This window comes from Nostoc sp. DSM 114161 (genome assembly GCF_052692665.1).
Genome location: NZ_CP195141.1, coordinates 5,686,885 through 5,802,227 on the forward strand (window position 1 = coordinate 5,686,885; position 115,343 = coordinate 5,802,227).

Annotated in this window: 107 protein-coding genes, 1 other RNA gene and 1 pseudogene (2 of these 109 only partly in view); 59 read left to right on the top strand and 50 right to left on the bottom strand. The window is 41.3% G+C overall.

What is annotated here, in order from left to right:
- Positions 1-1,228, top strand: partial view of a hypothetical protein gene (locus NSTC745_RS24120; protein WP_445633220.1) — the 3' portion only. It extends 5 nt beyond the left edge of the window; only the last 1,228 of its 1,233 coding nucleotides appear in the window; its start codon lies beyond the left edge, outside the window; it ends in the stop codon at positions 1,226-1,228.
- A 141-nt stretch (positions 1,229-1,369) separates the two neighbouring features.
- Here NSTC745_RS24120 and NSTC745_RS24125 read toward each other — a convergent pair whose 3' ends face one another.
- Positions 1,370-1,969 carry a GNAT family N-acetyltransferase gene (locus tag NSTC745_RS24125; protein WP_445633221.1) on the bottom strand — a complete coding sequence of 200 codons (600 nt, stop codon included), beginning with the start codon at positions 1,967-1,969 and terminating at the stop codon, positions 1,370-1,372.
- Between the two features lie 48 nt (positions 1,970-2,017).
- A complete protein-coding gene (gene bchH, locus NSTC745_RS24130; RefSeq protein WP_445633222.1) occupies positions 2,018-5,722 on the bottom strand; it encodes a magnesium chelatase subunit H in 3,705 nt (1,234 codons plus the stop codon).
- A 593-nt stretch (positions 5,723-6,315) separates the two neighbouring features.
- Between bchH and NSTC745_RS24135 the strand changes: the two genes are divergently transcribed.
- A complete protein-coding gene (locus NSTC745_RS24135) occupies positions 6,316-7,257 on the top strand; it encodes an N-acetylmuramoyl-L-alanine amidase (RefSeq protein ID WP_445633223.1) in 942 nt (313 codons plus the stop codon).
- Positions 7,258-7,392: 135 nt separating this feature from the next.
- Here NSTC745_RS24135 and NSTC745_RS24140 read toward each other — a convergent pair whose 3' ends face one another.
- Complete coding sequence (locus NSTC745_RS24140; protein ID WP_445633224.1) at positions 7,393-7,977, bottom strand: hypothetical protein; 585 nt, start codon at positions 7,975-7,977, stop codon at positions 7,393-7,395.
- Positions 7,978-8,502: 525 nt separating this feature from the next.
- Between NSTC745_RS24140 and NSTC745_RS24145 the strand changes: the two genes are divergently transcribed.
- Together NSTC745_RS24145 and hpsP are read left to right on the top strand one after the other, a co-directional pair.
- Entirely contained in the window at positions 8,503-8,811 is a 309-nt protein-coding gene (locus NSTC745_RS24145) for a hypothetical protein (protein WP_445633225.1), read from the top strand.
- Between the two features lie 274 nt (positions 8,812-9,085).
- Positions 9,086-10,276, top strand: coding sequence for a hormogonium polysaccharide biosynthesis glycosyltransferase HpsP (hpsP, locus tag NSTC745_RS24150; protein ID WP_445633226.1), 1,191 nt, complete (start codon positions 9,086-9,088; stop codon positions 10,274-10,276).
- On the opposite strand, the gene NSTC745_RS24155 is transcribed toward hpsP, so the two are convergent.
- Positions 10,273-10,989 (bottom strand): hypothetical protein, encoded by a 717-nt coding sequence (locus NSTC745_RS24155; protein WP_445633227.1) that lies wholly within the window; start codon positions 10,987-10,989, stop codon positions 10,273-10,275. The genes hpsP and NSTC745_RS24155 overlap by 4 nt on opposite strands.
- 304 nt (positions 10,990-11,293) lie before the next feature.
- Between NSTC745_RS24155 and NSTC745_RS24160 the strand changes: the two genes are divergently transcribed.
- Together NSTC745_RS24160 and NSTC745_RS24165 are read left to right on the top strand one after the other, a co-directional pair.
- Positions 11,294-11,932 carry a peroxiredoxin gene (locus NSTC745_RS24160; RefSeq protein ID WP_445633228.1) on the top strand — a complete coding sequence of 213 codons (639 nt, stop codon included), beginning with the start codon at positions 11,294-11,296 and terminating at the stop codon, positions 11,930-11,932.
- 118 nt (positions 11,933-12,050) lie between these two features.
- A complete protein-coding gene (locus NSTC745_RS24165; RefSeq protein ID WP_445633229.1) occupies positions 12,051-12,635 on the top strand; it encodes a Uma2 family endonuclease in 585 nt (194 codons plus the stop codon).
- Positions 12,636-12,747: 112 nt separating this feature from the next.
- Here NSTC745_RS24165 and pirA read toward each other — a convergent pair whose 3' ends face one another.
- On the bottom strand, positions 12,748-12,903 hold the full coding sequence (gene pirA / locus NSTC745_RS24170; protein WP_445633230.1) for an arginine synthesis PII-interacting regulator PirA: 156 nt from the start codon (positions 12,901-12,903) through the stop codon (positions 12,748-12,750).
- A 124-nt stretch (positions 12,904-13,027) separates the two neighbouring features.
- Here pirA and NSTC745_RS24175 point away from each other — a divergent pair, with 124 nt between their 5' ends.
- The 11 genes from NSTC745_RS24175 (at position 13,028) to NSTC745_RS24225 (ending at position 22,941) form a co-directional block, all read left to right on the top strand.
- Entirely contained in the window at positions 13,028-13,813 is a 786-nt protein-coding gene (locus NSTC745_RS24175; protein WP_445633231.1) for an SAM hydrolase/SAM-dependent halogenase family protein, read from the top strand.
- Between the two features lie 292 nt (positions 13,814-14,105).
- Entirely contained in the window at positions 14,106-14,762 is a 657-nt protein-coding gene (locus NSTC745_RS24180; protein ID WP_445633232.1) for a DUF2301 domain-containing membrane protein, read from the top strand.
- Positions 14,762-15,451, top strand: coding sequence for a YdcF family protein (locus NSTC745_RS24185; RefSeq protein ID WP_445633233.1), 690 nt, complete (start codon positions 14,762-14,764; stop codon positions 15,449-15,451). The genes NSTC745_RS24180 and NSTC745_RS24185 overlap by 1 nt, the downstream gene beginning before the upstream one ends.
- A 355-nt stretch (positions 15,452-15,806) precedes the next feature.
- On the top strand, positions 15,807-17,114 hold the full coding sequence (locus NSTC745_RS24190) for a Tudor-knot domain-containing protein (protein ID WP_445633234.1): 1,308 nt from the start codon (positions 15,807-15,809) through the stop codon (positions 17,112-17,114).
- Positions 17,115-17,396: 282 nt separating this feature from the next.
- A complete protein-coding gene (locus NSTC745_RS24195) occupies positions 17,397-18,515 on the top strand; it encodes a phosphotransferase enzyme family protein (RefSeq protein ID WP_445633235.1) in 1,119 nt (372 codons plus the stop codon).
- Positions 18,512-19,051 (top strand): DOMON-like domain-containing protein, encoded by a 540-nt coding sequence (locus tag NSTC745_RS24200; protein WP_445633236.1) that lies wholly within the window; start codon positions 18,512-18,514, stop codon positions 19,049-19,051. The genes NSTC745_RS24195 and NSTC745_RS24200 overlap by 4 nt, the downstream gene beginning before the upstream one ends.
- Before the next feature lie 48 nt (positions 19,052-19,099).
- Entirely contained in the window at positions 19,100-19,303 is a 204-nt protein-coding gene (locus NSTC745_RS24205) for a hypothetical protein (RefSeq protein WP_096533936.1), read from the top strand.
- 18 nt (positions 19,304-19,321) lie between these two features.
- Entirely contained in the window at positions 19,322-19,867 is a 546-nt protein-coding gene (locus tag NSTC745_RS24210; protein WP_445633237.1) for an HD domain-containing protein, read from the top strand.
- Between the two features lie 61 nt (positions 19,868-19,928).
- A complete protein-coding gene (locus NSTC745_RS24215; RefSeq protein WP_445633238.1) occupies positions 19,929-20,672 on the top strand; it encodes a thermonuclease family protein in 744 nt (247 codons plus the stop codon).
- A gap of 204 nt (positions 20,673-20,876) precedes the next feature.
- Entirely contained in the window at positions 20,877-21,857 is a 981-nt protein-coding gene (locus NSTC745_RS24220) for an aldo/keto reductase (protein WP_445633239.1), read from the top strand.
- A gap of 592 nt (positions 21,858-22,449) precedes the next feature.
- Positions 22,450-22,941, top strand: coding sequence for a DUF1499 domain-containing protein (locus tag NSTC745_RS24225; protein WP_445633240.1), 492 nt, complete (start codon positions 22,450-22,452; stop codon positions 22,939-22,941).
- A 134-nt stretch (positions 22,942-23,075) separates the two neighbouring features.
- On the opposite strand, the gene NSTC745_RS24230 is transcribed toward NSTC745_RS24225, so the two are convergent.
- The 4 genes from NSTC745_RS24230 to NSTC745_RS24245 all read right to left on the bottom strand — a co-directional run bounded on the left by NSTC745_RS24230 (position 23,076) and on the right by NSTC745_RS24245 (position 25,228).
- The gene (locus NSTC745_RS24230; protein ID WP_445633241.1) at positions 23,076-23,273 is read right to left on the bottom strand and encodes a hypothetical protein; all 198 of its coding nucleotides are present in this window, start codon (positions 23,271-23,273) and stop codon (positions 23,076-23,078) included.
- A 170-nt stretch (positions 23,274-23,443) separates the two neighbouring features.
- A complete protein-coding gene (locus tag NSTC745_RS24235) occupies positions 23,444-23,866 on the bottom strand; it encodes a hypothetical protein (RefSeq protein ID WP_445633242.1) in 423 nt (140 codons plus the stop codon).
- 224 nt (positions 23,867-24,090) lie between these two features.
- Complete coding sequence (locus NSTC745_RS24240) at positions 24,091-24,969, bottom strand: phosphodiester glycosidase family protein (protein WP_445633243.1); 879 nt, start codon at positions 24,967-24,969, stop codon at positions 24,091-24,093.
- A complete protein-coding gene (locus tag NSTC745_RS24245; protein WP_445633244.1) occupies positions 24,932-25,228 on the bottom strand; it encodes a hypothetical protein in 297 nt (98 codons plus the stop codon). Before NSTC745_RS24245 ends, NSTC745_RS24240 begins: the two co-directional genes overlap by 38 nt.
- 178 nt (positions 25,229-25,406) lie before the next feature.
- Between NSTC745_RS24245 and NSTC745_RS24250 the strand changes: the two genes are divergently transcribed.
- The gene (locus NSTC745_RS24250; RefSeq protein WP_445633245.1) at positions 25,407-25,772 is read left to right on the top strand and encodes a hypothetical protein; all 366 of its coding nucleotides are present in this window, start codon (positions 25,407-25,409) and stop codon (positions 25,770-25,772) included.
- A gap of 119 nt (positions 25,773-25,891) precedes the next feature.
- On the opposite strand, the gene NSTC745_RS24255 is transcribed toward NSTC745_RS24250, so the two are convergent.
- Both NSTC745_RS24255 and NSTC745_RS24260 read right to left on the bottom strand, forming a co-directional pair.
- Positions 25,892-26,464: a Uma2 family endonuclease gene (locus NSTC745_RS24255; protein WP_445633246.1), complete on the bottom strand. Its 573-nt coding sequence runs from the start codon at positions 26,462-26,464 to the stop codon at positions 25,892-25,894.
- Positions 26,465-26,578: 114 nt separating this feature from the next.
- Entirely contained in the window at positions 26,579-26,833 is a 255-nt protein-coding gene (locus tag NSTC745_RS24260; RefSeq protein ID WP_445633247.1) for a UPF0175 family protein, read from the bottom strand.
- Between the two features lie 213 nt (positions 26,834-27,046).
- On the opposite strand from NSTC745_RS24260, the gene NSTC745_RS24265 reads away from it, so the two are divergent.
- From NSTC745_RS24265 to NSTC745_RS24280, 4 genes are all read left to right on the top strand, one after another.
- Positions 27,047-28,384: an AAA family ATPase gene (locus tag NSTC745_RS24265; RefSeq protein ID WP_445633248.1), complete on the top strand. Its 1,338-nt coding sequence runs from the start codon at positions 27,047-27,049 to the stop codon at positions 28,382-28,384.
- Positions 28,381-29,073, top strand: a complete 693-nt coding sequence (locus tag NSTC745_RS24270) for a Rho termination factor N-terminal domain-containing protein (RefSeq protein ID WP_445633249.1) — start codon at positions 28,381-28,383, stop codon at positions 29,071-29,073. Before NSTC745_RS24265 ends, NSTC745_RS24270 begins: the two co-directional genes overlap by 4 nt.
- Positions 29,074-29,343: 270 nt before the next feature.
- Positions 29,344-29,544, top strand: a complete 201-nt coding sequence (locus NSTC745_RS24275) for a hypothetical protein (protein ID WP_445633250.1) — start codon at positions 29,344-29,346, stop codon at positions 29,542-29,544.
- The gene (locus NSTC745_RS24280; protein ID WP_445633251.1) at positions 29,541-29,726 is read left to right on the top strand and encodes a type II toxin-antitoxin system RelE family toxin; all 186 of its coding nucleotides are present in this window, start codon (positions 29,541-29,543) and stop codon (positions 29,724-29,726) included. The genes NSTC745_RS24275 and NSTC745_RS24280 overlap by 4 nt, the downstream gene beginning before the upstream one ends.
- A 223-nt stretch (positions 29,727-29,949) precedes the next feature.
- Here the strand turns inward: NSTC745_RS24280 and NSTC745_RS24285 are convergent, their stop codons facing one another.
- From NSTC745_RS24285 to ndhC, 3 genes are read right to left on the bottom strand one after another with little or no spacing between them, the layout of a single operon-like run.
- The gene (locus NSTC745_RS24285; RefSeq protein ID WP_445633252.1) at positions 29,950-30,480 is read right to left on the bottom strand and encodes an NAD(P)H-quinone oxidoreductase subunit J; all 531 of its coding nucleotides are present in this window, start codon (positions 30,478-30,480) and stop codon (positions 29,950-29,952) included.
- Positions 30,473-31,210: a photosynthetic/respiratory NAD(P)H-quinone oxidoreductase subunit K gene (gene ndhK / locus NSTC745_RS24290; RefSeq protein WP_096533963.1), complete on the bottom strand. Its 738-nt coding sequence runs from the start codon at positions 31,208-31,210 to the stop codon at positions 30,473-30,475. The genes NSTC745_RS24285 and ndhK overlap by 8 nt, the downstream gene beginning before the upstream one ends.
- Positions 31,201-31,563 (bottom strand): photosynthetic/respiratory NAD(P)H-quinone oxidoreductase subunit C, encoded by a 363-nt coding sequence (gene ndhC / locus NSTC745_RS24295; protein WP_017656081.1) that lies wholly within the window; start codon positions 31,561-31,563, stop codon positions 31,201-31,203. The genes ndhK and ndhC overlap by 10 nt, the downstream gene beginning before the upstream one ends.
- A gap of 416 nt (positions 31,564-31,979) precedes the next feature.
- On the opposite strand from ndhC, the gene NSTC745_RS24300 reads away from it, so the two are divergent.
- The 6 genes from NSTC745_RS24300 to NSTC745_RS24325 all read left to right on the top strand — a co-directional run bounded on the left by NSTC745_RS24300 (position 31,980) and on the right by NSTC745_RS24325 (position 34,377).
- Positions 31,980-32,315, top strand: a complete 336-nt coding sequence (locus NSTC745_RS24300) for a rubredoxin (RefSeq protein WP_445633253.1) — start codon at positions 31,980-31,982, stop codon at positions 32,313-32,315.
- A 178-nt stretch (positions 32,316-32,493) separates the two neighbouring features.
- Complete coding sequence (locus NSTC745_RS24305; protein ID WP_445633254.1) at positions 32,494-33,513, top strand: photosynthesis system II assembly factor Ycf48; 1,020 nt, start codon at positions 32,494-32,496, stop codon at positions 33,511-33,513.
- Between the two features lie 149 nt (positions 33,514-33,662).
- Positions 33,663-33,911 (top strand): cytochrome b559 subunit alpha, encoded by a 249-nt coding sequence (gene psbE, locus NSTC745_RS24310; RefSeq protein WP_322730890.1) that lies wholly within the window; start codon positions 33,663-33,665, stop codon positions 33,909-33,911.
- Positions 33,912-33,920: 9 nt separating this feature from the next.
- Entirely contained in the window at positions 33,921-34,058 is a 138-nt protein-coding gene (gene psbF / locus NSTC745_RS24315) for a cytochrome b559 subunit beta (protein ID WP_015115279.1), read from the top strand.
- A 9-nt stretch (positions 34,059-34,067) separates the two neighbouring features.
- Positions 34,068-34,187, top strand: a complete 120-nt coding sequence (locus NSTC745_RS24320) for a photosystem II reaction center protein L (protein WP_096533973.1) — start codon at positions 34,068-34,070, stop codon at positions 34,185-34,187.
- Positions 34,188-34,257: 70 nt separating this feature from the next.
- Positions 34,258-34,377 carry a photosystem II reaction center protein J gene (locus tag NSTC745_RS24325; RefSeq protein WP_073644363.1) on the top strand — a complete coding sequence of 40 codons (120 nt, stop codon included), beginning with the start codon at positions 34,258-34,260 and terminating at the stop codon, positions 34,375-34,377.
- A 318-nt stretch (positions 34,378-34,695) separates the two neighbouring features.
- Here NSTC745_RS24325 and psaI read toward each other — a convergent pair whose 3' ends face one another.
- The 3 genes and pseudogenes from psaI to NSTC745_RS24340 form a co-directional block, all read right to left on the bottom strand.
- Positions 34,696-34,836 (bottom strand): photosystem I reaction center subunit VIII, encoded by a 141-nt coding sequence (gene psaI / locus NSTC745_RS24330; RefSeq protein WP_445633255.1) that lies wholly within the window; start codon positions 34,834-34,836, stop codon positions 34,696-34,698.
- A gap of 209 nt (positions 34,837-35,045) precedes the next feature.
- A complete protein-coding gene (locus NSTC745_RS24335) occupies positions 35,046-38,030 on the bottom strand; it encodes a hypothetical protein (RefSeq protein WP_445638675.1) in 2,985 nt (994 codons plus the stop codon).
- A 63-nt stretch (positions 38,031-38,093) separates the two neighbouring features.
- A pseudogene (locus NSTC745_RS24340) lies at positions 38,094-38,447 on the bottom strand (hypothetical protein); the annotation flags it as partial.
- A gap of 404 nt (positions 38,448-38,851) precedes the next feature.
- Between NSTC745_RS24340 and NSTC745_RS24345 the strand changes: the two are divergent.
- Both NSTC745_RS24345 and NSTC745_RS24350 read left to right on the top strand, forming a co-directional pair.
- The gene (locus NSTC745_RS24345; RefSeq protein ID WP_445633256.1) at positions 38,852-39,049 is read left to right on the top strand and encodes a hypothetical protein; all 198 of its coding nucleotides are present in this window, start codon (positions 38,852-38,854) and stop codon (positions 39,047-39,049) included.
- Positions 39,050-39,130: 81 nt separating this feature from the next.
- Positions 39,131-39,610 (top strand): Tic20 family protein, encoded by a 480-nt coding sequence (locus NSTC745_RS24350; RefSeq protein WP_445633257.1) that lies wholly within the window; start codon positions 39,131-39,133, stop codon positions 39,608-39,610.
- Positions 39,611-39,613: 3 nt separating this feature from the next.
- Here the strand turns inward: NSTC745_RS24350 and NSTC745_RS24355 are convergent, their stop codons facing one another.
- Positions 39,614-40,387: a fumarylacetoacetate hydrolase family protein gene (locus NSTC745_RS24355; protein ID WP_445633258.1), complete on the bottom strand. Its 774-nt coding sequence runs from the start codon at positions 40,385-40,387 to the stop codon at positions 39,614-39,616.
- A 407-nt stretch (positions 40,388-40,794) separates the two neighbouring features.
- Between NSTC745_RS24355 and rpsF the strand changes: the two genes are divergently transcribed.
- Positions 40,795-41,127 (top strand): 30S ribosomal protein S6, encoded by a 333-nt coding sequence (gene rpsF, locus NSTC745_RS24360; protein ID WP_445633259.1) that lies wholly within the window; start codon positions 40,795-40,797, stop codon positions 41,125-41,127.
- A 266-nt stretch (positions 41,128-41,393) separates the two neighbouring features.
- Positions 41,394-41,954, top strand: coding sequence for an Npun_F5560 family protein (locus tag NSTC745_RS24365; protein WP_445633260.1), 561 nt, complete (start codon positions 41,394-41,396; stop codon positions 41,952-41,954).
- A gap of 428 nt (positions 41,955-42,382) precedes the next feature.
- Here the strand turns inward: NSTC745_RS24365 and NSTC745_RS24370 are convergent, their stop codons facing one another.
- Positions 42,383-42,736, bottom strand: coding sequence for an STAS domain-containing protein (locus tag NSTC745_RS24370; protein WP_445633261.1), 354 nt, complete (start codon positions 42,734-42,736; stop codon positions 42,383-42,385).
- A gap of 483 nt (positions 42,737-43,219) precedes the next feature.
- Here NSTC745_RS24370 and NSTC745_RS24375 point away from each other — a divergent pair, with 483 nt between their 5' ends.
- Positions 43,220-43,852 carry a DedA family protein gene (locus NSTC745_RS24375; protein ID WP_445633262.1) on the top strand — a complete coding sequence of 211 codons (633 nt, stop codon included), beginning with the start codon at positions 43,220-43,222 and terminating at the stop codon, positions 43,850-43,852.
- Positions 43,853-43,961: 109 nt separating this feature from the next.
- Here NSTC745_RS24375 and NSTC745_RS24380 read toward each other — a convergent pair whose 3' ends face one another.
- Entirely contained in the window at positions 43,962-45,164 is a 1,203-nt protein-coding gene (locus NSTC745_RS24380) for an argininosuccinate synthase (protein ID WP_445633263.1), read from the bottom strand.
- Positions 45,165-45,552: 388 nt separating this feature from the next.
- Here NSTC745_RS24380 and NSTC745_RS24385 point away from each other — a divergent pair, with 388 nt between their 5' ends.
- Positions 45,553-49,590, top strand: coding sequence for a tetratricopeptide repeat protein (locus NSTC745_RS24385; protein ID WP_445633264.1), 4,038 nt, complete (start codon positions 45,553-45,555; stop codon positions 49,588-49,590).
- Positions 49,591-49,638: 48 nt separating this feature from the next.
- Here NSTC745_RS24385 and NSTC745_RS24390 read toward each other — a convergent pair whose 3' ends face one another.
- The 3 genes from NSTC745_RS24390 to NSTC745_RS24400 all read right to left on the bottom strand — a co-directional run bounded on the left by NSTC745_RS24390 (position 49,639) and on the right by NSTC745_RS24400 (position 50,934).
- Entirely contained in the window at positions 49,639-50,037 is a 399-nt protein-coding gene (locus NSTC745_RS24390) for a type II toxin-antitoxin system VapC family toxin (RefSeq protein WP_099066083.1), read from the bottom strand.
- A 19-nt stretch (positions 50,038-50,056) separates the two neighbouring features.
- Positions 50,057-50,278 carry a hypothetical protein gene (locus NSTC745_RS24395; RefSeq protein ID WP_099066084.1) on the bottom strand — a complete coding sequence of 74 codons (222 nt, stop codon included), beginning with the start codon at positions 50,276-50,278 and terminating at the stop codon, positions 50,057-50,059.
- 218 nt (positions 50,279-50,496) lie between these two features.
- Positions 50,497-50,934, bottom strand: coding sequence for a hypothetical protein (locus NSTC745_RS24400; protein ID WP_190951501.1), 438 nt, complete (start codon positions 50,932-50,934; stop codon positions 50,497-50,499).
- A gap of 238 nt (positions 50,935-51,172) precedes the next feature.
- On the opposite strand from NSTC745_RS24400, the gene NSTC745_RS24405 reads away from it, so the two are divergent.
- Positions 51,173-51,733, top strand: coding sequence for a PEP-CTERM sorting domain-containing protein (locus tag NSTC745_RS24405; RefSeq protein ID WP_445633265.1), 561 nt, complete (start codon positions 51,173-51,175; stop codon positions 51,731-51,733).
- 107 nt (positions 51,734-51,840) lie between these two features.
- Here the strand turns inward: NSTC745_RS24405 and NSTC745_RS24410 are convergent, their stop codons facing one another.
- Both NSTC745_RS24410 and NSTC745_RS24415 read right to left on the bottom strand, forming a co-directional pair.
- Positions 51,841-54,201: a PhoX family protein gene (locus NSTC745_RS24410; protein WP_445633266.1), complete on the bottom strand. Its 2,361-nt coding sequence runs from the start codon at positions 54,199-54,201 to the stop codon at positions 51,841-51,843.
- Positions 54,202-54,937: 736 nt separating this feature from the next.
- A complete protein-coding gene (locus NSTC745_RS24415; RefSeq protein ID WP_445633267.1) occupies positions 54,938-57,277 on the bottom strand; it encodes a PhoX family protein in 2,340 nt (779 codons plus the stop codon).
- A 356-nt stretch (positions 57,278-57,633) separates the two neighbouring features.
- Between NSTC745_RS24415 and NSTC745_RS24420 the strand changes: the two genes are divergently transcribed.
- On the top strand, positions 57,634-58,602 hold the full coding sequence (locus tag NSTC745_RS24420; protein WP_445633268.1) for a glycosyltransferase family 2 protein: 969 nt from the start codon (positions 57,634-57,636) through the stop codon (positions 58,600-58,602).
- Positions 58,603-58,767: 165 nt separating this feature from the next.
- Here the strand turns inward: NSTC745_RS24420 and NSTC745_RS24425 are convergent, their stop codons facing one another.
- The 3 genes from NSTC745_RS24425 to NSTC745_RS24435 all read right to left on the bottom strand — a co-directional run bounded on the left by NSTC745_RS24425 (position 58,768) and on the right by NSTC745_RS24435 (position 64,697).
- Positions 58,768-59,793: a S66 peptidase family protein gene (locus tag NSTC745_RS24425; protein ID WP_445633269.1), complete on the bottom strand. Its 1,026-nt coding sequence runs from the start codon at positions 59,791-59,793 to the stop codon at positions 58,768-58,770.
- A 427-nt stretch (positions 59,794-60,220) separates the two neighbouring features.
- Complete coding sequence (locus NSTC745_RS24430) at positions 60,221-61,618, bottom strand: multicopper oxidase family protein (RefSeq protein ID WP_445633270.1); 1,398 nt, start codon at positions 61,616-61,618, stop codon at positions 60,221-60,223.
- 601 nt (positions 61,619-62,219) lie between these two features.
- Positions 62,220-64,697 carry a dynamin family protein gene (locus NSTC745_RS24435; protein WP_445633271.1) on the bottom strand — a complete coding sequence of 826 codons (2,478 nt, stop codon included), beginning with the start codon at positions 64,695-64,697 and terminating at the stop codon, positions 62,220-62,222.
- Positions 64,698-64,828: 131 nt separating this feature from the next.
- Between NSTC745_RS24435 and NSTC745_RS24440 the strand changes: the two genes are divergently transcribed.
- Positions 64,829-65,230 (top strand): PPC domain-containing DNA-binding protein, encoded by a 402-nt coding sequence (locus NSTC745_RS24440; protein WP_445633272.1) that lies wholly within the window; start codon positions 64,829-64,831, stop codon positions 65,228-65,230.
- 286 nt (positions 65,231-65,516) lie between these two features.
- Positions 65,517-65,921: a response regulator gene (locus tag NSTC745_RS24445; RefSeq protein WP_445633273.1), complete on the top strand. Its 405-nt coding sequence runs from the start codon at positions 65,517-65,519 to the stop codon at positions 65,919-65,921.
- Between the two features lie 11 nt (positions 65,922-65,932).
- On the opposite strand, the gene NSTC745_RS24450 is transcribed toward NSTC745_RS24445, so the two are convergent.
- Positions 65,933-66,916, bottom strand: coding sequence for a polysaccharide deacetylase family protein (locus NSTC745_RS24450; RefSeq protein WP_445633274.1), 984 nt, complete (start codon positions 66,914-66,916; stop codon positions 65,933-65,935).
- Positions 66,917-67,597: 681 nt separating this feature from the next.
- On the opposite strand from NSTC745_RS24450, the gene NSTC745_RS24455 reads away from it, so the two are divergent.
- Positions 67,598-68,290, top strand: coding sequence for a PEP-CTERM sorting domain-containing protein (locus tag NSTC745_RS24455; RefSeq protein WP_445633275.1), 693 nt, complete (start codon positions 67,598-67,600; stop codon positions 68,288-68,290).
- A 146-nt stretch (positions 68,291-68,436) separates the two neighbouring features.
- Here the strand turns inward: NSTC745_RS24455 and NSTC745_RS24460 are convergent, their stop codons facing one another.
- Together NSTC745_RS24460 and NSTC745_RS24465 are read right to left on the bottom strand one after the other, a co-directional pair.
- Positions 68,437-69,996 (bottom strand): YcjF family protein, encoded by a 1,560-nt coding sequence (locus tag NSTC745_RS24460; RefSeq protein ID WP_445633276.1) that lies wholly within the window; start codon positions 69,994-69,996, stop codon positions 68,437-68,439.
- 384 nt (positions 69,997-70,380) lie between these two features.
- Positions 70,381-71,523 (bottom strand): BMP family ABC transporter substrate-binding protein, encoded by a 1,143-nt coding sequence (locus NSTC745_RS24465; RefSeq protein ID WP_445633277.1) that lies wholly within the window; start codon positions 71,521-71,523, stop codon positions 70,381-70,383.
- Between the two features lie 289 nt (positions 71,524-71,812).
- Here NSTC745_RS24465 and NSTC745_RS24470 point away from each other — a divergent pair, with 289 nt between their 5' ends.
- Both NSTC745_RS24470 and NSTC745_RS24475 read left to right on the top strand, forming a co-directional pair.
- Complete coding sequence (locus NSTC745_RS24470) at positions 71,813-73,420, top strand: acyl--CoA ligase (RefSeq protein WP_445633278.1); 1,608 nt, start codon at positions 71,813-71,815, stop codon at positions 73,418-73,420.
- 713 nt (positions 73,421-74,133) lie between these two features.
- Entirely contained in the window at positions 74,134-75,120 is a 987-nt protein-coding gene (locus NSTC745_RS24475; protein WP_445633279.1) for a 2-dehydropantoate 2-reductase, read from the top strand.
- Here the strand turns inward: NSTC745_RS24475 and NSTC745_RS24480 are convergent.
- Together NSTC745_RS24480 and NSTC745_RS24485 are read right to left on the bottom strand one after the other, a co-directional pair.
- Positions 75,117-76,115, bottom strand: a complete 999-nt coding sequence (locus NSTC745_RS24480) for a methyltransferase domain-containing protein (protein WP_445633280.1) — start codon at positions 76,113-76,115, stop codon at positions 75,117-75,119. The two genes, NSTC745_RS24475 and NSTC745_RS24480, sit on opposite strands and share 4 nt — an antisense overlap.
- A 274-nt stretch (positions 76,116-76,389) precedes the next feature.
- On the bottom strand, positions 76,390-76,884 hold the full coding sequence (locus tag NSTC745_RS24485) for a hypothetical protein (RefSeq protein WP_445633281.1): 495 nt from the start codon (positions 76,882-76,884) through the stop codon (positions 76,390-76,392).
- A 249-nt stretch (positions 76,885-77,133) separates the two neighbouring features.
- On the opposite strand from NSTC745_RS24485, the gene NSTC745_RS24490 reads away from it, so the two are divergent.
- On the top strand, positions 77,134-77,724 hold the full coding sequence (locus NSTC745_RS24490) for a TetR/AcrR family transcriptional regulator (protein WP_445633282.1): 591 nt from the start codon (positions 77,134-77,136) through the stop codon (positions 77,722-77,724).
- A gap of 74 nt (positions 77,725-77,798) precedes the next feature.
- On the opposite strand, the gene NSTC745_RS24495 is transcribed toward NSTC745_RS24490, so the two are convergent.
- Entirely contained in the window at positions 77,799-78,287 is a 489-nt protein-coding gene (locus NSTC745_RS24495; RefSeq protein WP_445633283.1) for an NUDIX hydrolase, read from the bottom strand.
- 108 nt (positions 78,288-78,395) lie between these two features.
- Between NSTC745_RS24495 and NSTC745_RS24500 the strand changes: the two genes are divergently transcribed.
- On the top strand, positions 78,396-78,974 hold the full coding sequence (locus tag NSTC745_RS24500) for an NADPH-dependent FMN reductase (protein ID WP_445633284.1): 579 nt from the start codon (positions 78,396-78,398) through the stop codon (positions 78,972-78,974).
- Positions 78,975-79,049: 75 nt separating this feature from the next.
- On the opposite strand, the gene NSTC745_RS24505 is transcribed toward NSTC745_RS24500, so the two are convergent.
- Both NSTC745_RS24505 and NSTC745_RS24510 read right to left on the bottom strand, forming a co-directional pair.
- Entirely contained in the window at positions 79,050-80,015 is a 966-nt protein-coding gene (locus NSTC745_RS24505) for an acetamidase/formamidase family protein (protein ID WP_445638676.1), read from the bottom strand.
- A gap of 334 nt (positions 80,016-80,349) precedes the next feature.
- Positions 80,350-81,432: an MraY family glycosyltransferase gene (locus NSTC745_RS24510; protein ID WP_445633285.1), complete on the bottom strand. Its 1,083-nt coding sequence runs from the start codon at positions 81,430-81,432 to the stop codon at positions 80,350-80,352.
- A 151-nt stretch (positions 81,433-81,583) separates the two neighbouring features.
- On the opposite strand from NSTC745_RS24510, the gene groL reads away from it, so the two are divergent.
- From groL to rnpB, 4 genes are all read left to right on the top strand, one after another.
- Positions 81,584-83,245, top strand: coding sequence for a chaperonin GroEL (gene groL / locus NSTC745_RS24515; protein ID WP_445633286.1), 1,662 nt, complete (start codon positions 81,584-81,586; stop codon positions 83,243-83,245).
- Positions 83,246-83,769: 524 nt separating this feature from the next.
- A complete protein-coding gene (corA, locus tag NSTC745_RS24520) occupies positions 83,770-84,912 on the top strand; it encodes a magnesium/cobalt transporter CorA (protein ID WP_445633287.1) in 1,143 nt (380 codons plus the stop codon).
- 64 nt (positions 84,913-84,976) lie between these two features.
- Positions 84,977-85,669, top strand: coding sequence for a hypothetical protein (locus NSTC745_RS24525; RefSeq protein WP_445633288.1), 693 nt, complete (start codon positions 84,977-84,979; stop codon positions 85,667-85,669).
- A gap of 77 nt (positions 85,670-85,746) precedes the next feature.
- Positions 85,747-86,169, top strand: an RNA gene (rnpB, locus tag NSTC745_RS24530) — RNase P RNA component class A.
- Between the two features lie 364 nt (positions 86,170-86,533).
- On the opposite strand, the gene NSTC745_RS24535 is transcribed toward rnpB, so the two are convergent.
- Complete coding sequence (locus NSTC745_RS24535; RefSeq protein WP_445633289.1) at positions 86,534-86,956, bottom strand: META domain-containing protein; 423 nt, start codon at positions 86,954-86,956, stop codon at positions 86,534-86,536.
- A gap of 402 nt (positions 86,957-87,358) precedes the next feature.
- A complete protein-coding gene (locus NSTC745_RS24540) occupies positions 87,359-87,631 on the bottom strand; it encodes a hypothetical protein (protein WP_445633290.1) in 273 nt (90 codons plus the stop codon).
- Positions 87,632-88,205: 574 nt separating this feature from the next.
- Here NSTC745_RS24540 and rnc point away from each other — a divergent pair.
- On the top strand, positions 88,206-88,925 hold the full coding sequence (rnc, locus tag NSTC745_RS24545) for a ribonuclease III (RefSeq protein WP_445633291.1): 720 nt from the start codon (positions 88,206-88,208) through the stop codon (positions 88,923-88,925).
- Between the two features lie 235 nt (positions 88,926-89,160).
- A complete protein-coding gene (locus NSTC745_RS24550; protein ID WP_445633292.1) occupies positions 89,161-90,261 on the top strand; it encodes a Gfo/Idh/MocA family protein in 1,101 nt (366 codons plus the stop codon).
- Positions 90,262-90,296: 35 nt separating this feature from the next.
- Here NSTC745_RS24550 and NSTC745_RS24555 read toward each other — a convergent pair whose 3' ends face one another.
- Entirely contained in the window at positions 90,297-92,435 is a 2,139-nt protein-coding gene (locus NSTC745_RS24555) for a sensor histidine kinase (RefSeq protein WP_445633293.1), read from the bottom strand.
- A gap of 292 nt (positions 92,436-92,727) precedes the next feature.
- Between NSTC745_RS24555 and NSTC745_RS24560 the strand changes: the two genes are divergently transcribed.
- From NSTC745_RS24560 to NSTC745_RS24570, 3 genes are all read left to right on the top strand, one after another.
- Complete coding sequence (locus tag NSTC745_RS24560; RefSeq protein ID WP_445633294.1) at positions 92,728-93,546, top strand: RibD family protein; 819 nt, start codon at positions 92,728-92,730, stop codon at positions 93,544-93,546.
- Between the two features lie 192 nt (positions 93,547-93,738).
- Positions 93,739-94,923, top strand: coding sequence for a GNAT family N-acetyltransferase (locus NSTC745_RS24565; protein ID WP_445638677.1), 1,185 nt, complete (start codon positions 93,739-93,741; stop codon positions 94,921-94,923).
- A 221-nt stretch (positions 94,924-95,144) separates the two neighbouring features.
- Entirely contained in the window at positions 95,145-95,534 is a 390-nt protein-coding gene (locus NSTC745_RS24570; RefSeq protein WP_096534043.1) for a DUF4346 domain-containing protein, read from the top strand.
- A 178-nt stretch (positions 95,535-95,712) separates the two neighbouring features.
- Here the strand turns inward: NSTC745_RS24570 and psb32 are convergent, their stop codons facing one another.
- Positions 95,713-96,456 carry a photosystem II repair protein Psb32 gene (psb32, locus tag NSTC745_RS24575; RefSeq protein ID WP_445633295.1) on the bottom strand — a complete coding sequence of 248 codons (744 nt, stop codon included), beginning with the start codon at positions 96,454-96,456 and terminating at the stop codon, positions 95,713-95,715.
- Between the two features lie 537 nt (positions 96,457-96,993).
- Here psb32 and surE point away from each other — a divergent pair.
- Positions 96,994-97,674: a 5'/3'-nucleotidase SurE gene (surE, locus tag NSTC745_RS24580; RefSeq protein ID WP_445633296.1), complete on the top strand. Its 681-nt coding sequence runs from the start codon at positions 96,994-96,996 to the stop codon at positions 97,672-97,674.
- Positions 97,675-97,739: 65 nt separating this feature from the next.
- Here the strand turns inward: surE and NSTC745_RS24585 are convergent, their stop codons facing one another.
- Both NSTC745_RS24585 and NSTC745_RS24590 read right to left on the bottom strand, forming a co-directional pair.
- Entirely contained in the window at positions 97,740-98,039 is a 300-nt protein-coding gene (locus NSTC745_RS24585; RefSeq protein ID WP_445633297.1) for a hypothetical protein, read from the bottom strand.
- Between the two features lie 825 nt (positions 98,040-98,864).
- Positions 98,865-99,539 (bottom strand): HupE/UreJ family protein, encoded by a 675-nt coding sequence (locus tag NSTC745_RS24590; protein ID WP_445633298.1) that lies wholly within the window; start codon positions 99,537-99,539, stop codon positions 98,865-98,867.
- 233 nt (positions 99,540-99,772) lie between these two features.
- On the opposite strand from NSTC745_RS24590, the gene NSTC745_RS24595 reads away from it, so the two are divergent.
- Both NSTC745_RS24595 and NSTC745_RS24600 read left to right on the top strand, forming a co-directional pair.
- Positions 99,773-100,549 carry a DUF416 family protein gene (locus NSTC745_RS24595; RefSeq protein ID WP_445633299.1) on the top strand — a complete coding sequence of 259 codons (777 nt, stop codon included), beginning with the start codon at positions 99,773-99,775 and terminating at the stop codon, positions 100,547-100,549.
- A gap of 7 nt (positions 100,550-100,556) precedes the next feature.
- The gene (locus NSTC745_RS24600) at positions 100,557-101,264 is read left to right on the top strand and encodes an A/G-specific adenine glycosylase (RefSeq protein ID WP_445633300.1); all 708 of its coding nucleotides are present in this window, start codon (positions 100,557-100,559) and stop codon (positions 101,262-101,264) included.
- A 213-nt stretch (positions 101,265-101,477) separates the two neighbouring features.
- On the opposite strand, the gene NSTC745_RS24605 is transcribed toward NSTC745_RS24600, so the two are convergent.
- From NSTC745_RS24605 to NSTC745_RS24615, 3 genes are all read right to left on the bottom strand, one after another.
- Positions 101,478-102,290, bottom strand: a complete 813-nt coding sequence (locus tag NSTC745_RS24605) for a DUF4886 domain-containing protein (protein WP_445633301.1) — start codon at positions 102,288-102,290, stop codon at positions 101,478-101,480.
- Positions 102,291-102,438: 148 nt separating this feature from the next.
- A complete protein-coding gene (locus tag NSTC745_RS24610) occupies positions 102,439-104,190 on the bottom strand; it encodes an ABC transporter ATP-binding protein (protein ID WP_445633302.1) in 1,752 nt (583 codons plus the stop codon).
- A 179-nt stretch (positions 104,191-104,369) separates the two neighbouring features.
- Entirely contained in the window at positions 104,370-105,002 is a 633-nt protein-coding gene (locus NSTC745_RS24615; protein WP_445633303.1) for a hypothetical protein, read from the bottom strand.
- Between the two features lie 570 nt (positions 105,003-105,572).
- Between NSTC745_RS24615 and galE the strand changes: the two genes are divergently transcribed.
- Positions 105,573-106,571, top strand: coding sequence for a UDP-glucose 4-epimerase GalE (galE, locus tag NSTC745_RS24620; RefSeq protein WP_445633304.1), 999 nt, complete (start codon positions 105,573-105,575; stop codon positions 106,569-106,571).
- 413 nt (positions 106,572-106,984) lie between these two features.
- On the opposite strand, the gene NSTC745_RS24625 is transcribed toward galE, so the two are convergent.
- Positions 106,985-107,299, bottom strand: a complete 315-nt coding sequence (locus NSTC745_RS24625; protein WP_445633305.1) for a GIY-YIG nuclease family protein — start codon at positions 107,297-107,299, stop codon at positions 106,985-106,987.
- Between the two features lie 23 nt (positions 107,300-107,322).
- Complete coding sequence (locus tag NSTC745_RS24630; protein ID WP_445633306.1) at positions 107,323-107,529, bottom strand: hypothetical protein; 207 nt, start codon at positions 107,527-107,529, stop codon at positions 107,323-107,325.
- Between the two features lie 307 nt (positions 107,530-107,836).
- On the opposite strand from NSTC745_RS24630, the gene NSTC745_RS24635 reads away from it, so the two are divergent.
- Complete coding sequence (locus NSTC745_RS24635; protein ID WP_445633307.1) at positions 107,837-110,992, top strand: leucine-rich repeat domain-containing protein; 3,156 nt, start codon at positions 107,837-107,839, stop codon at positions 110,990-110,992.
- 270 nt (positions 110,993-111,262) lie between these two features.
- On the opposite strand, the gene NSTC745_RS24640 is transcribed toward NSTC745_RS24635, so the two are convergent.
- Both NSTC745_RS24640 and NSTC745_RS24645 read right to left on the bottom strand, forming a co-directional pair.
- The gene (locus tag NSTC745_RS24640; protein WP_445633308.1) at positions 111,263-111,937 is read right to left on the bottom strand and encodes a hypothetical protein; all 675 of its coding nucleotides are present in this window, start codon (positions 111,935-111,937) and stop codon (positions 111,263-111,265) included.
- Positions 111,912-113,183, bottom strand: coding sequence for an urease accessory protein UreH domain-containing protein (locus NSTC745_RS24645; RefSeq protein ID WP_445633309.1), 1,272 nt, complete (start codon positions 113,181-113,183; stop codon positions 111,912-111,914). Before NSTC745_RS24645 ends, NSTC745_RS24640 begins: the two co-directional genes overlap by 26 nt.
- Before the next feature lie 293 nt (positions 113,184-113,476).
- Between NSTC745_RS24645 and NSTC745_RS24650 the strand changes: the two genes are divergently transcribed.
- Both NSTC745_RS24650 and NSTC745_RS24655 read left to right on the top strand, forming a co-directional pair.
- Positions 113,477-113,671: a hypothetical protein gene (locus NSTC745_RS24650; protein ID WP_445633310.1), complete on the top strand. Its 195-nt coding sequence runs from the start codon at positions 113,477-113,479 to the stop codon at positions 113,669-113,671.
- A gap of 109 nt (positions 113,672-113,780) precedes the next feature.
- Positions 113,781-114,950 (top strand): NACHT domain-containing protein, encoded by a 1,170-nt coding sequence (locus NSTC745_RS24655; RefSeq protein ID WP_445633311.1) that lies wholly within the window; start codon positions 113,781-113,783, stop codon positions 114,948-114,950.
- Here NSTC745_RS24655 and NSTC745_RS24660 read toward each other — a convergent pair.
- Positions 114,945-115,343 carry the 3' portion of an IS630 family transposase gene (locus NSTC745_RS24660; RefSeq protein WP_445632652.1) on the bottom strand. Its footprint extends 138 nt past the window's final position, so only the last 399 of its 537 coding nucleotides appear in the window; its start codon lies beyond the right edge, outside the window; its stop codon occupies positions 114,945-114,947. The two genes, NSTC745_RS24655 and NSTC745_RS24660, sit on opposite strands and share 6 nt — an antisense overlap.

Genomic DNA, 115,343 nt, shown 5'->3' on the forward strand with positions numbered 1-115,343 from the left:
AGCATCTGCTATCGATTCCATAAATAACGAGATTAACACCTTTAATGCAGGGAGTGGTAGCAACCTGTATAACAGTAGTTCCTTTGCTACCGATGGTAATTTCTATGCTGAAGGCAACCTATTAACAAATGATAACAATATTGTTCTTGGTAATGGTGGCGGAAATATTCCAGGTGGGACTATTAACCCTTTTGCTGGCGATGCTGGTAGTGGACTTCAACAATTAATTTTCGATCGCTTGAAGTTAGTTCTAGGTGACAATTTTTTTAAGGACGTTGACAAAACATTGGCAGGAGGTACAAACCCATTTCTAAATGGCGGTAATCTAATTTTAGATAGTGGGAGTGTACTTGAGCGATCGCCTTTCGATCCGTTAAGAGAAGTCCTTGGTGATAATATACCTTTTAGTAACAGTGGAAATACATCTAATATTGATATTCCACGTTTTAATGAGAGTAACGCACCCGTTGGTAATGCTAACAGAAACTTTGGTAAGAATAACGCAACAGTTGGTAATTTTAACTCTGATTATGGCAATAACAGTGCAACCATAGGCAATGGAAACTGGAACTTTAATAATGACAACGCAACCATTGGCAATGGCAACTGGTTATTTGGAAAGGATAATACAAACCTGGGCAATGGTAACTGGTATTGGGACAACGGAAGTAACAATTCAACGCTAGGAAATGGCAATTGGCACTTCGGCAGCGATAACTCAACTATTGGAAACGGTAACTGGGATTTTGGTAAAAATAATACAATTATTGGTAATGGTAATTGGGTTTTTACCGATGGAAATACAATTGTTGGTAATGGTAATTGGCTAACAGATAGCGATAATGCAACTACTGGAAACGTCAATAACATCGGTAGCTTAAATTTATCTCCGCAGGAAGTCAAGACTGATGTTAACAACTTAATTGACTCCCTTATAGGTAAAATAGGCCAAAATTTTCTGGTATTAACAAAAGATTTTGATGCATCAAGTACGCAAACGTTTAACCGACTCATCTCTTCTAAAAATACTGATATTAGTAACAGCGATCTATCTAACAATATTGAGCAATTTTTGGCATCACTCAATATCATTCCAGAAGATGCGATCGATTATCAGCCTTGGCAAAATCCTCAATCAGTGCCAGAACCGAATTCTTCAGTATCGTTAGTAATAATGGGGTTTGTTTGTTTGCTGTTATCAATATTCAAAAAACAACAACGCTGTTAAAGTCAACTATCCAAAGCTGGTAAAAATTTACCTACTTATTTATAGTTCTTTCACTTGCGAATAATAACTACTGGATATACAGCAGTAAAAGAGTTTTCCACATAATTTTCTAGGTTAGAACACAAAAGTTACCTTGATAACTTACTTTGATATAAATCCTAGAACAATAAATCCTTGGTGAGAAGCTTTACTATAGATTTTTGGTAATTTATGTCTAGGTATTGGTACAAATTTTAGACGAATATAAAAATGAAGCGCTTTGGGAGCAGCAAGCAGATAAATTGGTTGATTATTAACTTTTTGTATTATTGTTCGTACTAAATAAGAACCTAAACCTTTATGGCGATGATTATACTTTACGTGTAATTTCTTAATTTCTGAATAGTTTTTGAGATGGGTAAAGATTGAGAAAGCAACAACTTTTTGTCTATATTCAATCATTAACATCTCTGATGTTTTAGATTCTTGTATAATTGATAAAATTTGTAAAAGTATTAAAATGATTATAGGTATAATTATTGCTAAACATCCAATAGCAATAATTAATAAAATTAATTTTGTAATATCATCAGTAATTAATAAATAAAGCCCAATTAATACTATACAAAAAAACAATATTAACCGAAAAAACATATGATTTGTCAATTCAAAATAATATATTTTAATAATTCCCCATATATCTTTATGTCTACCAGTCCGAAGTATATACCCTGATGGTAGATAAGCAGATGTATTATTCATAATTAGCTACAAAGAAAATACGATGTTATCTTTATAACATCGTATTTTCTAAACTGTAACACCCTCTAGCTCTTCATCTGTCAACTCATACAATTGGCGCAATTTATCTAACTTATCATCATCAGCTTGCCAGAAACCGCGCCCATGTGCCTCTAACATTCTGCCTACAATATTGCGAAAAGCTTCAGGATTTGCCTTGCGTAATTTCTCTGCCATTTCTGCATCTAAAGCATAGGTATCAGCGGCTTGGTCATAAACCCAATTATCAGTAAAATCGGCAGTACCGCCCCAACCAATTAACGCTGTCATCCGTTGAGAAATTTCAAATGCGCCACCCGAACCTTGGTTCGCCATTGCTTCGGCCCATTTAGGATTTACTAATTTGCTGCGATATTCAATTCTGAGTAAATCGTCTAAATTGCGGGGTGTGGTATCTTTCGAGAAACTCTCTACAAAACTGGTTGTAACTTTTTTACCGCGTTGTTTTTCTGCTGCCTTTTTCAAGCCGCCAGTATTAGCATAATATTCCTGAATATCAGTTAAACCATATTCTACAGAATCGATTTCTTGAACAATGCGATCGCTTGTTTTCAACAACGTATTCAAAACTTCCGGTCTAGCCTGACCTTTATCTTCTCTACCATAGCTAAAAACATTCCGACTTTGCCAAGTATTACCCAATTCTTCGCCAGATTCCCAGTTACCATCAACAACTTTATCATTCACCAAAGAACCAAAATCACCCGCCGGATTAGAAAACAATCTTGCCGATGCATTTTCTACACCTTGCGCCTTCAAAGCTAAAGCATGTTTTCTAATAAAATTCCGATCTTCCGGTTCATCAACATCAGCCGCCCGTTGAAACAAATCATCCAACAATTCGATGATATTCACAAAACTATCGCGGAAAATTCCCGATAGATTTCCCAACACATCAATCCGGGGATGTCCAACCTCTGCCAAAGGTTTTAATTCATAACGAACAATTCTACCAGTTCCTTCCTTAACAGGTTCAGCCCCCACCAATTCCAAAAGAATCCCCAAAGATTCACCCTTAGTTTTAATTGCATCCAATCCCCATAACATCACCGCCACAGTTTCCGGATATTTTCCATATTCTTCCAAATGCTGGGCAATAATTTTTCTACCAATTTCCCGTCCCCGTTCGTAAGCCCCAGGTGAAGGCATTCTATAAGGATCTAAAGCGTGAATATTTCTTCCAGTTGGCAATACGCCAACCCCATCCCGCAACAAATCACCACCAGGTGCAGGCGGAATATATTCCCCATTTAACCCCCTCAACAAATTCGTTAATTCATCCGTAGATTGCATCAACAAGTCTTTGATTAATTTTTGTTCTACTTCTCTGTTTTCTTGGTGCTTTTGCAGTTCTTCTCCAAAATAAGCTTCCAAATACGAAGCTAATTCTTCCTCATTCGGCTGTTGTCCCAAAATATGCAACCCCGAAGAAAACAACCGATTTTCTAAAATCTGTAAATACTCATACAATTCCACCAAATAATTATCAAAAGCATGATTGCTAAACATCCGAATATTTTCTGGAGTAAATGAAATACCCAACTTTTTGGCATCTTCAAACGGACAATCTGCATCTAAACCCGTATCCACAATTTTTTTACAAATAGCTTCCTTCAGTGCATAATTCTTTTGTGGATCTTCCCGATATTCCGAAATTAAATCTCGCAATGCTACCAATTCCTTATACAAACCTGCACGTCCATAAGGCGGTACATTATGGGAAATTAACACGCCATAACCGCGGCGTTTTGCCAAAATCGACTCAGAAGGATTATTCGCCGCATATATATATAGATTTGGCAAATCTGCTAACAAAATATCCGACCAAGAATAACCAGTATTTCCTAAAGGAGAACCAGGCAACCATTCCACGGTACCATGCATTCCAAAGTGAACTATAGCATCAGCTTGAAATTCATTTTGCAACCATTTATAGTAAGCAGCATACTGGGGATGCGGCGTTAAATCTCGTTCAAACATTAAGCGCATGGGGTCGCCTTGTATTCCCAAAGGTGGTTGTACGCCTATCCATACATTTCCTAATTGCACACCACCAATTTGGAATTCATTACCATAAGTTTTAATACCAGTTCCTGTGAGAGATTTCCATTGTTTTTCGATGCGAGATGTTCGCAGATATCCCAGCCATTTTTCTAATGTGCGGACGTTGACAGACGCGGGGACGCGGGGATAGGGAGATGCGGGGAGGTTATTTTGGTCGTTTAAAGATTCATCTGCTTGTTTCACCCAGCGAATTAATTCTTCCCCATCTTCTGGTAAATCTCCGACTGTGTAACCTTGGTCTTTGAGTGCAGAAAGAAACTTCAAAAGACTACGCGGAACATTTAATAATGCAGCTGTGCCCACAGCACCGTAACCTGGGGGGAAGCCATATAAAATAATTGCAATCTTGCGTTCCGATGCAGGTTTTTGTCGTAAAGCCACCCAACTTTTGACTCTACCAATTAATCGCTGCACCCGTTCGGGAACTAAATAAATATTTTCGCCCACTAAACCGCCAAGGGGAACGGTATCAATGGCGCCATCCAATTCTGGTAAAGCGTACAATACGACACTTTGCAAGCCGCCGATACCTTGACGCGTCCACGAGTAAATATCTTGAATTAATAGTGGCGCTGCAACAATATAAGGTACATTCTTCGCAATCAGGATGCGCTTTGCTACTTCCACCTGACGCCCTGCTTCCATTGAACCAGCAGGCCCGCCCACTAGAGGAAAGCCAATTGTAGAAACGATCGCATCTACCTTCACTGCTTGAGTTGAAAGTGAGGGAGTCTCAATATTACCTAATTTTCGTTGCCCAATTTCGTAGTCTGTAGTCATCCAATCTCTTACCGCCACATGTCCTTCCACGCCGTTGATGAAAATCGGCAAAGGAATTAACCCAGCTGCTTCAAAATGCCGAATCAGTTGGGGAATATAAGGTTGTTTGGTAACGACGTGTTTGCGATAAAGAAGAATGCCTATAACTGGAGACTGGGAAATTTTTTCCATGCCCCATGCCCTTTGCCCCATGCCCTCTTTTTGATACCATTCCAAATATTCACGCGGCGATACAAAAAACCCTGAATAATCCGGATGAAGTAACCCCATATTCGGCGTTTCCACTGGCGGCGGAATATCGCCGACTTTTAAACCTAAGTATTTTTCTGCCAGCGTCCAGAATAATGAAGCGACGTTTTCTGAACCGCCAGCATTCCAGTAACCATAGATAATTAACCAGTTGCGTAAGTCTTGGACTTTTTGTACTGGCACGTATTTGAGGAGTTTCGGCCCAATTTTTAAGAAGCTGATGTAACCTGCGAGTTTGTCTTCTTCCCGTCCGTTGCTGAATTTGTCGAGGATGAATTTAACTGGTTTGGGCATTCCCTTGGGTTTATCGCCAATGGCAAAATCACCCAGCTTGGTTAAACTCATCAATTCCAAGGCTGACTCAAACACCAAGCGGATGGGAATTTGGGCAATGCGATCGCGCAACCAAACAACTTGGTCATAATCAAATAGTAAGCTGCCGAAAAACACATCCGCGCCATCGAGTGCTGCTTCTACTTCTTGGCGTTTGCTTGTAAGATCGCGATCGCTAAATACCCGAATATCCAACTGCGGACAGCCAGAGTTAGCCAAAAAAGCCGCTTTTCTATACAAGTCAGCGTTAAACGATTCAAACCCAGCAACCAAGACGATGCGTTTCATGCCCGTAAGTTACGAAATATTTCTTCACTTAAATTTTAAACGTGCTTTCAAGCTGATTGTTAAATATCTACCGACAGGTTCAGGTTAGTAGAATTCTGGCAAGTCTCAACAGATAACCTTTGTGCGTAAGTCTTGACTCTATAACTATTACGAAAGTATAAAATCGATCGCAGAAAGCCTCCTACCCTCTGCCTCCCCTGCCCCCCTGCCTCCCCTGCCTCCCCTGCCCCCCTGCCCCCCTGCCCCCTTCAACATAGCTTTCTACTTTTACCAAGCGTTATTATCTGAATAATGGGGGTAATTGCTGCATTTAATTTTATTGCAAGAATTACTCGGTTATTCTCGATTTTGATAAATTATGAGGGTTGTGTTTTTGGTAGCAATTTTTCTTTGTGCGATCGCAGGATTTTACCGCAAAAAAATTTCTGATTCTACTTGGCATAAAAATAAATTTGTTTGCTAGCGTACTAATGCTTAAAATAATGCGATCGTTGTCAAAAAATACTTTACAAATTAAGTATAAACAAAATTTTCTCTTTATAATTTTAAGAGTTTTGGACTAGTGTAAAAAGAAGTCACTTGAGGATGAAATCATGAAATTTGGAATTGATAGCGGGCACAATTGTCCACCAGATACGGGAGCTAGAGGAATCAAAATTGAAGATAATTTAACTCTGGATGTCGGTAATAGAGTTATAACCAAGTTAAGAGCTTTAGGGCATGAAGTTGTAGTATGTAAGCCGAGTAGTGCAAGTACAGTAAGAGAATCTCTATCAAAAAGATGTGCTACAGCGAATGGCAGTAGAGTAGATGTTTATGTCTCAATTCATTTTAATTCTTTCAACGGGCAAGCTAATGGCACAGAAGTATTTGCTACTAGCGATGCAGGTAGAAAAATCGCCAAACCTGTATTAGATGAAATTGTGAAATTGGGATTTTTTAATCGTGGTGTTAAGAGTGGTTCCCACTTGTTTGTCCTCAAGAATACGGATATGCCCGCGATTCTGGTAGAAGGTTGCTTTATTGATTCAGCAAAAGATATGAATCTTTATAATCCAGAAGCAATGGCAAATGCGATCGTCAAAGGTTTAACTGGTAAAGTGCCAAGTAACCCAGTTCCCCCAGTGCCAGACGAAGAAGAAAATGTAGATGATACTATTAAGAGGCTGCAACAAGCTCTAAATCGACTAAAAATAACTGATGCAAATGGTAAAGCATTAGTAGAAGATGGTATCAGCGGGGCTAATACAAAATCTGCCACACAAAAATTCCAGAATATTATCGGAGTGCAGCCGACTGGAATTGCTGACAAAACTACATGGAATGCCATCAATGTAATTTTGGCAAAACGAATCATCCGACTAAACCATGCTGGAGGTGAAGTTATCAAATACTTGCAATACCGTGTAGGTATTGAAATTGATGGCGTTTACGGGCCGCAAACCGAGGCTGCAATCAAGAACTTTCAAAGGCAAAATGGTTTGGATGCCGATGGCATTGTTGGGCCTGCTAGTTGGCAGAAATTGATTGGTTAGACTAAAGCTGTTTGAAGTTTAAAGTATGAAGGATGAGACAGCAGACACAAGGCGATCGATAAGAAATGAAACACAAATAAGACTTGATGTTTTGTAGTTCATACTTCATACTTCAAGCTTCAGCCTTTAGTCGGATTAGCCACGATTTCGTTCTAGCAGTAGCATCATCATCAAACTTAACAAAATTTGCTGCTCTTGGCGATCGCTCAGTTCATCCACAGCTTTGATGATAAATTTTCTAGAGAGGAAAGTAGGAATTTTCTCCAAACGCATCACAACCGTGCCATCATCTCGGCTGACTAAGTAGACTGGATTAAAAACATAACCAGTGAACATGCCCACAACTGGGATTTCTGCGAAGAGGGCATCAGCAATTTTCACCCACGGATTTTTCTCCTGGATGTTCAAAGTACTAGTGTCGCCATCAAAAATGTCATAACGCGCACGCCAAAGAGATTTTAATCCGCGTCGTTTTACTGAACCAATGTAATTACCGTTGCTATCCGTAAAGTCATAGCGTGCTGAGAAGTCAATAATGCGATCTGCTTTGATGTAATATCTAGGGCGAGTTTGCTCAGCATCAGCAAAGATTGTAATTGCTTCCTTGAGCTTGAAGAGTTTCTGTTTGACATAGAAAGCCAAATTCCCTTGAGCATCAACAACAGACATTTGTGGTGCAAATGCCCAGAGTTTAAAGGTGAGTTCCAGAGGATACTGCATAGTTTTGGGTAAAAAAAGAAAATTATCACCCTATTAATCCCAATTGTATGGAAAAAGTAACATTAACCCTCTTAATGGAACAGAGAACAGGGAACCTTATATTACACTTAAAAATTAATAAAAATTAGTAAATAACCAGGGCGTAGGAAACCACCTATGCTGCTGACAGAAATTTGTTCAACTTGACAAGGTTTACGTTTGATGTGTATCAATCGCCCTCGATCGCAGATAATTCCCTATCGCTCTGGTGCTTTTTTGGCGGTGAAGTTTCGCCAAAAGTAAAAAAGTAAAGGGCTTTACAAGCCTATAACAGTTTTTTCTTGTTTATTGTATAATGGTACACATTTTGGCTTTTTGAATTTTTGATTGCGTTAAGTAGGGTAGCACAGCTAGCTCTATTACCGACTATGTGTTGCATCCACATCAGAACTACTTACTTAGTCTGGTATTCCTCTCGTCTTCAGCGATCGATAATCTTCAGTTACAATCAAAGTCGAGTAAACTAAAAATTATCTGAATTTGAGCATGAGTCTAAGTGAGATCGGACAAAAGATAGCTGGATTTATAAAAATTGTATCTATCGTTTTAATTACTAGCGCAATAGGATTGGAATTAGGCAAAATTTTGGGTGTATTAAATATTAATGAAATTCCTAATAATCTCACTCCAATTCTTGGCATAGCCAGGTTTGCGCTAATAGTTCATCTATTTGAAGGAATAATAGCAGCTATTTATTCTGGCTCAAAAAGTAAACTGCCATTTCAATATGGTATTTATACTTTTTTCGTAGGTACTGTTGGTTTAGTGGAATTATTTAGGGAAGAAAATAGTTAGTTTAAATTGTAGGACTTACGCAAAAAGTCTCTAAAACTCTTATTCTTACTGTAGCCCTACAAGAAAGCAAGCTCCAACGTCTCCTTTAGGAGCCACTGCACTGTGGCGGTACACCACCCCCTACGAATAAAATATAGCAGGGTGGTTTCATACAACGAGAGAAAAAGGCTCTTTAGGGTTCTTATTTTCGATTTATGCAAGAGGTATATTGTTAACTAATAAATGACTAATGATTAATTACTAATGACTAATAACTAATAACTAATAGAAAAAAATGAAGATTTTACAAATTGTTCCCTCAATTTCTCTGATTTATGGCGGCCCCAGTCAAATGGTACTGGGATTAGCTCCAGCGTTGGTAAAAGAGGGAGTAGAAGTTACAATTTTGACAACTGATAGTAATGGCGATACAGGTCAAATACCTTTGGATGTTCCTTTAAATCGCCCAATTAAACAAGATGGTTATGAAATCATTTATTTTCGTTGTGCGCCATTTCGTCGCTACAAATTTTCTCTAGATTTATTAAAGTGGCTAAAACGTCATGGTCAGGAATTTGACATTGCACATATTCATGCTTTATTTTCGCCTATAAGTAGTGCTGCTGCTATTGTCTGTCGCCAGCAAAATCTACCTTATATTTTGCGTCCTTTGGGTACTCTCGATCCGGCTGATTTACGCAAAAAAAAGCAATTAAAACAGATTTATACAGCAATTATAGAACGCCAAAATTTAGCTGGTGCGGCAGCAATTCATTTTACTAGCGAACAAGAAGCTAAAATATCAGAACGATTTGGAGTTTCGACGCCAGATTTGGTAATTCCCTTGGGTGTAAAACAAGAGGGAGTAATAAAAGGAGAGGAGAGAAATATAACACGTCAGCAATTTAATATTGCTGGCGATATACCGTTGGTATTATTTATGTCAAGAATCGACCCAAAAAAGGGGTTAGATTTATTGATTCCGGCGCTAGAAAAATTATTAGCAGATGATTATAAGTTTCATTTTATTTTAGCTGGTACAAATCCTCAAGATCCTGATTACGAAGAAAAGATAAAATCCCAAATTAAAAATTCCCCACTCCGATCGCACACTACAATTACTGGCTTTGTTACTGGTAAATTAAAAGCTAGTTTACTACAAGCTGCTGATTTATTCGTCTTACCTTCCTACTATGAAAATTTTGGCATTGCTGTAGCTGAAGCAATGCTAGCAGGAATACCCGTAGTCATTTCTGACCAAGTGCATATTTGTCAACAAATACGTGATAGTGAGTCGGGTTGGGTGGGTACAACAAATGTCGAAGCGCTGGTGGATTTACTGCAAGTAGCTTTGCAAAATCCTACAGAACGCCAACGACGGGGATTAAATGCCCAAAAACATGCTTATGTAAATTTTAGTTGGGATGCGATCGCTAAGCAAACAATCCAGGCCTATGAGAAAATTTTGGCAAATAAATTAATTTAACCCAACGCAGACAATAGTAATTTTTGCCAAATGGGCGCTAGAATTGCTTTGATGATAATATCTGCAATTACAAAAGTAATTCCAATTAACATATAAGTTTTCGGAAAAGTAGATTTAGGAACTTCGCCTCTAATGCGAGTTAATAAATTTAATCCTAATGCAGCTAAAGCCACCCCAGTTGCAATAAACCCAATTACCCGCACAAGCGACCAAGGATACCACCCTAAAATAGCTGCTAACCAAGGTTTAGCACTCATTTTTACCAATTGTGCAACATAGAAATTCATATAATTTAACATCCAAGTGCCAAAGATTAATGCAGTGCTACTGATGCTAACAACACACAGAATACAAAAAATCCCATACTGCAATAAATGGTTTGGTAAAAACAAACTCAGCGTTCCTTCCATACCTTCGCCTGTGCGAATCCAGTGAAACATTTCCGTAGTGTATGACTCTCCGCGAAGGATGACTTTTGCTGCTGTTTGCGGAGCGATCGCTGTTGCTACAATTACAGCAATACTCTGCAACACTCCCCACAGTAACATCCACCAAAAAGCATTTTTATATTGTTGACGACGCACTTGTAAAAAGAAAATAGGATAGGGGACAGCAGCACCCAAAATCGGCATCAACCACGGAACTCCAAAAATAAAACTTGCAGTTGTGCTGAGGATAACACCGACAGTTAAAAGTAAAAGTATTGCAATCATCGTTGGGAAAAGGGACTGGAGAGTAGCGAGATAGGGAGCAGAGGAGGTAGGGGAGGCAGGGAGCAGGGGAGATGAGGAGATGGGGAAGTGTGGGGAGTGTGGGGGGAAAGATTTCTTCCCCATCCTCCCACACCTCCCACCCTTCCCACACTTTCTGGAAAGCCCTATGCCCATTCTCTGATACGAAAGTCTTAACAACCTAAAATTTTGTTTAAAACCGCTAAAGCCCGATTGGGGAATAGGGGTTTTGTGTCATGATGACAAAGTAGAACACAGATGCTTTTCTAACTACAGGGAATCTCACATGGCTCTCCATTTAGGTGATACAGTACCTAACTTTAAACAAGCCTCAACACACGGCGACATCGATTTTTACGAATGGGCAGGCGACAGCTGGGTTGTGCTGTTCTCTCACCCTGCTGATTTTACACCTGTTTGTACAACAGAACTCGGCACAGTTGCCAAGCTCAAACCAGAATTTGACAAGCGCAATGTCAAAGCGATCGCACTTAGCGTCGATAATGTTGAATCACACAACGGCTGGATAGGAGATATCGAAGAAACTCAAAGCACGACTCTTAACTACCCAATTTTGGCAGATGCCGATCGCCAGGTTTCTGACCTTTATGATATGATTCACCCCAATGCCAACGCAGCTGTAACGGTGCGATCGGTTTTCGTAATTGACCCCAACAAAAAACTCCGTCTCACTTTCACATATCCTCCCAGCACAGGACGCAACTTTGACGAACTTTTGCGGGTTATCGATTCTTTGCAATTGACTGATAAATACAGCGTGGCGACTCCAGCTGACTGGAAAGATGGAGAGGATGTCGTAATTGTCCCCTCACTCAAAGATCCAGAAGTCCTCAAAGAGAAATTCCCCAAAGGCTATGAGGAAGTTAAACCTTATCTGCGCTTAACTCCTCAGCCTAACAAGTAAATCTAAAAATGATTTCTTGCATTAGACGCAAAGCCGCCAACCTAAATCTTGGCGTCTTTGCGTCTTTGCGTGAGAATCAAGTTAGTGGACTCAGCATCGGAACCTGGAGGAAATGCTCATGTTTTCATCCCCTTTGGTTTTGCAAATTCCGTCATCAATGCAAATGACAGACGAACAATTTTTTGAGTTCTGTCAAGTAAATCGCGATTTACGCATTGAGCGCAATAAATTTGGAGAAATATCAATTATGCCACCTACAGGCGGGACAACAGGCAACCGTGGAGGGAACATCTTTGGGCAGCTCTGGGTGTGGTCTGAAGAAGACGGTACAGGTATAACTTTTGACTCTAGTACTGGATTTAAGTTATCAACAGGTGCAAACAGATCGCCCGATGCTTCGTGGATTAAACTAGAACGGTGGAATTCTCTATCTCCAAAACAACAAGAAAAATTTGTTCCTATTTGTCCAGATTTTGTAGTTGAACTCAAATCTCCTAGCGACAACCTCCAAACTTTGAAGGAAAAAATGCAGGAGTATATGAATGAGCCGGGAATACAGTTAGGCTGGTTAATTGATCGTAAGCAACGCAAAGTTTATGTTTATCGCCCTGGATTATCAGAGCAATGTTTGGATAATCCTGCTAGCGTTAGCGGCGACCCCATATTGCCTGGTTTTATTTTAAATATGAGTAAAGTTTGGTAGAAAAATTTCAATTGCAAAGACGCCTATTTATCGCGTCTGGTACCTTGACAGAAAACAAAAAAACCCGCTGTAGCGGGGTACACAACAAAACTATGAACAGTGAAAACTTGATTTAGTTGGAATATTTCATCTCAGCTTCTAGTTGACGAATCAGCTGTTCGTCGCCTTTTGCTCTGGCTACTTGCAAGCGATGTTCTAGGCTTTTTTGAATATTCTCTCTGTGAGCTTCTCTGGCTTTTCTGGCAGCCTGTAATCTACCTTGATTCATAGGAATTACCTCTTAATTTTTGCCTTTATGTCTTCTATTCTTAACATAGCATATATTTTGTAGCTGTTGCTACAGAAATTTTTGAATAAATCTAAATTTTAGTCAAATCATGTCTGAGAATTGGATGGAACGACAACCACTGGTGAGTTTGCTAAGCGATTTTGGCGATCGCGATGTCTATGTGGGGGTGATGAAAGGAGTAATAGCCCAAATTAACTCTCAAATCAGGGTGGTAGACCTGACGCACCAAATTACGCCGCAAGACATAGCCGCAGCCCGATTTTCTTTGATGAACGCTTACCCTTATTTCCCAGTCGGGACAGTGCATGTAGCAGTGGTAGATCCAGGTGTGGGCAGCAGGCGACGGGCGATCGCAGTAGAATTTGCTCAAGGGTTTCTCGTCGGGCCAGATAATGGCATTTTCAGCGGAGTATTAAGCCAAAGTCCGGCGATGGCAGTTGTGGAACTCACAAATCTTAACTTTTGGCGAACTCCTCAACCAAGCAAGACTTTTCATGGTAGAGATATTTTTGCACCAGTGGGAGCTTATCTTGCCAGTGGTGTCCCCCTCAAACAGCTAGGACAAGAAATCGATCCAGCCAGTTTGGTGAAGCTAGATATCGGCGAGTACAAGCAGACAAAAACTGGTGTAGTGGGTTGCATTCAATATATAGATGGCTTTGGTAACTTAGCGAGCAACATTCCTGGAAGTTGCGTTGAAGGTAAAAGCTGGTGCGTCCAGGCTGCTGGGTTGAGTATACCAGGATGTGAAACTTATAGTAATGTCAAGGTGGGAGAGGCGATCGCTTTGGTTGGCAGTCACGGCTGGGTAGAAATTGCCGTCAATAGCGGCAACGCTCGCTTACAGTTACAGCTTAATTTACAAGATGCCGTACGTGTCTTGTTTTGATGACAAAATTATAACTGTTTATTAACTGTTGGCTGTTGACGGTTAACAGTGGTCAGTGTATTCTTGGTGGTTCTGAGAGTTGAAGCAAACTGGCTTTCATCACTCAACTGTCAACACTCAACACTGCGATCGCAGGCTGATGACTAGATTTAAAAATCTAATTATTCATATATCCTAGAGCATACTTTTAGAAATACTCACATTAAATTCGTATCATTGCCGATAATAATAAAAGTACTATTCAGCAATTTACCGTACTACTCACTCAGGAATCATAACTACATTCTTAGCTATGAATACGCAAACACTACCTGCACCACAAGTTTATCAAGGTCAGTTTGGGGAATTTACAATTACTTCACACGATCGCACTGGCGTAATTATTTACCGCGTTGGATTAATGATAGCTGCACTCAGCTTTGCCGTCGGTAGCGGTTTGATTTTGCTTAATAATAACCCGACTGTTCTAAGTGCGCTGACACCTCTATATGCCTGTTTTATTTTGGCTCTCGGTGTAAGTTTATTTACGATTCATATCTACATGATAATACTGCACCGGATGTTGCAAATTTTTTGGGCGATCGGTACTATCGCATCCGCAATTTTAGCACTATCTAATAGTGAACCTTTGGCTGTTACCATTTACAATCAGCCCATTACTTTATTTGGAGTTGGTTTTGTTTTTGTTGCTTTGACAGGTATTTATTTTAAAGAAGCTTTTTGCTTCAATCGCCTGGAAACTAAAGTATTAACTCCAATAGTACCGCTATTATTATTAGGGCATTTGGTAGGAATTTTACCCATTGAATGGGAAGGTATTTTATTAGGAATTTGGGCAACGTTGTTTTTGGTATTTGCTCTGCGAAAGACAGTGCAACCAATTCCTGCCGATATTGGTGATAAGTCTGTATTTACTTACTTGAAAGAACAGCGTCTAGCTAAAGTTTAATGCAGACAAAAAAACGTCGGCGTCAAAAATTTCTAAAAATAAAACTAATAAAACGCCAAGAAATGTGGACACTTACGGCTCCGGGGTGGGCGATTGCAATCACTGTGATTGCTTATTTAATATTTTTCAGTATTACTCATGTACACTCATATCTCGCCGTAACTTCCCCTCTCAAATCAGCAGAAATATTAGTTGTTGAAGGATGGCTGCCAGATTACGCTATAGAAGAAGCGTTGATTGAATTTAAAAACGGTTCTTATCGTCAAATAATTACCACCGGAGGCACATTAGGAAAAGGAACTTATCTTACTGGATACAATAATTTTGCAGAAGTCACAGCCGCCACCTTCAATAAACTCGGTTTAGAAGCAGAAAAAGTAATAGCTGTTCCCACACCTTATGTAGTTAAAGATCGTAGTTACGCCTCTGCTGCCGAATTTTATCGCTGGCTATCCAATTCCAATATAAAAGTAGAATCAATTAATCTTTTTTCCTTGGATGTTCATACTCGTAGGAGTTGGTTAATTTTTCAAAAAATACTTAATCCTGAAATTGAAGTTGGCGTAATCGCTGCCAAAACTCAAGATTACGATCCAGAGAAATGGTGGGGTTCTAGCCAAGGTGTGCGGACTGTTCTTGATGAAACAATTGCTTATATTTATGCGCGGTTTTTGAGTTGGAAAAATTAAAAGTTGTCAGAAGTCAGAATTCAGAAGTCAGAATTCAGGAGTTAGAACTTTAGCCGCTAAAGTTGTGTTTTAGTTCCCTAACCATGCTAAAGCGGGGTTGGGCTATCTGAGTGCGTAGTCTTGATGATATGACTTGAGGCTAAATCCCCCACTTCAGGGATTGCTGAGTTCTGACTTCTGACTTGTGAATTCTAAAGTTATTTTTTTACCGATTCTGGGAACTCTATTAATACGGTTCAGTAATTCACGCAGGGTTAACCACAATAGCTGGCTTTTTAAGTAGCAATTGGTACTAGTTGTCTGTGCCGTTCTGATCCGTATTGTAAGAATCGTTTAGACTTTTGAGGATCGGTTGATGGATAAATCTATTATTCAGTTGGTTGACGAATTACCAGCTGACAATATCACTGTCAAAGTTTTAAAAGCTCTTGATTATGTAGCACCAGGTGAATGGAACAATTTGGTAGGGTTTGACAATAACATCCGCGCCATCACGGGAGAAAGCGATGCTAAGGTAATCCAAAGAATCCGCGATCGCGCTGTTGCCTTATATTACGATCCTCAAAATGGCTACCAGTCTGCAATCAAAGTTTATCAAATAATTGATAAAGCAGATACAGCTATGGCGACGGCGGCTTTAGCTAATAAAGTTGGTGAGAAAATTGGTTTTCTTTCTTTTTTAAGCAACATTACTCCCAAAGCAGATGTAACTCAAGCGATTGATTTAGCACTGAAAATTGCGGTAGAAATTATTGCTTTTTGCAAACTGAATGGTATTCCTCAACCTAATCCCCAACAGTTTGCCAATTCTCTGGCTAACAACTATCAAAATGCATCTCTAATGCGGATGGTTGCTTTAGTTTGTCTAGATGGAATTTTGCCTTTAGGCCCAGATTTCTTAGGAAAAATCCAGTCAGTTATTAGTGGCGCTGATACTAGCGCAATAGCTCAAAATCCTGTGTTTTTAGCTGTCAATAGCTCTTTACCAGGGAATAATCCCACCGATAAACTTGGTTTTATTAATCAGAGTTTCAACTCTGTACAAGGGTGGATGAATGGCTTAGTATCCAAAACAGGCATCACTCCGCAATCAATTTCTAGCCATTTGGGTAATTTTATTCAGATTGCTGATGATAATTTAGATTTTGTAGCAGCATTCCTAGACCAAACTACAAATTACTACGAACATACGGGAATTCAAACTGTTGCTCGCAGTGTAATTTTGCAAGCACATACTTTAGTTAAAGAAGAAATTAAGCAAGAAGCACAAAAGCCGATTCAAGATGTTTCATCTGCTGCAAAGTCAAATAATAATAATCAGTATGCAGTCAGCAGTACAGTAGAAGTCTGGGATGAAGATGAAGAAGATTGGTATCAAGGAACAATTGAAAAAATCCAAGATGACCAATTCTATATTCATTACCTTGGTTATGGTTCATCCTATGATGAATGGGTAGGTGAAGATGATATTCGTACTCGCGATCTTCGCTCTGCTGATGACAATGGGTATGCAGTTGGTCAAAAGGTAAAATGTTGGGATGATGACCAAGAAGCTTGGTATTCTGCCACCATTCAACAAATCCAAGGTCACCAATACTTCCTTCGCTACATCGGTTATGACTCATCTTATGATGAGTGGGTTGATAGCGATGAAATTTCCTAACTAGTGAATGATTGCGGGGCACTATGCCCCGTATTAATATACAGTAGTTTTCAAAAGCGATCGCAAGCAAGAGGCGACAGGCTCGAAAGTTTGTTGCGATCGCCGTTTTACAATCAGTTGAATAAACGGGTTTAAGTGTGGTAGTAAATTCCCGGCTAATTACACTCTGAATCCTGAATTCTCATTTAATTACGAATTACAAATTATCTTGATACTTGCGCTACGATATCCCCTATTGCCTTTGTGCAATGTATGTGAGGAGTAGTTAGGACAAACACGAATATGATAAAAGAACTTAATAGACAAGGTACAGAAAATCTAGTTGCGATCGCCAACCAATTCGCCGGACTGGGGAAGGTTACAGCCACTAAAGCATTCGGTAGCGGTAATATAAATGACACATTTTTAGTAACTTTAGATTCCTCAAAACAACAACATTTTGTTTTACAACGCATCAATACACAAGTATTTCGCCAGCCAAAACTCATAATGCAGAACATGTGTATCTTCACTGAGCATGTTCGTAAAAGATTACAATCTACTCCTTTAAATCGTCGCTGGGAAATACCGCAAGTACTACTGACTAAAAACGAACAAAACCACTGGCGAGATGCTGATGGTTCCTTTTGGCGGGCGATTAGCTTTATTGAAGATTCACAATCCTTTGATACTATGCACGATCGCTCACATGCACAAGAAATCGGTTACGCCTTGGGCATGTTCCACAATTTGATCGGCGATTTGCCACCAGAAAAACTCGCCGATACCCTACAAGGATTTCATATTACACCGCTTTACCTCCAGCAATACAATGAAGCTTTGGCGACAACCAAAGTGCGTAAAACTCCTGAAGTTAATTATTGCTTGCAATTTGTTAGCGATCGCCAAACCTTTGCACACATCTTAGAAAATGCCAAAACCCAAGGCATTCTACCTCTGCGGCTGATGCACGGCGATCCAAAAATCAATAATGTGATGTTCGACACAGCTACCCAGCAAGCCGTCAGCGTCATCGACCTCGACACCGTAAAACCCGGTTTGGTACATTACGATATAGGCGATTGTTTGCGATCTGGTTGCAATCCGGTTGGAGAAGAAACGGAGAATTGGGAAAGTGTTTATTTCGATACTGATTTGTGCCAGGGAATCTTAGCAGGTTATCTAGGTGTAGCTAAGGCTTTTCTTACAGAAAATGACTATGCTTATATCTACGATGCAATTCGTCTGATCGCTTTTGAATTAGGATTGAGATTTTTTGCCGATTATTTAGCAGGAAATGTCTATTTCAAAGTCAAGCATCCAGAACATAATTTAGCAAGAGCGATCGTCCAGTTTAAACTCACCGAAAGTATCGAATCCCAAGAAACGCAGATTCGCAAAATCATCAAAGATATTAAATGAATAGCCAGACATTTTCTTTGCAACCATTTGCTTCTAGCGAATCCCTAGCTAATTTGGAAATTACAGGCGATATCAGCCGAAATATTAATCAATTTAGCATTAGTTATACCGTTACAGGCGATTTAAAAGAAATTCTGGTTGCTTCACCATCAAACACACCATCGCGCAAGCATCAACTGTGGGAAGATACTTGCTTTGAGTTTTTCTTTGGCATCAAAAATTCTCAACAATATTGGGAATTCAACCTTTCTCCCGCCGGACACTGGAATGTCTATCGTTTTGATGGCTACCGTCAAGGGATGAGGGAAGAAACAGCCTTGACAATACTTCCGTTTAATGTTAGAAATCAACCGGATAAATTAGTACTGACATTAAACATTGATTTGGATAAAATCATTTCGCGAGAACAGATAATTGAAGTTGCCATTACCGCTGTTATTAAATACATAAATGATGGCGTTACTTATTGGGCATTAACTCATCGAGGTGCAGAGGCTGATTTTCATTTGCGAGATAGTTTCATTCTTGAATTGTAAGATGGCAACGCGAGAAATCGCCGTTTATATAAAGGATTGATTGCGATAATGTCTGATAAATTTTCGTTTTCTAATCTTGATGAACTACAGCGATGGCATCAGGGTATAAAACAAGCAAACCGCAATAATATTTTTTGTCACTGTCGTACTTGCGGTTATGAATGGATAGATTCAACATTTGATGTTATTTGTCTCAAATGCAGTAGCAACAATGTAGAAAGTATTTCATCTTGGCAATTTCCAGATGATTAAATTAGAGCGTTATATTATATGCAACAAAATTGGTCGCAAGAAAGTTATATAAAAGCCTTCAACAAAGCAGCAGAGGCACATCAAGGGCAGAAAATACCAGGTTCAGAAATACCTTATATTATGCACTTGAATTTTGTCAGCATGGAAGTAATTGCTGCCTTAAATGTTGAAAAAGAGCGTGACGGAGACCTAGCAATTAAATGTGCAATTTTGCATGACATAATTGAAGACACCGTGACAACCTTTGAAGAAATAAAAACTGAGTTTGGAGAAGCGATCGCTAACGGTGTACTTGCACTAACTAAAGATAATTCGCTAGAAAAAAATCTGCAAATGACAGATAGTTTGCGAAGAATAAAGAAACAACCGCCAGAAATATGGATGGTAAAGCTAGCCGATAGAATTAGCAACCTCCAAGCACCGCCACACTATTGGAATCAAGAAAAAATTATTCGATATCGAGAAGAAGGAATTCACATTTATGAAACATTGAAAGATGCAAGCCCGTTTCTTGCATCGCGCTTGGCTAGCAAAATTGAAGACTATAAAGCTTTTATTAAATAGTGGCACACCAATACTAGGTGAAATAGTATGAGGTAAATCAAAAATTACTAGAGATAGAATTATGGAATTAATTGAACTAATATTGGTGCTAGCCACAGTAGTTAGCGTTGCAGATGGAAATACAATTTTGATTAAAGATGATGCAGGCCGACCTATGACGGTAAAGCTAGCCTGCATTAATCCACCCAAACCAGCTAGCCAGCAATCAAGTTTAGCAGCAACACAAAGGTTAAAACAGCTGCTACCACCTCAATCTCCTGTAGTGATTAGAAGTACAGAACAACTCAGAAATGGTCGCGCGAGTGGTGAGATTTTTGTGGATAATCGCTCAGTTAATCTGCTTTTAGTCCAAGAAGGTAATGCTGTAGTTGACCGCGACTCTTTATACAATTGCTATGAAACCAAAACCCAATATTTAATTGCCGAAGCTAATGCTAAAAATAAGCGATTGGGATTCTGGCAGCAATCAAATAAAGGTATGAATGAATCAAAAATACAGACTTGGCGAGGCAAGTTAATTTATGAAGAAATTCTTCCTGTGATGTCACCTAAAGCTTATGCAGGCAACAAATTTTTTCTAATTACTAACTCAGCCAAACAGAATCGCTTAGTGCTGCGTCCATCTGTGCAAGTTTCTCATTCTCAATTGCGATCGCTTAATAATAAAGAAGTTGAAATAACAGCGGTATATGTTGAAGGGACTCGCCCTTCTCCTACTAAAACTGCTTGTCCTATTGAGCTTAATGGACAATGTATGCCCCAAGGTGAAGGTTATCAAGTTTTATCTATAGTGCAGTTGAAATAGAAATTCAGAATTCAGAATTTAAGATGGTGTACTTGATTAACTTGGAAACTGATGTAAAAACGATGTGTTAGGACTGTTCCCTTCCCCAAAAGACCGATCGCACTTCAGGAAATACTTCTAATAATAGATGACTCAGCGATTGAGAAAGAGATAATACTCAAGGGCCTAATTTGTCTTCCCAATTACTCAGTAGGAGATTAGTTGATGAAAACTAGAAAGCTAGGCAAACAAGGTTTAGAAGTTTCAACTATTGGGCTTGGTTGCATGGGAATGTCCGAGTTCTATAGCGGTCGTGACGAACAAGAAGCGATCGCCACAATTCATCGAGCGTTAGAACTGGGAGTTAATTTTCTTGATACTGCTGATATGTACGGGCCTTTTACTAACGAACAATTAGTAGGCAGAGCAATTAAAGACCGCCGCGATAAAGTAGTATTAGCAACCAAATTTGGCAATGTCCGCACTGAAGATGGTGGTTGGAAAGGCATTAGTGGCAAACCAGAATACGTCCGTCAAGCTTGCGATGCTTCCCTCAAACGTCTGGGAGTTGAAGTCATTGACCTTTATTATCAACATCGGGTAGATACAACCGTACCCATTGAAGATACTGTAGGGGCAATGGCAGAGTTAGTTCAGCAAGGAAAAGTGCGTTATTTAGGACTTTCCGAAGCTGCTCCCGCTACAATTCGACGAGCGCAAGCAGTTCACCCAATTGCAGCACTGCAAACAGAATACTCTCTTTGGAGTCGAGAACCAGAGGATGAAATTTTACCTACAGTGCGGGAATTAGGAATTGGCTTTGTTCCCTATAGCCCATTAGGAAGAGGATTTTTATCAGGTGCAATTACTAGCCCTGACGATCTTCCAGCTGATGATTATCGAAGAAATGCTCCCCGCTTTCAAGGTGAGAATTTCTATAAAAACCTGCAAGTAGTCGAGCAAGTCAAAGAAATTGCCACTGAAAAAGGAGTAACCGCAAGTCAGCTTGCACTAGCATGGCTTTTGGCTCAAGGAGAAGATATTGTCCCAATTCCTGGTACAAAACGCCGTACTTACTTAGAGGAGAATATTGGAGCAACCGAAATTACTTTGACTCAAGAAGAGTTGAATCGAATTGAAGCAGTTGCACCCAAAAATGTCGCAGCAGGCGATCGCTACCCTGACATGAGTACTGTTAACCGTTAATTGATTGCTTATCTTTTGAGAAGTGGAATGAATGGAAACAAAAGCACTTAATTTGTAAGTGCTTTTTTGTTTTCACTCACTTCTATTCTTAAAAGTAGAATTAATAAAAGCGATTTTAAAGCAAAGCTAGCTAAAGTAGACTAAAAAATTTTACGAGTATTTTAGTTATCTTTAGATAACTTGCGCTATTAGTAAGGCACTTCAGTTACTTGCGGAACATCATTAACAATGATGTGGATTCGGAAACCATTTACACTGTATTATTCCTCCAGATAAGTAAGTGGACATAATTATTTAGAAGACGCATTTCGACTGCGCTCAATGCTCGAACCTTGATAAAATGAGGGTTGAGCGAAGTCGAAACCCGGCAACCTCAAGTTAGGTTTAATTTAGTCCTTCTACTTATTCTCTCTAAGCTCTTAGGAGTGTGTCCGGGAAAAATATCAAGATTAATTTTGCTATTAGCCTTAATTGAATAGCTAATATATAAAATTAATAATAAAATTACAATAATATTTATACTCTTCTTCATTCTGAATTCTCAATTCTGAATTCTAACTTCTCACTTACTACTTACAGGAGTAAATTTCTCATGTCTTGCCTGCTAAAAGCGATACCTACAGCGGGTTACGCCAAGGGACTCTTGTGGAGTCTCGCTCTGGCAATACTGCTAAGTTTAATATTTCCTAACGCCACCTTAGCTGCTTCTCGCTTGGGACTTGATAACGGTTATCTTAGTTCTTGTCCAGCTTCAAACAACTGTGTTGTCAGTCAAAACGCAGATTCCAAACACGCCATTGACCCGATCGCTTATCATATCAACCGCAACGCAGCAAAAGAAATCTTACTCAAAGTTCTCACCGTTGTTCCCCGCACAGAGGTTATCGAACAAACAGATAATTACATCCATGCTCTTTCAAAAAGTCGCATCTTTAAATTTACTGACGATGTAGAGTTTTATTTTCCTCCCAATGAATCAGTAATTCATGTGCGATCGGCATCTCGTGTAGGAGAATTCGATCTCGGCGTTAACCGCAGACGCGTAGAACAAATTCGTTTAGCTCTACGCGATTTAAATATCTGATTGTAGCAATTTCTGATTACTCATATCCTTTAATTGTTTGATACTAAGTTGCAATCAGATATAGTATTTCTCCCCCTGCTCCCCCTGCCTCCCCTGCTCCCCCTGCCTGCCAAAACTAATATTTTTGAACGCAACTAGGTATGAGTTGGCGATCGTTGGTTTTTGCCTTCGCTGTAACCCAAATCATACATACTTGCCGCTTGGGAATCTTGTTCTGGTGGCATTTTTGACTGCCCACCCCAAGCATCAGATTTTCCTAAATTAAACCAATCTTCATCAGTCATCTCATAGACAAATGTCTTAAAATTTGTTTTTTTGATATAGGCATCCATATAACTATCTCCCAGTGCTACAAATAGCGCTTGTAGATTATCCTATTGCCATAATGACAATTACCTTGCTGAAGATTACCTCCTCCGCAAGTATGAAAAAGTATAGGACTATTATTTGATTTTTAAACAAAATTCAAAAACTTAATCTTATAAAATCCTCTTGCCTATTTCTACAAGAACCGATACAAAATATTTCCATTTTCATTCACTTCAAAAGAAGCATCGAGTTCCTTAGCTTTATCATCTAAATATTCTTTAGCCTTCTGGGTTGATATATTGGCATTTTTCGCCATTTGCAATACTGTTATCGTTCCAGAATTGCTCTCTACTAATTCTAAAAACACGAACTGAAGATGTTTTTGTTCTGATTCAAGAAGCAATGCTTTTTCTTTTTTGTTCTGCTGTACTAAAGACCAACTCAACCAACCTCCTATAATTGTTGAGGGAACAGTGACAACAACTAAAGCAGCTACAGCATTCTCTTTCTCTTTATTGGTAGTTTTGGGATTAATAATATCCCAGATCATCACAACAGACAAGGGAACGCCAAAGAAGAGAAAACACACTGCTAAAAACTTTTTAACTAACCTCATATTTCCTCACTATTAATAAATATTCAATCCCTAAACTAATCAAAACTATTTCAGCCGATCGTCTTTATTCCTTTTCTCTATCAACAGCGATCGCTCCTTCAAGCCTGCATAGATAAAATTAAAATTGATAAAGAATTTTAGCTTTAACTAAATTGTATTGCTTTATATTATACATTGTATAATATAATACGTCTAATTTTGAGATCTAGCCTAATCTGGTTTTTCTATTTTTCCTGAACCACTAAAACTGATTTCACAGGCCGCTTAATGGAATTTCCCTGCAAATCAATTTTTCCGTAAAAGGTTTTACCCTTGTAGTAAAGCGAAGACGAACTACCACCATCTAAATTCATCGCTTTTTTGACACCAAGGTTTTTCATCAAATCTGCCAGTGCTGGTAAGGAAATTCCAGAGTTAGCCCCAACTGAGGGTTTTTGAGCCACCATGACTAAAACAACACTGCCATCATCAGTAATTCCGACAGCAGTTCTCGCATTGCGTTGGCTGCTACCAAGTGCATCTCGTTTACTAGCATTATCCGCAAAAGCTTCTTCTACTAAAGTCAGTTTTGGTAAAAGGCGCGGCCCAGCACCTATGGAATCAACCAACTGACAATCGGCTGGTGTTGATTCATTGTGCAAAGCAATATCATATTTGATATTTTGCCCGCATTCATAGCGGCGGAATTCTGCGCGATTGAAAATTTTACCCAAGTAAGGTTTTAAGTTGGGATTATTTACTAAGCGATCGTTTTGCTTGGGGTCAGCTACCAATTTTCCTTGTATGATGACATAGGATGTAGTTTTTTGGTTAGCTGGGTCAAAAAAGCCTGCATTAAAAATGGCGATCGCTTCATACTTCTCGGCAAACTCTTCTACAGTGCCTACTTTCTCTGATAATGCAGGAGTTACCAAAAATCGTCTATTAGCTGGAACGAATACAATATTCGCTATACTTTCGGGGAAGTTGCGCTGTTCATAGCGGATAGGTTTTGGTGGTGAAACTGCAACAGTGGGTATTGGTGTTGGTAAAGAACGCATATTAAACCACAACGCCGTACCGAAACTAGCTAAAGTCAAACCCAGCAGCCAAATTTTCCTCACTTTTTGCTCCCAAATATACTTGGTATATGCTTATGGATGCTAACTTATAAACGCGATCGAGTTTTCTCACTTGAATAGCAGCTTTTGCGACATGAATAGCAGCTTTTGCGACATGAATAGCAGCTTTTGCGACATGAATAGCAGCTTTTGTGACATGAATAGCAGCTTTTGCGACATGAATAGCAGCTTTTGCGACATGAATAGCAGCTTTTGCGACATGAATAGCAGCTTTTGCGACATGAATAGCAGCTTTTTTCAATAAATTTCAGCAAATATACCCGCATTTATCGACTTAACCAATCCCATCCAATCCTCTCAAAATTCTGTAACATCACTGTGGCTGCTAGATCTGTTCATTGCGTATCTTTATGATATATAAATAACTCAGTACGAAGCGATCGGGGTTATTTATAAATTAATCCAAACAGGAAAACTATATGACGCAACGCAAACGAAACTCCATCGCACTGACCAAAGCTGAACGACGGATTGAAGGAATGCAGACAATTAACACTGAATTAGACTTTGGTAATGGATTTTGCATTGCTACTTACAACACTAAAGTTATTCAGTTACGAGAGAAACTAGCCGCCTACAACCAAGCACAAACAATAGTAGACAAGACACACAATGCGCTAATAGAAGCAGAACGTGACATGAATACATATTCCGAACAGATGCTACTGAATGTTGCATCTCACTATGGCAGAAAGAGTGATGAATACGAAATGGCTGGTGGAACCCGCAGATCGGACCGCAGAAAATCACGTGCAGCAAGCCAAACGATCAAATCTGCGGAGTGATTTTCTTAACTCGCCTACGCATCCATTTTGTAGGGTGTGTTGTCGCAAAGCGCAACGCACCATTTATATTTATATAAAGTTAATCAAACTCTTTTTTGCAAAAAAAGCTAGAGCTATATTTATTCAAAAACAACGCTGCGATATATTTCCGCCATCGGTAATTCCACCCCAACTGAATCTAAGGAAATAGATTGTTCTAAGCTGTTAAAATCACTAAGCAACCAACCTTGTTGACTCTGCTTGCTGTAGCGTTCCACAAAAGATTCATCCTGTTCGACTAATAAATATTCACGAAAACTTGGAATTGAGCGATACATCCGAAATTTATTTTGTTGGTCGTAATCTGCGGTGGAAGAAGATAAAACTTCAACAATCAAAATGGGATTCAATACTTCATCTAAGCGTTCCCCATTCAGTTGCGGTTCCCCATCAAAAATCATCACATCTGGATATACTCCGCGTCGATGTTCTGGAATCCACAGCCGTAAATCGCTATTAATCGGCTCGAATTGAGTATCGCGCAGCACAGAGGTAAGATAAGTCAAAATATTCCGACCAATGCGGCTGTGTTTGAGCGTTCCTCCAGGCATAGGTACTATTTCTCCATCTCGATATTCGCTGCGTCCTTCTGCTTTTTCTTCGATCGCTCGATATTCATCCAAAGTGTAGGGGCGCTTGATGGTAGAAATCATAAGTCCTAGCCGATGACATTGCTTTGACGACAACAATATTATTTTCTCACGGATTTAATATTGTGAAGTCATGCAGCAATGCGATCGCATTCTTCACTAAAAATTGGTGAAGTATTACTCACCACGGGCATAATTCAAATCATCATTCAATTCTTCAAAACCATAATGCCGCACTACTTGACGACCAGCAAGTAATTGTCCGAATTCATATTTATCCATCTCGGCAAGTTCTCGTGCTTTACCAAATGGGAGAATTTCTTGTGTGTAGAGAGCGATCGCTAATTCTCGACGTAGTTCTTGCTCAATACGCTGCTCTGGTAAACGAAGAGCTTGCAAAACAGAGTCAGATATCTCAATTTGTAATCCCATTATCTTTAGAATGGTTAATACTTTGTCTATTATTATCATGGTACATTCAAGGACTTAATAACATCTATCGCAATGGTTTGTGGAGTTTATTACGAGCGAGCCGGACTTTAAGAGTAATTTTGTAACTTTACGATAAATGATAGACAAACACAATAAATAATTGTCTTGAAGTGGGAACACTAGACTTAGACATTGCTGGAAGTCACCCACACTATGAGCATAACAATTATCAGTCTTCGAGCAGCACTACAAAGCCTGCCAGACAATGCACCGGAACCTGTTGTAGACCATCTTTTTGCCTCTCACTTGCTGAGAGCCTTAGGATTTCAATCTGAAGAAATTCATCCTGAATATAACACTGGCGACGGAGCTGTTGATAAAGCAGCCAGGAAAACCATTGAAGATGATGTGTTTTTACATACAAAATCTAATCCATACCTTCTAGTGGAGTTGAAAGGGAGAGATATTAACTTATCTGAAGATGCTGCACAGTATCAAAAAACGGTTAATCAACTGAAGCGTTATCTACTTGCACCTAATTGTCAAACCGTACAGTGGGGGATTATTACTAATTCTTGCCATATTCAACTGTTTCGCAAGCATGGAAAAGTGATTTATCCTGCAACACGGTGTCTTCCACTTGATGCAGATAATATTGATAACGTAATCGCTTCAATTCGGAAAAAAATTGAAAATCCCACTAAAGCCTTAACCATAGCGGTTTATAACAACAAAGGTGGAGTAGGTAAAACGACAACTACCGTTAATTTAGCAGCTATCTTAACTTTTTTAGGCAAAAAAGTTTTAGCGATCGATTTCGATCCAAATCAACAAGATTTAACGAGTTCTTTAGGTATTCCACTAAGCAAAGGTAGCGTATTTGAGGCTCTTAAGGAACGGAGTATAGAACTTCAAAGTACTCTATATCCTTATAAATTCCCTCTAAGGAAGGTTAATTCAGAACTTAGATTTGATATTATTCCTGCCGATCAAGAACTAACAGATGCACCTGAAAACTTGCTACGTAATCATTTAAAAACTCACACTCTTTATCAGAAGCTAGAATTATCAAGACAAGAATACGACTACATTTTGATAGATGCGCCACCCAACTGGCGAGTGTTTAGCCAGTTAGCTGTATATGCAGCTGATGTCGTTCTCATTCCTACAAAGCATAACAATCTTTTCTCTTTAGAAAATGCAGCAATAGCAATGAAGAAATTCATTCCTGAAGTCCAATCTGAAAAAGCTGATGGTAGTCCAATTCCATTGCCAATTTTTTTCAATGGGGAAAAGATGACACCACCTCAGTTGGCAGTTGCTCAACAAGAAATTAATAATATTCTTAAAATTGCCAAGAAAGAGGGATTTGATTTACTGCCTTACTTCTATCCCAAGTATACCAATGCCAACAAAAACCTTCGTATTCATGAGGTTCCTAGCTACGCTAACATAGCTGGTTCAGCTTTCTCGCGCACTCCTGCGGTTTATCGAGATAGATCTGCTCATGAATATTACAAAAATCTAGCAAAGGAGTATTTTTTACAATGAGTAGCCTCAGCGATGTTGGAAACTTGATGCATTTATATTTGGATGAAATTGACCCTGGTGAAGGAACTGATGCACCTGAATTTTTAATTAAAGCTTCAGCTAATTTACTTAAGCAAAAGGGAGGAAGAAATTGGATTCCAGTGATTGTGAAAGAAACTGGCAAAGATAAGTATCAAGTAATTGGTAACTCTTTTATTTATGCAATTGCGGAAGCCGCTCGCCTAAATCGAGTTTGGTGTATTATTACTGATGGTAGTGATGAGACAGTTGAAGTTACAAAAGTATTGGCAGGAGAAGAAATTCCAAAAATTAATCTCTCTCAAGCATCTAGGGATGAAATTAAGGCAGCATTAGAGTATTTAGTCAAGCAACCAGATAGTGTTCTCAAAACAGTTAAACCCGCTATAGCTACAAACCGAATTGATGAAGCTCCTCGTAAATATTGGAAGACATTAGATCCAATTGTCGATCTCAAGTGTGGCATTACCAAAGGTAAAAAACTTGATGCTTTAAATCAAGTTTTTTATCTAACCCCTCAACCAATGCCAGATACAACTACTGATATGGGTATTCTCAAAACAATGACAATAGCCAATTTAAAATTGATGGCGAAGAACCGAGGAATTACTGGTATCACTAAAATGAAGAAAGACGATCTTGTTAAAGCATTGAGTAAGCCTTCAAAGTAGGGCAAGGCAACCCAGTAATAGCATCCTTTTCTGTGCGTTGAGCCTTTGGGACAACGCACTTTTATCTCAAATATTGTAAATATCGTATTTAATCTACAGGCAATGCTTAACGACAAGCCACTTTGTGTCTAGGCAATCAGATCACCTAAATTCATTGATAAACTAGAGACAACTGCGATCGCAAACCTTAAATGTTGCAATCGATGTCTAGATATCAGCCATCAAAAATAATAACAGACGGACTCAATGAAAAAATAATGAGGTGTAAATATGGAAACTACAAAAACCAGACAAGCATTACTCAAAGCTATTTACGAAGAATTAGAACAGGCTTATGAAGACACTTTAGAAGATGTTTTAGAGCTACTGAAAATCCGTAAAAGTGAAGATGAAGAGGATCTCCAAGATATTTATGCAGCAAGAAATGATACTACTATCTCTTGGGAAGAATATAAGCAAGAGAGTGCATGACTTATCAAATAGAAATTACAAGTAGGGCAACTAAACAATTAAAAAAGCTCCCTGAAGATATCAAACTTCAAGTTGAAGATAAAATTCAAGAGTTAGCAGATAACCCACGTCCTAGCGGAGTGGTGAAGCTAGAGGACAATGAAGACACCTACCGTGTTCGTGTAGGCAAGTATCGTATTTGATACGAAATCAAAGATGATTTATTAATAGTTAAAGTTGTGGAAATTGGTCATCGTAGAGACGTTTATCGTCTTCAATAAAACAAAATGCGATGTCTACAACCATCTCTGCCTACGCATCCCTTTTATAGCGTGCGGTCTTGTGAGGATACAATACACACACCAAAAACATTACCCCTCTCCGCCACCGGAAAGGGGTTAATCACAGCTGAAACTCAGCACTAAATTAATAAGCGTCTTGCAACTCGTAAAAATCAGGCGAGACGTAATCTTTCCGCAAAGGCCAACCTACCCAATCTTCGGGCATCAAAATCCGCTTGAGATTTGGATGTCCTTCATAGATGATGCCGTACATATCGTAAGACTCGCGCTCTTGCCAATCAGCGGTCTTCCAAATCCAATACACTGAAGGTACCACGGGATTTTCTCGTGGCAGGAACACCTTTAAGCGGACTTCTTCAGGCTGATCTGCATTATCACCGACTTTAATCAAGTGATACACGCTCGCCAATTCCTGTCCTGGGCCAAGGTCAACACCACCTTGAAACTGGAGATAATTAAACCCATAAGCATAAAGGGCTGTAGCGGTGGGGAGCAAGAAATCTGGCTCCACCTTAATTATCTCCACCCCGTTTTTGTCTGGAGCCAAAGACTCATGGCCAAAACCATTTTCCGTCAACCACTGAGAAACTTTACCAGCTTCTACCAATGACTCTTCTTTGGCTGCTGGTACTGGTTTAGATTCTTCTTCAGCCACGGGGTTGTTCCTCCTTTTCTTTCTTTGCTGTCAGCAATGCAGGTGGTACTGGCATACCGATCGCTTCTGTCAATTCTTTCGGTGGTACAGAGCGAGTATCTGACTGCAAATACTTACCAGTTAAGATTTCTTCCACTGGCTTGAGGTTATGAGTCGTGCTGTAATAGCGGTGAGTTTGCTTAATTTTATCCCGCTCTTGCATCGAATCATTAGCAATTTTCTTCCGCAACTTAATAATTGCGTCGATAATTGCTTCCGGACGAGGAGGACAACCAGGCAAGTACACATCCACAGGAATCAGCTTATCAACTCCGCGCACTGCCGTCGGAGAATCAACACTGAACATCCCGCCAGTAATCGTGCAAGCACCCATCGCGATTACATACTTTGGCTCAGGCATTTGTTCGTAAAGACGCACCAATTGAGGTGCCATCTTCATGGTAATTGTCCCTGCCGTAATGATTAAATCGGCTTGGCGGGGGCTAGAACGAGGAATTAGCCCAAAACGGTCAAAATCAAACCGCGAGCCAATTAAAGCTGCAAACTCAATGAAGCAGCAAGCAGTACCAAACAACAGCGGCCACAAACTAGAAAGCCGCGCCCAGTTGTAGAGATCGTCAACCGTAGTCAAAATGACATTTTCTGAAAGGTCTTGAGTGACAGTAGGACGCTCAATGGGGTTGATGATTCGCTCTTTGTCCTGGGTTATTAAGTTAGAATTCAAGACCATTCCAAAGCTCCTTTACGCCATGCGTAAACTAAAGCAACTACAAGAATTGCAATAAAGATTAGCGCTTCAATAAATGCTAATAGCCCCAGACGGTGGAAAGCTACCGCCCAAGGATACAAGAATACAGTCTCCACGTCAAAGACCACGAAGACCAGAGCAAACATGTAGTAGCGGATATTGAACTGAATCCAGGCTCCCCCGATGGGTTCCATCCCAGATTCGTAAGTAGTACGCCGTTCAGGGCTGTAACCACTAGGTCTTAGGAGCTTGGATGCTGAGAGCGCTAAGGCAGGAACTAGGCTACAGATTATTAAGAAGCCTAGAAGGTACTCGTAACCACTGAGGACAAACACAATGAGTATCTACCGCTATGAAGTATTTTTGGGACTGGGGATTGGGGACTGGGGACTGGGGAGATGGGGGGCAGGGGAAAAGGTTAAAGGGAAAAGGAATAAATTTAATCTTTCCTCTTTCTCCATGCCCAATGCCTAATGAAGGCAGTTGCTACAACGGGGGAAACCCCAACGCGAGTTGTTCATGGGGGAAACCCCCAAGACCACACTCGCTCCGCAACGCACTGCCTCCCCAATGCCCAATCCCTATAATTACGTTACTTTCTTTTACATTATATCTGTTTGATTTTTCTGAAATCTACGAGACAAATGCACTTCAGGTATTTGATTCGTTTTTGGTATTGATAGAAAAGTCTAACAGTTATGTCATAATTTTTAACGTATATTTAAGATTTCTCCTCTGCGAGGCCTTAGCAATGAGCGAACCAGCTGTTGAGACTTCAGTGTTAGACCGCTATGAGTGTCGCGCCTGCGGTTATGTTTACGAACCTGAAAAGGGAGATGATAAACATGACATTTCTTCAGGAACACCCTTTGCAGAACTGCCCGTAAATTGGCGCTGTCCAGTTTGTAGTGCCAAAAAAACGGCTTTTGCCAACATCGGACCTGTGGGTGCGGCATCCGGCTTTAAAGAAAATCTTGGTTACGGTTTGGGTGTCAACACCCTAACGCCAACCCAAAAGAATTTCCTAATTTTTGGTGCCCTGGCTCTTGCCTTTTTGTTTTTTCTCAGTCTCTACGGCTTACAATAACACCGACTTGAGAGTGGTGAGTTAGGAGTTAGAAGTTCTGAATTCTGAATCCTGAGTTCTGAGTGCTGAGTTCTAAGTTCTGAATTCTGAATTCTCAAGTCTGTGAGCAACTGTAGCCTTTAAGGTAAACCTTTTAGAAAACACCTACACAAATTTAGAATCAATCTAAGAGATACTGATGCGTTCAATTGTGAAAAGTTGGCAACGAATATTTGCCTTGTTACTTGTAGTCCTGATGTGTATTGGTTGTAGCAAAGTGCCTTCTATTAGCTACAATCCTTGGAAAATCATTTCTGTGCCAACAGATGCGAAGTTGCTGGATATTGCTTTTACTGATAATCCTCAGCATGGCTATTTAGTAGGTAGCAATGCCACCCTGTTGGAAACCAAAGACGGAGGTGATACTTGGAAACCAATATCGCTGCAACTAGACGAGCAAAAGTATCGCTTTAACTCAGTAAGTTTTCAGGGTAAAGAAGGCTGGATTGCTGGAGAACCTGGATTTTTAATCCATACCACCGATGAAGGTGCTTCTTGGTCGCGGATTGCTCTGAGTGAAAAGTTACCAGGTAACCCGATCGCAGTTAAAGCACTAGCAGAGAACAAAGCCGAATTGGCTACTGATGTGGGAGCCATCTATCAGACCACAGATGGCGGCAAAAATTGGAAAGCCAAAGTGGAATCAGCAGTTGGTGTAGTGCGTAACTTAGAACGTTCTCCTGATGGCAAATATGTTGCCGTTTCCGCTAAAGGTAATTTCTACTCTACTTGGGAACCAGGGCAAAGTGCTTGGGTTCCTCATAACCGCAATAGTTCTCGACGGGTAGAAAATATGGGTTTTGCTGACAGTGGCCAGTTGTGGATGCTAGCCAGAGGAGGTCAGCTCCAGTTTACCGAACCAGCTAAACCTGAAGAGTGGCAAAAAGCAGATTTTCCAGAGTTATCGACCAGTTGGGGTTTGCTCGATTTGGCATACCGCACACCCGATGAAATTTGGATAGGTGGCGGTAGCGGAAATTTGCTACGGAGTACCGACGGCGGCAAAACCTGGGAAAAAGACCGTGAAGTAGAAGAAGTAGCTGCTAATTTGTACAAGATCGTTTTCTTCCAACCAGATCGGGGATTTGTCATTGGCGATCGCGGCGTCTTGCTCAAATACCTACCAAACCCTGAAGCCAGTTCCCCAGAAGCAGCTTAATCGGTATTAGGGACTGGGGAAGAATTTTCACAATACCCAGTACCCAGTACTTAATTACTATTTCTGAGAAGAACGTTGCAACTTGTAACTCTTTCTAAACTTTGTAGGATAATAAACTCAATACATTCTTTATGAAGGTAGGGATCTAAATGTCAGGTACCACTGGAGAACGTCCATTTTCGGACATCATTACCAGCGTTCGTTACTGGGTAATTCATAGCATCACCATTCCCGCATTGTTTATTGCTGGTTGGTTATTTGTCAGCACCGGACTGGCTTATGATGCTTTTGGTACACCCCGCCCCAATGAATATTTCACACCAGTGCGGCAGGAAGTACCAATTGTGAAGAACCGTTTTGAAGCGAAAAAACAAGTTGAACAATTTATTGGAAAGTAGTTTGAGATCATGACTAGCGGCAATAACATCAATCAACCAGTTACCTATCCAATTTTTACCGTTAGATGGCTGGCAGTTCACACCTTAGGTGTGCCAACTGTATTCTTTTTGGGCGCGATCGCCGCAATGCAATTTATTCAACGCTAGGAGCAAGTTATGGAAAGATCGCCCAATCCTAATAATCAACCGGTTGAATTAAACCGGACTTCGCTATATCTGGGACTACTACTAATTTTCGTCCTGGGAATTCTGTTTTCTAGTTACTTCTTTAACTAACTAGAACAAATGTTGTTAATCTTTGTTTATTGAACGTGTGTTGATTTGTTGTTAAGGGAGGAGAGAAGCTGTGTCTGGAAGTGGGAGAATTCCCCTGTGGGTCGTCGCTACGGTCGCAGGATTAGGTGTAATTACAGTCTTGGGCATTTTCTTTTATGGTGCCTACGCTGGACTGGGTTCTTCAATCTAAAACTAGTTTGAAGCCAATACTATAAAGTCTGAATTTTTTAGCATTTGTTGAGAAATCAGCATAAAAAAACCGCCTGTCTCTTTGAGATAGGCGGTATTGTTACAGCAGACTTTAAGTAATGTGAACTACGCAACCTGAGCTCGATCACATGGCGTCAAGCTTGTTTTACTTTCAAATTTTGACTTGTGAATTTACCAGTTCTGCTGTATGGTAATTAGCTCTACAATGAACTCGATGAAGTGATTGGAAATTTCATAATTAGGTAATTGGTAAAAAACAAAGTAATCTATTACCAATTACCAATTAGTCATAAACCAATCAAGCAATATCTTCGCTTTCTATGTATAAAAATAGAAATGCGAATACGATACCTGGTAAAACCCAACCAATGATTGGAACGAAGATAGCAGGCAAGTAGGAAGTACTAGCCAAAACCGTAGGCAAAAATTCAAATGCCATAGTAAAAGTTCCTGTTAAATCACACTACAATTCAAGATGAGCTTACTGCAAAGTGCGCCAGATTTTTTAAATTCTAAAGATTTTTAACACAGCAGATATTGGGCATAGGGCATGGGGAAGAGGTGGGGAGGCAGGGGAAAGGAATAAATTTAACCTTTCCCCCTTACCCTTTTCCCTTTCCCCCGTTCCCTGTTTGATCCATACTCCATTTAAATCCCCAATAGTTCATCTAGCTCTAAGTTTGGCAAGTCTGGAGGGATGACAGTTCGCACTGTTGTGGCTTTGTGACTCTCCTGTTGGGTTACCGGATCGAGAGCGATCGCTTCTAGGCGAATTTCCAAACAGCCAAAGGGAATGTTTAATTGCGTCATCACTTCCAATCCCCCTAAGGTATTAGGTAGTAAATTTGTCAGTAAATGAGGTCCGTCTAATAACCAACGAGTTTGACAGTCTTCAACCCATAACTTGATAGCAAGTTGTCGAGCTACTTCAGGCATTACTACGCGTACTATCACAGACTTACCAGCTATTAGTTCGCCCTCTGGCACATACAGTTGTGGAATTGGTAAAGGCTCAATTGCTTCCATACTTATAGCTAGGAGATGAGATAAATCTGATACTAGTTGCTCCTCTCCTTCTAAGGCATAACTCTCCGTTGCATCGACTTCTAATTCTCTATATGTATCATCTACAACAATTTCTTCCGCCAACCAAGCTGAAGCTGTATTTCTGTTAATCGGCGGAGGTGGTGGTGGTATTTGCGATCGCAAAGGTGGTGAAAATGTCGGTTCTTCTAAGATTTCTTCTATTACCGTATTTTCCTGTATAACCAGGTCTACTTTTTCTACTGCGTCTGCGCCTTCTAGTATTTCTGTATTGGCATCTGAACTTAACAGCAAGTTGGCATCAACAGTATCAACATCGCTATTACGAGTTTCTGCACTTGGTGAAAGCGACACCTGCGGCTCTGGAACATAATTATCGTAGTCTTGGGATGGCAGTTCATTTACGGGTTCGGGGAAAGAGTATCCTTGGCTATGCATCCACTTCTTGAGCAAAGGAGATGAATAAAGTTTTGTTTTAATGAATTCTGAATTTGCTTGAGAAAGTACTTGAGCAATAGATTCTTCTTGGACTTCTGAATTTGCTTGAGTTGGTATTTGAGCGACAGATTCTTCTTGGACTTCTAAATTTGGTTGAGAAAGTATTTGAGCGACAGATTCTTCTCGGACTTCTGAATTTGGTTGAGTTGGTATTTGAGCGACAGATTCTTCTTGAACTTCTGAATTTGGTTGAGTTGGTATTTGAGCGACAGATTCTTCTTGGACTTCTGAATTTGGTTGAGCAAGTACTTGGGCTATGTTCTTATCTTCATCGATAATTGCGTCCAACTGCGGTATGTCCTCGGCCGCTTGAATTTCCAATCTATCCGGAGAATTATCTTTTACTTCTTCTGTACCATTTGACACGGTTTGTACCCGTTTCAAGTATGGAAAAGTCGTGTCGAGTATTGGCATTCGACGTTGCCTGATGACTAACTGCTCCAAGTTGATGGCAGCAATGGTAGCATCCTTTTCTAAAAGCTCATTCTGTAAAGGAGATTCTGCAACGACATCTGTGGGGGTACTGACATCAGTCTGGATGGGAGGCAATTTCGGTAATTGAGGCGAACTAGCTGAATTTTTTAGTTGAGATGTCCGGCGGGCAGCTTCTCGCGGAACTTGCACGTTTGTTTGCGCTGGAAGGGCGAGGTTTGGGGATGAATTGGCTACCCCAGGGTCGTCTGTTTTTCGGACTTTGACGAGATTCAATAGTTTTAAATCGAGCTTAACAGTTGCCTGTGATTGTGTGAAATTGGTAGAAGAGGCCGATGGTGCTATCACATCATTGGAGGATGTACTAAATTTTGTTGCGGTTGCGATCGTCAGCAATTCTGTTACATCTGCTGTAATTGTGAAGGACTGTTTGGCTAACTGCGTGACTTCACTAGTTTCGGTGAATTTACCATACAAACTGATATCTGCCAAAATTAACTTAGATTTACATTCAGCAGGAATATCAATTGAGGTATTTATATTGAAGGGCAGTTCTTGGTCTGGTAAGGGTTGCCGTAACTGGGTCAAGATTTGCGACTCTAAGGGCGATCGCAATTCAAATTTTAGTTCTAGTCCGCGGACGCTTTTTGGAGATAATGTTTCAGCCAGTTCTAGATTCGTCTTTTCCTCAAGTTCTACGCGCCCATTAATCGTTAAAGCTTGTCCCCAACGAGCAATATAAGTATCCCGATCTAAAGTCAGCAATAATGGCGGTAGCTGTTGTGTTTCTGAAGAATATATAACCTTTTCATCTTCAGATAGCGGTTCAGGAGTCGGTAAAGCTAATTCTATTAAATTTTGTAAAATCTGTTCTGCCGTTTCACCTTTAAGCCATACAGGACTAATCGGGCGATCGATCCCTATATTTTCTTCTTGAGTTACATCTGCCACAATAGGCGTGTCAGTGCGGCTAAATATATCCTCTTCTTGAGTCGCATCTGCCACAACAAGCGTGTCAGTGTCGCTAAATATATCCTCTTGTTGAGTTACATCTGCCACAACAGGCGTGTCAGTGCGGCTAAATATATCCTCTTGTTGAGTTATATCTGCCACAACAGGCGTGTCAGTACGGCTAAATATATCTTCTTCTTGAGTTACATCTGCCACGACAGGCGTATCAGTGTGGCTAAATATATCCTCTTCTTGAGTTACATCTGCCACGACAGGCGTATCAGTGTGGCTAAATATATCTTCTTCTTGAGTTGCATCTGCCACAACAGGCGTGTCGATGCCACTAGCTTTATACTCCGCTTGAGCTACATCTATGACAATAGCTGTGTCAGTGCTAGTGAATATACTCTCTTCTTTAGTTGCATCTGCCACAACACCTATAACAGTGCCGTTAACTCTATCTTCAGGTTGGGTTACATCAGGTACAGGATTTGTAACAGTGCTGCTAACGATATCCTCTTCTTTTGTTGCATCTGAGACAACAGGCGCGTCAGTGCTGCTATCTGTAGGAATTGCCAGCTCTGTGGAGATGGCGATCGCCTGCTCTAAGGCTTCTACTGGCTGTAGGTCATGGGGCATGGGGAATGTGGGAGCCACTGCGTTGGGCGATGCCGACTTAAAGCAAGTGGCGTCATCAGGAAGAGGCATAAGATAAAGACTTGCTGCAACTTCTCCTCTGCTCCCCTGCTCCTCTGCTCCCCCTGCTGCCTCTACTTCCTGACACAGAACTTGCACTTGGACGCCGTATTGCCAAGATTTACCCAGCATATCGGACATCAAATCGCCCGAACAGCGCAGTTCCCAAACTCCTGGCTCAAAGTGAGTAAACGGAATTACCGCCATTAAGCCTTCTGAGTTAGTACGACGCGAACGCTTGAAAATTCGGCGTTTTGGTGTAACTTCGTGTGTTGAAAAGTGAGTGACGCGCACTTCCACATCCGTATTCAGCAGGTTAGAACGAGCCAGAACTCTATACTGCCCTTCCAAAATTTGTGAATTTGGCGATTCCAGGATATGCCACGAGCGATCGCCTTGCTTCTGTATCAGAAATTGCCAGTGTTCCATTGTGAGTGATGCCAAGACCTACAAGCCGCCCAGTAATATTGTGTATTAGCTTGCTTGCAAGTTTACCTCAGTAATTCCTAATTGCATCCCTAAAAAGCCTATCAAGTTAACTTAGTTTCATATACTTAAATTTTCGCAAAGTCAATACCCTGGAATCAGGTTTTTTTAATCAACAACCCAATCTCTAGAGAACAGAACATACAATAAATTAAGATTCACTTCACAACTTTAGATTAAATTGTGACACCCACGTTTTGCTACAAACAGAAAGGATGTGGCTTCTAAGTACGCTCTTCGATCGCCAATTGTCATAGCTGACAACGCGCTGTCTTTTTAGACCGCTACAACCAGCATCCTCCCAAAGTGAAATGTAGGTGACAATGAAAATTTACAGGAGGGATTACATGCTAGTCATTTTAATGGACGAGCAAATCCTTGCCCCTGAGCAAGTTTGCCAGTCTTGTTTACTCGCTGATGGGAGCGGACAACCCCGTTGGCGTGCGGGTCAACTGCGTTGTGGTCAAGCGATTCGCAAACGAAATCAACAGCAGCCAGACCAGTATGAATGTGTGATGGGCTTTCGCGTTGCCCATATAGAATAACTGAATTTACCAGCAAGACCAAGCAACTGCGTTATCCTAAGGTCAAGTAAGTGTTGAAAAATAACCATAGGAGAATGCATAATGACTTGGCGCGGGTCTACAACTGTTCCAGATCGGATTTTTGCTTGCTTGCCTTATTTGCTGCCCCTAATTGATGGTTTAGTCTTTGGTAGGTTTTTGTTTAGTCAGTTTCCAGTGCTACAAGTCCTGCTTTTACCGCTCCAACCAGTGCTAATAATTTACGGTAGTTTAGGACAATTGGGGCAACTAATCGTGTTCTTTGCCTTGTTCCTACTGGTGGTAAGAAACGAAAAAATCAGTCACTTCATTCGTTTCAACACAATGCAGGCAATTCTTCTGGACATCGTGATATTTTTGTGTTCCATATTAGTGCGAATTTTAGGACAGGTTCCTGGTACTGGCTTTGCAATAGAAACAGTGGCTAACACTATCTTTTTAGGTGTAGTGGTAGCAGTTGGATATTCAGTCATCCAGTCTTTAATTGGGCGTTATGCAGAAATTCCAGCGATTTCTGATGCCGTGCACATGCAAGTGCGCTAGTCCTTAACGGGTCGCTACGGTGTTTTCCAGGCGACCAATACCTTCTATTTCTACACGGACGCGATCGCCTAGTTGCAACCCACTAACACCCTCTGGCGTTCCTGTAAGCACCACATCCCCCGGTAGTAGGGTCATTACCTGACTGATATAGGATACTAAAACATCCGGCGGAAATACCATCCGATCGATACAGGTAGATTGGACTGGGTTGGTATCGTCATTCAAAAAAGTCTGCAATCTCGCACCTGGATTTAATTCCCGCACAATCCAAGGCCCCAAAGGACAAAAAGTATCAAAACCTTTGGCTCGCGTCCATTGACCATCTTGTTTTTGTAAGTCCCGTGCTGTCACATCATTAGCGATGGTGTAGCCCCAAATCTTAGTTTGGGCGATTTCTGGCGTACAGTCAAAAACGCGATCGCCAATGATTAATGCTAACTCTCCTTCATAATCGACTCGTTGCGACTGGGGAGGATACTTAATTTCCGTCTCAGAGGGAATAATCGACGTGGGTGGCTTCAGAAAAATTAGTGGCTCAGAAGGCACTGGAGTCCCCATTTCCGCGGCATGATCCGCGTAATTCTTCCCCACCGCCACAATTTTTGACGGAGCGCAGGGAGCCAAAATTTGGTAATTTTCTGGCGTTAAAATCAAATCAGTGGGTTGCCCTTGTAACCAGGGTGGAGCATCTAGCACCTGGACGTTGAACGATGGTTGTAGTAACCCATAATAAATTTGCCCTTCTTGATTTTGAATTCGTACATAGCGCTGCGCCATAACCTCGAACGATATCCTTTTGTCTTTGATTAATACCTGTAAGCGGAAAGTAGCAATCCTCAGTTAGCTTTTTGGAGAACCGATTAAGCCTTAAGCAAAAAAAGCGATCGCTACAGATGCCCCTTGAAAAAAGCTAAGCTGATAGCTGAATCAATTTGCTGGCGATCGCCAAAAGCTGGATTCTTACTTGCTAAAGAAATCTGGGGTCGGAGCTGACCTAGTATTTCAATAGGAACATCCAAGAAATGAAATCCAAACTTCGGCGGATTGGCTAACGATCCAAATTGAAAACTGGTAAGATTATAGTTCCTTGTTGCTTCAGATGTTGATGAATACTAGTATTTTGCATAATACTAAGTATAAATTGGCACTAGCAGCCATTTTTGTCCATAAGGAGACTAAAAAATATGACCACAAGTTACGAAACAATGTACATCCTGCGTCCTGACTTGGGAGATGAACAGGTAGAGCAAGCAGTTGCTAAATATCAGAATTTGCTGCGCGAACAAGGCGCTGAGGATATCCAAATTCAAAATCGTGGTAAGCGTCGTCTGGCTTATGAAATCAAAAAACACCGCGATGGCATTTACATCCAATTGAACTACAACGCGCCTGCAACTGCGATCGCTCCCTTTGAACGCGCTATGCGCTTGAGTGAAGATGTGATTCGCTATCTCACAATTAAGCAGGAACTGGAAGAGGATAAAACTGCCAAAGTAGCTGCAAATGCAACTGCGTAGGAAATAGGGCATGGGGCATACTAAAAGAACAAGGGGAAAGGGGTAAGGGGAAAAGGGGAAAGATTAAATTTATCCCTTTTCCCTTTTCCCTTTAACCTTTTTTCTTGCCCAATGCCCAATGCCCAATCCCATTCAATAAAATTTTGTTTTTTTATTTACCAGTAACCTGGTTAGTAATGCTAAATTAACAAATACTTGCCAAAGGTAGTACTCCCGCAGTTATACCTAAGAGTGGACAAGATTCTGAATGGGAGCGGTAAGCTATTGTGAGTCAATCTAATACATCAAACATTCAAGTTCTCTCTACGGAAGTATCGCAACTACGCCAAGAGTTGCAACTTCGCGATCAATTAGTGCAACAGCTATCTCAAGAACTCTTCCGGCTGGTAAAAGGTAATACTAGTTTTATGCCCCAGCAGTCGGAAGTTGAGCGCGATAACACTCAGTTACAAGCTTTGCAAGAACAACTCCAAGCTGTCGAGCAGCAAGTGGCATTTTATCAGGAGCAAATTACAACTCGTGACTCCGAAATTTACCAGTTGCGACAGTCAGTTCAAGAACTGACCGATCGCACTCGGATGTTGGAGCAAGTAGTACAAGAACTGCCTCAAATTTACCGCCGTAAGTTTGAGGAGCGTATGACGCCAGTCAGAGAAAAAGTCGCAGTGCTACAACGAGAAAACCGCCAACTACAGGCGGAACTGCAAAGTGTAAGTTATCGTTTAGCAATCAAAACCCGCAATGCTAGTCACAGCGGCATTGATTTGCCAAATTTTCCTCGTCCTACATCCGAACAAACTCAAATATCAACTCCCCAAAATGCCTAAAAGAGGATGTTTGAAAAGTACTAGCTGTATCAAAAACTTTTCTTTAGATTTACCCTACCTTCCTCCTTCAAAAGGAGGAACAGGAGGATTTTAGATTCGATTCTCCTTTTTTAGGCTCGTTCGGAGGAATGTCCGTAAGAAGGTACACCACCTTTCAAACATCGTCTGAGAGTAGTTTAAAAATCCGTGCTTTCAAGAAGCTGGGGAGTCCGAGAAACAATTGCATCTGTTGTGACCGATTTTGGTCATTTCCAGTACTACATCAATAGCTCGGAAGCTATGATTCCTCAACATTGTTCTCTAGGTAAAATACGAAATTAGCCTGCTAGCACCAGACTTTTTTCTTTGACGATGTGAGGATGCACAAAAAGTTTAAATAAATGCAAAATCGCTTGACTCCACCATCCTTCTTAAGTTAGATTTATATATCAGCCGGCTAGCACCAAACTGTTATCTTTATCAGTAGTAAAGATATCTTCATAAGTATCAAAAATTTCAAACACTGAATCTAACTGTGTAAGTTCCAAAATTAATCTTACAGGAGTTTGCACGTTGCATAGGACTAAACGACAGCCTCTTTGACGTGCAGCTTTTAACCCTTTTACTAGAGGAACTAAACCAGAACTATCCATAAAGTTAACTTCTGCCAGGTCAATAACCCAGAGTTGATGAGGTTGGGGCACGACTCCAGCCATCTGTTCGCTCAAAGCCATGCCACCTTGCAAATCGATGCTTGCTTGGGGTTTGAATAAAATCACTTGAAGTTCTTGTGTGAGAGTCATGAATTTAACAGGGTAGTTGGAACACTTGACAAGAAACTGAAAAAAGACATAAATACATCTTCTCTTTCAACAGCAAAATCACTGTTTTACCCAGATATTTAGGTAATTTCAGCCGTGAAGTTGACAGAGTTTTATTCAGTATTCATGTCGTATAATTTGTAATAACTTTCCCCAATATAGGCATAAGCGCCTAACGAATTCGGTATCAACCGTATCTTTTACAAAATTTTCATAATTTCACCAGAGATTTATAAATTTTTTATAAATTATTTTCATCCTTGTTACAAAAGTATGGCTTTGTGATAGCGAATGATAAAAATGTTATAGATAATAGTCAAAACTTAATAATAGCCATAGATTATAATATATGGATTATCAAGCTAAGACCAGTCAACAAATCCATGTAGTGGTTTGATTGACACCCTAGCTAAAAACAAGCAAAGATATAGTAAAAGTAAAAATTTGTAAACACGGTGGTGCGGGATGTCTTTAGAGTTCATTTCACTAGAAAACATCCAACAAGTCGCCCATAACTACGGCTATTGGGCAATTTTTTTGGGAATTTTGCTAGAAAATTTAGGCATTCCTGTTCCTGGCGAAACCGTGACTCTAGTTGGCGGATTTTTAGCTGGTAGCGACGAACTAAATTTCTGGCTGGTTCTCGGTGACGCAATTATGGGTGCTGTAATTGGCGGAGTTTGTGGCTATTGGGTTGGTAGAGCCAGCGGCTGGCCTTTTTTGGTAAAAGTTGCTAGCATCTTTCGGATTTCGGAAGTGCGATTGCTGAATATCAAAGATCAATTCAGTCAAAATAGTGCAAAAGCAGTATTTGTTGGACGTTTTCTGGCATTATTGCGGGTTTTTGCTGCACCACTAGCTGGCGTAGCTGAAATGCCCTTCAGAAAATTCTTTTTATACAATTTTTTAGGAGCTGTTGCTTGGGCTAGCTTGATGGTGACATTAGCTTTCTTTGCTGGCAAAATTATCTCCCTGGAGCAATTGGTTGCTTGGGTGAGTAGATTTGCGATCGTACCATTACTGATTTTGGCTGGTCTAATTTTTGTGCCAGTATGGCTGGAGTCTCGTCAAGTTAAAGAAGTGGGAAGTGAGGAGTGAGGAGTGAGGAGTGAGGAGTGAGGAGTAGAGTAAAAAGTTATTTCTTTTAACTTTCCTTCCTTTATTTTGCATTTTTAACTCCTAACTCTTAACTCCTAACTCCTAACTCCTAACTTTTAGTTAACTGCGACCAAATGCGAGTTGGTAGACCCCAAACATAGATAAAGCCTTCAGCAGCTTTGTGATCGAATTTGTCTTCGGCTCCGTAGGTTGCTAGATCGGGACTATAGAGGGAATTATCGCTAGCGCGGCCAACGATGGTGGCATTACCCTTAAACAACTTCACTCGTACAGTTCCAGATACTTGCTCTTGTGTCTTTTGAATAAAAGCCTCGAGTGCAGCTTTTAGTGGACTGTACCAGAGACCGTTATAAACGATTTGACTGTAAGTTTCTTCAATCCCACGCTTGTAATGGGTAACGTCTGCTGTCAAAGTCAAACTTTCTAAATCTCTATGTGCCTGAATTAGGACTAACATCGCGGGTGATTCGTAGATCTCCCGCGATTTTATGCCTACTAGGCGGTTTTCGATCATATCAATCCGTCCAACACCGTGATTTCCTACAAGCTGATTGAGTTGTTCAATTAGCTCAACTGGCTTTTTGGCTACGCCATTGAGGGTGGTGGGAATACCGCGATGGAAACCAATTTCGATGTACTCTGGTTCATTGGGCGTGTTAGCGATCGCTTTGGTCATTTCATAGATTTCTTCTGGTGGCTCGAATGAAGGATCTTCTAGCAAACCAGCTTCGATGCTCCGACCGAGCAAATTCTTGTCAATGCTGTAGGGAGAAGATTTTTTGACTGGTGAGGGAATACCAAACTTTTCACCATAGGCGATGGTTTGCTCGCGGCTCATTCCCCATTCTCTGGCTGGTGCGAGGATCTTCAGGTTGGGGTTGAGGGCGGTAACAGAGACATCAAAGCGGACTTGATCGTTACCTTTGCCAGTACAACCATGAGCGATCGCATCAGCACCGTATTTTTCGGCTGTTTCTACTAATACCTTGGCAATTAGCGGACGGGCAAGGGCAGTTCCTAGAGGATAACGATTTTCATAAAGGGCGTTGGCTTGAATTGCTGCAAAGGCGTAATCTTTAACAAAGCTGTCTTTAACATCCGCAACTAGGGATTCACTTGCACCGGATTTGAGAGCTTTTTCTCTGACTGGCTCTAACTCATCTCCCTGACCTAAATCTGCTGCTAGGGTAATTACCTCTTCTACACCCCACTCATGTTTAAGGTAGGGGATGCAAACTGAGGTATCTACTCCGCCAGAATATGCTAGGACAACCTTTTTGGCGCGACCCATTAATTTCTCCAGTTAGGAAAGAAAACAAACAATGAGTCATTATTATATCGAAACAATCCAGGTATATTAGACCTCTTGCACAATTGTTTTTGTGTTACGATTATGGGCTTTTATTTAATTTCAATCCGGTGGGATAAAAGAAATTGAAATCGATGGTAAGGGGTTTCCAAGAAATAAATTACTACTACTTGTAGGGTGGACATCTTGTCCGCCCATAGCGAAGGGCGGGCGAGACGCCCACCTCACAAGAAGTAGTTGAATATTTTTATTTGGGAGTCCCTAAGCGGATGTTTTTCTGGGGAATTTGGCGACAATTTTCTGAAATTCTAGCTTCTGTGTAAGTATCTAAATATATCCTGGCATTTACGTTGAGCTAATAGTGTTGTCTATGGCAGTCATCACCATTCGGGAAAAGCAGCCAACAGAAAATGGTTTTGCTGCAAGTTTGATTTTTGAGGGTGGCGAATACCCAATCAATATTACTGACCCTTTTACACCGAAAGAAGAAAGGCAACTGGAATGGTATTTTGAGGAATGGCTGACTTACCCGATGTTAAACGGGAAGAAAGCAGAAGCAGCGAAAACGAGTGTTGTTAGTTACGGGGAAAGTTTATTTAACCAGGTTTTTAAGGCTGATATTGATGCTTATAGCTTTTATCGTGAACTGCGGGGAAATCTGAAGCAGGTAAAAATTGAGATCGTAGGTAATAGTCCCGAATTTCACGGGCTGCACTGGGAAGCTTTGCGGGATAAGGATTGGCCGCGACCTTTGAGTGTGGATTGCGTAATGATACGCAAGCGCCTTGATAAAGCTGCATCAGTGGCGGCGAATATGGCAGAATCGCCGATAATTAACTTGTTGGTGGTCATTGCTCGACCGGATGAGGAGCATGATGTGGGTTATCGTACCATTGCTCGTCCGTTGATTGAGGTGATTCAAAATAGTCACTTGCCTGTAAATATTGACTTATTGCGTCCGGGTACTTATGAAAGTTTAGAACGGCATTTAGAGGCCAAGGGTGCGGGATATTACCATATCATCCATTTTGATTGTCACGGGGCGTTGATGGGTTATGCAGATATTCAGGAAGAGGTGAAACGCAACCGATATACCTATCAAGCTAGGTGGGGACGGGAAGATATTCAACCTTATGAGGGGGTAAAGGCATTTTTGTTTTTGGATGGGGAAAGTAAGGGAAAAGCCGATCCGGTGGAAGCGGGGGAATTAGCGAATTTGTTGACGGGGAAGGGGATTCCCGTTTGTATTCTCAATGCTTGTCAGTCGGGGAAGCAGGTACGAGGTAATGGAGAGCAAACCACGAGTGCCGAGGGAAGTCGAGACACGGCTACGCTCAAGGGAGCAGACTTCGACTTCGCTCAGTCTACAGAAAGTTACGCTCAGTCTACAGAGAGTAGGGAGACGAGTTTGGGTAGTCGGTTGATGACTGCGGGAATGCAAATGGTAGTGGCAATGGGGTATTCGGTGACGGTTTCGGCTGCGCGGTTGATGATGGAACAGGTTTATCAAAACTTGTTTGGGGGGAAGGAGATAAGCGAAGCGATTCGGTTGGGGAGAAGGGAGTTATTTAATAATAAGACGCGGAAGGCTTATTTTAATACCGATATTGATTTGGAAGATTGGCTTTTGCCTGTGGTTTATAGTAACCAACAGGTGAATTTGAATTTGCGTAAATTTAGAGATGAGGAAGAAGAAAAGTATTTTGAAAAATTAGGAAATTTATATCAATATACGCCGCAAGAATATGGATTTATCGGGCGAGATTTGGAGATTTTGAAGATTGAGAAGGCTTTGCTTCGTCATAATATTTTGCTGTTGCAGGGAATGGGAGGAACGGGAAAAACTACGCTGTTAAATTATTTGCGTAGTTGGTGGCAGACGACGAACTTTGCACCGGAGATATTTTATTTTGGTTATGATGAACAAGCTTGGACGCTGACACAGATTTTGTTTGACATTGGCAAACGAGTATATAAAAAGTTTGAGTTTGCGAATTTTCAAGCGATGAATTTAACTGCTCAGATGCAGAAATTACTGGCTAAATTACGGTCAGAATCTCATATTTTGATATTAGATAATTTGGAGTCGTTAACGGGACAAGCTTTAGCGATTCAAAATACCTTACCGTCAGCCGAGCAAAAGCAACTGCAAGATTTTTTGACGCGGTTGGTAGGAGGAGAAACGCGGGTAATTTTAGGTTCTCGTAGTGATGAAACTTGGTTGCAAGGGGCTTTTCGACAGAATATTTATCAGTTGCGGGGATTGGATGCGGAAGCGAGGACGGAGTTATCTAATAAGATTTTAGAACGGAATGTGGTGGATGAAAGGAAGATAGGTAAGATTCGGGAAGAGGAAGATTTTCAGAAATTGATGAAGGTGTTAGCGGGGTATCCGTTAGCGATGGAAGTAGTGTTAGCGAATTTGAAAAATCTGTCATGCCAGGAAATTTTGGCAAAGTTAGCAGCAGCAGATATTAATTTAGATACGGGAAGTGAAGATAAAACCCAGAGTATTCTCAAATGTGTGGAATATTCCCATAGTAATTTATCAGCGGATACTCAGAAGTTATTATTGTATTTAGCTCCCTTTAGTGGGTTTATTGATAGGAGCGATATTCCTAATTATGCCAAGGAATTACAGCAGTTAGAACAGTTTAAGGATGATGATTTTGATAAGTTTGATGAGGCAATTCAAGAAGCGATAAATTGGGGTTTGCTTTCTGACCTCTCCCCTAACCCCTCTCCTGCGAGGAGAGGGGAAGAAAAGTTATTACAAATACAACCAGTTTTTCCCTTCTTTCTCAAAGCAAAATTAGCAGAAAGCGATGCAGCTACCTGCGAAGCCTTACGAGAGGGTTTTAAAAACCACTATATTGGTTTAGCTCGTGACTACAATCGCTATATGGAATCGAAGGAACCGCAAGAACGGCAGATTGGGATTTTCTTCTGTCGGCTGGAATATGAAAACTTATATAATGCCTTGCAGATTTGTTTAGAGAAACAAGAAACTATTGATATTTTCTTTTGCTTGCATAAATACTTTTATATAATTAATGATATTCCAAGTAGTTTGAAATTGTCGGAATTTGTCTGTCAGGCACAAGTCGCTTATCCACCAGAAATTAGAACAGATAGGATAGGTTTGCATATTGTGATGGCACTCGATCGCCTTGCTGCGAGTTATTTACAAACACAAAATTATCCCCAAGCCAGAGAATCCTATTTGCGGCTTATCGAATTATCCCAACAACTCCAAGGTGTAGAAGCAACACAAATCAAGTCTGGTTTAGCAAGGACTTACCACCAGTTGGGAAGCGTTGCCCAAAACTTGCGGAAATACGACCAGGCACAGGATTATTATAAACAAGCCCTAGAAATCAATATCGAATTTGGCGATCGCTATGAGTGTGCTAGGACTTTCCACCACTTGGGAATGGTTGCCCAAGAATTGCGGGAATACGACCAGGCACGGGATTATTATCAACAAGCCCTGGAAATCAAAATCGAATTTGGCGATCGCTATGAGTGTGCTAGCACTTACCACAACCTCGGAAGTATTGCCCAACAGTTGCGGGAATATGACCAGGCACGGGATTATTATCAACAAGCCCTAGAAATCAATATCGAATTTGGCGAGCGCTATAGTTGTGCTAGCACTTACCACCAGTTGGGAATAGTTGCCCAAGATTTGCGGGAATACGACCAGGCACGGGATTATTATCAACAAGCCCTGGAAATCAATACCGAATTTGGGGATCGCTATGAGTGTGCTAGCACTTACCACCACTTGGGAATAGTTGCCCAAAACTTGCGGGAATACGACCAGGCACGGGATTATTATCAACAAGCCCTGGAAATCAAAATCGAATTTGGCGATCGCTATAGTTGTGCTAGCACTTACCACCAGTTGGGAAGGGTTGCCGAAGACTTGCAGGAATACGACCAGGCACGGGATTATTATCAACAAGCCCTGGAAATCAAAATCGAATTTGGCGATCGCTATGAGTGTGCTAGCACTTACCACCACTTGGGAATAGTTGCCCAAAACTTGCGGGAATACGACCAGGCACGGGATTATTATCAACAAGCCCTGGAAATCAAAATCGAATTTGGCGATCGCTATAGTTGTGCTAGCACTTACCACCAGTTGGGAAGCGTTGCCAAAAACTTGCGGGAATACGACCAGGCACGGGATTATTATCAACAAGCCCTGGAAATCACAATCGAATTTGGCGATCGCTATTCGCAAGCCCTTACGCTTCATTGTTTAGGAACGCTTGCAGAAGCAAAGGAAAACTATGCAGAGGCTAGGGCTAATTTGCAGACAGCGTTGGAGATATATGTTGAGTATCAGGATGAATATTGGGCTAAGGTAGCACGGGGGATTTTAGAGGATTTACCGGAGTAGGTGGGGATAGGGGGGACTGCGTTTTAGTTTGTAGAGGTGCGATCGCATCTACCAAACAATCGTCACTACACCAGATGCAGTTATATTTTGGTCGTATGTTAATAACTGCACATTATCACCTTTACTCGCCAGGACTAGGGCAGTTGCAGTAATTTGTCGATCATGCATTTCATTAATAGTAGATAAGTTCACAGTCATTTCAATTACTTCTTTATCTAGTGGATAAATTAGTATGCGAGAATCAGTTTCGACTGCTGAAATTAAGTCTTTAGCAGAAGGGATAGATGTTCTACCTCTTTCAACAATCCAAATTGCTTCAGCCAATGTAGTTGCGGGGATAATAAGTTGAGAATCAGGATTAGAAAGAATAGCTTTAGCATTTGCACCCAAACGAGAATTTCCTTCCAGGAACCAAATTAGTGCATGAGTATCGATGACATACTTCATAAATTATTTATGACTAATATCAGCTATCTTCTTTATCTCCGTGAAATTCAGCAATTTTAAAATCCTCTTCCGTAGACTGATGTTTTCCAGAAAACATACCAAACTGCATTATTTGGGTTGTTTTTCTAGTTGTTTCTGGCTCCAAAAATGTGACAATAACTCGGCTTTCTAATACATCTAATGGGAATTCAACGAGTTCGATTTTGCCGTGTTTGTAAACACCTTCAACTGATTTAAACATTACTTGTCACCCAATTCACCACTTAATACATATAATAAAATTATAAATGCGATCGCCCGTGGTTGATTACAAGTAGGTGCGATCGCAATACTTGTCGGGTTTTGGGGAAAAGGGAAAGAAAAAACCTTTAACCCTTACCCTTTAACCTTTTCCCCAAACCAAATTCTAAGTTCAAAATGCACAAAGCGAGTAGTATTGGGTGCGATCGCATCTGTATTTTATTTCCCTGGCGGTAAAGTTCCCCCGTCACCTCCATCGGTATACTTGCAATAGACATTCAAGCCGATTTTAAGGATGTAGAGAATAACAATAGTAGCGATGGATGGATCGAGAGGAATTGCGGTTAAAGCCATGAGGGATGTAATCGCTGCTGTCAGTAACACAGCATTTTCTGGACTTTTGGTATAATCGCTCAAACGCGCTCGAAAACCTTCATTTCCGCAAAGTTCATCCCGCAAGACATCTAATGTAGTTTGCCAGATTTTTTTTCCTCCCATCGTGGGGTTTCCGTTTTTCTCGATCCACAGTTCTTCAAAGGAGCGATCGAGATTACCGTTGTGACGTTCTACAGCATCAATGGCTTTGTTTGCTGGTTGATATTCCTTGAGTAATTCACGTGCTGATTTAATTTCGTCTAGAGTTAGTTGTGCATTCATATTGTTTTAGATTTAAAGCAACTATAGAAAACTATTTACCAAGTAAATTTTAAACTTGAAAGCTTTTTGTGCTGAGTGGAATTTTTACTTCACTGTAAATTTATATCTACCTGACAAAATTGAAGATTTAACAAAGATCATCTTTTGTTGGTTATTTCTTAACCTATACACATTGGTTCAAAGTTTATTTAAGTGAAATTACAGGATTATTCGCTTTTGAGCTTTGGAGTATTTTCTAATGAAATTAGCTAAAGATATTAGCATTGCTGCTTTTGCAGTTGCTATCTCAGTGGCTGCTGTTGTTAAACCAACACAAGCTGCTTTGGTTAATTACGGTTTCACCGTGAATGCGACATCTGGCGATAATCCCGGTCAATATTTTGGCTCTTTTCAGTATGATGACTCGACTTTAACCGGGATAGGTCAGGAAACTATAGGGGTTAGCAATGGATTATCGATTTCCTTTGACTACTTGGGTACTCAGTATACTGAAGCAAGTGATTTTGATTACCCAGTATCTCCTGTAGCCAGCTTTACAAATGGTAACCTGTTAGGACTGAGTTATTTAGTTGAAGATCGATTTTTTATTGGTAACGATCCTGGTAATCCAAATACAGGAGGAACAAAATTTTATAGCATTCTCAGTGCCGATTTATTGTCTACAACAGAGGTGGGTACAGTAACCTACACTCAGAGTACACCAGTACCAGAACCGATGACTGTTGGGGGTATAGCGATCGCAAGTGCTATGGCGTTGGGGATGAAGCGCAAGAAAAAAGTATCTGGAATGACAAACTAACCATTCATTACTTCTGAGACCTTGCAAGATCCCCGACTTGTTGAAGGAAGTCGGGGATCTGACCGCCGCTAAGATAATTAACGTAGAAACTCTCTACACCAGTATTCCTAAGTAAAACTACCAGTAGGATTCTTACGTTTGATGGCAATTACCGCTGGTTTGGGAAGACCTTTCGGTTGGCCTTTACCACCGTTAGAGGTTGGGATGTTACTCGGCCAACTGCTGCCACGAGGTACAGTACGAGCCTGATTGAATGTAACGCCATTCAAATCCAGTAATTCAATCTCGCGGCTGAGTATTGTTCCGTCATTAATCGGACAATTTTCGCCGGGATGCTGTACGGAAATAATTAGAGTATCTCCGACAAAAGTCGGGCCAGTCATCTCACAACGCACTGGGCCATGAGCAAAAGGTATTAGCTCTCCAGCATGAGTACCAGTGGTAGGAATGTAGAATAGCCAGTTATTACCAAAAACCCCAGTGAACGAAGAAACATTACCACTAACTGTGTGATTGATGGTAGTTGGAGTTGCAGCAACACCAAGGCCAAAACCATTGTGAGTGTCGGTAGACATATCGGTGACACCCCAAATATTTGCCTTATTGTCAAACACTAGGTTATCTACATTGGCAAAACCAGTACCAGAAATCGATCCGGCTTCTCCACCTTGGGCGAATCTCTGCCATTTAAAAGTTAGACCCGTACCATCGGCACTATCTTCAATAATCTTGTACAATCCCCCAGATTGTTGAGTCGCGTTAGGATCTGTACTTAACTTAGCAACTTGGAAAATGCGCGAATCTGGATAACCGTCGCCTCCCGGCGCACCATCAGTATAGGCAATGAATACTTCTTTGGTGGTTGGATGCACTTCCAAATCTTCTGGACGTGCGGTGGGGGTGCCGCCGGCCAAGTTGGCTGCTAAGAAAGCATCTACGAGGACAGCACCTTGGGAAGTGTAGAAATCAGATAGCTTCTTACCTTGATAAGCAGGTAATATTGTTGCTTCATTAGTGCGATCGACTGGGAGAGAACCACCATCTGTGGTTGCACCTGCAACTCCGTTGCGTTTTGGTAGCGGTAAAAGACCATTTCTTTGAGCCGAACCCAAAGCGGCAAACTCTACAGAAGAAATTACCGATGGTGCAATGGGATTGGTGGGAGTGTTTAAATTTAAGGGTATCCATTGACCGGTACCATCTGGATTGTAACGGGCAACATATAAAGTCCCACTTTCCCACAAACTGCTGTTGGCTTTACTGGTTGGTGAAGAAATCACACCTGCACTGACAAATTTCCAGGTATGTCCCCCACGCCTATCATCACCCATGTAGGCGATTAATGGCTTTTTAGCTTCGGCACGGATGGCGACGTTTTCATGGCGGAAACGACCCAACGAAGTATGTTTGCGAGGGCGGAAGTTGGGATTAACGGGGTCAATTTCCACAACCCAACCGTATTTTTCCCCAACTAAGCCGAAGGTTTTACCTGTAGTACCATCGGTATAACCTGTTTGAGTACCATCACGGTTAACTGATTCTGTGACACCAACGAAAGATCCTGAACTTCCTTGAAAGTTTTCTTCACCACTTAAAATAGTTCCCCAAGGAGTTGTACCGCCAGAACAGTTATAGGCAGTGCCAATAATTTTGTTACCTAGTCCATCGGAGGAGAGGTTAAATACTTGGGTGGCAGCTGGGCCAGTTGCGATTAAATAATTTTGGTCGCCTTTTTGGTAGCTGCGGCTTCCCCAAGAAGTAACCTTTTTATATTCGTCAATCCTTTGGCTATTAATTCCCAAACCAGAAAGACCGTGAAGGCGGCGGTTTCTCGCATCGCCTTTAACCACAGCATAACGGTTATTAGAATTACGTTTGGAGATGCGGATGATGGAACCGCCTAAGTTATATAAAGCTTCGCCGTCAAATTCAAGACCTCTGGTGGTAGGTAAAGCCCAGCCAATTACTGATTCAAAGGTGGTAGGCAATCCTTTAACATCAGCTGGAGCTTCTGGTACTAGATCGGAAAAAGGAAAACTGACGTATTCGTGATTGACCCACAAATAACCTACGTCGTTGGTTCTGCCAAGGGGAATAAAACCTGTATAGTCGTTGTTGTAGCCGAAATAATCATCGCTATTGGGAAATACGCGATCGCCCCAGCTGACAATTACATAACGTTCGTACTCTGGTGGCACTACCACATCATCAAGTACGTTGTAGCTATTTAATTTCGCATTTGCAGATGTATTGAGTACCTGTCCCTGACCGATTCCAGTTGGTAAGAAACTTTTCTGCTGTTGATAAGCAGGTAGTGGATGGGGTAAGCGCACTGGTGTAAAGCTCAGTGGCGTATTCTTTGCTTCTGCAACATTAGAAATACCATCTACAATGGTGTCTCCCAATACAGCAGCACCAGCACTACCAGCAAAAAATATTAAAATTTGTCTGCGACTCAATTTAGACATCAAACTTTCCTCTCTTGTGACATAAAAAATCTCGTAAAGGCAAATCTTGATTACTGACAGAAAAAGCCATCAATTCTTGATGTGAAATGCCACAGATTTTGAATAGTCAATAACCTGTTGTTAACAAAAGCTCGTTTGCTATTTAGGTTAATTAACTAGACAAAAATTTTTAGTTTGTCATTCAATTTAATGAGCAAAAATTAACGTAAGGTTATATATTGATTAATAGGAATTTATTCTCTACTTGAGTAAAGTCTAGAAAATTAAAAAATCATCAGTCAGGATATAAAATCAGACCATATATCAGTCTGCTAGGCAATAAATTCCACTGACGGAAACCACATTATTTATCAAACAGTAGTTCTAATAATCCTAGAGTGAGGGTTGCCAACAAGATTAGAATTAGGGTTTTTGGCATCAATACACAGTTATTAAAAATGGTGCAAAATGTCAGATGAAACTGACGATCTTGCACCAATCACAACAATTAGTTAGGAATGAATTACTTTTTTAGGAGATAGGAATTAATAATATCAAGTTTGGATGATTAGTTATCATTGCATTTCTCGCATTACCCCTCCCCAACCCTCCCCTTGCCAAGGGGAGGGTGCGCTGTAGCGCGGGTGGGGTGTTTCGAGATTTATAAGTGATTAAGCGAACTTGATATAACTATCGATCGTCAGTGGTGAACGGCAGGATTTGTTCTTCCATTTTTGACGGCAATAATACAGAAGGTCTAAATAAATTTGCTGCCAGAATTTTTTGGGCGGATACCAATTACAGATGGTCGAGGAACGCCTGTAGCTTGTTCTTTACCACCATCGGCTTTGGAAATATTACTCGGCCAACTGCTGCCACGAGGTACAGTACGAGTTTGATTGAACGTACTACCATTCAAATCGAGTAACTCAATGCTACGACTCAACATTGTGCCATCATTAATTGGACAATCTTCACCAGGATGTTGCACTGAAATAATCAGTGTATTCCCGACAAAACTTGGCCCTGTCATCTCACAACGCACCGGGCCATAGGCAAATGGTATTACATGTCCGGCATTGACACCGCTGGTGGGGATAAAAAACAGCCAGTTATTGCCGAATGCTCCTGTAATATTAGACACATTGCCGCTAGCTGTGCGATCGATTTTCGTTTCTTTACCTTCAGCACCCTCATAAAAACCATTGTGAGTGCTGCTAGACATATCCGTGACGCCCCAAATATTTGCCCGATTGTCAAAAACTAAATTATCGACGTTGGCAAAACCAGCACCATTGACAGATCCGGCTTCGCCACCTTGGGCAAATTTCTGCCATTTAAAGGTTAGACCTGTACCATCAGAACTATCTTCAATAATCTTGTACAGTCCACCTGATTGCTGGGTTGCATTGATATCTGTACTTAACTTGGCAACTTGAAAAATCCGGGAATCTGGATATCCATCGCTACCTGGGGCGCCGTCAGTATAGGCAATGAAAACTTCTTTGGTGGTGGGATGCACTTCTATATCTTCTGGACGCGCTGTAGGAGTTCCCCCGACTAGGTTTGCAGCTAAAAAGGCGTCAGTGAGTACGGCACCTTGGCTAGAGTAGAAATCGGATAGTTTTTTATTTTGATAATCAGGTAGTGCTTTTGCTTCGTTAGTGCGATCGCATTTAAAGATACCACCATCTGTAGTTTGCTCTACAATACCATTACGTCTCGGTAATGGTAAAAGACCTTCTTTGTCGGCTTTCCCCAACGCAGCAAATTCTACAGAAGATAGAACTGTTGGCGCAATTGGATTGGTAGCTGTAGTTAATAGTAACGGTATCCACTTACCCGTACCGTCTGGGTTGTAACGGGCAACATATAAAGTTCCATTTTCCCACAACTTACTGTTAGTTTTACTCGTTGGTGAGGAGATAGTACTAGCACTGACAAATTTCCAAGTGTGTCCCCCACGTCTATCATCACCTAAGTAAGCAACTAATTTTTTACCTTTTTCAGCACGCACCGCAACATTTTCATGGCGGAAACGACCTAAGGAAGTATGTTTCCGGGGGCGAAATTTCGGATTTGTGGGGTCAATTTCTACAATCCAACCATATTTTTCACCAACTAATCCAAAAGTCTTGCCGATAGTTTTATCTGTGTAACTGGTTTGAGTACCATTAGCTTTGACTGCTTCTGTAACGCTGCTTTGGAAGTTTTCCTCTGCTGATAAAATTGTTCCCCAAGGAGTTTTACCGCCAGAACAATTGAAGGCAGTACCAATAATTTTGTTACCGAGTTCATCAGAGGAAAGATTAAAAACTTGGGTTGCAGCCGGGCCAGTTGCGATTAAATAATTTTGGTCGCCTTTTTGGTGATTCCGATTTCCCCAAGCTATGACATTTTTGTAGTCATCATTGCGTTTACTATTGATTCCCAATCCCGAAAGACCATGAAGGCGGCGATTTTTTTCGTCTTTGACGACAGCAAAACGTTTACTCGCTTTCTGGCGAGAGATACGGATAATCGAGCCGCCTTGATTATATAAAAATTCCCCTTCCACTTCAATATTTCTAGTGGAGGGTAAAGCCCAGCCAATGACATTTTCAAATGCATCGGGCAGTCCTTTGACATCAGAAGAATCATCGACTGCTAAAGTAGAAAAGGGAAAACTAATGTATTCATGATTGACCCATAAATACCCGACATCATTTGTTTTTCCAACAGGGACAAAAGCAGTAAAATCGTTGTTGTAACCGAAATAATCGTCTTTGTTAGGAAAAACGCGATCGCCCCAACTAACAATTACATAACGTTCGTACTCTGGCGGCACTACCACATCATCAAGAACGTTGTAGCTAGTTAACTTAACATCCGCAGATGCATTAACTACTTCGCCTGCACCAATTTTTGTTGGCAAGAAATTTTTTTGCTGTTGATAAATTGGTAGAGGATGTGGTAGGCGTACAGGTGTAAAGTTGAGCGGCGCGGTTTTTGCTTCTGCACTGTTGGCAACAGCGTTTAGGAGTTTGTCACCCAAAACAACTGTGCCTGCACTGCCAGCAAAAAATATTAAAATTTGTCTGCGACTCAATTTAGACATTAAACTTTCCTTGGTTGTGACAGGAAAAACTTGGTAGAAAAAAATTCTACTTAATTAACATAAGAGGCTTTTAAATTTATGAAATTAGCCGTATTTTAAATAACTAAGAATCTAGCTTTATTAACAAATAAAATGAATGCCTCGTTTATAGCGATTCTCGTTTGAATGAAGCATAGGTTAGTGTAGCACATCTGTACTTTAGGCAGTTGCAAACCGCTACTTTAGTAAAAACCTTAGTTTACCAAAGTTAAGCTTAGATTATATTTTAATTAACTAAGAATTATTAAAGCTTGGTTTCTACGTAAGCAAAATCAGGTAGGGAACAGAGTCAGTACCCCATCTGTCCTATCCTGGAGATGGGTAAATGTGTTGTGGGTGAGACTGTGTTTTTCAGCGTTGTGATACCAACTTATAATCGCCGTCCGATTTTAGAAAAGTGCCTCCGTGCTTTGGAGGTGCAGGAATTAAATCAGCCAAGTTCGGTTACTGATTACGAGATTGTCTTGGTGGATGATGGTTCTACTGACGGCACACTGGAGTGGTTAACAGCACATAAAGAAGAGTTTCCCCATGTGCGATGGTTTGTGCAAGATCATGCAGGGCCAGCAGCGGCGCGGAATTTAGGGGTAGAACAGGCGCTAGGAGACACGATTATCTTTATTGATAGCGATTTAGTAGTACTGAAGAATTTCCTGCAAGCTCATGGTAACGCACTAGTGCAGGGAAAAGAGAAATTGGGGAGCGATCGCTTTTTCACTTACGGCGCAGTTATCAATACTTGCAATTTCGACAATCCAACAGCTGAACCTTACAAAGTCACAGATTTTTCAGCAGCTTTTTTTGCTACGGGAAATGTAGCAATTCCTAAACATTGGCTAGAACAAGCGGGACTTTTTGATACTAGTTTCCAACTTTATGGCTGGGAAGATTTGGAATTAGGTGTGCGGCTGAAAAATTTAGGTTTGACGCTAATTAAATGTCCAGAAGCTGTAGGCTATCACTGGCATCCTCCGTTTAATTTAGAACAAATTAAAAGTTTAATCGACAAAGAAATTCAACGCGGACGTATGGGAGTTTTGTTTTATCAAAAACACCCTACATGGGAAGTGCGAATGATGATTCAAATGACGTGGCTGCACCGCTTACTTTGGGGTATTCTTTCACTCAATGGCGCACTCAATGAACGGTCAATGGCTCCATTTTTACAATGGTTAATTAACTTAGGTAAACCACAATTGGCTTTAGAAATTGCCCGAATTTTTCTCAATTGGTACAACGTAAAGGGTGTTTATCAAGCTTATGCGGAAATGCAGCAAACATCGTGAGGAAAAGTCTAGGAATTCAGAATTCAGAATTCAGGAGTCAGAATTAGAATACTTGCTGAGGTACAGATCTTTGTAAGGGCACAACATTGTTGTGCCCCTACCTGTGTACTTCATTTACCTGAAAAATGCTGTATATTATGAATTCTGAATTCTGACTCCTGAATTCTAAATTACATTGACAGCCGATTCTAACATTCGTATTCTTCCAACATCGGCATCTATTTCTACTTCTGCGCCAATTGGTAAGGTAAATTTATCTTTAATGTGGCCAATCATTGAGCCGTACCATGCAGGAATTTTTAAAGGAAGTATGTGGTCTTGTAATACTTGGATTAAGGTAAATGATGGTTCATCTCCAAGACTACAATTAGTACATTGCCCAAATATCAAGCCAGAAATTTGATTAAGTATGCCAGCAGTTTTTAACTGGGTTAGCATTCTATCTACACGGTAAACATCCTCGCCAATTTCTTCTATAAACAAGATACTTTTGTTCCAAGAAGGTAGATAAGGCGAACCTACCATTGCTGACAATACTGATAAGTTCCCACCAATAAGTTTACCCCTAGCTTTTCCTGGTGCTATTGTCTCTACTCGCACTTCTTTAGCGTTAGAATTTTGCATGGTGACGGCTTCACCATTAAATAAAATGCGCTTGAAATAATCTACTGTAAACTGATTCCAGGTAGAGGTGGCTACAGGGCCGTGAAAAGTAATCAGCCGACTACGAGCATTAATCGCCAACAATAAAGTAGTAATATCACTGTACCCTATGAGAATTTTGGGATGAGAGCGAATCAGTGAATAGTTTAGTAAAGGTAAAATGCGATTACAGCCCCAACCACCACGCATGGCAATTATTCCTTTGATGGAGCGATCGCTAAACATTGAGTTTACATCATCGGCGCGATCGCTATCTCTACCTGCTAAATAACCATAACGGTCTAAAATATGCTTCCCTTGCTTGACTTTTAACCCTAATTGTGAAATTGATTTCTCTGCTGCTTCGATTTCTTTGGCGTCAACGATACCCGCAGGAGCAATTAATCCTACGGTGTCGCCGACTTGCAGACGTGGGGGTTTGAGGACGGTGTTTAGGGATGATTTACCCTGAACAGTAAGTGGTGGTATTTGGGTGGCTAAGGTCGCCAACCCAGAAGTTATAAGAAATTCCCGACGCTTGATAGTCATAACCATTAAGTTGGGAACTGGAGATTGGGTACTGGATAGAATAACACTAATAAAATCTCTAAGCTATGCATGATAAGCATTACAGCCTTTAAAACCTTGAAAATTGGAGAAATGGCTAGCTGCCGCTCCAAAACTATGCAAAGCGAAATGGATGGGGAAATGACGCACAAGTTGTGCCAAAATTTTTAACTAGAAAAAGCTTGTTCGTTCGTGGAATACTTTCTTAGAAACTAATAAGCCAACACCATAAATACTACTGTAGCAAATAATGTTTTGTTTACAGTTTGCTAGAGATAACTATTTTGTTAGCCGTTCTTGACGAAAACGAAGAATCATAAATAATTTTAGGGGTTTAAGCAAACAAAGTTGCAAAAACCCCCAAGATTTTTAGAAATTTGGTAATTATCAACTATTCAAAATCTAGCAATCAAATTTGATTGCTTATTTTGACTAATTTCATCATACCTTGATCCTCATGGTCTAAGATGTGGCAGTGTAAAACGAACTTGCCATCAAAATCTTCATAACGGCTACGAATGGTCAGAGGTTGGCCCTGTTTTACCATTAATGTATCCCGCCAGATAATTTCGTCGTTTCCCTGCGGATCTTTACGCGTCTGCTGGAAAGGATTGACATGTATATGGAAAGGATGATTGAATTTTTGCGAGCTGAGAGTCCACTCATTAGCAGTTCCTAGTGTCAGCGAGATGGGGTTGGGATCTTCTAGTTCAAATTCCGCATTATTAACTAAAAATTGCTTCGGTTCTTCCTCAGTCAGATTGAACTGAATATTGATTTTCTCGTGACCGGCAATTTCTTCATCTGTAATATCTGCAAGTAGTTCGTTATTTTTTCTTGCTGCCAATAACGCATTTACGAAAGATGAGTTTGTCTTCCAATCCTCCTGGTCATTATGCGGCCAAATATTACCTAGACTTTCACCTCTAACTACCACCCTCGCTAGTATTTTTTCAGGCTCTGTTACCCTCCGGAGCGAATTTTCGGACTTAGTTTCCGCATCTACGAGCAAGTATTCCTCTGTCAATTCATCGGCTTGTACTAGCACATCGCTGCGATAGCCAGGTTGTAATTCTATGGGCCTATCCCAAGAGTCAAGCTTACCTAGAGGAATCCCATCAACTGCGATTTCATGAAGCTTTATTAGTTCACCGTTTGATGCCTTTCGCAATTGAAGATCGATGGTTTCGCGCACACCAGCGTGGATAAAGCGCCAACGCTGCACTTCTCCTGGTTGCATTTCAATAATTGGAATAATCTGACCGTTAATGGTAGTCCAACGTTGCAACTCGTCCCACTTATTAGGGCCGAATGAGTTTTGAAAATCTTCTACTTTGCCTTGTTCATCGTAGGGGATCTGCTGGAAAACGAAGATTTTTTCCTTTGCTTTCTTGATTTCAGGTATTTCATCAAGTGCCCCCTCAACGATTATGGCACCCTCCATCCCACTGGATACTTGTAAGGCGGTTGAGCCATGCTTGTGGGGATGATACCAATGGGTGCCACCTGGATGGTTTGGAGGTATGTGAATTTCGATCGTATCTGATTTTTGCGGCTCTATTTCCTTGAGTACATTGTCGCTATTACCACTGGGTGACACATGAAGACCGTGGGTATGAAAATTAGTCGCATTGAATCCGTGTGGTGTATTTTTGAGGTGTGAGTCTTCTGTCACCGGCAAACTATTCGTGAAATTGATTTTGATAGTATTGCCTGGCTTAACACGCAGTGTCGATCCCACTAAATTACCGTTGTAAGAACGAAGATTGACTTCGCACCCGGCAATTGTGTTGTTCCCGTAGCGCACATCTAAGGATGTTGCTAAAACGCCATTCTCATCAGACGTAATTTCTGTTGGGTTCTGGAAGTCAGGAATGGGAGCTATTTTTTGGTTAAGTCGTGCGTTTATATACTGTAGAGTTTCATCTCTGCCACAACCTGGCTTGGGAGAAGGCTCTATAGTAGGAAGCTCTGCCGCAAGAGTGATAGCTCCCTCGTGTAGTATTTCGTTTGAAGTTGCATATTAACTAGACATCGGTGTAAAGACTAGTACAAGCATGGCAGCAAGTACACAGAGAAGGTTGAAGATGCGTTTTTCAATCATGGTTTTGTTTGTAAATTAGTCTCCAGGTAGAAGCTAAAAAAGTTTGACAGCCTGTAGTAGTAATTTTCAAATTATTGACATTTTGAATAAGAATGCAAGGACAGTTAAGACAGTTAAGACAGTTAAGACAATTTAATAAAAAATTAAGATTTTCAAAGGATAGTTTAAAAATCAGAGACCTTCAACAAGGAGATCCCCGACTTCTTCAAGAAATCGGGGATCTAAATCCAGCGCTAGATATACTATTCCGGCACTTTGACAAAGTACTTCTGTGTCCGCTCCTGAATTATGAATTCGATTAAAATTAAACCTCTTTTACCCCATCAGTTAATCCGTCTGAAATCAGAAATCCATTAGTAGCAAATCTGCCATCATTATTTAAGAGTTCAGGGGTTAAATTAAATTCTACATCGCCAATTACAGGCAAAAAATGGTCAGATAATTGCATTGCTTGTAAACAAAGATTGATACTAGAAGCTGCTGAATTATATGTTTCAATATTTGCTTCCAGAACATTCAATAATCGCCGATTAGCGGCAATTTTCGCTTCAGCTTCTTGTTCGAGTGTTTTCTCTAAATAAGCACGTGCCTGTGGATATTGCTGTAAAATGTCATCTGCTTGTTGCTCAGCCATTGGTAATAACTGAGTTTTCAAAATTTGATTGATGGTTTGGCGGAAAGATTTGCGAATAGTTTGAGAAACTTTTGGCTCAAAATCTAACTTCAATAATTGCCTAATCGCTGGTTCTGCTTCGACGATACTTTCAGCGTCGTAAGTTTGGGAGGTTTGTAATAAAGTCTGGCGAAATTGATATATGGAAAAAGTGCCTTCGTCGTAAAATCTGGGACTTTCTCGCACAAAGCGATCGCACTCTACGCTAGCTGCACTGACTACTGCTTGAGTCACTCGTTTTTCTAAATTTCTAATTTCTTGTTCAATGCCACCATCATTATCTAATAAGCGATACAATTGGCGATAATATTCTGATTTGCGAATTTTTTCCAGCAACCGCTGAAAAAAGCTGGCAATTATTTGCTGAGAAGATTCAATTAAAATATCTTCTAATTGATTTGCTAAGTAATAAAATGCCTCGACTAAAATCGCTAGTAAAGGTGCAGTGGCATTGCGAGGGTGGCTGATTGTTGCACGTCGATAAGCATAAGCTACTGAAAAAGTATCTAGTAACTCATCTAAACGGCGAATCATTCGTGATTGCAATTGCTTAAAATCTGTTTCAAAAGCATCACAAGAACTATTAATAATTAGGTTAACCTCTTCTGTGATATGCTGATTAAAGTCTTTACCAATTTGCTGGAGTTGTTGATTGAGGCGTTGTAATTCCTGCGCCTTCATCGTTTCAATTTCTTGTGGCTGACTATCTAAATCTCGTTGCGAACTTTGGTAATGTTTTTTTAATTTTATACAAATATCTTCTAGGTCATTAGCAAGATTTTTAAATAATTGCGGACGTTTTTGTTGTGTTAAATAACGAGTGATTCCGCTGCGAAATTCTTCAATTCCACTATCTTGAATTAGTTGTTCTATCAGTTCGTTGCCCCAATCTGCTAAAATTCGTACATAATTTTGATTCGGTGTTTCAAAGCCGTTAACAGAAACACGGAATTTGGTAGAAGATAATTTTCCAGAATTTACACAATAATTGTTAAACGCGTAGACAAATTGTGGTGTTTCTTCTTTACCATCTAAACTTTTGACGCTTTCGGCAAAAAAAGAATCTAAACCAAATCTATCTTTTGCACTTGTTTGTTTAATCTGGCTGCCATAAAATCCTAATAATCCACTGGTTTTATAAACTCTATTTGTATCGCGAAACTGCCCATTAATTAAATCATCTAATCGCTGGCGTAGCTGAGTATTATACCAAGTTTCATCGATGCGGTTGAAGACATAGAAAACGCGATCGCGTACTCCCCCATTTTGCCGCATTAATTCTAAAAGCTGTGTTTCTTCTTTTGTCATGTCACCTGCGGAAGCAGGTTTTAGTACGCATACCACCGCCGAAGTATCAGGATGTTGAATTTTGGCATAAGTTAGCTGTGCATCTTTCTCCACTGGCGCATCAATACCAGGTGTATCGATAATCACGTTTCCATCTTGTAGCAAAGGATGGTTGCAGTAATATTCTATCCGCTTTAATACCGCACTATTACTACCACGACGGGCATATCCAGCAGCTTCCTTAAGATTAGAAAAGTTAAATTGCTCCATTGAATATGTAGCATTTGTTACGGTGTGAATGCGATCGCGGTTTGCTATATATCCTTCTAGCAACAAGATTAACGCCTTCGCCTGTTTTCCGCGTTCTGATTTACTCTCACCACCTTCCTGCTGAATAATAGCTTCGCAACCTTGACTTAATAAGTTAATTACATCAGCTTGGTTGATATTAGCTACTGTTTTAAATCCTAGTTGCTGACACAAAAAAACTGCTTGTTCTCGAATTTCTGCTTCACTTAAAAAGGTTAAAACAACCCGTTCTTTATCTAGTTCTGCATACTCAATTTTGCATTCTGTACCTGTAGCATGTCCCTCTGCACTATACAGTAATTCTCTTTCTAAGAGTGCATTGATGAGCATTGATTTTCCAGCGCTAAATGCACCTGCAAACACAATTTCAAACTTGGGAGAAATCGCTTTATTTAAAGAAGTTTGTACAAATGTAATATCTTGAGAACGTAGCGTTGGTTCTTGCTGTAAAAGTTGTAATATTGTCTCTACTTGTTGTTTCAAATTTTTGCACTGAAGCGGTAGATCGGACATATTCTGCATCCTAATAATATTTATGTATATATTAGTGATATTTATTGTGTTAATGGCTCAGTAAAATTCCTGAGATATTTGCGTTTAATTGCTAGATGTTACTAAAAAGACTAATTAATAACTATAAACTAATGAAAGTTTTTGTTCTCAGATTAAAACCCCACGACGATTTAAAAAAAAGCTTAAAAAATTTTGTTATACAAGAAGACATTAAAGCAGGATTTATATTAAGTGCTATTGGTAGCCTACAAGAAGCAAAAATTCGCTTTGCTAATCAAGCCATTAGTACAGTATTAACCGAAAAATTTGAAATCATCGCTCTCAATGGTACAATAGCAACAACAGGTGTGCATTTGCATATCGCTATTTCCGATGGAGAAGGCAAAACTATCGGGGGACATCTCGACTATGGATGCATTATCTACACAACTGCTGAAATAGTTATTGGTGCAAGTGAGGAATTTACATTTAATAGAACATTTGACGAACAAACAGGTTACCAAGAACTAGAAATTATCCGCGATCGCTCATAAATACTGTTGCATTCAAATAAGGCTATTTTATTAACCATTCTCTTTTAATATATGCATAATAATAATTATTATTAGCTCGATTTTATAGCAACTCTAAATCTTTTAGGACTTACGCACACTCTATCAATTCTTGGCGTTCTTGGCGTCTTCCCTGCGAGACGCTACGCGAAGGCGGTTCGATAAATTAAGCTTTTTCGTGATTTTTGCGTAAGTCCTGTCTTTCCTAAAAAATCTATTGCCTCTTTACGTCATCACTGTTGTCAGACAAAATAAAATATGATTTGTTATGCAACCTTCTCTAGCTCTTGATAGCTTAAATATTCTCGTAGTTGAAGATGATGATGATATTCGCTGTTTTATTACTACAGTATTGGAAACAGATGGCGCTATCGTCGAAGCAGTTCCATCTGCCGCAGAAGCACTGAAAATTTTACCCCAATTGCAACCTGATATCTTAATTTCTGATATAGGTATGCCTAACGAAGATGGCTATACCTTAATCCGAAAAATACGTGCGCTCAAGCCAGACATGGGTGGAAAAGTCCCAGCTATTGCTTTAACTGCTTATGGCGACAGTGAAAGCCGGATTCGCGCTTTGGAAGCTGGCTTTCAAACTCATGTATCTAAACCAGTCTTTCCAGAAGAACTAGTTGAGATTGTCGCTCATTTGTTTGCTTCTTGTGATTGGTAACGAGGCTATTTTTATCTTTTTTGAGGTACTAATACAGGTAGTTTGCGAACACCAGCTACAGACTTGGCGTGTTGTCCGACAGTCAAAACATTGAACTGACTCGTTATCATTTCTAGACTTTTATTCACCACTGCCAGTTTTTTGTATGTGGGAACATCCATACCCGGAAAAAACGATAACTCTGGCACGTCTTCTTGACTTAAAAAGTCTGTGGGATGGAGTAATAAAGATGGTTGGGTGCGTGTAAGTTTGCACAGCCACAAAGCAATTCTCAAATAAAATAATGCCAAACCGCTAGAAAATCTAGTCAAATACATGATGTAGCTGAAGTGAATCGGCACCTTGAAAATTGGCATGGTGGTAACAGGAATTTCAGTTAATCTATCCTTACCCATTTGCCATTGGTAGGGGTTTAGAGGTTGCAAAGCATCTTTGAAATTACCAAACAAAGCTTCCCGTTTTTTGCGTTCTTCCTTGCTGAGTTTACAAGTCATCAAATAATAAGCTCGTGCTACTGGCCCCAAAATTGTGGGAAAAGTTGAAGCATCATATTCATACCCGCGTCGCGCTAAGACTTTCAACACTCCTGGGGAAAAGCTGTATCCAGGGCCGCGAAAGCCTATAGGTTGTTGATAAGTGACGCGCTTGATATGTTCTTCAGCCATAGCCACTTCTTCTTCTATTTCGCTCTCAGAATAGAGATGCAGCCAGGGAGAGTGATAGAATGAATGGTTGCCGATTTCGTGACCGGCGTTGGCGATCGCCTGTATTGCCTTGTGATTCTTTTCCAAGGCTGCATCTTGACCGACAATGAATACTGTGATTGTCAAATTCCATTGCTGGAGAATTTCTAAAAAACGCGGTACTGCAATATCTAAATAAGAGGGAAAACTCTCCCAACCTGGAGCGCCTTGATTTTTTAAATAAGACCAAATATTATCTAAATCTAAAGAAAGACTGGCTATTGGTTTATTTGCTTTTCCTTTGGTTTTCATTATTAGTTCAAGTATTTATTTAAAAATAAAGATTGAGTCTAAAATCAGCGTTTTTTAATTGCTGGTGTTTAATATATCATAAATCAAACATATTTAAACGTATATAAGTAAGTTTTAGCGATCGCCAGCATTTACAATCAGATTTTCATAACTGAGTTTAACAATGTAGCCTAGTTTGTAGTTGATGTGCGCCCCAGAAATCTCCATTACAAAAGCGTACTCAAGAAATGATAATTGCCACTACTACAATCAACGTCTGTAATTTGGTAGATGAAATTTTGGCAGAATCAGGATTTATTGAAAGGGAGCAGATTCGCTCAATAATTCTCGATAATGTTTAACACAATTGCATTTTTAAATGAATTGTGAAATTAGTCGTGGAGGGAGGTAATAGGCAATACATTTTTTCGCGAATAATTTAAGCTTGCTAAAGCCAGTTTAAAAAATACAATATGAAATTTGTGTAAATTTCATATAAATTTTGTGTATTTATACTTATTAGATTGGATTTTTGTAAGTACTATGCTGGTAACAGTATTAGTAAATGCTAGTACAAAAGTCCTGCTGCCAGTACGGTAGTTAACACTTAATTTTGGATTAAGATTAGTAATTTTAATATTCAAGAAACCAGATCCTTGAAGAAGCAGCGATCCAAACACTTCAAATTGAGGGTAATATCCGATGCAAAAGTCTTACAAACTGACAATTACGGCTGCTATTATTGGATTCGGATTAGGAATGATGAATACAGCGCAAGCAGCAATTTTAAATCTGAGTGCGTCTAGCCAAGGTTGGTGGAGTACGACTGAAAGTAATAGTAACGATAACACTAACTACATAACTGGAGACGCACGGGGTAGGAGTTTCCGTAATTTTTTTACTTTCGATCTTGGTGCGATAGGAGAAGTGTCTTCAGCAACCCTACAAGTTCAACGATTTGATGGTTCAGAAAATGGAATAAAAACTCTAGGCTTATTTGATGTTTCGACACCTGCTGATATACTAAGCCAAAAAGTTAATAGCCCCAATGACACTATTTATAGCGATTTGGGAAGTGGTAAAAACTATGGAATTTTTAGCGTTGATAGTTCTGGCGATTCAAACGAAATTTTGAATTTTGTTCTCAACTCTGATGCCATTGCAGATATTAACTCCAGAAGCGGGCAATTTTTCTCTATTGGAGGTGCGCTTTTAGGGCAATTTGGAATTGATGATAATCTCTTCTCCGGTAGCGGTGATGGTACTCTTGCAACACTTGTAGTCGATACCGATTCTGCCACGGTTCCAGAACCTTATACCGTTGGTGGAATAGCAGTTGCTGGTGTTGCAGGTTTGTGGTTAAAGCGCAAACGAAAAGCGTCTTTAAATGTATAGATTTTAACGTGAGTTTTTAAGGGAGACTCGCGTTATAAGGGAACAGGGAACGCAATACGGTTCGGTTAAGATCCCCCCGCCTACGGCGACCCCTTTTTAAGGGGGTAAAAGAGGGTTATAAGTCCATTTCAGGAACGAAGCTACATTTAGGGTAACTCTTCTCTACTCTCTTGTTCTTCCATCGCCTCAGTTTTATCTTGTAAAGGCTTCACTACTCTGGCGATCGCTTCTTGAATAAAAGCCTTAATAAATTCATCTCTGCGATTAATTTGAAACTGTCGCTGTACAACTTCTGTCATGCCACCATCACCCCAATCTTGGTCGTGGCGAAAGTATTCAATAAAGCTTTTACCAGCAATTCGCGTTAAATAAGCTGCTGTCACACCTTGAATTGCTCTGCCAATAATAAAGGTGGCAACATTAAGTTGCAAAGCCGTAGATAATAATTGAATTGCTCCTTTGACAATGCCCAAACTGGCGATGGTTTTTGCTAAAGAAAGGGCTAATTCTCGTCCCCGTTCCATATTCAATTCACAGCCATATACTCGGCCAATTTCTACGACCATTTGAGCATTGACGGCGGCGGTTGCTAATAAATCTACCACTGGTATGGGCGTGACTGAGACAACGCCAGCGCCAATCCATTGAAACCGTTCTACGATTTTGTCAGCTTGGCGGCGACGCTGGCCATCGATGAGTTTTCGCGCCTCGTCACCCAAGCGCAGAGATTGTAAAAGAATGTTATCTGCCACCAAATCTTCACCTTCGGCACGTAAAACAGCAGCCATGCGCCGCAACAAAGGAACGATATCTGGTTCTGGCTGGAAGCTTTCGCCAGTTTCCAGTTGTGCAGATTGGGGATTAGCAGCGATCGCTACTACATCATTAGTAGCAATAAATCCCCGCACCCGCTGACGCAACCTGGCGAGGATAGCTTCTTTATCTTCATCTGTATATAAATCTGTTTTGTTAAGAACCAAAAGCGATCGCTTCCCAATTTCCGCTAATCCCCGTAGTGGCTCATATTCCGAGCGTCGTAAATCGTTATCAACTACAAACAATAATAAATCTGCTGCCGTCGCCAGTTCCCGCGCCATTTGTTCGCGTTCCGTCCCCGCCACGCCTGCTTCTAAAATTCCCGGCGTATCCGTAATTAAAATTTTGCGTTCTAATCCCTTCAACCGCAGACAATAAGTTTCGCCAACTTGGGTTGTACCCATCGGTGCATCCACCTGACCGACCATGCGTCCCATGACGGCATTCACCAGAGAAGTTTTGCCAGCACTCCCGGTGCCAAATACCACCACTTGAATTTCACCCCGTGCGAGGTTGGCTTCAATTTCCCGCGATTTACTTAATAAAGCTTGGCGTGCGACTTCATCTTGAATTTGCGCTACTTGCTGGCGCACAGCTTGGAGAGTCGTAGAAGCTGCATCAGATTTGCCAGCCGGGATTTGCGCTGGAGTCACGCGAGAACGATTGCGGCGCGATCGCTTTTCCCCATTCTGAAGCACTAATACATAATAAACAAAAGCCGCAACCAATCCTCCAATCAGCACAATTAGCAGCAACAGCAGCAAATTGCCTAACAACGGCGAATAGGACAATTGCCAGTAAAGCCGCGATAGCGAATCAATTAGCCATAAAGCTAGCCCCAAAATGACAATTAGACCGACAATCAGCGTTACGATGCGTGACAGAGGCATGGCTGGCAAAGATTAGTGGGTATGAACTAGGCACATGTTTCCGATCTTATATAGTTTCGCTATTTTTGATCCGGGTAACAAGCCAGGCAAAAGTTAAAATTACCTTTACACCTGAGGCGAGACGCCCATCCCACAAGAATTTACTAATGCACTATTCTAGCTGAACATCCTGCCCGCCCGGACGGGTGAGGACACCCATCCCACAATAAAATTTATTGCAACATTTTAGTCTTGCCACACCAATACGTATATTTCCAAAATCAAATATGAGTCCTATAGAACATTTTTCTACCGACAAAAGGACTTTTCAAACAATATTCTACAATAATTTTATTTTTATTTTATAAATAGGTTTTAATCGCGTACCTAATTAATTTTCCAACACTAAGATTTTTGTTTAGGAATTGACCCTTCAATTCCTTCAACATACCAATCCATTGCCAATTGTTGCTTATCATCTAATACTTTACCTTTTGGCACTCGTACTACACCTTTTTGGTCTTTCACTGGGCCATCAAAAGGATGTGCCGTACCTTGAATAAACTCATTACGCTTGGTATTTATTAATTGTTGCACATCAGCCGGAATCGCTTGATTCATCGGAGAAATATCTACCATTTCTTGACCAATACCATCCCAAACTTCTTCAGATTTCCATGTATTAGCCATTACAGCTAAAGCTTTATCTGTATAGAATTTGCCCCATTTATTAATAGCTGATGTCAAGTGAGCTTTTTGACCAAACTTGCTCATATCGGTGTTATAGCCAAAAGCATAAATCCCTTTTTCTTCAGCAAATTGTACAACAGCGCCAGAATCGGTATGCTGAGTCAGCACATCCGCACCTAAATTAAACAATGCTTGAGCTGCTTCTCTTTCTTTAGCTGGATCGTACCAAGTTTGCGCCCAAAGTACCTTAACTTTTGCCTGGGGATTTGTTAACCGCATTCCTTGAGTAAATGCACTGATTCCACGAATTACTTCCGGAATCGGGTATGCTCCAATAAAACCAATTACATTTGATTTTGTCATCTTGCCAGCAATCATGCCGGTTAAATAGCGCGGTTCTTCAAAACGTCCCAAATAAGTGCCAACATTAGCAGCACGTTTGTAACCCGTACAGTGTTCAAAGAAAATATTAGGAAACTCTTTGGCAACTTTAATTGTTGGGTTCATGTAACCAAAGGAAGTCGTGAAAATTAATTTGTTACCATCTAATGCTAATTGGCGAATTACTCTTTCAGCATCAGCACCTTCGTTCACATTTTCCACAAAGGTAGTTTTTACCTTATCTTGAAGATTGGCTTCCATGTGTCTGCGACCTAAATCATGAGCATAAGTCCAGCCAAAATCGCCCACAGGCCCTATATAAACAAATCCTACTTTCAGCGGTTCATTTACTGCCACAGGTGATGCTAAGGGAGATACTTCACCTGATGAATTAGAATTTTTGCCTTGAATGCAACTAGTTAAGGCAAAGCTAGATCCTGCTAAAGTAACATAGTTGAGAAATTTCCGACGATCCATATTTATCGATATTGCTTGAATTGCTGAAAAAGTTTTTTCTGATTTATTTAGTAGCGACAGACACAATATTTACTTAATTTTACCTTGGGGAGTGGGGAGGTGAGGCAGGGGAAAAGGTTAAAGGGAAAAGGGAAAAGGAATAAATTTAATCTTTCCCCTTTTCCCCGGTTGGTGAGCTTGCCTGTCCTGAGCTTTGTCGTTGGCGAAGCCTCTCGTAGAGAAGGGTCGAACCATACCCCTTTCCCTTTCCCCATGCCCTGTTTGCCCAATTCCTTTTGGAGGTTTTGAAATGAATTTATTTGAGCTTTTAGCAGGGGAAGACAATCATTTAGCCTTGGTTTCGCCTGAGGGGCGATCGCTAACTTACAAGCAATTGCGCGAAAATGTTGCTGGGCTGGTATCTCAACTCCACAGCTTTGGAATCAAACCCGGAGAACGCATTGCCATTGCCATGAATAATGGTTCGCCAATGGCAATTACTTTTCTGGCTGCTGCTTTATCTGGTACCGCTGCACCTTTAAATCCCAAATATAAGCAAGATGAATTTGCCTTCTACTATGCAGATACCCAGGCAAAAGCATTGATTACCCTATCTGAGGAACCAGAAGCGGCCGTTGCTGCCCTCACACCCGACATGATACGGATTAATGCCAAAGTCAATACTGACGGGACTTTGAGTTTTGAACTGGGCATTGGGAATGGGGCATTGGGCATGGGAAGAGGACAAGGGGGACAAGGGGGCCAAGGTAGCAATCTTTCTCCCTTGTCTCCCCCCTCTCCCTTGTCTCCCTCATCTCCCCATCTCCCCATCCCCCCATCCCCCCATCCCCCCATCTCCCCCTCAGCTGACGATATAGCGATGATTCTCCACACCAGCGGCACCACGAGTCGTCCCAAGCGGGTGCCAATTCGTCATCGCAATCTCATTGCTTCTGCCAACAACATCATTGGTGCTTATTCGCTCACCGCAGCTGACACTACACTTTGCTTAATGCCCTTATTCCACGTTCATGGCTTGGTAGGCTGTTTGTTAGCAACTCTGGGAGCTGGCGGTACGCTAGTTTGCCCCAATGGTTTTAATGCTTTAGAGTTTTGGAAACTGGTAGAAACTTACAAACCTACCTGGTACTCCGCAGCACCAACGATGCACCAGACAATTTTGGCACGGGCTAGCCGCAACACAGAAATTGTCAAAGCAAATTCCTTCCGTTTTATTCGCTCTAGTAGTGCTTCTTTGCCCCCGATTATCATCGAACAAATGGAGGCAACTCTCAATGCGCCTGTGGTGGAATCTTACAGCATGACTGAAGCATCCCACTTAATGACTACTAACCCCCTACCACCAAAAGTCCGCAAACCGGGTACTGTCGGTTATGGCTTCGGCGTGGAAGTCGGCATTATGGACTCGGAAGGTAACTTGCTACCCCAAGGAAGTTTGGGTGAGGTGGTGGTCAAAGCACCAAATGTCATTGACGGCTACGAAAATAACCCAGAAGCCAACGCCACTGCTTTTGTAAATGGTTGGTTTCGCACAGGAGACCAAGGCACAATCGATGAAGATGGCTATCTCCGCCTGACTGGACGGATAAAAGAATTGATTAACCGGGGTGGGGAAAAAATTTCTCCTTTAGAAGTAGATGATATTTTGCTGCGCCATCCCGCCGTTGCCGAAGCCCTAGCTTTTGCCGTCCCCCACAAATCTTTAGGAGAAGATATTCACGCTGCTGTTGTCTTGAAAGCAGAAGTTAGCGAAAAAGAACTTTTAGCTCACTGTTCAGCCATGCTGGCAAATTTCAAAGTGCCTAAGCAAATTCACATTTTAGAGCAATTACCCCGTGGTGCGACTGGCAAATTGCAACGGTTGGCGATGGCGAAGTTGCTTGGTATTGGGGAGTAGAGGTAGGGGAGGCAGGGGGGCAGGGAGCAGGGGGGCAGGGGGGCAGGGGAGCAGGGGAGCAAGGGAGGCAGGGGGAGAAATACTACATTATGAGAGCAAAACACTTGTAGAGACGGCGATTTATCGCGTCTGGCGAACACACAATTTTGTAGGATTAGGCTTTAACCCAAGCATATTGCATTATGATTGCAACTTGGTATGAGTAGGGGCACTAAGCTTAGCGTCCCTACCGGAGATTGTGGTTTAAATAGATGAAAAACGCTGTAAGTGAAAAAGCTGTAACCCAAGTTTGTTTTTGAGAACATCAAGACGGAAGGTCTTACAGGCTGCGCGTAATACTGAAACGTCAAGGCGGAAAGTCTTACAAGCAAGACGGAAAGCCTTACAAGCTGCGCGTTATACTGAAACGTCAAGGCAGAAAGTCTTACAAGGAAGGCAGAAAGTCTTACAGGCTGCGCGTTATACTGAAACGTCAAGGCAGAAAGTCTTGCAAGCAAGACGGAAAGTCTTACAGGCTGCGCGTTATACTGAAACGTCAAGGCAGAAAGCCTTACAAGCAAGACGGAAAGTCTTACAGGCTGCGCGTAATACTAAACGTGAAGACGGAAGCTCTTGCAGGCTACGCATAAAGTAAGACATTGGTCATGGAGAAAAACTCCTAGTAAGTAGGATTTAAAATCGTACTAAACTATAAGCGATTATTTTTTGAAAAAATGAAAATTTGTATTGTTGGGGCAGGTGCAATTGGTGGATATTTAGGAGCAAAATTAGCACTGGCTGGTGAAACGGTGACGCTCATCGCTCGTGGTTCCCATTTGGAAGCAATTCAAAAAGATGGGCTGAAATTAGTCATGGCGGACGGTTCTAGCCAAGTTGTTCGTCCGGCTTTGGCAACTAGTAATATTCAGGAAGCGGGACAACAAGATGTAGTAATTTTAACTGTTAAAGCTCACAGCGTTCCAGCGATCGCCCCCTCCCTTTCCACACTCTACAATCCTGACACAACGGTTATCACAGCCCAAAATGGTATTCCTTGGTGGTACTTTCACCATCACGGCGGTGAGTATGAAGGAACGCGCATTCAATCTGTTGACCCAGATGGCATTGTGGAAGCTGGTATCGGTGTTGACCGCGCCATCGGTTGTGTTGTTTACCCGGCAACTGAGATAATTGCACCAGGTGTAATTAAGCATATTGAAGGCGATCGCTTTACTCTCGGTGAAATTGACGGTAGCAAAAGCGATCGCATTCAATTATTAGCCCAAACTCTCAAACAAGCAGGATTCAAAGCACCAATCCGCAATCAAATTCGCACGGAAATCTGGATTAAATTATGGGGTAATGTCGCATTTAATCCCATTAGCGCCTTGACTGGTGCGACTTTAGAAGATATTTGCCGCTATCCCCTCACCCGCGAACTAGCGCGGCAAATGATGACAGAAGCCCAGGCGATCGCCGAAAATTTGGGTATAAAATTTGGCATTACTTTAGAACAGCGAATTAATGGCGCCGAAAACGTTGGCGCCCACAAAACTTCAATGCTGCAAGATATTGAAGCCGGACGCCCCACGGAAATAGATGCTATTGTTGGCGCGGTGGCAGAATTGGGAAAACTCACTCAAATTCCCACACCTCATATTAATGCTATCTACGCCAGCGTTAAGCTGTTGGAAGCGACCAAACAAAAGAATAATTACTAATTACCAATTATTTGAGTTTGCTTAGCAAAGTTTCTGTCCGTCAATTCTGTGGGTGAGTTCGCCCGCACAGCGCGGAACATTCCAAATCGGCACAGTCCTGTACCAAATGCCAAACGCATCAGCAATAAAGTCGGCACTTCGCGGACAGACTTGATAAAACCAGACAGCCCAAAACGCACTAATCCCTCAGGCCTGGCTATTCCTTGCCAGATGGAATCTAACCAAGAAGGAAGCGTTTGTTTCGTCCAGTCTGCTGTCACCACCTCTCCCTCGACTAATTTCGTCTCTGCCAAAAGTTCGCTAAACCCTTCTATGCTGGAAAAAGCTGGATGAGACCACTGTTCGAGGAGTTGTTTCATCACTGGTTTTTCCCAGAAATTTAACGGCTTTTGGCGGTCATCTCTCTGATTCCAGTCAGCTACAACCAAAACGCCACCAGGCTTTAGCACCCGCATTAATTCCCTAGCAAAAACGGCTTTATCGGGCATGTGGGGACCTGCTTCAATCGACCAGACTACATCAAAACTAGCATCTGGAAATGACAACGCCATTGCGTCATCGACCGCAAACTGGGCGTTGACTCCTGGGGGCGTTAACTCCTGGGCGCGTTTTACTTGCTGTGGACTAATCGTAATTCCTGTGACAGCAAACCCATAATCCCGCGCTAAAATCCGACTACTGCCGCCGATACCGCAGCCGACATCCAAGACGGTAGTACCGGGAGGTAATTTATCTAAACCACCCCATTTAACCATTTCATGTACAAAGTCAGATTTAGCAACTAAAAAATCCTTGCGACCTGGCGGCGAACCGTAGTGACCGAGGTGAATGTGTTCTCCCCAATAAAACTCTAGGATGCCGTCATCAGTCCATTCATCGTAGGAATTGGCGACTGTGGCAGAAGATTGATATTTGCGAGGAGTCAGGAAATAAACCCCGATTCCTATCACTAAAAGCACAAGAACAGCAATTGCAAAATATAGTAAGGTTGACATTGTTTTGAAAGCGTCCCATACACCTAACGTAGCTGGTTGGCTGACAAAACTCAAGTAGCATAGCGGTATGACTTGATGGTAAACTCTTTTTGTTACTGGTTTTGAGCTAGTTAAAAGGGAACAGGCAACAGTTCGATACCTGATAATTTTTTGTCTACTTTCCCCTCAAAATAAATTCATTTTTCATTTAGATAAATAAATTTAGTTCCTCGCTGATCCAATATTTGGGGAGGATTTTAACACTATTATCTGCCTCAATGACTATAGGATAAATCTATTTAATGAAAAGAAATAGGCCAAACTCTTGACGAATATCTAACAGTGGACGGTCTAACATTGGTTCAAAGTTAAGAAAAGGTAGGAAAGTTTTATGGTTACGAGTTTTTAGCCACATTGAAATCAACTCTGGTACTAACCGCACTAATTCAAAAAAGATGGAACTATACAAACGAATTACACCATCACGCTGGATCATATCTTCATACATCACATTTACAGATGGATTCTGGCGCTCGCGTAACCAATCTCTAAATTTGAAATCACTTGTCCAAAATGTCAGCGGCAAAAGCTTAAGTTCGTCGTACATATTTGTGTCACAGCCATAAATGACATGGCTAGTATCATGAGCAAGCAAGATTTTGGCAAAATCCTCTGGTTGAGTGCTGGGATGAGTAATATGCAAATTGACGGCGTAGTATTCTTCCAGCCCTTGACGTAAAGTTTGGCTGCTATTTTTGTTGGTATATTTTGGTCGAGTTCGTAAAGACATTAGTCTGTGAATTATATTATCGATACTAATAGTATCGATAATATTAAATGCAAATGTCAATCACATTTGTGCTTTGCTAGAGATAAAAGTTAACTTCCTTCGGCAGAGGGAACAGGCAACGGGCAACGGACAACGGTAATATTTATGCTCATAGATACAAGCGTTCAGTTACTTGTTTGTTTATTGGACGCCATTCGGGGTCTAAGTCTCCCTATTTCCCCTTCTCTGTTCCTTTTAAAATCTTGTTAAATGAGCGAACCTTCTAAAAAGCGTCCTGGAAGACCCCGCAGCGTTGAGTCTCATCAGGCAATTCTCCAGGCGACAATAGATTTATTGATAGAAGTTGGTTTTACTCACATGAGTATTGATGCGATCGCTGCTCGTGCTGGGGTAGGCAAAACGACGATTTATCGAAGATATAACTCCAAAGAAGAGTTAATTGCAGATGCCATTGAAAGCCTCAGGCAAGAGGTTGTAATACCTGATACAGGTAGTTTTTGGGGAGATGTCGATTCTTTAATCGAGAGTGCTGCACAAATGACACTCAACCCTTTAGGAAAACAGACCGTTGCCATGATTATTAGCACTGCATTAACTAATCCTCAGTTTGCTCAGATGTATTGGACGAAATACTTACAGCCTCGACAACAAGCATTTGCGATTGTAGTAAAACGTGGCAAGCAACGGGGAGAACTGCAAGCAGATGCCGATTCTGATTTATTCTTCGACACAATGAGCAGTATTATGCTTTACGCATCAGTCTTTCCACCTAGTGGCGAATCATGGGGTGCTTATGTTCGCCGCATTCTAGATTTTCAGCTAGGAGATAAGGTGCTATAACAAGTAAGTGCAAAAGCCTTGGAATTTGCACTTACTTTTAGCCACATCCTTACTGGAAATCCGATTCTAGATTATTAAAACAACAGAAATTCGCCATTTTTCTTATATTCCTGAAACTTTTTCAAAACAGGGCGATCGTTTGGCATTAATGTAGGTAAGTCAGCCAAATCAAAAAATTCTAGTGCCAGGGATTCTCCATCTAGACAAGCTAAGCTACCTTCCCATTCAACAGCTCGCAAAATCAAAATGAAGTTTTGCACGCGATCGCCGTTAGGATAAGTTACAGTTTCAAACTCTGGGTTAGAAGAAAATGCCACAGCTTGCAAACGCTTAACTGTTAAACCTGTTTCTTCAAATACTTCTCTTACCCCACATTGTTCGATAGATTCGCCTTCTTCAGGACAGCCACCAGGTAGTCCCCAAAGTTTAAAATCACTTCGCTTTTGCAACAGAACGCGCCCGAAATCATCCTCCACAATTACCCGTGTGCCACATAACATCAGTAGACGGTTGCCAACAACTTGCCGCAACTTGCCGAGATAAGAATCTGACCAATTCGCCATAATTTTCGAGCAAATGTGTAAAGAAAATCTAAAGGTAGTAAAAAGCGATCGCCTGAAAACAGGATAATGCAGCTGAGTTAGCCAATCCCTTGCATTAAACCTAAAACTATGGCCTCTACACCGAAAATCCTAGCCTTTGCTGGCAGTACCCGTATAGATTCTTACAACAAAAAATTAGTAAAAATTGCGGCGGCTGGTGCTAAGGCAGCAGGCGCAGAAGTTACATATTTAGACCTGCGGGATTTGCCTTTACCTCTGTACGATGAAGATTTGGAAGCTCAAGAAGGAATGCCAGCCAACGCTAGGACATTGAAGGATTTGATGATTTCTCATCAGGGATTTCTCATTGCTTCACCCGAATATAACAGTTCCCTCACAGCAGTTTTGAAAAATGCGATCGATTGGGCATCGCGTCCATATCCAAACGAAGCCCCCTTGGCTGCCTTTGCAGGTAAAGTTGCTACGATTATGAGTGCTTCACCTGGCGGTTTTGGTGGTTTGCGCGGCTTAGTTCACCTGCGTTCTATTTTGGGAAACATCAAAGTTTTAGTACTTCCCGACCAAATAGCCGTATCTAAAGCTTATGAAGCCTTCAATCCTGATGGCAGCTTAAAAGATCCCAAACAGCAAGAATCTATTGAAAAGTTAGGTGAAGGTTTAACAAAAATATTGTTGAAACTTAATTAAGCTTTTGGCTTAAGACGGCAAAAGGCAAAAGTAAAGATTAAGCAAACACTTATTTTTACTTTTTACCTTTCTTTTTTATAAATTAATAGCCTTAGATAAAATTGATTTGGGTAACATTCCATGTACGCCTTTTTGGGGACTATTCACAACTTGAGTGATGCGAAAATTCACAGCTAAACTACACAATACATAAGCATCTTCTGGCGACAAATTGGCGAAGCGTTCCAGAAAATCAATCGTATTTTTTAAAGCCATTTCTAATGCTTCATCTAAGGTTTGAGCAAAACCCATTGTGATAATATCAGTTGGAGTTTCGGCAATTGGTGTTGTTAATTTTAAATCCTTGCGGAGTTTGAGTGTAATTCTACCGTTCATGGAAGTCTCAATCGCGGTTACATTAACTTCGCCATCTCCCTGTGCAGAATGTCCATCACCGATTGAAAATAACGCACCTGGAACAAAAATCGGCAAGAATAAACGAGAACCTGCTTGAAGTTCGCGGTTATCGATATTACCGCCGTAATAGCCTGGTGGGACGGAAGTTCGAGAGGTTTCTGGGGTAGCAACACCAAGAATTCCAAAAAAAGGTTTGAGGGGAATTTTAATTCCAGTACCGGGTGGAAATTCGGCAATATTGTTTGCTAAATCCAAAGGAATGAATCTTAAAGCTGGTTGAGAAAACTGATGTGGTAAAGCTCCCCAACCCGTGCGAATTGCATTAAAGCCTACAGGTAAACTAGGGGCGATCGCTTCTAATTTTACTTCTAAAACATCTCCTGGTTGAGCATCCCGCACGTAAATCGGCCCTGTGAGTAAATGCGGCCCTCCAGCAATTTTGCGTTCTGGTAAAAGATTTTGGCAGATATCGAGAAATTCTGGTGTGAGAAATTCTGGTGGCGCTTTCTCATAAACGTAATAACCACTATAAGTTTCTACATCAACTGTATCGCCGGAATCAATAGTGAGTGCTGGATTTAGCAGATGGGAGAAACCGCCCAAATGCACCGTATCTTTAGTAGCTTTTAAAGTGTAGTGAGCGATCGCTCTACCTCCTGATAACTCTGGTAACTAACAATCTCAGGTTTCTTGAGATCGAAATTTTCTTTTACTTACCTATACAGAGAATAGACATAGTATGGCTACTATTACAACACCCAGCCCACAAGTAATAATCTGTTAAGCATTTAATTTACACATTGAGACCGCAGGGTAGGGCACGAAGTTATAAGAGTTTCAGAGAGCTTTTGCGTAAGTCCTGAAAAAAAGAAGTCACGGCTGATATAGACAACCTTGACTTCCCACACTCTACAATGATTATTATTTCTAATCACTGAGGATTTTATTTTTTAAAATTCCTTATATTCGCGAAAGTGTACTAATGTTGTTGACGTACCCTTTGCCACACGGTGAAGCCCAAAAGAATAATAATACTACTGGCGGTAGCTAACATTACAGCGAAAGTCATACCTTGTATTCTCATTGCTAGCAAATTGCAAAGCAAAGTAATTCCCCACAAGGTCAATGCTGCATGACGTTGGGAGAGTCCCCAAGCTAGCAAGCGGTGGTGTAAATGGTCTTTGCCAGGAGTGCTTAGGGGGTTATTTCCTGCTAATAGCCGCCGTACAAATACTTGAGTAGTATCCAGCACGGGCAACAGCAGAAATAAAACCGTGGGTACAAGGGCGTAGACTGTGTTTTGTTGCAGTTTGCCTAAAATACTAGTTGCTGCCAAGACATAGCCGAAAAAGTATGCTCCAGCATCACCCATAATAATCCTTGACGGATGGAAGTTGTGGCGTAAAAAGCCCAGTGCCGCACCCCCCAAGGCTGCCAAAACTAAAATTGCCGCTGCACGGTTGTTAAATTGGGCTGCAACCCCTAACAAACTCATGGCGGTAATAAAGCTGATTCCTCCCGCCAAACCATCCATCCCATCCATCAAATTGATGGCGTTGGTAATCCCTACTACCCATAGTACTGTCAGGCACATGGATAAAAGCGAGTCGATGGGTGTGCCAAATAGTACTTTGACACTGATGCCGTTAGCTACGAGTAAGAGTGCGGTGACAATTTGTGCCCACAAACGAACGGAGGGCGGTAAACCGAACTGATCGTCAATAAAGCCCACTAGGACTAATATTGAACCCCCCAACAGAATAGTTAGTACCTGAGCCAATACGTTTTGGAGTTCGATAGGTCGTAAAAGACTGGCTAATACTAGCGCGGCAATTACGCCCGCGTAGATAGCTAGCCCTCCTGCATTGGGCAAAGGTTCTCGGTTGAGCCGCCGTGCGTTGGGTTGGTCTGCCCAACCTACTCGCAAGGCGAATTTGCGTACAGTGGGAATTAAACGCCAGGTTACAAGCCAAGCTAAGAGGAACGTAAATACTACTGCCAACCAGCCGGTGCCGCTAGGGTCGGCAATACCAAGGGATTTAAGGGAGTTGTCTAGGTTCATCTCCCAATTCAAGCATTACTGCCAGTATTTAATATGAGGATCACCTGTATATTAATCAATTTTTCATTTTGTAACTTGACTTGCTGGAGACATTAGCACTCTTGACCTGTGAGTGCTAAATTGTCTAATGGAAGCGCTTGAGAAATAAAACATGGCGAAAATTATTGCATTTGACGAGGAATCGCGGCGAGCTCTAGAAAGGGGTGTTAACGCCCTTGCCGATGCCGTAAAAATCACCTTGGGGCCCAAAGGTCGCAACGTCCTTTTAGAAAAAAAATTTGGCGCACCTCAAATTGTCAACGATGGTATCACTGTTGCCAAGGAAATTGAATTAGAAGATCCTTTGGAAAATACAGGTGCAAGACTCATCCAGGAAGTAGCATCAAAAACTAAAGATGTTGCTGGGGATGGCACTACAACTGCTACGGTTCTGGCACAGGCTTTGATTCGGGAAGGCCTGAAGAACGTTGCGGCTGGTAGTAACCCTGTGAGCTTAAAGCGCGGGATCGACAAGACTGTCGAGGCGTTGGTAGAAGAAATTGCCAAGATAGCTAAGCCTGTAGAAGGAAGTGCGATCGCTCAAGTTGCCACTGTCTCAGCCGGTAACGACGAAGAAGTTGGCAATATGCTAGCCCAAGCAATGGAAAAAGTCACCAAAGATGGTGTCATTACCGTTGAAGAATCGAAATCCCTGACGACTGAACTCGAAGTAGTTGAAGGGATGCAGATCGATCGAGGTTATATTTCTCCCTACTTCGTCACCAACAACGAACGGCAAATCGTCGAATTTGAAAACGCCCGCATCCTGATTACTGATAAAAAAATCAGCAGCATCCAGGATTTAGTGCCGGTGTTGGAAAAAGTCGCTCGTTCCGGTCAGCCTTTGTTGATTATCGCTGAAGATGTGGAAGGAGACGCCTTAGCAACTTTGGTTGTGAACAAAGCGCGGGGCGTACTTACCGTAGCTGCCATCAAAGCCCCTGGTTTCGGCGATCGCCGCAAAGCTTTGCTAGAAGATATTGCCATTCTCACCGACGGACAATTGATTTCTGAAGAAATCGGCTTAAGCTTAGACACTGCTTCTTTAGAAACGTTGGGAACTGCTCGCAAAATCAGTATCGATAAAGAAAACACTACAATTGTCGCTGGTAGTGACAGCAAGCCAGAGGTGCAAAAGCGCATTGGTCAAATTCGCCGCCAGTTGGACGCCAGCGATTCTGACTACGATAAAGAAAAACTCCAGGAACGCATCGCTAAGCTAGCTGGCGGCGTGGCAGTGATTAAAGTGGGTGCAGCCACAGAAACCGAACTCAAAGACCGCAAATTGCGAATCGAAGACGCCCTCAACGCCACCAAAGCAGCTGTGGAAGAAGGCATTGTTCCTGGCGGTGGAACCACCCTGATTCACTTAGCTAAGGCAGCAGAAGCAATTAAAAACAGCCTGGAAGCAGAAGAAAAAATTGGGGCTGAGATTGTTCAAAAAGCATTAGAAGCTCCTTTGCGTCAAATAGCAGACAACGCTGGCGCAGAAGGTTCTGTGGTTGTCTCTAAAGTCCGGGATACCGAATTTAACATTGGTTACAACGCCGCTACTGGCGAATTTGAAGATTTGATCGCAGCTGGCATTATTGACCCCGCTAAAGTCGTGCGTTCCGCTATACAAAACGCTGGTTCCATTGCTGGCTTAGTCTTAACCACCGAAGCGATCGTTGTTGAAAAACCCGAAAAGAAAGCCGCTGCTGCTCCTGACATGGGCGGTATGGGCGGCATGGGTGGTATGGGCGGCATGGGCGGCATGGGCGGCATGTTCTAAGCTCTGCTTACCCAGAGAATCCAGAATCCACCAATTCAGAAGTAGAGCTGGAAATGTCTCTGGCTCTGCTCCCGGATATTAAGATAAATATTTTTGAAGCAGTTTGTCTTGTCAAGGCAAACTGTTTTTTTATACCATTGCTGATTCAGAAGCAATATGTTATCTCTATTGCTGGTAACTCACTGAAAGTAAATAAATTCATACCATTTTCAAAAATATTTGCGACACATGAATCGGCTGTAAGGGCGTACAGCTGTACGCCCCTACCCACAGATCTGTCGCATTTTGATTGCAAATTGGTATTTAATTATGCAAGTTTTCAGTAATTAGATGTAAATATGACTGACTACTAACAAAATGTTGATGCTTAAATTAGCTACGTAAATAATTACAGAATTTAGAAATCACCATTTTTTTATTAATTTTTGTAAAATAACGTGTATGTCATTTGCCCTCCGTCATTTACTAATGACCAATGACTAATGACTAATGACTAATGACTAATGACTATTAGGTAATATTTCATGCCACCAAAATTGCGCCGCGCTCTAAAAGCAGTAACAAAGGTATTTGAAGATGAGTTTCATCACCAACCTGGAACTGTGCCAGGAACGATTTTTATTGATGCAGACGCTCCACCGCCAATAATTTTCTTGATTGATTATAGCCAGACAAATTTTATTCGCGAACAAATAGCAACTCCAGAAGAATGTATTCCGTATTTAGAGATGGACAGCGTTTCTTGGGTAGACGTACAAGGTTTAGGTAGTCGAGATATATTACAAAGATTGGGTCGAGTTTTTGATTTACATCCTCTTGTTTTAGAAGATGTAGTCAATGTACCGGAGCGTCCGAAAACAGAGGATTATGAAGACCAATTGCTTTTCATTTCTCGCATGGTAGTGCCAAAGGAAAAAACATGTGGTTTTTATAGCGAACAAGTAAGTTTAATTTTGGGTAAAAATTATTTGCTGACAGTCCAAGAAGAACCAGAGCATGATTGCTTTGAAGCAGTGCGATCGCGAATTGAAAAAGGCAAAGGTATCATCCGCAATCAAAAAGCTGATTATTTAGCTTATGCTCTGTTAGATGCCATTATTGATGGCTATTTCCCAGTGTTAGAACTTTATGGCGAGCGCATCGAAGAATTAGAAGAGGAAGTAATAGTTAAACCTACTCCGCAAACACTACAAAATATTTATCAAATTAGGCGAGAATTACTACAATTACGTCGTGCTATCTGGCCGCAGCGAGATGCAATTAATTCGTTGATTCGTGATGGCAGCGATCTGGTTAGTGAAGATGTGCGAATTTACCTGCGAGATTGTTATGACCATGCAGTGCAAGTCATGGATATGGTGGAAACTTACCGAGAACTAGCATCTGGATTAATGGATGTATATCTTTCAGCGGTGAGCAACAAAATGAATGAAATCATGAAAGTGTTAACAGTGGTTTCGTCAATTTTTATTCCATTGACTTTTGTTGCCGGAATATATGGTATGAATTTCAATACAGAGAAATCACCATATAATATGCCTGAATTGAATTGGTATTGGGGTTACCCAATGTGTTGGGCATTAATGTTAGCGATCGCACTTGGTTTAGTATGCTTTTTTTGGCAACGAGGCTGGCTCCAAAATTCTGTCACGGTTAAACGCGATTAAAGATTGCAAGCGAGCGACCAGTCGAATATACATTCATTAGTACGGGAGTTAATATTTTAGAATTATGAGGAGTAGCGACCAGAATTTAATAATTTTGACGATTTATATTATTGTTGTCTCCTATGTTTTTAACCGGATGGTTGAATCCATCGACGACCAAATTAAATTTGAGTTTAAAAAAGGAATTGTTGACGATCAGCTAAAAGAACAAAATCTCGACGACAAAATTGGAATTTCCTTTAGATTCAAATCGTCATACTCAATTGACGACCTCAAAGATTTATCGCTGAGTATTGAAAACAAATCTGATAATATCGCCGTATACGTTGATTGGGACAATAGCTCTTTGGTAGTCGAACATAGCAAACAATCGCGTCGAGTAATTCGTAAATCACCAGACTTAACCCGCGACTTAGCTGTACCCCAAAGCCCTAGCTTAATTGCTCCCAAGAAAACACTTTCTGAGACAGTAACAGCAGAAGACGTTTTGCAGCGCCAAGAAAATGGAACCTACTCAGCTAGCAAACCACTAATTGATATTAATGGGCTACAAAAAGGGCAAAAAAAATTGTACAACGACTTTATGAATAGAAGAAAGGAGTTAGATTTTTCCCTACAATTAGTATTAAGAATATCCGAGGTGCGTGTAGGTTTAGCTCCTGGTGTCAATTTCCCTCCTATTAGCATTATCAATTGTCCTTTCACAGTCAGAAAGCTGCCTTGGACTTACGCCCTACCTTGGAATAAAAAGAAGTAATAAGCTGCCGCGCATCCAAGGCAGGTCTAGCAAACTTAACACAGTATGCCATCCAAGATTACACTAAATGTAGGGAGAGAGTAGGCGCAGGCGGTTGCAGATCGGTCATTGTTACTGGTTTGAGGAAAGTCCGGACTCCCGAAAGACCAAACTTGCTGGATAACGTCCAGTGCGAGCGATCGTGAGGATAGTGCCACAGAAAGATACCGCCAATTAGTCATTAGTCATTAGTCATTAGTCATTTGCGAAATAACAAAGGACAAAGGACAAAAGACAAAGGACAATTTGGTAAGGGTGCAAAGGTGCGGTAAGAGCGCACCAGCAGCATCGAGAGGTGCTGGCTCGGTAAACCCCGGTTGGGAGCAAGGCCGAAGGAACTACGGTTGGTCTTTTACCAGTTCCGCTCAACAAGAGCCGCTAGAGGCGTCTGGTAACAGGCGTCCCAGATAGATAACTGCCCTCGTAAGAGAACAGAACCCGGCTTATGTCCTGCTCTCAAACTATATGAGGTATGGAGGTTCAGCTTCCTGCCTCATTATTTTTTGTACGGATTTTGTACGATGGTAACTCAGCTAAACAAGGGTAAAAGCGATTCACAATCCAAAATCTAAAATCCAAAATCCTATCAATTTTCAAAAATGATAAGTAGAAGGACTAAATTAAACCTAACTTGAGGTTGCCGGGTTTCGACTTCGCTCAACCCTCGTCTTCTCAAGGATCGAGCATTGAGCGCAGCGATGCCCTGAGCTTGCCGAAGGGTCGAAATGCGTCTTCTAAATAATTGTGTCCACTTACTTAGGTTGGGTAAAGATGAACCTCACCCAACCAAAGATTGATTGCTGTTAATACAAGAGCATCACAACTTTATTGAGCTTTGACAAATTTCAAAACCCTGGCATTTGGATCGTCGGTATTAATTGTTAGCTCTCCATCGCTTACCTTATAGGAATTTGATGATTCTATTGCTCTTAGATATTGGTATTCCCGATCATCACCGCAATATGCACGTGTACTTACTACACGACCTTGAAATCTGATTGTATCCTCTGTCGATTCGTAATTACCAAAGTATCGGTTGCAAACAGCTATGCCTTGAATTAGATTGTCAATAGGATCAAATTGGGCTATAATTAAAAGTTCTTTTGGAACAGGAGAATCGCCTAATGTAGTAAGTTTCCAATTGCCTTCTAAACCTGCCGCAAAACTAGGGCTTTGTAGCGTCCAACTCAAACCAAGTACCACTAGGGCAAAAACGATCGCCTTTTTGAAATATTGAAATATGTTCATGGTTTTTCACCTGAAATTGTAATTTTAGACTGGATGCCTAACCTTTTAGTTTGGCTTTTTTGTATCAAAGAAAAAAACTACACTTACCTTTTTAGTAGGTGGTGATAAGTTAGCTTTTTAAGAGGTTGTTTGAAAAGCGACTAGAAGTCGCGGCTACACAGACAAAACCCGCCTGCGCGGGTTAAGAACCTTAATTTTCTGTAAGTCCACGTAGGTAGACTTTGCTTGTGTAGTAGCGAATTCTATTCGCCCAAAACTTTTCAAATATCCTCTAAGTTCAGTTACTGATATGAATATACTTTTACATTTTTAATGGAAATGCAAGGACAGTTAAGACAGTTAAGACGGTTAAAGAATAATTAATAATTTCTTTACATTTTCAGAATGCAACTTCTTTACAACTCAATTAAATATCGATCGCATATCAGAACATACCGGAGCCACTAAAACATGTTCGTTAGTCACTCCAGAACATCCCGGAGTCACTAAAATATGTTTGTTAGCCACTCTAGAACATCCCGAAGTCACTAAAACATGTTCGTTAGTCACTCCAGAACATACCGGAGTCACTAAAACTTGTTCGTTAGTCACTCTAGAACATGCCAGAGCCACTAAAATATGTTCGTTAGCCACTTCAGAACATACCGGGGCCGCTAAAACATGTTCGTTAGTCACTCCAGAACATCCCGGAGTCACTAAAACTTGTTGATTGATAATTTAAAAATAAAATTTTTGATTAAAACTTATATTTGACTTATCAATTAAGCCCTATCTATAATTAAAAATAATTTTTTTTAAATAACAATTTATTTTGATTTATCAATAAATATGATTTTGTAACTAAATATCATCATGTATTAGCTGAACTTAAGCTGTATTAACTCCAGCGTGTAGTTAACTTAATTAAAGTAAAAATTTTTATTACTTATCTTCATAAAACTGTTAAGAGAGGACGTTGCTACCTAGCGAATGAGATAAACCGATAGTCAGGAAGTTGCTGATAGTCGCTTTCTATGGAGGAATTGAGTAAACTGAGTTAATAGTCTACTTATACCAAAAACGTACTACATATATTACTCGTAGCACTGTTCGATCGCTCAAAATTACAATTAATTTATACGTTTTGAAAAATAGTAATCTGAAGTGCCTGTAATATCATTAATCTGAACGTAACCCTACTTATTACGAACTCTCTGTTGATTTGTCAATGACCAATAACTAATTACTAATTTCTCTTGACTAAGAACTGATGACCCTAGTTTATCCGCGCCGTCAACGACAACTCGAAAGCTTAGTCAAAAAATTTGGTTTGCCAGCACAAGCACCAATTAAATGGCAACTATTGGACTTAGCGCTAACTCATCCTACTGTTTCTGACTCAGCAAATTACGAACAGTTAGAGTTTGTTGGTGATGCAGTGGTACGGCTAGTGTCAGCTGTTGTGTTGTGGGAAAATTACCCAGATTGTCCAGTAGGGGATTTTGCGGCAATTCGTTCGGTGTTGGTGAGCGATCGCATTCTTGCACAATTAGCTAGAGAATATGGTTTAGAGCTATATTTACTAGTTGCTGGCAGTGCTACGGCTGATAAAGTTGGTCAAGAGTCACGACTAGCAGATGCTTTTGAGGCAGTTCTGGGTGCGCTTTACTTAAGTACTCAAAATTTAGAATTAATTCGTCCCTGGCTAGATCCCCACTTTCAACAACTAGCGGCAGAAATTCGCCTCGACCCAGCTAGGCTTAATTACAAAGCTGCTCTACAAGAATGGACACAGGCACAATTTAAAGTTTTACCAGAGTATCGGGTTGTAGAAGTCAATCAACCCTACCGCAATCAAGAACGTTTCCTTGCTGAAGTCTGGCTACACGGAAACATGCTCGGACAAGGTAAGGGACGCTCAATCAAAACCGCCGAACAAGCCGCAGCTAAAGTAGCTTATTTAGCAATTGCAAATCAGGAAAAACCCTGAACTCAAAATATTGCAATTAAACTAATAATTCAGATGGTTGTCATTGGGCATAGGGTATAGGGCATAGGGGATGGGGCATAGGGCAGGGGAAAAGGTTAAAGGGAAAAGGGAAAAGGAATAAATTTAATCTTCCCCTTTTCCCCGGTTGGTGAGCTTGTCGAACCATACCCCTTTCCCTTACCCCATACCCTGTTCACCCAATGACAAATGACAAATGACAAATGACTAATAACTAATGACAAACCAAATTAAAATCGCTGTTATCGGAGTTGGGCGTTGGGGAGTGCATTTATTAAGAAATTTTTTAGCACATCCACAAGTAAGTGTTATTGCTGTAGTAGATCCCCATCCAGAACGATTGGCAGCGGTAAAGCAGCAGTTTAGCTTAGATGAAAATGTAATATTAACAACACAATGGCAGGATTTAAAGCAAGTGCCAGGGCTGACAGCAGTGGCGATCGCAACTCCGGCCACTACTCACTATGCTTTAATTCAAGACGCTCTGCAACAGGGATACCATGTTTTGGCAGAAAAGCCCTTAACTCTCGATCCAGCAGAATGCTGGGAGCTTTGCCAGTTAGCAGAGCAGCATCATTTAATACTTATGGTTGACCACACCTATTTATTTCACCCGGCAGTTGAACGGGGGCAAACTGTAGTTCAAGCGGGTAAATTAGGGGATCTCCGGTATGGCTACGCCACCCGCACCCATTTAGGCCCTGTGCGCCAAGATGTTGATGCTTTATGGGACTTAGCAATTCACGATATTGCTATTTTTAACGCATGGCTGGGTCAATCCCCTGTAAAAGTACAGGCAACGGGTACGGTATGGCTACAAGAAGGTGGGGAGAAGAAAAATATGAATTCTCCTCTGCCCCTCTGCCCCTCTGCCCCTCAGCCTCAAGGTTTGGCTGACTTAGTATGGCTAACACTGACATACCCAGATAACTTTCAAGCTTATATTCACTTGTGCTGGCTGAACCCCGATAAGCAGCGACGATTAGGGATTGTAGGCAGCCTTGGCAGCTTAATTTTTGATGAGATGTCGCGATCTTCGCCTCTAACCCTGCTACATGGGGAGTTTGAACAACAGGGCAACCAATTTATTCCTGTAAATCAAAGTCAGGTGATGCTGGAATTAGAACCAGGAGAACCATTACAGCGAGTTTGCGATCGCTTTGTTGTCTCTATTCTTAACAATACTCCCCCAGAGGTTTCCTCTGGCTGGGTTGGCACGCAGTTAGTGGAAATTCTTGCTGCTTTAACAGTATCTCTTAAAGAAGGCGGCAAACCTGTTTTCCTCAATGAATGCTCGACTAACTTCTCGCTACGCTAAAACCAGCAAGTGGCGCGAACAAATCCGAAATTGTCTCACCTTTGAGAAGCCCCATTTGCGTAAACGGCTCCTTTTGGAAGACTTAAGAGGATAGTCTGTTGGGGCGAAAGACTAATTTGATAAATCTCCTTACCAGGTAGTTGCTGAAGCTTCGGCGAGTTCTTTTTGTCTTCTCCTACTTTCTCAGATTTGTTAATCGCCATAGCCACAGTTCTTTCAGACTCCTGTAGACTGGGCTGACGGCTTACCTTTACCCCCTCGTTTCCAGAAGAGAATCCAAGATCGCCTGCATTTCCTTGTTTATTAGAAATAGGTAACAGCGAGATATCAATCAAAGGTAAGGTAATCTTGACTGTTGTACCTTGATGAAGTCCTACACTTTCAAGAGTGATGGTACCTCCCATGAGTTCGATTAAGTTACGCGAAATTGCTAGCCCCAGTCCAGTACCTTCATATTGACGTGTGGTTGTGCCATTCACCATTACAAAGGGGCGAAATAATTTGTGCTGTTGAGCCGGATCGATACCTATACCTGTATCTTTAACGATGGCTACTGCTTGAGATTTTCCATTACTATATTCAGTTTCTGTAGTAATGGTAATGCTTCCAGCATCGGTGAATTTAGTGGCATTACCGATAATATTAATTAACACCTGCTTGAGTTTTGCTGCGTCTGCGTTAATTGGTATCGCTTCAGTACCTAACTCACATTTCAATTGCAAGCCTTTTTTTTGAACGTTAACTGATTGTAAATTGATGACCTCTAGCAATAATTGTCGCAGGTCAAGTGGTGCTGTGACTACTGAAAGTTTGCCCGCTTCAATTTTAGAAATATCGAGTAGATCGTTAATAATTCCTAACAAGTGAATTGCTGTTTCATCTGCACGTTTGAGAAACTCTACTTCTTCTTCTCGGTCATCGCATAAGCCATCTGCGACCAAGCGAATACAGTTAATAATAATATTCAATGGATTTCTCAATTCGTGGGAAGTTGTAGCCAAAAACTGACTTTTAACTTGGTTGGCGCTTTTTGCTTCTTTCCAAGCAGTTTCTAGTTCTTCTGCCCCAGCTTTGAGTCGTTGTACCATTTGGTCTAGTGCTTGGGCTAGTTGATCGAATTCTTTGATTTTGAAGTTCCGGGGAACTGGCTGTGCAGCGTGGTGAGAGTGAATATTGAGAGCGTAGTCTCGCAATTCTTCTACAGGACTTGCCAAGTAGGGAGCTAGATATAGGGATGCTAATAAACTTGCACCAATTAAACCAACTGTTAAAACGATGAGGATGAGTTTGATTTCTTCTAAACCAAAAAGGGCATTATCAACTGTGGTGACAGCTAAGATTATCCATTTTTGTTGGTGTTGCTGACTGAGTGGATTGGCGATCGCTGTATAGCCAGCGACTAATTCTTTTTTCTCTTGTCGATCCTCAAAAGATAAATTTACTGAATCATTTCGTCCAGCAATTGCATTTTTAATTATGCTTTTGAATTGGGAAGCATTTGGATGTTGTTCGATATTAGTTCCAACCCAACCTGTTAATGGATGCGCCAAAATTGTGCCATCTTCAGCAATCATTACCATAGCGCCTGTGAGCGATCCCGGCCGATTTGTAGTTTTTTGGTACAGTGCTGACTTAATACTTAAACTGTAAGTTGAGTTTGTTCGGCCATTGGAAACTGGTGCAGATAAAACTAATTGCAGCTGATTTTGGCTGTTTCTTTTACCAGTCATTCCTGACTTTGGCGGAAAGACTGCTTTGACATCAATTCCGTCACTAGGCAATGGGTATTTTAATTCTCCAATTACTTCATCGCCACAATCGCTGGCAATTATTTTCTGAGTGAGGAGTTCTGTTAATTGAACGCACTCGATACTTGCTGGAAGTTGTTGCCTGAGTTGCTTGAGAATTTCTTCCTGTTCTATCGGCAAGTTCGAGGGAATTACTGTTGTTTTACTCACACTCAGCAAATGCGCTTTTAATAGAGCGATCGCATCTACAGTTTTATCGGCTTTACTAATAGCGCTTTCTGTTAAATTCTGACGGGCAGTTGCCAATAGGCTAGAACGTGCCTTATTCAAAGCCACAATTTCACCTACAAGTAAAACTGGGACGAACAAAAGCAATATTCTCGTTACTAAAATTCGGCGAAAGGATGATTGGCGGGAATTAGTCATCGACTGTCTCACTTTGCATCTGCAAACCGTAAAAGCAAAGATATGCAACTTAGATCGGCTAAATGAGACATTTAATCATGTTATCATAGGTTGATTTTCAATGTTTAAAAATAACAAATTGTTATAGTAGAAAAAGAAACGTACTATACCAAAAGTTATATAGGCTGGATTTAAAAACGATTTGTGTTGCATATGAATACAGTAGTCAAAGAGTGAAACAGTAGCTTGTAGGCATGATTTTTTTCCACCTACACACTTTAAAGCAAAACACCAAAAAGATGAAAGTAATTGAATGCTGCAACACCGTCCTCATACTACAGTTGTTTTAGCGATGAGTGCAGATGGCAAGATAGCAGATTGTAGGCGTGAGCCTGCTAGGTTTGGTTCAAGGGCTGATAAAGCACACTTAGAAAAACAAATCGCTGCCTCTGATGCCGTTCTATTCGGTGCTGGGACTCTAGGTGCCTACGGAACAACACTTACCATATCAGATCCGAATTTATTGCAACATCGGGCACAAGGGGTTAAACCCCTCCAGCCAATTCATATAGTGATTACACATTCTGGAAACCTCAATCCGGAAATTAGATTTTTTAAGCAACCAGTAGAACGCTGGTTACTGACGACGGCAGGGGGAGCAGCTTCTTGGAACAGACGCGAAAATACACTTAGAGACCACTTGCCTCAACTGGAGAAAGGCGAAAATGGTACTGGCTCTCCAAAAGGGTGGCACTTACAACAATCAAAACCAGAGCAAAATAGCGCCTCCCAAAGCTCTGTACAGGAGTATCCTCCAAAATTTGAGCAGATTCTGGTTTTTGAAACACCAACGGGAGAAATTGATATTTCCACAGCTTTGAAGCATCTAGCCACTCTACATATAACACGCTTGGTGGTTTTGGGTGGTGGTCAATTGGTAGCTTCCCTACTGGAATTAGATTTAATCGATGAATTATGGTTGACTGTCTGTCCCTTGATTTTAGGCGGTAGTAACGCACCCACACCCGTAGATGGACAAGGATTTTTATCGCATTTAGCTCCAAAATTACAACTTCTAGAAGTTAATACAGTCGAGCAAGAAGTATTTTTGCACTATCGCCTGCAACGATGAGCTTTCTTAGATTAGGCTAATTAAGGGATTGGGGACTGGGGACTAGGGAGATGGGGAGATGGGGAGCAGGGGAGCAGAGGAGCTTTAGGTTTTCCCTCCGCCCCTCTGCCCCTCTGCCCCTCCGCCTCTTCTGCCCAATGCCCCATGCTCCATGCCCCATGCCTAGTCCCTATTCTCTTAACAACCGACACAATGGTGGAACAACTCAAGCCCCGCTATTCTGTTCTTTGGACGGACAAAATCGCTGAAGTACCCCAAAATGCCTGGAATGCTTTGGCAATGCCACTTAAAACACCATTTTTAGAGTGGGAGTGGCTGAATAATCTCGAAACTTCCAACAGTGTTACGGCTAAAACTGGTTGGTTGCCAAATCATTTGACATTGTGGCGAGACAGAACACTCATTGCTGCTGCCCCGCTTTATCTGAAAGGGCATAGTTCTGGTGAGTTTGTCTTCGATCATCAGTGGGCAGAGTTAAGCGATCGCATTGGCATACGGTATTATCCTAAACTGCTGGGAATGACGCCATTTACCCCCGCTGAAGGTTATCGGTTTTTAATTGCCCCAGGAGAAGATGAGGATGAAATTACAGCGATAATCGTCCATGAAATTGACACTTTTTGTGCTAAAAATCGCATCTCTGGTTGTCATTTTCTCTTCGTCGATCCCCAATGGCGTCCGATATTGGAACGGCATGGTTTTACAAGTTGGCTGCACCACAGCTTTATCTGGGAAAATTCTGGTTTTAAAACTTTTGATGACTATTTGCAAGTATTTAACGCCAATCAGCGTCGCAACATCAAACGCGAACGGAAAGCTGTAGAAAAAGCAGGTTTGCGATTGCAACCATTGTCTGGGGATCGCATTCCTCAGTCTTGCTTTCGTTTGATGTATGAATTTTATGCTGACACCTGCGATAAATTTGGCTGGTGGGGTAGCAAGTACCTTACACAGCGGTTTTTTGAACAGCTAGAGACGGATTATCGCCATCGAGTTGTGTTTTTTGCCGCATATAGCGAAGCAGATAATTCTTATCCTTTAGGAATGTCTTTTTGTTTATTTAAAGATGACAAACTCTATGGCAGGTATTGGGGAAGTTTTCAAGAAATAGATTGCTTGCATTTTGATGCTTGTTATTATGCACCGATTGAGTGGGCGATCGCTAACAATATCCAATTTTTCGATCCTGGTGCTGGTGGACGCCATAAAAAACGGCGTGGTTTTCCTGCCATGCCCAATCACAGCCTCCACCGCTTTTACAATAATCGTTTAGGACAAATTTTGCGCCCCTATATTAAAGAAGTAAATCAACTCGAACAGCAGGAAATTGAGGCGATTAATGCAGAGTTGCCATTTAGTAATCGACAAGGTTCTTAAATTTTGCCAGGTCAGTAAGCAGGCAATAGGCAAATAATTTTACCAATCAAACCTGATTAGTATATATCAATCAACTTTGTAGCCTACCAAGCATGGAAATCCCATTCTCCTTCACTGCCTATTCCCTATTCCCTACTCTCCATTTACAACTCAGAGGGTAAAGGACGAATTACACTTGAGATAGAGTGTAAAAACTCTCAAGAAAAAATTTGCTTTTGATAATGCTTACGGATTTAATGGTTAAAGATTTAGCAGTAATTGACGATCGCCTTTCTCAGCGTCATATTGACCTCGATCCCGGTGGATATTTTATCATTTACTTGGATAGAGACGCAGGGTTAATTTATGCCAAGCATTTTACAAATGCGATCGACGATCGTGGTTTAGCAGTCGATCCAGAAACGGGAAAGGTAATTCCTGCACGAGGAAAGGTAGAACGAACTCACACCACAGTTTTTAGTGGCAGAACAGCTAAAGAACTTTGCGTGAAAATCTTTGAAGAAACTCAGCCTTGTCCAGTTACTCAATTAAATCATGCAGCTTATTTAGGTCGAGAATTTGTCCGGGCTGAAGTTGCTTTAGTCACAGAACAAGAGTATGTGCAAGATTAAGAGGAAATTAGAAGTGAGGAGTTAAGAGTAAGGAGTAAGGAGTTAGAAATTAAAAGTTAAGAGTGTTAAGAGAGAAAATGTTATGAGTGAGGAGTTAAAAACTAAAAGTTATAAATTCACCACTCCTAACTCCTAACTCCTAACTCCTAACTCCTAACTCCTAACTTTTAATTTGCCATTACCCATCAGATGATGGCTGATTTATTTGGTAGATGTAGTAAGTCGCCATTGGAATAACAGTGGCGGCAATTAACAATCCTATTACCCAAGCTGTAGCACTACCTTGGACAGCTTTAGTTTCTTCTGCGTTCTTGAAGGTACCCTCTACCTGCACTTCATCAGTGATTTGGGGTGGGCCTGGATCGGGTTTGCCTGAAAGGACGGCAACGAGGCGATCGCTAGTATCGATAAATGCTTGGTTGTATTTGTTGCCTTTACGTAGCGGCGTACTTAGGGTTTCATTAGCTACACTCTCAGCAATAGAGTCTGTGAGCAAAGACTTAACGCGATCGCCAGTAAGAATAGCGGTATCGTTGGTTACTGTGTCAAGAACCAATAAAGTTTGATTAGCTTGGGCTTCTTTTGTGGGAAACCATTTTTCAAACAGTTCTTTAGTAAAACTTTGGGCTGTTTCACCGTAGTCAAAGTGACGAATGGTAACGATTCTGACTTCATTACCAGTTTGTTTTGCCAAATCGTCGAAAGCGCTGCTAATCTTACCTTCATTCAGACGACTGATGACTTCACCTCGATCTAAAACCCAGGTGTCATTCCCTGATGTGAGGTCGGGTATTTGATATACACCCGTGGCTAAAGCAGGTGCGCTAAACAGCGTCGCTGCTAAAATAACCGTCACTAATGGTAAAATTAGCCGGACAAAATGTTTTTTATTGCTAAATAATTGCTTGATGATCTGTTTCATCGTAATTAACTCTAAGACGGTCTTGCACCAAAAATACTATAGAACCGCTGTAAAAATCATCTAGTTCTTAGTTTTCAGCAACAGAAAGTTTCTGCTGTTACCAGCAGATATATATTTTACAGGATTTTTTTATTGCACAAATTTCTGATAACTGGGGCTGCAAGCATTAATCTTGACGCTAACACACCTCCTACTTGCAAGAAATACCGCCCTTGCGGGAATTAACCCAAATGCTGAGGGCGGAATTTGCAAACCATCTACAAATGATATCGTATTATGAAGATTTTTGGTAGAATCAACGAGATTTTTTTGATATCTGCAAGTAGCAGAACACAGGGAACAGGCAATAGGGTTAAAAGTTTATCGTAAGTCAAAGGGTTTAAGACCCTTCTGTTACAAAGTTCTGTTCGCCGGAAGCGGGCGCACGCTGCGGGTTGCTACAGACTTGGGGCTACGTCTATACGTAGTCACAGTTTGAGTGGGGGTAACAGTCCCTTTGTGAAAATGTCTTTAATTTTGAATTCGGAGCGAAGCGACGTGACTATAATTCTCACTAATGATGACGGTATTGACGCTCCTGGTATCCGAGCGTTGGTAAAAGCTGTAAACGGCAAAAATGCTATTATTGCGGCTCCTGTGGATCATCTCTCTGGCTGCGGACATCAAGTCACCACGACTCGTGCCATCAACCTGGAACGACGTTCTAAAACTGAATATGCGATCGCCGGCACTCCCGCTGATTGTGTGAGAATTGCATTAACGCAAATTACGCCAGATATCAAATTTGTGCTTTCAGGTATTAATGCTGGCGGTAACTTAGGAGTTGATGTCTACATTTCTGGGACGGTTGCTGCTGTACGAGAAGCCGCAATGCACGGTATTCCAGGAATCGCCATTTCTCACTATCGTAAAGCAAAGCAAAATTTTGATTGGGATCTGGCTGCTAAATTTACATCTGAAGTTTTAGGAGAATTACTCAACCGTCCCCTCGAACCCGGATGTTTTTGGAATGTAAATTTGCCACATCTGCAACCAGGAGAACCAGATCCTAAAATGGTGTTTTGCCAACCCTGTATCAAACCTTTGCCGGTGAATTATCGCATTGAAGGTAATGATTTTTATTATGTTGGAGAGTATGGCAAACGCGATCGCACTCCTGGTAGCGATGTGGATGTATGTTTTTCCGGCAATATCGCTGTAACTCAGTTGAGAGTTTGATAAAAGGCAAAAGGCAAAAGGCAAAAGATGTATTGATTTAAATATTTATTTTTGCTTTTATCTTTTTAATCAGTATCTCCTTTAATTAAATACATAAATTTATCTAGAGTTTGTGTCAGATCGTTGAGTTTTTGCAGAGAATTTTGCTGAGATTCGGCGAGAGTTTGTACCGCGTCACACAAAGCAACAATTTGATAGCCTTGTTGCTGCACCTGCTGTCCTTGTGCTTCGAGTTGCGTGCTGACAGTCTCCAATCTTTCCGCAAGGCGTTCGATTGTCTCTGTCGTAGAAAGTACTGCTTCTCCAATTTGTTCCACAATAGATTCCAAACGATTTATTTTTACTTCGACTCTTGTTGCAATCATTTGTTTACCACCCTAATTTTGAGAGAGCATATTAGTAAAATTCCTAGTTTCAATTGAAATAATTAATTTCAGTAAAAACATTAGATAACGCTATTATTCCGACACTATGTCTGATTTTGTTGTTTGATGCATCTATCTAATGTTGTGTTTAAGTGCTTATATGATAATCCGCTTTGATTTTTGAATTTATCTGTGTGAGTAGGGAGTATGGAATAGGGAATCAGGCTTTTCGAGTTGAGGGCGAGTTTTTTCAAAAATCAGATAGTAATCCTATAAGTACTTAATGAATTACAATTTTTAATCAATATGATTGATTAAATATCTAAAATAATTAAGAATGCAAAAAATACTCGTTTAATTTTAGTTTTAATTTATACAAATATTATCTCCTTACGAATTTTACCAAAGATAATCAATATTTTTAATAAGGCTAGGTTTATAGTCTTATTAAGTTTAAGTAATTATACCTTTGTTGTTTAACATTTCGTCAAACAATCGATTAAACACGATAAATCAGGATTTTTCTAAGTACCTATTCTCAGCTTTGAGAATTGCAATTTACCTTTAAATTTCAGTACAGATTAAAAGGTGTTTGGTAGGAATATTAATTTTATTCCTTTTATTGATGCCGATCGCCATTGCTGGCAAAATCGATTAGTCTAAATTTTCCTGACTCAAAAAGCGATGCACTTTGAGAACAACTATGTATGTATTTGCCAATAAATCTTAATTAGTTCTACTAGTTGGAGGAACAGATGGCGGGGACACACAGTTAGCTATGCGTCCCTACTAATGACTGTATTTTATTGAACTAAAATACTTAATTTAGATAATCGAATTGCTCAAAAACACAATAGCGATCGCGCACAAACAAAAGCCAATAATACTAATTTTCCGGGGTACAATTCGGTTGATTTCGCCCATACCCATCGTAATACCAATTTCTCTAACGCTCATGGTGACTGCAAACTGAGTTAAGGTTATACCTAGTATGTACGCAACCAAAGGTATTATTCCTGTACCAGTAATCGATTGTCCGTGAATGTAACCCTGAAATAAACCAACACTAATACTTCCCACAGCAAGTAACATAAAGTTTACATGATTTGCGTTGATTAGCATTGTGCCTAAGAAAATAGTAGAAATACTTATGGCTGTTTCTATCTCCGGTATATTTATCTGAAATAGATGAATTATAGTCCCCAAAATTACTGCTAAGACAAAATATCCAACTATCAAAGCACTACGAATAAATATAGCTGACAGTAAACCAATAGCAATAATACCAACTAAACATTTTGAGTTGATGACTGGATCTGCTATTCCCCAGATAAAGCCTTCCCAGTAATTAGAGATAGCGCGAATAGCAGGCGTTCCACTCCACGAACTCAGCAAGCTAATTAATATGAGAGCTGCGATCGCTGCAATATGGCGATCGACTTCCTTCAAGGTATAAAATTCCGGTGTAGCACGGAAATCTGATAATTTAGTTTTGAACATAGCTATATGCAAAATTAGTTTTTTCGGTAATTTATACTACCCACCTACTTTGAAAAACTAACGTGATAATAACGATAAATCATCTTAACTTTATAAAGTTATGTAAAGTTTCAGTAGCGATCGCAGTAAGCGAGTATTTAGTGTATTAATAATTACTATGTATTGAGATTTAAGAGGCGATCGTTAATCGCTATCGTTTCAACAACCCCTAACAATACAACTAAACTATAAAAATGAATCTAAAGTACGGTGAATTCGATATATTGGAGCGAGAACTAGAAGCTCTTGCGCCTATGCATCGAGTGGCGTTTGCAGCAGCTTGTTGCGAGAGACTGTATCCAAACTATGGCATTTTCTTGCGAGAAATAAAAGAACAAGGCTGGAATGAAAAAGATCCTATAAGAGAAGCACTTGATGAAATATGGGAATTTTTGGCAGGTAAAAAAATCGATGCGGCTAGATTTCGTGAGTTATTGTCTAATTGTGAAGAATATCCTTACGAGTATGAGAACGAAGAAACTCCGGAAGGACAGAGAGGTGCGTGGATTGTCTGTGAGACTATAGAACTTTGTCTCGAACAAATTCCACAAGAAATTATTTTAGTAGCGAAAGAAATAGACGAAACTCTTTTTATGTATATAGATTATTTAAAATGCGAACCTGAAGACCAAAACTCGCAAGACATTCCACACGAACAACTATTACAATTAGAATTTTGTTTAGATCCAAGCGTACAACAGACTATTTCAGTAGCAAAAGAAATAGACGAAACTCTTTTTGAGTATATAGATTATTTAAGATGCGAGTCTGAAGACGAATACTCGGAAGACATTTCCCACGAAGAACTATTAGAAATAGTTGCTAACCATCCTTTTACAGTACGAGAAATGGCAAAACAAAGCGAAGACTTGCGGCGCTTGCGAGAAACTCCTACGTTAACTGCTGAGTTTTTACAATGGTTGCGTACTTCTTCTGAAAATGGTGGTAAAAGTCTACTAGATTTAAGTTGAGAAAACAATGGTGAAGGGTGTAGCTAAAGAACCTCAAGAAAACACAGTGTCAAATTTGGATGCTGTAAAAATTAAATGGTTTCGCCACCATCTCTCTATATGGGGAACGCAAAATTTACGCGATTTTCCTTGGCGACAAACTTGCGACTCTTATGCAATTCTCGTTGCAGAATATCTGCTACAAAAAACAGATGCTGCTACGGTTGTTCCTATTTACAATACATTTCTCTTGAAATATCCAACGCTTGAGCAACTAGTAAAAGCAAGCATTAATGAATTGAGGGAAATGCTTGAGCCTTTAGGCCTTTTCTTCCGTGCTGAAAGATTACAAAAGTGCGCTGGCATCATTTTAGAACAGTATGGAGGAAAAGTCCCCGACTCAGAAAAGCAGTTGCTTGAATTACCTGGAATTGGTAAATATACAGCTCGTGCTATCTGTTCTCAAGCCTTCAGTCAACCGCTAGCCGTACTCGATACTAACGTCGCTCGCATTCTCGAACGCTTCTTTGGCTTGCAAGGAGAAAGGGTTAAATCGCGCTGTAAGATTCTCTGGAATGCAGCAGAAATAATTGCTCCTAATAAGGAAGTTGGTAAATGGAATTTAACCTTGCTAGATTTTGGAGCGATGGTTTGCAAGGCACAAAATCCTCTTTGTAATGATTGCCCTCTCTCAGCAAAGTGCAATTATGCCTATATGCAACGTAAATCAAAATAATAAAAGATAACAATTATATACTATTTAATATGAATTTTCTTTAATAGGACTTACGCAAAAATTCTCTAAAACTCTTATTCCTCCGTGTCCTCTGCGTCCTCTGCGGTTCGATATTCCGTTACTTGTGCGTAAGTCCTGTTTAAATAAATTAAAAACAACCATATTGCACACAAGATATGTCCTGTAAAACCAGAAGCTATTTGTAATTTTTCATTATTTACTGACGATGCTCTCAACCATATTTTGAATTATTTTGGCATCTGTTTCGCTTAAACTTTCCAACTCAATTCTGTTGGTTTCTTGTGGATTACTAGAATTAGTAGTATATATCCGACGGCTCAAACCTACGGGACTATTTCCGTAAAAAGTTGTGTAAAATACACATGCTGCAACATACGAACCAATAGGATTAGGATGACTTCCATCCGAACTATAAAGGTTTAATTTTTGATTTGCTTCTTGAACTTTTTGCCAAACAATTCCCACAGGTGCAACTTTAGCATTGAGTTGTTTAGCAATGTTCGTGTAGGAATCAGTCAATATTTGTTGGGTTTCTGGTTGATTTTGCCTTGCCCAAGTTAGGTAAAATACAGTTTGAGAATTAACTCGCTTAATTTCAGCATCAAATAAACTTGCGTACTTATACATTTCCTGGGGATTAGTAATCGGTAAAGTACTCTGTTCTTGGAGTACTACATAATCCCAATTTTTTGCTTTTAAAACCTTGAGTGCTTCACCACGTTTCCAGTGATTTTTAAGCGTAGCTCCACCCACCACAACCATTTGAGTTTCGAGAGTTCTGGTTTCTTTTGCCGATTCAGCCAACTGTTGCGTTAACCAAGGTAGGTCATTGAAATAGGTATAGCTATTACCAATAAATAAAACTCTCATTGATTCTTGTTCGGCTACTTGCAGGGGAGTTTTTTCAACCTGCCTTCCGAACATTTTAAATAAGGCAATCATTAAAAATAGAAATAAACATACATATAGCAGTCCTAAACGAGAAAATGAAATCTTGTTAACCACGCTGTTTATCGTTGACTCTTAACACTCAACCGCCGCTAATTGATTCTGAATTCAGAATCAATAGACCTCTTGCATAAATAATTTTTTATCTCACGCAGAGGCGCAGAGGCGCAGAGAAAGAACGCAAAGAAGGAGTTTTGCAAGAGGTCTAATGCAATAATTCCTCAACTTGATGCTGGCTCCACAAACTTCTGTAAAGTCCCTGTTGTTGTACCAGTTCTAAGTGATTTCCCACCTGCACAATTCTTCCCTTTTCCATGACAAAAATTCGGTCAGCAGCAGCAGCAGCAGATAATTGATGGGTAATGAAAATCACCGTTTTTTTCTGCGTACCACCGGAAAGATTTTTGAGAATTTGTGTAGCTGTTTGATTATCTACACTGGAGAGGGCATCATCTAAAATTAACACTGGTGCATCGACCAGCATAGCTCTAGCTAAGGCTGTACGTTGTCTTTGACCGCCAGAAAGAGTAATCCCGCGTTCGCCAACGATGGTTTCGTATTGCTGGGGAAAATTATTAATTTCTCCATCAATTTGAGCCAGTTTGGCTACCAACTCTACCCTTTCTTGTTCGCTAACTGGGTCACCGTAGCGGATATTATTTTTAATTGTGGTGCTAAAAAGAAAACTATCTTGGGGAACGTAGCCGATCGCATTTCGCAAATCTCCCAAGACTATCTTAGTAATATCTTGGCCATCTAAGAACAATTGTTCTGCTTGAATATCCAGCAAACGCGGCAAAGCATTTGCCAAAGTAGATTTTCCCGAACCAATTGCCCCAACAATTGCCACGGTTTCCCCCGGAGCAATGGTAAAGTTGATATTTTCTAAAGCGGGAGTAGGGGAACCAGGATAAGTGTAGCTGAGATTTTTCGCCGTCACTTCTCCTTTGAGTTCATCAATTGTTAGATGTACCGCATCGGCTGTGTCTTGAATTTTTGGTGTGACGCTGAGAATAGATTCCAGCCGATCTATACTAACTTCACCCCGTTGGTAGGTGCTAATTGTAAACCCCAAAAGAGTAGTGGGGAACACTAAACGCTCTACATAAATTAAGAGCGCTAAAAAGTCCCCAACTTCAAGCGTCCCAGAAGACATTCGAGTCGCACCTAGCCAAATAATTACCAGCGAACTGATATTAGCTAAACCGCCAATAAAAGTAAAAAGCGTATTGCGGCTTTTTGCCAGTTCCAAATTAGCAGTCAATAGTTGCTGATTTTTCTTGGCAAAAGCTCGACGCTCGTTAGCTTCTTGGGCATAGATTTTAATTAGAGCAATACCACTGATATCTTCTTGGATGAGTTCGCTGATATCAGAGAGTTGCTCTTGGACTGTTGCTTGTTGTTTGCGTAAGCGATCGCTAAACAAACTCACCAACAAGAACATAAAAGGGTACACTGCCAAAGAGGCTAGTGTGAGATCCACACTAATGGTAAGCATCGCTGGCAGTGTTAAAGCGTAGGCAAAAACTGTATTTGCCAAACTCAAGACGGCAAAACCCAGCAACCGCCTGATATTGTCCACATCACTAGTAGCCCGACTAATCAAATCACCAGCAGTATTAGTGGCAAAATAAGACGGTTCGAGCTTCAGTAAGTGTTCAAAAATCCGTTGTTTGAGGTCAAATTCCACTTGACGCCCTACCCCAAATAGCCAAATGCGCGAAGCCATACGCATCAGCCACATTGCGGAACTCAGCAATACAATAATAACTACGTAATGTAGTATTTGATTCCAGTTGAAGGTTGTTGATAATTTGTCAACCCCATCACGAATCAGCCAAGGGATATAAACGCCAAGGGCATTAACGGACAACAGAGCGAGAATGCCTAAAGACGCTTCCCGCCAATGGGGTCGAAGGTAAGCACCAAGTTTAGCGAGTCTTCGAGATTTTGCCATTAAAGCAATTTTGCAACTTTATCATCCTAAATTAACCGCTATTCCCAGAAGGCAGTTGAGGGAATATTGCTTGGCGGCAATCATAGCCTAAACTAATCCAGCCACTAGTACTGCGTTCCCTAAAGGTAGCAGTACTAGGGAATGGGTTGCGGTCTTTTGAGTATTTCTTTTTTACTTTTTTACCGCTGAACACGCAAGAACCTGTAAATTTCAGTGAGATAACTTTCCCAAGTTCTCGTCGTCAATTGCAAGGTTTCCGCATTAGGTACAAAGTCTTCAAGCCGTAAACCGCGTGTGCGAATATCTTGGGGATTTCCTTGCAATAGGTACGGAGGCACTCTCAAATTATAAGAAAGAATGTTATTCCCCGTCATATCTGAAATGTTTGCTGCGCTGGTTTGTTGTCTTAAAGCTACTAGTGTTTCAGGTGTTGATACAGCAGTTGCTCCTAAAGGCGCTCTATAAAGAAAATAGGCGACTGCTGGTGTACTTGCCAACAGCAAAATCGTTAGTGCCCAACCCACTAAGTATCCTCCTGGTTTGTCTATCCCGCCTCCTTTGATTCTCTGAGCTGCAAAAATCATCATTAATACAGAGGCTCCCAGAGGCTTGAGTGGAAAAGACATCATCCTCCACAACGACGCCACAGCTGGTTCATTGGGGTTAAGAAATGATAGGGCTACGATTACTAACATAACGACTAAGATTAATCGCCCTACAAAAGTTCCAGAAGGATAAAATCGCTGGAACAGAGAATATACGATAGTGCCAATCAGCAGCCACAGCAGTACCCGGCTTAGCAATAGAAACATAGATTAACTCTCAAATTTTCTGGTGCGGTGAGCCAGTGCGGTGGTGAGGCAGTTTACTTTGATTGGGGTTTTCTGCCACTTTTTTTACTTAGGCATTGCCCAGCAAAGTCATGGCTCCCCAAAAGTAACTACCGAAAGGTTTTCCCGACATCAAGCAGTGGAATGTTGTGCAAACAGTTTATTGGTGGGAAAATACCCATCCAAGGCACTGTCTACCCATGAGCCACTAGCGTCAACTGGCTAATCCGTAAGGGTTTAGCCTAGAGGTTTCGGGAAATGGATTTATTCTATCGTCAAATTGTAATTGCACAATTTGACTTTAAACACCTCAAACCTCACACCGAAAGACTACCGTCGTAGTGATTTTAGTGCAATTTTTTGACACTGCGTCTATTATTTATAAATTTCCAGAAGAGTAATGTGGCACCAGTAAAGTGAACTACGCTACTGCATAGGCTCTGAGAATTTATCGGGTGTGCCTCGCTACTCTATAGTTATCTATTGAGCTATGGGGAATTTCACGGAATTAGTTAAATTAATTCAGTAGTTGCGAACTTAAAAGGAAAAACTATGTCATCTCAAAAGCCTACCATTTTGGTAACAGGGGGAGCTGGGTATATTGGCTCTCATACAGTGTTTGCTCTCAAGCAAGCGGGTTATAACGTTGTCATTCTGGATAATTTGGTATACGGTCATCGCGACCTAGTAGAAAAGGTTTTACAAGTAGAACTGATAGTAGGGGATACGGGCGATCGCGCTTTGCTCGACCACCTATTCAAAACCCACGATATTGCTGCTGTAATGCACTTTTCTGCCTATGCCTACGTAGGAGAGTCGGTGACCGATCCCGCTAAATACTACCGCAATAACGTCCTTGGGACTCTCACTTTGTTGGAGGCCATGTTGACGGCTTCTGTTAAGAAATTTGTATTTTCTTCTACCTGTGCCACCTATGGGGTACCAGAATTCGTGCCGATTCCAGAAACCCATCCCCAAAATCCGATTAATCCTTATGGGGCTACTAAGTTGATGGTAGAGCGGATTCTCACTGATTTTGATACGGCTTACGGTTTCAAATCAGTACGTTTTCGATATTTTAATGCCGCTGGTGCTAATCCCGACGGTTTACTGGGCGAGGATCACGAACCAGAAACGCATTTGATTCCCTTGGTATTGCTGACAGCCTTAGGCAAACGAGAGTCGATTTCAATTTTCGGTACTGATTATCCCACCCCTGATGGAACTTGTATTCGCGATTATATTCATGTGAACGACTTAGCAGATGCTCATATTTTAGGATTGGAATATTTATTAAAAGGTGGCGATAGCGAAGTTTTTAATTTGGGTAATGGTAGCGGCTTCTCTGTCAGAGAAACGATCGCAGCAGCCGAGGCGGTGACAGGAGCTAGGATAAAAGTCCAAGAGTGCGATCGCCGTCCTGGCGATCCTCCAATTCTGATTGGTAGCGCCGAAAAAGCCAGAACAATCTTAAACTGGCAACCCCAATATCCATCGATTAAAGATATTGTCGCTCATGCGTGGCAGTGGCATCAAAAGCGGCATCAATAAAGGCGGTAGCCTGCGGCAAGCCCTACCCTGTAGAAACGCTAAAGGCCAACGAGTTCGGGGGTTCGCAATTGAGGCTAACCGCCAAAATTGCGACTCTTTCACTGCTGTACATCTACGTTAATTTTCACAACTCAGATAGGATTGCTGTATATCAATTGATGAAGTGATGGCGATCGGGTCGAGCTTAGAACTTGGCAAGCAAAGCGGAAATTGGTACAGCTTGCGTGAATGCTCCCTTCGACTTCGCTCAGGGAGCGTTATGCTTCGCTCAGGGAGCGTTATGCTTCGCTCAGGGAGCGTTGTGCTTCGCTCAGGGAAAATTCTGGTGATGGTTGAGCAAAGCAATGTGCTGAGCAGCTGGGGAGCTTGTCCTGAGCATAGCCGAAGGGCGAAGTCGAACCATGCCGAAGTGTCTAAGTGTCTAAGTTTGCCAACCTACTGTAATGAGTTTCATTTTGACATTCGGCTAACTTATGCAACAAATTTGTATCCCCTGAAATTAGAGCTTGCTTCTTTTTTCTACTCCAACCTTGCACCTGCTTCTCGCGCTCAAAAGCATCCACCACGGACTGATAATACTCACAGAAAGCTAGCTTCACAGGCAACCGTTTTGCCGTGTGGTTTGCGCCCTCACCTTGTTGATGTTGCCACAGCCGCCGTTCAAGGTTCGTTGTACTACCCGTGTAGTAACTACCATCAGCACATTCAAGAATGTACATATAAGCCATAAGTTGATTTGCGCGATCGCTTTTTATTTAGAAAAAGTCTTCTCTAACAAAAGTGTTCCCTGAGCGAAGTCGAAGGGAACACTTTCGCTCAGGGAACACTCCTTCTGAATTTTCATCATCCTTATAAAATAAGCAATCCGCCCTAGAGTTTCCCAAAAGTGCGATCGCAATAGCAATAGCAGTAATTGATTTCTGACTGCAAAGTTAATTGCTCTTGGTAGGAATGCCATCACAGAGAATGCGATCGCACTTCATCTCTTGTTTGACTAAATTCAGCGTTCCAAAAGATTACACAAATCATAGACGGTCAGAGATGGCTTCAGTTGTTGGCATGAAGCTTGTGTCTCAGATTTCATAGAGTGAAAGTTATAGAAAATCCTGGCTTACACGTGTTTGCTCTATTTTTATCCTTGGCGTTGCTCGCTGTTTGTGGCAATGTTAGGCTTAGATTTTCTGATTAAAGCATCTGTATATGCTTTTACACAAAAATAATCTGGCTATTACCTCCATTTTGGTAGTTAGAGAAAGGATTTAGTCATGGCACGGGATAAGGTTTCTCAAGAAGTAAAGCAGCGCATTGAAAAAGCACAGCGAGAAGGTGCAATAGAACTCGATCTCAGTGGTCTGGAACTCACTGAAGTGCCAGAGGCGATCGCATCCCTGACACAATTGCAAACGCTTAACCTTACCAGAAACCAACTGACAGCACTACCAGAAGCGATCGCATCCCTGACACAATTGCAACAGCTTGACCTATCCAGAAACCAACTGACAGCATTACCGGAAGCGATCGCATCCCTGACTCAGTTGCAAGTGCTTGACCTCTGCTTTAACCAATTGACCCAACTGCCAGAGGCGATCGCATCCCTGACTCAGTTGCAAGTGCTTTACCTCTCCAGAAACCAATTGACCCAACTGCCAGAGGCGATCGTATCCCTGACTCAGTTGCAAGTGCTTTACCTTTCCAGAAACCAATTGATCCAACTGCCAGAGGCGATCGCATCCCTAACTCAGTTGCAACAGCTTGATCTCTCCAGCAACCAATTGACCCAACTGCCAGAAGCGATCGCATCCTTGACTCAGTTGCAACAGCTTGACCTCTCTGACAACCAATTGACCCAATTGCTAGAGGCAATCGCATTCCTGACTCAGTTGCAACAGCTCGATCTCTCCCACAATCAACTGACGACACTGCCAGAGGCGATCGCATCTCTGACTCAGTTGCAACAGCTTGACCTCTCTGACAACCAACTAACGGTACTGCCAGAGGCGATCGGATCTCTGACTCAGTTGCAACAGCTTGACCTCGACAGCAACCCTCTTAACCCTAACCTAGCTGCTGCCTACGAGCAAGGCACTGAAGCAGTCTTAAAATATCTGCGGGCAAAGGCAGAGGCAAAAGTCACGCTCAATGAAGCCAAGTTAATCTTGATTGGTGAGGGTGAAGTAGGCAAAAGTTGCTTGTTAGGTGCATTACGAGGAGATGAATGGGTAGACGGTCGCCCCACAACTCACGGCATTGAGATTAAGGCTGTAATCGTTACCGATATTGACACTGGCACAGAAATCACGTTGAATGGTTGGGATTTTGGCGGTCAACGGGTTTATCGTCCCACACACCAGTTGTTTTTCAGTGCGCCAGCCGTGTATCTGGTGGTGTGGAAACCACGGGAAGGCCCCCAGCAAGGCTTTGTTAAAGAATGGATTACGCTAATCAAGAATCGAGAACCGGATGCGAAGGTGCTGATAGTTGCAACCCACGGCGGCCCTGGACAGCGACAACCAGATATTGACAGACAGGAAATACTAAATCAATTCGGCAAAGATACAATAATCGATTTCTTCCATGTAGACAGCAAACCCAAAAACGATACAACGCATTGCACCGGAATTGCACAATTAAAAGAAGCTATTGCTTGTGTCGCCGCATCTCTTCCCGAAATGGGGCGATCCGTTCCCGCAAAGTGGCAGCAGGTAAGAGAAACTTTGCAGACAAGCGATAAACCCTATCTGCCCTACGATGATGTCATTGCCATCTGCGCTGAACACGGCATTGATGAGAAGCAGGCAGAACTATTCCTTCGCATCTCTCATACTTTGGGGCATTTTATCCATTACCATTACGACCCAACACTTCGCGATATCGTCATCCTCAAACCCGACTGGCTGGCAAAAGCAATCAGCTTCGTGCTGGATGATGAAATGACACGCAAACGCAACGGTTTGGTGGAATTTGAGCATCTCAGCCAGTTGTGGAGCAATCCGCCATTTGCAGGCGAAGAAGGTTACCCGAAAGAACTTCATCCAGTATTTCTACGACTGATGGAACGCTTCGATCTGTCCTACAAAGTGGTTTTCAATCCATCAGAACCCAGCAATACCAGCCTGATTGCTCAACTCGTTCCCGATCTACGCCCAGAACTGTTACCCAATTGGGGAGAGCAACCAGAACCCGGAGACAGACAACAGGTGCAAATCTGCCGCATTGTGGACACTCGGAGACAGTTTGCAATTGCAGAAGGATTGTTCTACCAGTTGATTGTTCGCTTGCACAAATATTCACTGGGGCGGACAAATTACGAACACAGCATCCACTGGCAACGAGGCTTAATGCTAGACAATGATTACAACGGTCGGGCATTGCTAGAGTATATTGGCACTGATGTAAAAATCACAGTGCGGGCAGCTTATCCAGAACGTTTCCTGTCGTATCTCACGGAAGAAATTAAATGGCTAGTAGAGAATTTCTGGGAAGGGTTGCGTTGTAACGTTATGGTTCCTTGCATTACACCTTGCAGCATGAATACACCCGGAAATGGATTATTTGAGGTACAAAAACTGATTGAGAGTAAAAAGAAAAATCGCCATGAATATCCGTGTCCCGTTTCAGGGTGTGGTGAATGGCAAAACATCGATCGCCTACTGAATAACGCACCAACAGCTCAACCTCCATCTCAAGAAATTGGTATTGAGCAGTTCCGAGTCCTTGTAAAAGAGGAGCTAAAAGTCATCCGTCGAGATTTAATCATCTTAGATCGTCGAGATGAAGAACGCTTTCAGAAATTATCTCAGGAGCAGCGCACGATTTTAAGTCAAGTCGATGAGCAGTTTGCAGCACTGATGCAGATGCTCACTGATGAAGCGAAAGATGGCCCGCGCCTATTTAGCTTTAAACCTGTCGATCCGAAATTTTTCGATCGCCCTAAATGGATTAGTGACAAGTTTCAGCTCACCCTCTGGTGCGAACACGCACGCCAACCGCTTCCAGCCTTAAATCCCAATGATCGGAAAAAGGGAGTCTATGAAATAGACTTACCCCGCGAATGGTTCACCAAAGCAGTTCCCTTTCTCAGACTGTTGACAGGAACTCTCAGCCTAGTCTTACCTGTCGCAGCTTCCGCAACCAAATTCGTGCTTGATGACACTACCTACAAAGGCATTGAAGAACAACTCGACTTGGGACAGAAAACCATCGAGTCTACCTTGAAAGGAAGCGATATCGCTTTGGCTGGACAGTCAAAGAATGAATCTTCTTTGTTAGAAGGCGATGCAATCCGCGCCCAAGGCTCTATCTTACGAGAATTACACGCCCTTTTGAAAGAAAAAGACCCTAGTTTTGGTGGTTTAGTGCGGGTGCAGAACAAACGCCGCGAATTTTTGTGGGTTCATTCTCAGTTTGTAGATGAGTATTAATTTCCTGCATGAACTTTGCAATTAATTACTTATTGGCTAATAATTCTAGCCATAAAAATCCTTGTAGATGTTTTTATGTGAATCTACAGTGTATAGTTGTATAACTTTTTTCTTGTTGTACATTGGCGATCGCTAAAAATTCCACTCAACTTCTATGGTGATTGTCTTGGCAATGATACATGATTTGACTCCACCTTTAGAGAAACCATCGTCATTGAGGCTTTATATAGAAATAAAGGGAGACATCAAGAAAAATGTCTTCCCATTTTTTTACTCGTTACCGCCTCTCATCCCTCGCAGTGCAACAAATAGGATGGCAATAAATCCGAGGATGGGCACAGCGATCGCCCAAAATGGTAAACTTTGATTCTCACCTTGGGCTACATCACCATTGACATTTCGGAGATTTTGTGAATTATTAGATCCAGCAGCCACGGTAACTTCAAATTTGAACTCAAAAGGTTTGAACCTCGCCCCTGAGGCTGGTTTACCATTCAGTTCCAACTGATAAAGGCCTGGCTTGGGAAAGACAATTTCTGCACCTGGGATGCCTTGATAGCGCTCAGCTGCCACAGCTTTTAAGGTTGGTTCTAAAAGTGCTGGCTCTCCGGCTGCATAGGGTTCGGCATAAACAGCCAACTGACAATTACACTGGGCTAGGGGAATTACCTTTCCACCTCTGCGGGTAAGGGCAAACCAGGCTTGGCTTGGTTCTCCAGCACGAGGATTATCATTTGGTTCGAGGTGAAGGGTGCCACCGACATCTCCAGCTACTTCTACCTTATGAGCAGCAGCAGGGTAAACATTAGTTATTGGTATAGCTAGGCAACTCAGGAATAACAAATATTGGATCGTTCCTTTGTTGAGGTAACCCCTCTGTTTTGAACTCGTTGCGATTGAGGTAGAAAATAAGAATGATTTACCGCGACTTGGTTGGGGGAACATAAAACTTTTCTAAGGCTAACTTTGACCAAAAAAAGCGGGAACGTACTAACAAAACACCGAGGGTAACAATTACCATCAGTACTGCCGCGAATTTATTTCCCCAAGTTAATTGCCAGGAACCCAAATAATGGGAACCGATGGACACAGTATGGATAGCACTCAAGAGCAAAGCTGGCACACTTAATAGATGAATCTGTCGCCAACGTTTGCCCCAAGATTTTTGCAATGATTCCCAACTCGTGAAAGCGGCGGGGGATATTAATATTAATGCTACAGCACCCGCAGCCATCCCCCACTGAAATTGTGGCGGCAGGAAAGAAAAGCGAGTCAAATCCCATTGAAATGAGTGTGCGATCGTGTGGACAGTGTGAGCCACAGAAAGCACAAAAGCTCCCACACCCAAAGCACGTCGGTAACGCAGCGGTGACGCCCACAAGCCACTAATGGGACGGGCAATTAAAGCTAAGACTAAGCAGAATAAGGCGGCGTGTCCGGTGTAATCTACCATTGTGTCGCCAGTCCGCAGCAAGGTGATAACCCCAATGGCGAGGGTAACCCAGCCACCTAATCGAAACAACTGACTGCGCCTGTCTTTACTCACCAAAGAGGTGGAGACGCCTACACCTAACATGATGGGTAGAGTTCCTAAGCCAAAAGCCAGCATAGTTGCTGTACCCATCCATAAATTACCAGTTCCAGCGGCTTTAATTTGGGCTGCATACAAAAAACCGCAGGGCATTAAACCCCAAGTCATCCCCAAAAGCAATGGCGTCCACCATTTGGTTTTGAAGGAAAGTTTAACCATGCCACTGCTGAGGCGATCGTGTAAGCTGCCTTTTAATAAAGGATGTAGCAGGGGAATGCGTGGCAACAAATCCGGTTTTATTTGTGCTAAGCCAAACCAGATCAGCATTACACCAGTGATAATTGCCATCCAACGCCGGAAGTCGCTACCAACACCCGCTAGTTGTCCAGCTTGCAGTAATACCGAACCCAGCGCTCCAATGGCAGCACCGACTAGAGCATAGCTCAACATCCGTCCCAGATTTAGCAAGAGATGAAATTTTAATTGCTGTTGCCAAGTGTGGGGCTTTTCTAAGGTTGATGTCCTTCCACGACTAGCTGCGTGGGGAATTTTTGGCTGATGAGATAGAGAAAACGCCACTGTTAGAGGGCCACACATACCAAAGCAATGACCAAAACTACCCAGGAAACCCAGGATTGCGATCGGCAATAAATCTACCATAAAAAAAGTCCTGAGTTCTGAGTCATGAATCCTGAGTGTCAAAATAAATATTTTGAAGAGAAGAAATTATTTTTTCTTGGTTTTTGCTCAGTACTCAGTACTTAGCACTCCTCTAGTGGGGCACTTTAAGTGAAGTTGCGCTCTGTGTCAAAAGACAAAGCGTCAAACTTGATGTTTACTTTAGGGAAGTAACGAGGGTAGGTGCATAATTTACTTTTCATATAAAGTCTTAAATTTAGCTCTATGCCAAAATATCCTTTAAGGAATTTAGCAAGATAAACTAAAAACTCAGTATGCCATCCTCAGTTGACGATCGGGTTTTAGACTTTTATGCTCAGCTTTTTGAGGTTATATTCTCTGAGCCTTTCCGTGGACAAATATCTGAGCGAAGAAAGCTCAACCCTGTCATTCGTCAAGTCGAGGCTGCGGCAGATGCAGCATCGTCATCTTTAACTCGTTTTTTTCTCAACCAAAATACGTTTAGCTAGAAATGAGTCTGAAGCTGAGGCACGACGAGAAGGTGAGGGAGATGGAAACCGGATTGTTGATAATTTTAAAGACCATCCTTATATTCGCAATCTAGCTCGTAACCCTCTGATGCTTTCGGCTATCTGCCTAGTTAATTACTTTGAAGGAGGTAGGCTACCAGAAGATCGAGCATTACTCTATCGGCTTTGTGTTGAGGGATTGTTACATAACTGGGATCAGCGGGGTGGAATTCATTCTGAGTTTGGCTTTGATGAAAAGCTCCGTACATGCCGTGAAGTAGCTCTGGCAATGCAGACTGAGGATCGGGCTGAGTATAATGCAGTTCAGGTACAAGAAATTCTTGCAACAGTTTTGGGAGATTCAGAACGAGCTGCTAGGCTGCTGGAACATATTCGCTACCGCACTGGTTTATTACTGGAACGTCGGCCAGGTATCTTTGGTTTTGCCCATCTTACGTTTCAGGAATATTTAGCAGCAAGGGCAGTGCATGAGGGTAATCAGTTGGGTGTGGATAAAGAGCAGTTAGTGCAAGAACATAATGATAGTCGCTGGAAGGAAGTCATCGCCCTTTACTCTGGTCTAGCAACTACGCCTGCTGTGCGTGATTTGATTGAACAATTGATAGCCCAGCCAGATACAGAGTCTCTATCTGAGGTGCTGACAGAAGCATATTTCTCAGGAGGTTCAGAACTAGTCCAAGATAAAGATTTGCGTCAGCGAGTATTAGAACGAGTAGCGATCGCGCCAGTAGCTATATTTGCAACAGAATCATTGAATCGATTTCCACTTAAGGAAGTTGTACCTATTGCCAATGCACTTGTTGGTTACATTAGAAGCAACATCAGGCTCAGTGAGTCTCACAGATTTCTATCACGCAATTCAAACACGCTAGATGTAAATCTTCTATTAAAAAGGTTACAAGCATGGCAGAAGATGACTCCATTCCAAATCACAGAAATAATTCACCTTTTCCATAAATCTGCACCTGATGAACTATTAGTTGAAATAGCGAAAATTAAGGATTTATACACTTTAGTTGGTCCTAATTTTGAGGATAATGAAGTTTACTATTCTCAAGCAGAGATTGTTTTACTCGGACTATCATCTCGTGATTTTACCAACACACAATTTGCAGAAGGTTTTGAGGCAGTTTTTCGCATAGTTATGATTGTATTGTGTAATTCAAAATGTCTTTCATGGACTACTTTAGAATCATTTGAAAGCTTGGTACAAAGAAAAATAATAGAAGTACCAATTCCTGATACCAATTCTTTATGAAGCTGCGCTAAATAAGGCTTCAAGAATAAAGTCGTAAGAAGTGAGAGAGGCAATCATCGAAGGTGTAATTTCTTTGAGGACATCAGTTAACTTGTGCTGTAGTTGTGTGAGAGTTTTACAATTTTCCCATTGGAGTTGAGATTTGAGAAATTCCCAAAACCGCTCAATTGGGTTGAGTTCAGGAGAGTGAGGAGGTTGAAAAATCGGGATAATGTTATCTGGGATATCGAGAGCTTTAGCTTTGTGGAAAGATCCTTGGTCGAACTGGATAACCGCAATATCATCACCAAGATCAGCAGATAGCAACTTCAAAAAGTGTTGAAAACAATCAGCATTCAGGTAGGGGAACTCATAGAAAAAGCTGTATCCACTTAGAGGTTCTACAACTCCGTA

Coding starts and splice junctions, on each gene's coding strand:
- NSTC745_RS24125 (WP_445633221.1), bottom strand. CDS start 1,969: ATGAATAATACATCTGCTTATCTACCATCAGGGTATATACTTCGGACT.
- bchH (WP_445633222.1), bottom strand. CDS start 5,722: ATGAAACGCATCGTCTTGGTTGCTGGGTTTGAATCGTTTAACGCTGAC.
- NSTC745_RS24135 (WP_445633223.1), top strand. CDS start 6,316: ATGAAATTTGGAATTGATAGCGGGCACAATTGTCCACCAGATACGGGA.
- NSTC745_RS24140 (WP_445633224.1), bottom strand. CDS start 7,977: ATGCAGTATCCTCTGGAACTCACCTTTAAACTCTGGGCATTTGCACCA.
- NSTC745_RS24145 (WP_445633225.1), top strand. CDS start 8,503: ATGAGTCTAAGTGAGATCGGACAAAAGATAGCTGGATTTATAAAAATT.
- hpsP (WP_445633226.1), top strand. CDS start 9,086: ATGAAGATTTTACAAATTGTTCCCTCAATTTCTCTGATTTATGGCGGC.
- NSTC745_RS24155 (WP_445633227.1), bottom strand. CDS start 10,989: ATGATTGCAATACTTTTACTTTTAACTGTCGGTGTTATCCTCAGCACA.
- NSTC745_RS24160 (WP_445633228.1), top strand. CDS start 11,294: ATGGCTCTCCATTTAGGTGATACAGTACCTAACTTTAAACAAGCCTCA.
- NSTC745_RS24165 (WP_445633229.1), top strand. CDS start 12,051: ATGTTTTCATCCCCTTTGGTTTTGCAAATTCCGTCATCAATGCAAATG.
- pirA (WP_445633230.1), bottom strand. CDS start 12,903: ATGAATCAAGGTAGATTACAGGCTGCCAGAAAAGCCAGAGAAGCTCAC.
- NSTC745_RS24175 (WP_445633231.1), top strand. CDS start 13,028: ATGGAACGACAACCACTGGTGAGTTTGCTAAGCGATTTTGGCGATCGC.
- NSTC745_RS24180 (WP_445633232.1), top strand. CDS start 14,106: ATGAATACGCAAACACTACCTGCACCACAAGTTTATCAAGGTCAGTTT.
- NSTC745_RS24185 (WP_445633233.1), top strand. CDS start 14,762: ATGCAGACAAAAAAACGTCGGCGTCAAAAATTTCTAAAAATAAAACTA.
- NSTC745_RS24190 (WP_445633234.1), top strand. CDS start 15,807: ATGGATAAATCTATTATTCAGTTGGTTGACGAATTACCAGCTGACAAT.
- NSTC745_RS24195 (WP_445633235.1), top strand. CDS start 17,397: ATGATAAAAGAACTTAATAGACAAGGTACAGAAAATCTAGTTGCGATC.
- NSTC745_RS24200 (WP_445633236.1), top strand. CDS start 18,512: ATGAATAGCCAGACATTTTCTTTGCAACCATTTGCTTCTAGCGAATCC.
- NSTC745_RS24205 (WP_096533936.1), top strand. CDS start 19,100: ATGTCTGATAAATTTTCGTTTTCTAATCTTGATGAACTACAGCGATGG.
- NSTC745_RS24210 (WP_445633237.1), top strand. CDS start 19,322: ATGCAACAAAATTGGTCGCAAGAAAGTTATATAAAAGCCTTCAACAAA.
- NSTC745_RS24215 (WP_445633238.1), top strand. CDS start 19,929: ATGGAATTAATTGAACTAATATTGGTGCTAGCCACAGTAGTTAGCGTT.
- NSTC745_RS24220 (WP_445633239.1), top strand. CDS start 20,877: ATGAAAACTAGAAAGCTAGGCAAACAAGGTTTAGAAGTTTCAACTATT.
- NSTC745_RS24225 (WP_445633240.1), top strand. CDS start 22,450: ATGTCTTGCCTGCTAAAAGCGATACCTACAGCGGGTTACGCCAAGGGA.
- NSTC745_RS24230 (WP_445633241.1), bottom strand. CDS start 23,273: ATGGATGCCTATATCAAAAAAACAAATTTTAAGACATTTGTCTATGAG.
- NSTC745_RS24235 (WP_445633242.1), bottom strand. CDS start 23,866: ATGAGGTTAGTTAAAAAGTTTTTAGCAGTGTGTTTTCTCTTCTTTGGC.
- NSTC745_RS24250 (WP_445633245.1), top strand. CDS start 25,407: ATGACGCAACGCAAACGAAACTCCATCGCACTGACCAAAGCTGAACGA.
- NSTC745_RS24255 (WP_445633246.1), bottom strand. CDS start 26,464: ATGATTTCTACCATCAAGCGCCCCTACACTTTGGATGAATATCGAGCG.
- NSTC745_RS24260 (WP_445633247.1), bottom strand. CDS start 26,833: ATGGGATTACAAATTGAGATATCTGACTCTGTTTTGCAAGCTCTTCGT.
- NSTC745_RS24265 (WP_445633248.1), top strand. CDS start 27,047: ATGAGCATAACAATTATCAGTCTTCGAGCAGCACTACAAAGCCTGCCA.
- NSTC745_RS24270 (WP_445633249.1), top strand. CDS start 28,381: ATGAGTAGCCTCAGCGATGTTGGAAACTTGATGCATTTATATTTGGAT.
- NSTC745_RS24275 (WP_445633250.1), top strand. CDS start 29,344: ATGGAAACTACAAAAACCAGACAAGCATTACTCAAAGCTATTTACGAA.
- NSTC745_RS24280 (WP_445633251.1), top strand. CDS start 29,541: ATGACTTATCAAATAGAAATTACAAGTAGGGCAACTAAACAATTAAAA.
- ndhK (WP_096533963.1), bottom strand. CDS start 31,210: ATGGTCTTGAATTCTAACTTAATAACCCAGGACAAAGAGCGAATCATC.
- NSTC745_RS24300 (WP_445633253.1), top strand. CDS start 31,980: ATGAGCGAACCAGCTGTTGAGACTTCAGTGTTAGACCGCTATGAGTGT.
- NSTC745_RS24305 (WP_445633254.1), top strand. CDS start 32,494: ATGCGTTCAATTGTGAAAAGTTGGCAACGAATATTTGCCTTGTTACTT.
- psbE (WP_322730890.1), top strand. CDS start 33,663: ATGTCAGGTACCACTGGAGAACGTCCATTTTCGGACATCATTACCAGC.
- psbF (WP_015115279.1), top strand. CDS start 33,921: ATGACTAGCGGCAATAACATCAATCAACCAGTTACCTATCCAATTTTT.
- NSTC745_RS24320 (WP_096533973.1), top strand. CDS start 34,068: ATGGAAAGATCGCCCAATCCTAATAATCAACCGGTTGAATTAAACCGG.
- psaI (WP_445633255.1), bottom strand. CDS start 34,836: ATGGCATTTGAATTTTTGCCTACGGTTTTGGCTAGTACTTCCTACTTG.
- NSTC745_RS24335 (WP_445638675.1), bottom strand. CDS start 38,030: ATGCCTCTTCCTGATGACGCCACTTGCTTTAAGTCGGCATCGCCCAAC.
- NSTC745_RS24345 (WP_445633256.1), top strand. CDS start 38,852: ATGCTAGTCATTTTAATGGACGAGCAAATCCTTGCCCCTGAGCAAGTT.
- NSTC745_RS24350 (WP_445633257.1), top strand. CDS start 39,131: ATGACTTGGCGCGGGTCTACAACTGTTCCAGATCGGATTTTTGCTTGC.
- NSTC745_RS24355 (WP_445633258.1), bottom strand. CDS start 40,387: ATGGCGCAGCGCTATGTACGAATTCAAAATCAAGAAGGGCAAATTTAT.
- rpsF (WP_445633259.1), top strand. CDS start 40,795: ATGACCACAAGTTACGAAACAATGTACATCCTGCGTCCTGACTTGGGA.
- NSTC745_RS24370 (WP_445633261.1), bottom strand. CDS start 42,736: ATGACTCTCACACAAGAACTTCAAGTGATTTTATTCAAACCCCAAGCA.
- NSTC745_RS24375 (WP_445633262.1), top strand. CDS start 43,220: ATGTCTTTAGAGTTCATTTCACTAGAAAACATCCAACAAGTCGCCCAT.
- NSTC745_RS24380 (WP_445633263.1), bottom strand. CDS start 45,164: ATGGGTCGCGCCAAAAAGGTTGTCCTAGCATATTCTGGCGGAGTAGAT.
- NSTC745_RS24385 (WP_445633264.1), top strand. CDS start 45,553: ATGGCAGTCATCACCATTCGGGAAAAGCAGCCAACAGAAAATGGTTTT.
- NSTC745_RS24390 (WP_099066083.1), bottom strand. CDS start 50,037: ATGAAGTATGTCATCGATACTCATGCACTAATTTGGTTCCTGGAAGGA.
- NSTC745_RS24395 (WP_099066084.1), bottom strand. CDS start 50,278: ATGTTTAAATCAGTTGAAGGTGTTTACAAACACGGCAAAATCGAACTC.
- NSTC745_RS24400 (WP_190951501.1), bottom strand. CDS start 50,934: ATGAATGCACAACTAACTCTAGACGAAATTAAATCAGCACGTGAATTA.
- NSTC745_RS24405 (WP_445633265.1), top strand. CDS start 51,173: ATGAAATTAGCTAAAGATATTAGCATTGCTGCTTTTGCAGTTGCTATC.
- NSTC745_RS24410 (WP_445633266.1), bottom strand. CDS start 54,201: ATGTCTAAATTGAGTCGCAGACAAATTTTAATATTTTTTGCTGGTAGT.
- NSTC745_RS24415 (WP_445633267.1), bottom strand. CDS start 57,277: ATGTCTAAATTGAGTCGCAGACAAATTTTAATATTTTTTGCTGGCAGT.
- NSTC745_RS24420 (WP_445633268.1), top strand. CDS start 57,634: ATGGGTAAATGTGTTGTGGGTGAGACTGTGTTTTTCAGCGTTGTGATA.
- NSTC745_RS24425 (WP_445633269.1), bottom strand. CDS start 59,793: ATGACTATCAAGCGTCGGGAATTTCTTATAACTTCTGGGTTGGCGACC.
- NSTC745_RS24435 (WP_445633271.1), bottom strand. CDS start 64,697: ATGTCCGATCTACCGCTTCAGTGCAAAAATTTGAAACAACAAGTAGAG.
- NSTC745_RS24440 (WP_445633272.1), top strand. CDS start 64,829: ATGAAAGTTTTTGTTCTCAGATTAAAACCCCACGACGATTTAAAAAAA.
- NSTC745_RS24445 (WP_445633273.1), top strand. CDS start 65,517: ATGCAACCTTCTCTAGCTCTTGATAGCTTAAATATTCTCGTAGTTGAA.
- NSTC745_RS24450 (WP_445633274.1), bottom strand. CDS start 66,916: ATGAAAACCAAAGGAAAAGCAAATAAACCAATAGCCAGTCTTTCTTTA.
- NSTC745_RS24455 (WP_445633275.1), top strand. CDS start 67,598: ATGCAAAAGTCTTACAAACTGACAATTACGGCTGCTATTATTGGATTC.
- NSTC745_RS24460 (WP_445633276.1), bottom strand. CDS start 69,996: ATGCCTCTGTCACGCATCGTAACGCTGATTGTCGGTCTAATTGTCATT.
- NSTC745_RS24465 (WP_445633277.1), bottom strand. CDS start 71,523: ATGGATCGTCGGAAATTTCTCAACTATGTTACTTTAGCAGGATCTAGC.
- NSTC745_RS24470 (WP_445633278.1), top strand. CDS start 71,813: ATGAATTTATTTGAGCTTTTAGCAGGGGAAGACAATCATTTAGCCTTG.
- NSTC745_RS24475 (WP_445633279.1), top strand. CDS start 74,134: ATGAAAATTTGTATTGTTGGGGCAGGTGCAATTGGTGGATATTTAGGA.
- NSTC745_RS24480 (WP_445633280.1), bottom strand. CDS start 76,115: ATGTCAACCTTACTATATTTTGCAATTGCTGTTCTTGTGCTTTTAGTG.
- NSTC745_RS24485 (WP_445633281.1), bottom strand. CDS start 76,884: ATGTCTTTACGAACTCGACCAAAATATACCAACAAAAATAGCAGCCAA.
- NSTC745_RS24490 (WP_445633282.1), top strand. CDS start 77,134: ATGAGCGAACCTTCTAAAAAGCGTCCTGGAAGACCCCGCAGCGTTGAG.
- NSTC745_RS24495 (WP_445633283.1), bottom strand. CDS start 78,287: ATGGCGAATTGGTCAGATTCTTATCTCGGCAAGTTGCGGCAAGTTGTT.
- NSTC745_RS24500 (WP_445633284.1), top strand. CDS start 78,396: ATGGCCTCTACACCGAAAATCCTAGCCTTTGCTGGCAGTACCCGTATA.
- NSTC745_RS24510 (WP_445633285.1), bottom strand. CDS start 81,432: ATGAACCTAGACAACTCCCTTAAATCCCTTGGTATTGCCGACCCTAGC.
- groL (WP_445633286.1), top strand. CDS start 81,584: ATGGCGAAAATTATTGCATTTGACGAGGAATCGCGGCGAGCTCTAGAA.
- corA (WP_445633287.1), top strand. CDS start 83,770: ATGCCACCAAAATTGCGCCGCGCTCTAAAAGCAGTAACAAAGGTATTT.
- NSTC745_RS24525 (WP_445633288.1), top strand. CDS start 84,977: ATGAGGAGTAGCGACCAGAATTTAATAATTTTGACGATTTATATTATT.
- NSTC745_RS24535 (WP_445633289.1), bottom strand. CDS start 86,956: ATGAACATATTTCAATATTTCAAAAAGGCGATCGTTTTTGCCCTAGTG.
- rnc (WP_445633291.1), top strand. CDS start 88,206: ATGACCCTAGTTTATCCGCGCCGTCAACGACAACTCGAAAGCTTAGTC.
- NSTC745_RS24550 (WP_445633292.1), top strand. CDS start 89,161: ATGACAAACCAAATTAAAATCGCTGTTATCGGAGTTGGGCGTTGGGGA.
- NSTC745_RS24555 (WP_445633293.1), bottom strand. CDS start 92,435: ATGACTAATTCCCGCCAATCATCCTTTCGCCGAATTTTAGTAACGAGA.
- NSTC745_RS24560 (WP_445633294.1), top strand. CDS start 92,728: ATGCTGCAACACCGTCCTCATACTACAGTTGTTTTAGCGATGAGTGCA.
- NSTC745_RS24565 (WP_445638677.1), top strand. CDS start 93,739: ATGGTGGAACAACTCAAGCCCCGCTATTCTGTTCTTTGGACGGACAAA.
- NSTC745_RS24570 (WP_096534043.1), top strand. CDS start 95,145: ATGCTTACGGATTTAATGGTTAAAGATTTAGCAGTAATTGACGATCGC.
- psb32 (WP_445633295.1), bottom strand. CDS start 96,456: ATGAAACAGATCATCAAGCAATTATTTAGCAATAAAAAACATTTTGTC.
- NSTC745_RS24585 (WP_445633297.1), bottom strand. CDS start 98,039: ATGATTGCAACAAGAGTCGAAGTAAAAATAAATCGTTTGGAATCTATT.
- NSTC745_RS24590 (WP_445633298.1), bottom strand. CDS start 99,539: ATGTTCAAAACTAAATTATCAGATTTCCGTGCTACACCGGAATTTTAT.
- NSTC745_RS24595 (WP_445633299.1), top strand. CDS start 99,773: ATGAATCTAAAGTACGGTGAATTCGATATATTGGAGCGAGAACTAGAA.
- NSTC745_RS24600 (WP_445633300.1), top strand. CDS start 100,557: ATGGTGAAGGGTGTAGCTAAAGAACCTCAAGAAAACACAGTGTCAAAT.
- NSTC745_RS24610 (WP_445633302.1), bottom strand. CDS start 104,190: ATGGCAAAATCTCGAAGACTCGCTAAACTTGGTGCTTACCTTCGACCC.
- NSTC745_RS24615 (WP_445633303.1), bottom strand. CDS start 105,002: ATGTTTCTATTGCTAAGCCGGGTACTGCTGTGGCTGCTGATTGGCACT.
- galE (WP_445633304.1), top strand. CDS start 105,573: ATGTCATCTCAAAAGCCTACCATTTTGGTAACAGGGGGAGCTGGGTAT.
- NSTC745_RS24625 (WP_445633305.1), bottom strand. CDS start 107,299: ATGGCTTATATGTACATTCTTGAATGTGCTGATGGTAGTTACTACACG.
- NSTC745_RS24630 (WP_445633306.1), bottom strand. CDS start 107,529: ATGGCATTCCTACCAAGAGCAATTAACTTTGCAGTCAGAAATCAATTA.
- NSTC745_RS24635 (WP_445633307.1), top strand. CDS start 107,837: ATGGCACGGGATAAGGTTTCTCAAGAAGTAAAGCAGCGCATTGAAAAA.
- NSTC745_RS24640 (WP_445633308.1), bottom strand. CDS start 111,937: ATGTTCCCCCAACCAAGTCGCGGTAAATCATTCTTATTTTCTACCTCA.
- NSTC745_RS24645 (WP_445633309.1), bottom strand. CDS start 113,183: ATGGTAGATTTATTGCCGATCGCAATCCTGGGTTTCCTGGGTAGTTTT.
- NSTC745_RS24650 (WP_445633310.1), top strand. CDS start 113,477: ATGCCATCCTCAGTTGACGATCGGGTTTTAGACTTTTATGCTCAGCTT.
- NSTC745_RS24655 (WP_445633311.1), top strand. CDS start 113,781: ATGCTTTCGGCTATCTGCCTAGTTAATTACTTTGAAGGAGGTAGGCTA.